The following is a 115343-nucleotide window of genomic DNA, read 5'->3' as shown; positions in this document are numbered from 1 at the left end:
GAGGTGAGGCCGGTTGCGCAGCGAGTAGTGCACGGTCACGTGCCAGGACCGCTTCGCCCACAGCGCAGCGACGACGGCGACCATCACCGACGCGATCGCCCCCACCCCCACGGACCACCGGGGGCCCCACGCCTCGGCCACCCAGCCCACGATCGGCGAGCCGATCGGCGTCGTCCCCAGGAAGACCATCATGTACAGGCTCATCACCCGGCCGCGCATGGCGGGCTCGGTGGACATCTGCACCGTGGTGTTCGCCGCCGTCATCATCGTCAGGGAGAAGAACCCGACCGGGATGCACAGCAGGGCGTACAGCTCGTAGGTCGGCACGAGCGCCTGGACGCCCGTCGTGACGCCGAACGCCAGCGCTGCCGCGATCACCAGCCCCACCCGCGGGTTCTTCCGCCGGGCCGCCATCAGCGCGCCGGTGAGCGAGCCGATCGCCAGGATAGAGCCGAGGACCCCGTACTGCCCCGCGCCGAGGCCGAACTCCTCACGTGCCATGACCGCAGAGGTCAGCTGGAAGTTCAGGCCGAACGCCCCCACCACGCCGACCACCACGAGGATGGTCAGGATGTCGGAGCGACGGCGGACGTACTCGATGCCCTCGCGCACCTGTCCCTTCCCCCGCCGGGTGTGCGGCATCGGGTGCAGCTCCCGGGTGCGCATGAGGGTGAGGGAGAAGATCGTCGCCCCGAACGAGACGGCGTTGATGACGAAGACCCAGCCCGGCCCGACCGCGGCGATGAGCAGGCCGGCCACACCCGGCCCGATGAGCCGGGCGGCGTTGAAGGAGGTGGAGTTCAGCCCGACGGCGTTCGGCAGGTCGGCGGCGGGGACCATCTCGGCCACGAAGGTCTGGCGCACGGGCGAGTCCAGCGCCGCCGCCACGCCCAGCAGGAACGCGAAGATGTAGACGTGCCACAGCTGTGCGGCGTCGGCGAGGACCAGCGCGCCCAGGGCGGCGGCGAGCACGCCCATCGACCCCTGGGTGGCGATGAGCATCTTGCGCCGGTTCAGGCGGTCGGCGAGCAGCCCGGCGTACGGGCTGAGCAGGAGCATCGGCAGGAACTGCAGGCCGGTGACGATGCCGACGTCCACCCCTGACCCGTTGGGGAGGATGGCCAGCACGAGCCAGTCCTGGGCGACGCGCTGCATCCACGTGCCGATGTTGGCGACCAGGGCGCCGACGAACCACAGCCGGTAGTTGAAGTACCGGAGGGAGTAGAAGGTGCGACTCATTCCTCCACCATCCTTCGCAGAATCGTGGCGGCCTCTCCCACCACCTGCCGCTCGGCGGGGGTGAGCTTGGCCAGGCGCTTGTCGAGCCAGGCGTTGCGGCGCCGCTTGATCTCCTTGACCAGCTCGTTGCCGGCGTCGGTCGTGGTCACGACGACGCAGCGCCTGTCGGCCGGGTCGCTGCCGCGGGTGACCAGGCCGCGTTCCTCCAGGGAGGCGATCGTGCGCGTCATGGAGGGCCGCTGGACGTGGTCGTGCTCGGCAAGCTTGCCGGCCGTCATCGGGCCGAGGTGGTAGAGCGCCGACAGCACGGAGTGCTGCGCCTCGGTGACCTCGAGTGTCGACTCCGTGCGCAGCCGGCGCGAGAGTCGCAGCACGGCGATGCGCAGGTTCGTCGCCAGATCGGGGCGACGGTCGGGGCGGAGGTTCGGCGCGGTGTTGTTCATACGATCAGTTACTCTAAGTCATTAGCAATGCTAATTACCAGTCCTAACCGGGTGAGATCGCGCACCCGCCCCTCGCTTCCGGGTGGATACTCGGGTGAGCAGGACCCGTCGGGCCTCTGCACCCGACGGTCCGGCGGAGAGGAGAGCGCGATGGCACCGCCCCGCCGCTCCCCCGAGCGACCGAGCCGGAACGACGTGCTCTGGGTCGTCGTCGCCGTCGTCTTCCTGCTGGTCGCGGCGGCGCTGACAGTCGTGATCCTGCGGGACGCCCGGCCCTCCGGCGGCCTCGGTGGGGACAGCGGCTCCGTGACGACGGCGCAGCTCGTCGGCGCCCGGGACGCCTGACCCCTTCCGCAGCCCGCCACCCGGCGGAAGGGGCGGAGGCGGCCTCGAACGCGGCCGCCTTCCACCGCGACGGAGAGCGTGGCGCCCGAGGACGCCCTCGCACGAACCGCGGAGAGCACCTCGCCCGACGCAGCTACCCAGGCGCCCGCCCGGCCCGGCGTGGTGCCGGTGGCCAGCAGATCGCGTCATGCGCAAAACAATGCCCCGTGGCGCACCACCCAGCTGGCGACCGAGCGAGGGCGGCAGATTATGGCCGGGACAACTCTGAGACGGGAAGGGCCTTGCCGTTTTACGCAAAACCCAGTTCAGTGACCCGCACTACTACGTGAGAGGGACCGACGATGACCCCCAGGACGCGGCGAGCGACGCAGGCCGATGTCGCACGTCTTGCCGGCGTCAGCCAGACGACGGTGTCGATGGTGCTCACCGGCACCGGCACTGCGCAGCGCCGCGTGAGCCAGGAGGTGCGTGACCGCGTCCTCCGGGCGATCGAGGTCACCGGCTACGCAGCGAATCCCTTCGCGCAACGGCTAGCGGGAGGGCGGGCGTCGATCGTGGGGGTCTACACCTACGAGTCGGTGTTCCCCCACGACGCCAGCGACTTCTACCACCCGTTCCTCGAAGGCGTGGAGAACGAGGCGGAACGCACCGGCGTGGACCTGCTGATGTTCACGTCCATGTCCGGGTCCTCCGCCGCGCCGGGCGCGGGGCGACCGCTGCTCACCTCCGGCGGTGTCGGCCGCCTGCGCGTGGCTGACGGCTGCGTGCTTCTCGGCCGGCACAGCCACCAGGAGGACCTCGCCGAGCTGCTGCGCCAGGACTTCCCGTTCGCGATGGTCGGGCGCCGGGAGACCCCGGGCGGCCGGGTGCCGTACGCAGGTGCCGCCTACGACGTCGCCACCGCCGAGCTGGTGGAACTCCTGCTCTCGAGCGGGCACCGCCGCATCGCACTGATCAACGAGTTCGTCGGCCACGAGTCCATCGAGGACCGCGCCCGCGGCTACCGCCGCGCGATGGTGCGTGCCGGCCTGCAGCCGGTCACCTTCGACGAACCTGACCTCAGCTCCGGCGAGCTGCTCGACGCCCTGCGCGCAGGCGGCGTCACCGCCGCCGTCGTCTCCTCCGACCTCGCGGCGCCTCTGCGTCGCGCCGCCCTCGCGAGGGGCCTGACCATCCCGGGTGACCTGTCGATCGCCAGACTCGGCGACCCCGAGCACGCCGAGCCCGAGGAGATCGACTGGACGGGATTCCTCATCCCCCGGCGACAGATGGGCGCCGAGGCGCTGCGCATCGTCCTGCGACAGCTGACGCCCCTCGAGGGGGACGACGACCTGCAGGTCCAGATCCCCTGCACGGTGGTCACCGGCTCCACCGTGGCGCCCTATCACCAGGCGGCCGGTCAACCGCCGGCACCACACTCTTCGGCCGACCGGCCGGCACCCAGCGGAAAGGCATGAGCGTGCAGGAAGCACACACCCAGGTCCTCGTCGTCGGCGGCGGGCTCGGCGGCGTCGCCGCTGCGCTGGCCGCGGCCCGGCACGGCGCCTCGGTCATCCTCACCGAGGAGTTCGACTGGCTCGGCGGGCAGCTGACGTCCCAGGCGGTCCCCCCGGACGAGCACCCCTGGATCGAGGACTTCGGCTGCACGGCCAGCTACCGACAGCTCCGGGACGGCATCAGGGACTACTACCGGCGCAACTACCCGCTCACGGAGGCCGCGGCGGCGAAGCGGGATCTCAACCCGGGCGCCGGCTGGGTGAGCAAGCTCTGCACCGAGCCCCGCGTCGGCGTCGCCGTCATCGACGAGATGCTCGCCCCCTTCCGCTCGGGCGGGCGGATCCGCGTCCTCCAGCCCGTCCGACCGATAGACGCCACGACCGAGGACGGCACCGTCCGCGCCGTCGTCCTCGAGGACGTCCGCAGCGGCGAACGGACCACTGTCACCGCCGACTACGTCATCGACGCGACCGAGACCGGCGACCTGCTCCCGCTGACCGGCACGGACTACGTCACCGGCTTCGAGTCGGCCGCCGAGACCGGCGAGCCCAGCGCCCCGCCCGAGGCGCAGCCGGACAACATCCAGGCGGTCAGCGTGTGCTTCGCCGTCGAGCACGTCGAGGGCGACCACACCATCGACCGGCCCGAGCAGTACGACTACTGGCGGGGCGTCGCACCCGACTTCTGGGGCGGCAACCTCGTCAGCTGGAAGGCGCCTCACCCGCGCACGCTGGAGATCGTCGAGCGGGTCTTCGAGCCGAACCCCGGCGACGACGCCCTCGCGGTCGTCGCCGACCAGAGCCTCAACCCCGGCGACGGCAACCTGTGGACCTTCCGCCGCATCGCGGCCAGGGACCTGTTCGAGCCCGGCACCTACGCCAGCGACATCACCCTCGTGAACTGGCCGAGCATCGACTACTTCGACGAGAAGGTCATCGACGTCCCCCACGACGTCGCGGCCGCGCGCCTCCATGACGCCAAGCAGCTCAGCCTCTCGATGCTCTACTGGATGCAGACCGAGGCGCCCCGCCCCGACGGCGGCACCGGCTGGCCTGGGCTGCGTCTGCGACCGGACGTGATGGGCACCGCCGACGGCCTCGCCATGGCGCCCTACCACCGCGAGGGCCGACGCATCCGTGCGCTGGAGACCATCCGGGAGCAGGACGTCTCCCTCGCCGCCAACGGCGAGAACGGCGCGCGCCGCTACACCGACAGCGTCGGCGTCGGCATGTACCGCATCGACCTGCACCCCTCGACCGGCGGCGACAACTACATCGACGTCGGCGCGGAGCCCTTCGAGATCCCGCTCGGCGCCCTCATCCCCCGGTCCACGTCCAACCTGCTGGCCGGGTGCAAGAACATCGGCACCACGCACATCACGAACGGCTGCTACCGCCTGCACCCCGTGGAGTGGAACGTCGGCGAGGTCGCCGGCGTGCTCGCCGCCGAGTGCCTCAGGACCGGCACCACACCGCACCAGGTGCACGCCGACCCCACGCTCGTCGCCGACCTGCAGTCCGCCCTCGTCGCCGACGGCGTCGAGCTGCACTGGCCGGACGGCGTCTATGGCTACTGACGCCACCGACCCCCGCAAGTCCCCGCGCTCAGCCGGCCGCGCCGCGGCCGGACGCACCCCCCGAAGAGGAGTCTCCATGGTTCACCGCAGATCCGTCCCAGCCCTCGCCCTGCTCCTGCTCGGGGCCGGCACGCTCGCCGCCTGCTCCGGCGGAGGCTCCGACGACGCCTCCGCCGAGCCGGCCGCCGACGGTCCCGTCGACCTGCGCATGACGGTCTGGACGGCCGACGAGTCCCAGCTCGCCCTGTTCGACGAGATCGCGGCCGAGTACGTCGAGGAGAACCCCGACCTCGTCTCCTCGGTGACCTTCGAGCCCGTCCCGTTCGAGGACTACACCACCACCCTGACGACGCAGCTGGCCGGCGGCAACACCCCGGACCTGGCCTGGATCTTCGAGTCCAACGCCCCCGAGTTCGTCTCCTCCGGCGCGCTGGCCGACATCAAGCCGGCCCTCGAGGGCACCGACGGCTACGAGTTCGACGACATCCTTCCCACGGCGCTGGACCTGTGGTCCGCCGAGGACGGGCTGTACGCCTACCCGTTCTCCAACTCCCCCTTCGTCATGTTCGTCAACACCGACCGCATCGCCGAGTCCGGCCAGCCGAACCCGGCCGACCTCGTCGCCGACGGCGGGTGGAACTACGACGCCGCCCGCGACATCGCCGCCGCCTCCACCGAGAAGCTGGGCGGGTCCGGCCTGATCGTCCGCGACTTCAACTACAGCATCTGGGAGAACCTCGCCACGATCTGGGGCGGCTGGGGCGCCGCCCCCTGGTCGGAGGACGGCACGCAGTGCACGTTCACCGAGCCGGAGATGGTCGAGGCGATGACCTGGATCCACGACGCCACGTTCGGCGACGGCGCCATCCCCGGCCCGGGCACCAGCGCCGACTTCTTCGCCGGCGACGTCACCATGACCATCACCCAGATCTCCCGCGCCTCCTCCCTCGACGGCAGCTTCCAGTGGGACGTCGTCCCGCTCCCCGAGGGACCCGCGGGCAAGCAGAACATCATCGGGCAGGCGGGCATCGGCGTCTTCGAGAACGGCGACAACCCGGAGATCGCCGCCGACTTCCTCGCACACTTCACGTCCCCGGAGAGCGCGGAGAAGCTGGCCACCTACTTCCCGCCGCCGCGCGAGTCGCTGCTCAACGCCGAGACCCTCGGCACCGCCAACCCGCTGCTGAGCGAGGAGCAGCTGGAGTCCGTCGTCGTCGAGGGCATCACGGACGCCACCACGAAGCCCGCGCACGCGAACTTCGCCCAGCTGCAGACCACGGTCCGCGGTGAGCTGGACGCGCTGTGGACCGAGGGCGCCGACGTCGAGGCCGTCCTCAACGACGTGTGCGCCGCGGCCGAGCCGCTGCTGCAGGACTGATCGATGGCGGTCCTGGCCACCAGCCCCCGGGCGGACCGGCGTGAGCGCCGGTCCGCCTGGCGGCGCCGCGACGCCGCGACGGGCTACCTCTTCGCGGCCCCCGCGGTGCTCGGTTCCCTCGCCTTCGTCATCGCGCCGCTGATCGCGGTGATCTGGTACAGCCTCCACGAGTGGAACGTCCTGGCCGCGACGTTCACCTTCGAGGGCGCGGCGAACTACGAGCGCATGCTGGCCGACGAGGCGTTGCACGACTCGCTCGTCGCGAGCGCGTGGTTCTCGCTCGGCCTGGTGATCCTGAACATCTCGCTGGCGCTCGCGCTGGCCGTGCTGCTGAACCAGAAGCTGCCGGGCACCACGGTCTTCCGTGTGGCGTTCTTCTCCCCCGTGGTCGTCTCCCTCGTGGCGTGGACGATCGTCTGGGGCTTCCTCCTCCAGGTCGACGGCGGCATCAACTCGTTCCTCGCCGGCCTGGGCCTCGACGGCCCGAACTGGCTGCGCAACAACGTCACGGCGATGGTCGCCGTCGTCGTGGTCCAGGTCTTCAAGAACGTGGGCCTGAACATGATCCTGTTCCTCTCCGCCCTGCAGGGGGTGCCGGAGGAGATCCAGGAGGCGGCCAAGCTCGACGGCGCGGGCGCGTGGCGCCGGTTCTGGTCCATCACCATGCCGATGATCAGCCCGACGATCCTGCTGGTCTCGATCCTCACGGTGGTGGGCTCGCTCGAGACCTTCGCCCTCATCGACGTCCTCACCCAGGGCGGCCCCGGGAACTCGACCACCGTGCTCGTGTACTACCTCTACCGCCAGGCGTTCGAGTTCAACGAGTTCGGCTACGCCAGCGCCATCGCGGTGCTGCTGTTCGCCATCGTCCTCGCCCTGACGCTCGTGCAGTGGCAGACCAGAAAGCGGTGGGTGTTCCATGAGGTCTGACCAGCTGCCGGCCCCGGCCGCCACGACGGCGGAGCGCCAGGCCTCCCCCACGACGGCGCCCGCCCCCGCGCCGCGCCGTCGCCGGACGCGCCGCCCCGCGCTGGCCCGGTGGGGGCTCGTCCTGCTCATGGCGGTCCTGGCGGTGCCGTTCGTCTTCCCCACCTGGTGGATGGCGACGTCGTCGATGAAGACCACCAGCGAGATCCTGCGGGTCCCGCCGACCATCTGGCCGGACGCGCCGTCGCTCGAGCCGTACGCGCAGGTCTTCACGCTGCAGCCCTTTGCCCAGCAGTACTGGAACTCGCTGTACATCGCGGCCCTGGTCACGGTCGGCACGATCTTCGTGGCGTCCCTGGCCGGCTACGCCTTCGCGCGGATCCAGTTCCCGGGCGCGAACCTGCTGTTCATCGTGGTCCTCGTGGGGCTGCTGATCCCGTCGGAGGTGACCATCGTGCCGCTCTTCCGCATGGTCAACTCGCTGGGGCTGATCGACACGCACTGGCCGCTGATCGTCATCCCGATCCTGGGCGCGCCGAGCGTGCTGGCCACGTTCATCATGAGGCAGTTCTTCCTCGGGCTCCCCCACGAGCTCGAGGAGGCGGGCCGCATGGACGGGCTCACCCGGTGGGGCATCTTCTGGAAGATCGCCTTCCCGCTGGCCCGGCCGGCCGTCGCCGCCGTCGCCATCTTCACGTTCCTGAAGTCGTGGAACATGTACCTCGAGCCGATCGTCTACCTCTCCAGCCGCGAGAACTTCACCCTCCCCCAGGCACTGACGCAGTACGTCGACGCCTACGGCGGCCCGATCTGGAACGTCCAGCTCGCGGCGACCACCCTGACGGTGATCCCCGTGCTCGTGGTGTTCGTGTTCGCTCAGCGCCAGTTCATCCAGGGTCTCGCGCAGACCGGGCTGAAGGGGTGATGCGAAGAACCGCACCCGCGCCGGCCTCGTGAGCGACGATCCCGCTCACCGCCCTTCTCTCCGCCCCCTCCGCGGACCACCCGCCACCCGACACCGAGCACAGCCGGCGCCGAGCGGGCGCCCGCGTGCCCGGGGACAGGAGACCCGCATGCGCACCATCGCTGCACTGCTCGGGGCCGCCGGCCTCGTGACCACCTCCCTCGCGGGCGTCGCGCCCGACGCCGGCGCCCTGCCGCCCCAGGCCGGACCCCCACCCTCGCTGGGGCAGATCGCTGTCGTCCCGCTGGACGACAGGCCCTTCCCCGCCGTCACCCCGGTGGAGATCGCCGCCGCGGGCGGCCACACCGCCCTGACCCCGCAGACCGACCTGCTCGGGGAGTTCTTTACGTACGGCGACGCCGACGCGGTCGGCGAGTGGTGGTCGACGACGGCGGCCGAGGCGGACGCCTCCGTCGTCGCCCTCCCGATGCTGGCCTACGGGGGCCTGGTGGCCTCCCGCACCTGCGCGACCGACCTCGGCACGGCCCGCGAGCGCCTCGAGGTCCTGGAGGACGTCAAGGCCGCCGACCCGGAGCACCCGGTGTACGCGTTCGACGTCATCCAGCGCCTGACCATCGAACCCACCAGCGGGTACCCGGGCATGTACTCCGGCCCCGTTCGCCGGTGGGCCGAGCTCATGGACCAGGTGGAGAACCTCGGCCGCGAGGACCTGCGGCCGGCGTACGAGGAGGTCGCCGCCGAGATCCCGCAGGAGATCAAGGACGACTACCTCTGCGCCCGTGCGCGCAACCACCAGATCAACCAGGACATGGTCCGCGCCGCCGCCGCGGGAACGATCGACTTCCTCGTCCTCGGCCAGGACGACGCCAGCGCGTTCGGCCCCCACCGTGCGGAGAAGGAGGCGCTCGTCGCGCTCGTCGCCGAGCTCGGCGTCGGCGACCGGGTCAAGATCTACCCCGGTGCGGACGTGCTCGGGGCGTTACTGACCGCCAAGCACGTCGTCGAGCGCCTGGACGTCACGCCGACGGTCGACGTGGAGTGGTCACGCACCCCTGGAGACGACTGGGTGGCGCCGTACCAGGACATCCCGTACGGCCAGCTGGTCGACGAGTACATCACCACGCTGGGCGCGGAGCGGTCGGACGCGCCTGACGCTGACGTCCTGCTGCTGGCCAACACCTCCGGTGCCGGCTCCCTCGAGCCGTTCGTCGACCGCGCGCACGAGGCCGTCGCCCACGGACGCCTGGTCGCGATCGGCGACGACGCCGTGGCCGGCGTGGTCGACCCCGAGCTGCGCGACCTGCTCGCGCCGCGGATCGACCTGGCCGAGCTCGGCGCCTGGTCGGGCTGGAACGTGGGCATCTCGCTCTCGCAGTCGGTGGTCCGCGCGGCACTGCTCGAGGCCAGCCGGCAGGCACCGCTGCTCGCCGGTAGCGCCGACACCAACGGCGCACCGGTGCTCGGCGCGCGACGGGCTCTGCTCACCTCGGCGGCCGAGGCCCACCAACGGCTGCTCTTCGAGGAGCTGGTCCACACCGACCTCTACCGCAACCACGTGCGCACCGCGGTGCGGGACTACGCCGTCGCCGAGGGGGACGACCCGCAGCACATGACGACCGCGCTCGACGGCGCCAACACCCTGGCCGTCACCCGCACCGAGCCGCTCGCACGCGAGCTGTTCGCCGAGGAGTTTGCCGGGGTGCCCATGCGGCTGGGCGACGACGGCCGCGGCGAGCGCACCGCCGTCGTCTCCTCGCTCGACTCTCTCGAGCTGTCCCTCGGCTGGCCTCGCTACCAGGAGCTGGACGTCTTCCCCGGGATCACCGTCGTCGACGAGCCGCCCGCCGCCCCTGTCTCCGTGGCGCTTCTGCCCTGGGCCACCGACGTCCGGCCGGAGGCCGCCGTCACCCTCGACCTCACGGCCGTGCTGCGAAACGACACGGCGGGGCCGGCCGGGGTCACCCTCGCCGTGCGCGCCCCCGAGGGTTGGGTGACGCCGGAGCCGCTCGCGGTCTCGCTCGCTCCCTTCGAGGTACGCGACGTCAAGCTCACGGTGACGACGGCGGCTCTGGCCCCGGAGGCGTCCGGCACCGTCGCGGCGGTGGTCACCTCGGCCGACGGCACGAGCGTCGAGGCTGCCAGCACCGTCACCGCCGCGTGGCGCAATGTGGCCCTGGCGTCCTCCGGAGCCACCGTCCGGGCGTCGGGCTGGTGGAGCCAGTACGCACCGGAGCGGGCGATCGACGGGAACACCACCAGCGCCGCCAGCCGGTGGATCACCGACCCCGCGGCGGCGCACTGGCTCGAGGTCGCCTTCGCCAGGCCCGAGCCGGTGGACACCGTCCAGCTGCACCAGTACGGCGGCTATCTCCTCGAGGACTACACCGTCTCGGCCCTCGTGGACGGGGAGTGGCGCGTGGTCGGTGAGGTGGTCGCGAACACGGAGGTCGCACCCCTGCACCGTTTCGACGCCGTGGAGGCGACCGCCCTGCGCCTCGACGTCACCGGGAGCCGGGACGACCGCGTCCGCCTCTACGAGGTCGAGGTGACCTGCCGCGCCAGCACGCTCTGCGACTGACCTCTCCCCCGGTGCGCCGCCGGAGCGGCGCACCGGGGCCCTCGTCAACCACGAGCCAGCCCCTCCCCAGAAGAGAAGGAACTCCTCGATGAGCGAGCCAAGAACGTCGATCTCCCGGAGCCTCACGCTCCTCGCATCCGCCTGCCTCGCGCTGCCCGCGACGGCTGCCGCCGCGGCCCCACCGCCGGACGACGGCGCCGAGCTGGCGCTCGTCCCGCTGGACGACCGCCCCGCGAACCTGTACTTCCCGACGATGACGGCGGCCTCGGCCGGCGTCGAGACGGTCTTCCCGCCGTCAGACCTCATCGGGACGTTCACCACGCCCGGTGATGGTGACGCCGTCGGCGACTGGCTGCTGGAGCAGGAGGACGCCGACGGGTACGTCGTCTCCGTCAGCATGCTCGCGTACGGCGGGCTGATCGCCTCACGGACGGGGACCGCCGCCACGGAGGCGGAGGCGCGCGAGCGCGTCGCGGTGCTGCGCGAGCTGCGTGCGGAGAACCCTGGCACGCCGATCTTCGTCTACGACACGATCCAGCGGCTCGCGCTCTCCGCGCTCGGGGAGAACGCCGAGCTCTACTACACGCTCATCCAGCGCTGGGCGATCCTCACGGACCGCGTGGAGAACCTCGGCCACGAGGAGCTACGCGCGGAGCTGGACTCGGTGCGCGCACAGATCCCGGACGAGATCCTCGAGGACTACCTCGCCGCCCGGGAACGCAACCACCAGATCAACCGGCTGCTGATCGAGTGGGCGGCGGACGGCGTCGTCGACCACCTCATCCTCGCCCAGGACGACGCCGCCCCCTACGGTCTGCACCGCGCCGAGCGGGAGGAGCTCAAGACCCTCGTCGCCGAACTCGGTGTCGAGGGCCGCGTCCAGATCTTCCCCGGAGCCGACGAGGTGGACGCGACGCTGGTCAGCCGGTTCGTGCAGGAGCGCAACGGCACCCGGCCGACCGTGGCGGTGGAGTACTCGGGCATCGACGGGTCCCGGTGGACGGCCCCGTTCGAGGACACCACGTCCGACGAGAACATCGAGCGGCACGTCCTCGCGGCGGGCGGCGCGATGGCGACGGCGGCGCCGGACATCCACCTGCTCGTCAACACGCCGTCGGCCTCCGCCGGCGAGCGCGCGGCCGACCTGGACTCCTTCGTCGCGCGGATCGACGAGCTGGAGGAGCGCGGCGAGGACGTGATCGTCCTCGACGCCGTGGAGGTCAACCGCGCCGACCACGCCCTCATCGAGCGGTTGGAGGCGCAGGTCGACCTGCCCGGGCTGCTCTCCTACTCCGGCTGGAACACCGCGGGCAACGCGCTCGGGATCTCCACCGGTCACGGGTTCGCGCGATGGTCCTACCTTGCGAGCGGTACCCGCGGCTCCGGTGTGCCCGCGGCGCTCGACCCCGCCCAGGCGCACGCGAGCTACCTGCTGCACCGGTTCGTGCTGGACGACCGCTGGAAGAACGACGTCCAGCCGGCCGCGTACGCGGAGGCGCGGTCGCAGGGCTGGAACGTCTTCGGGCTCGCGGAGGACCAGGCGGTGACGATGGAGGGCTTCGTCGCCGAGCGGCTCGCCCCGCTGACGGCGGACTTCCACGCGGACCACTTCGCCGGTCACGAGGTCGTCGTCGCACGCCGTGGCGCCCAGACCCATACCGCCACGATCGGCGAGCTCACGTCGACGCACATCGCGCTGCCGTGGCCGCGCCTGTTCGAGACGGAGCTCGAGCCCGAGGTCGCGCTGACCTGGCCCACCACGTCGGACCGGTAGTCCGCCCGCACGAAGGCCCCGACCACGCGGTCGGGGCCTTCCTCGTCGTCGGCGGTCATCCCGGCCACAACCTGCCATGTCCCTTTCCGGCCGCCCGGATCCGTAGCGCCTTGCCCTTTCATGGGAAGAAGATGACCAGCACCCGGGGGCCGGGGCGCGGCACGAACGGCCCCGCCAACCCCCGGGGCCAAACCGCCGAACCGCTCGGCGTCGTTCGACATCCTGGGGGAACCACGTGAAGAAGGCTGCATCCGCCGTCGCCCTGCTCGGCTCGCTCGCGCTCGGCGCGAGTCTCTCCGCGCCGGCGCTGGCCGGCGAGGGGCCGAGCTACGGCGGGAACGAGACGGTCAACACCTCGATCCTCGCCACGTACGACGAGCTGGTGACCTTCCTGAAGGACCAGGACGCCCGGCAGGACGCCATGACGCTCGAGGTGATCGGGCAGACCGTCAAGGGGCGCGACATCCACCTCGTGAAGTACCTGACCGACCCGGACAACCCGACGGTCCTGTACATCACCCAGCAGCACGGCAACGAGCAGCTCACCACCGAGGCGACGATGGAGTTCATCAGGTCGCTCGGCACCGGCAAGAACGCCGGCCTGCTCGAGGGCGTCAACATCCTCATCGTCCCGATGCTCAACGCCGACGGCGCGATGGGTGACGTCGACTTCTCCCTCGAGGACTACCTCGCCGCGGGCGACCGCCACCTCACCCGGTACAACGCCAACGAGATCGACCTGAACCGGGACCACGTGGCGCAGTCCCAGCCCGAGACCCAGGCGCTGCACTCGCGCGTGCTGGCCGCCCACGACATCGACTACGCCGTCGACCTGCACCACCAGGGCACCGACCGCGAGGCCGACGGCAGGCTCGTCTCGGGCGCGATCCTCTACCCCACCAGCCCCAACGTCGACCCCGCGGTGGTCGAGGACTCCAAGCGGCTCGGCGCCGTCGTCCACGACGCCGTCAACTCCTACGGCTGGGGCCACGTCGCCCAGTACGACGTCGGCGGCAGCGCAGACACGATCGCCCGGAACGGCCTGGCCTCGCAGTACGACATCGCCACGCTGCTCTTCGAGATGCGCGGCATGTCCGACCACGAGGACCCCTCGCGGGTGCTCGGCCAGAAGAGCAACGGCTACCTGATCCGCCAGACCGTCGTGACGCTCGAGGCCACCGCCCGCGCGATCGCCGACGGCTCCATCGAGAACGCCGACGTCGCGGTCTGGGACACCATGCCCGTCCAGCAGTCGCGCGACTGAGGACGACGGCGGAGCTGCCGTTCCCGTAAAGGCCCCGGTGCGCAACGGCGCGCACCGGGGCCTCGCCATTCGGGCAAAACACCCGTCCACCAGCCGGCCGCAGGAATCAGGACGGTGTTTTCCCACTTTTTGGTGCCGATTTCCAGGTCACCGGGCCCGGAGAGCCAGTTGAATAGGGCTCGAGCCGCCACGCCGTCGCTGTCGACGGCGCCGTCTCGACCCCCTACGTTGACCCCCAGCACCAGGAGCACGTTGATGCGCACCAAGATCGCCGCTGCCATCTGCGGCGTCGCCGCCACCCTCGCGATGGCCGCACCCGCCGCCGCCGAGGGCGAGACCACCACCTACCGGCTGGGCGGCGCGAACCGTTACGAGACCGCCGTCGCCATCTCACAGTGGGCGTTCGAGCCGGGCCCCGGCGAGGAGATCCCCGTCACCGTCGCCTCGGGCGTCGACTTCCCCGACGCCCTGGCCGCCGGCCCGCTGGCCGCGGCCGAGGTGGGCCCCCTGCTCCTCGTGCCCAAGGACGGCGTCCTCCCGGCGTCGGTGAAGAGCGAGCTGTCGCGGCTGGACCCGCTGTGGATCAACGTCGCCGGCGGCGCCGGCGCGGTGAGCAGCCTGGTGGAGAGCCAGCTCAAGGACTACGACGACGTCTACCGTCTTGCCGGACGGGACAGGTACGAGACGGCCACCGAGCTCGCCTTCGAGGCGGGCGGCATCGACACCACCGTGTTCATCGCCACCGGCGCCTCGTTCCCGGACGCGCTCGGCGGCTCCGCCGCAGCCGGCCGCCTGGGCGGCACCCTCATGCTCACCCGGAGCACCTCCCTGCCGGAGTCCACCGCCTCGCTCCTCAAGTACGGGCAGCCCACCAAGGTCGTCGTCCTTGGCGGCACCGGCGTGATCAGCAACTCGGTGATCAGCCAGATCAAGTCGATCGTCCCGGGCGCCACGGTCCAGCGGTGGGCGGGCAACGACCGCTACGCGACGACGGCGGCAATCTCCAAGAACACCTACCCGCAGGGCTCGGACGTCGTGTACCTCGCCTCGGGCGCGGACTACCCGGACGCCCTCGCCGGCGCCCCGATCGCCGCACTCGACGGCGGACCCCTGCTGCTCACGCGCAAGGAGTGCGTCCCCGCCGCCACCAAGCAGGAGATCGCCCGCCTCGGCGCCACCGACGTCGTCGTGCTCGGCGGCACGGGCGTGGTGAGCAACAACGCCGCCAACCTGAGGTCGTGCTGACCTGAAGTCGTACTGAGCAGGTAGAGCTTCGGGGGACCGGTTCGCCGGTCGGCTTCGCTCTCAGTGCAGCCGCGGACCCGAGCACTGTGCACGGCAGGATCGGCAGGACGCGGCGGCCACCGGCGGGCTACCGCCCGTCGGGAGGCAGAAGGGCCGGAGGCAGGTGCCTCCGGCCCTTTGCCGCGACCGCACCCCGGCACCGTCGTGCCGGAGGGCGTTCAGGGGCTCAGCCCACCGGCTCCAGCCGGCGGGCCCGCGCTCGAGCACGCGCGCCGTCGATCACGAGCACGAGCAACGACCCCCACACCAGCGCGAACCCCACCCACCGTGCGAGCGGCATGTCCTCGCGCAGCACCAGCACCGCGGAGACCAGCTGCAGCGCCGGGTTGAGGTACTGGAGGTTCCCCAGCAGGGACAGCGGCAGCCGGTTGGCGGCCGCCGCGAAGAGCAGCAGCGGGAACATCGTCACCGGGCCCGACAGCACCAGGAACAGGTCCGTGGCGTCGAGCCCGCCGACGGCGAAGGTGGCGGTCCCGGTCAACGACATCGTGACGATGACGACGGCGGCGAACGGCACGAGCAGCATCGACTCCACCGTCAGCCCGACGCTGGGGCTGACCCCGCGTCCGACCCGGTTCTTCACCAGGCTGTACAGACCGAACGCGATCGCGACCACGACCGAGATCCACGGGAACCTCCCGTACCCGACCGTGACCACCACGACCGCGACGGCCCCGACGCCGGCCGACACCCACTGCGCCGGTCGCAGGCGCTCCCGGTTGACCGTCACCGCGAGCAGGACCGTCACGAGCGGGCAGATGAAGTAGCCCAGCGCGACGTCCACGGCGCGGCTGGTCAGCGCACCGTAGGCGTAGAAGAACCACACGACGCCGATGAGCAGCGACGCCAGGGCGAGCAGGTTGCGGGAGCTCCGGTCGGCGAGCACCCGCAGCAGCTCTGTCCGCTGACGGGTGACGGCGACGATCACCAGCATCACCGTCGCGGCCCACACCACCCGGTGCGCGACGACCTCGAGGGCGTGGACGTCCCAGACCAGCAGGAGGTAGAGCGGGAAGAAGCCCCACGTGACGTAGCTGACGAGCGCCGCCGCCAGCCCGTCTCGCCGGTCCTTCGCCTCGATCGCGTCCATGCCGTCAGCGGGTCAGGACCGGTTCGGCCACCTTGAGGTCGAGCCGGTTCTGCGCCTGGGCCACGTGCCGCCCGGCGAGGCGCCCGGAGATCATCGCCCAGCCGATGTGCAGGCCGTGGTTGAGCAGCTGGAGCCCGCCCTGCCCGGTGGACCCGGCGGCCCACAGTCCGGGGACGACCTCCCCGTCCTCGGTGGTGACCCGCAGCTGGGTGTCCACCGCGAGACCGCCGTCGGCGAGGGTGACGTAGGCGTTCATCGGGCCGAGCGCGTAGAACGGCCCCTCGGTGATGCCGTCGCCGAGCCGCTCGCGGCCGAGCTCGGCGTCCGCGCCGGCACGCACCTGCTCGTTCCACCGCGCCACCGATGCCTTGAGCGCGGCGGGGTCGATCCCGAGGCTCTCCGCGAGCTCCTCGAGCGTGTCGGCCTGGTGGTAGACGTCCGGGCGGAACCGCTTGTAGTCCTGGACGTAGGCGTACGCCACGCCGGGGAAGGTCGAGACGGGGTTGGGCCAGGCGGAGAACTTCTTGGCGACCCGGGCGTCGAAGATCATGTAGCCCGTGTTGGCCTCCGTGGCCGCGACCGCGCGGGCCATGAGCTTGTCGGAGTCCTCGTTCGCCAGCCGCCGCCCGTCGGGGCCGACCAGGATCGCGCCCGCCGCGTACATGGTGTTGTTCGGGCCGATCCACGACGTCAGCGCCCCGCGGATCACGTAGGCGAGCAGGTTCTTCGGCAGCCGCTCGACCACCACCCGCATGAGCTTCGTCAGCCCGGGCACCGACGGCAGCATCTTGATCGGGTCGGGTCGGGTGGACGGAGCGAAGCGGAGCCCCTCGTACAGGCGGTCCATCTGCATCATGACCCCGCCGGCCTCGGTGCCCAGGTAGAACCCGTCACCGGTGTTGTTCGGGTTCACCGGCGGCACCTTGGCCGCGGCCTCGCCGACGTACTTCGCCTTCAGCTCGGTGGAGGCCGAGTAGTCCCCGGTGGCCAGGATGACACCGCGGCGGCCGAAGTAGTTCTGCCCGTTCGCGGAGGCGCCGATGATCTCGCCCGCCGCGTTGCGCAGCAGGTTGTCCACCCGCATCGAGGTGTAGATGGCCACCCCGCGCTTGCGGCACTCGCGCAGCAGCGCCTCGCGGTAGGCCTTGGAGTTCGGCAGCACGTTGTGCATGCGCGGCTTCTCGTACGGCGGCTCCGGCGTCGGGCCGAGGAACTGCACCCCGATGCTGGAGAGCCACTCCACGGTCGGCCCGGCGTTCTCCGCCAGGATGCGGCGCAGCTCCTTGTTCTCCCGGGCCTCGAACTCCCCGTTGGCGACCTTCATGTCCTCCACGAACAGGTCGATGCTGTCGTTCACCCCCGCCCGGTACTGGTAGGAGGTGTTCGCCGCGGTGAAGGAACCCACCGACATGGCGGTCGACCCGCCCACCTCCGCGCACTTCTCCAGGATGATGACCGAGGCCCCCGACGTCGCCGCCGAGATCGCGGCGCTCATGCCGGACCCGCCGCCGCCGATGACCAGAACATCTGCCGTGTAGATCATGTGACTTCCTCGTCCTCGTGATGGGTGGTGGTGGGTCAGCGGAGCGCGCCGGCAAGGGCGGCGTCGGAACGGCCCTCCGCGGCGACGGAGCGGCCGTCTGCGACGCCGGAGCGGCCGCCGGCGGCGGAGTCCGCGGCCCGGGCCGCGGCGGAGGCGCCCGCCCAGCGGCCGGTGACGTAGCCGGGGGCGAGCCCGCCCGCGTAGCCGTAGTTCGACAGCCCGCCGATGTCGGCGCCCGCGGCGTAGAGGCCCGGGACCGGGCGGCCGTCGTGGTCGAGCGCCTCGCCGTCGGCGTTGGTGCGGATCCCGCCGAAGGTGAACGTGATGGACGGCTGGACCATGAGCGCGTAGAACGGGCCGGTCTGCGGCGCCCGCGCCCCGGGGGCGACCGGGACGCCGCGGGCCGCTCCCCCGCCCGCGGCCGCCACCTCGGTGTACCGCTCGAGGGTGGCGGCGAGGTTCTCGCGGTCGATGCCCCAGGAGGCGACGGCGTCCACGAGATCCTCGAGGGTGTCCGCGACGGCGTGGGTGGCGCCGGCCTCGACGGCCCCGGCGAACCGGTCGATGGTGCCCAGGCCGGGGAACGGCTCCTCGGTGCCCTCGGTGCGGCGGACGTGGTCGTCGAAGATCAGCACGCCGCGCGCCTCGGGCTGGAACGTGACCGCCTGGTTGAGCAGCTCGTCGCCCTGCGTCTCGTCGACGAACCGCTCGCCGCGCAGGTTCACGAAGACCGTCGAGCCGGAGTAGTACTGCGAGGACGGCAGGAAGTCCTGCGGCTCGAACCGGTTGACCGGGTAGCCGATGAGGTGGCCGTAGAACGTGCTCATCGCCGTCGTCCCCCCGGCCCCGGCGGCGCGGGCGAGGCGCAGCCCGTCGCCGACGCTGCCCGGGTTGGACCGCAGCAGCAGCCGGTCGGCGTTCGGCCCGACGTGCCGGGTCAGCTCGTCCCGCGCGCCCTGGAACCCGCCGGTCGTGAGGACGACGGCGGGGGCGTCGTAGCGGACCAGGCGCCCGTCGGCCTCGCACGCCACCACCCCGGTGACCTTCCGTCCGTCGTCGAGGAGCGCGACGACGGCGGTCCCGGTGCGGGCCTCCCCGCCCGCGGCGACGACCACGTCCCGGCACCAGGCCAGGATCGCCCGGATGTCGGTGGAGTAGCCGATGCCGAAGGTCATGATGTCCCGCTTGGGCTCGTCGGCCACCCTGACTCCCGAGGCACGCAGCTCGGCGAGGGCGGCCTCGTAGTCCTCGACCAGCCGGGTGCCGAGCGCGACGTCGCCCAGCGGGATGCGCCTCCGGTAGGCCTCGACGGTCGGCGCGGTCCAGAACATCCCGGCCGACAGGGCCGCCGACCCGCCGAAGGTCTCCTGCTTCTCCAGCAGGGCCACGCGGGCGCCCGCCCGGGCCGCGGTCATGGCCGCGGCCGAGCCGGACACGCCCGACCCGACGACGACGACGTCCGCGGTCCTGACCTCGTCGACCTTGTGATGGTGAGTCATTGCTTGTCTCCTTCGACAACGCGGGCCGGGGACGGCCCACGGTGATCGGGTGGGGTCAGATGCGCGTGAGCGCTGCGGTCAGGCGACGGGGACGCGGACGGCGGGGTTCGCGGCGGCGGGCTCGACGTCGGCGTCGAGCTCGTCGGACCCGAGCTCGTCGGCGACGTGCCGGGCGACGATGCCGCCGAATACGGCGCCCTTGCCCAGCGAGGTGCCCGTCATGTAGGCGGCGCCGTGGAAGCCGCCGGTGACCTCACCGACGGCGTACAGGCCCTCGATGACGTCCCCGTCGACGTCGACCACCCGGCCGGACGGGTCGATCGTCACCCCGCAGTACGTCGTCGTCATCAGCGACTTGGCCGGGTAGGCGTAGTACGGGGCCGTGTCGATGGGCAGCAGGTCGCCCTGCCCGTTGCACAGGTTGGTGCGCCCGACCTCGTCCGTGCCCTCCCCGGCGATCGCGGCGTTGTAGCGCGCCACGGTCTGCACCAGCGCGTCCGGGTCGATCCCGGCGGCCTCGGCGAGCTCCTCGATCGTCTCGGCCCGGAACACGTGGCCGATCTCCTCGAGGGTGTCGATGTCCTTGAGCGGGATGCCGCGGTGGGACTTCGCCCGGACCTTGGCGTCGAAGACCTCAAAGCCCAGGCCGCCCGGCTGGTCGAGCACCACGCGGCCCAGGGTCTTGTAGTCCAGGGACTCGTCGACGAACCGCTCGCCGTTCTTGTTCACGATGATCGCGCCCATGTAGTACGCGGTCAGCAACTCGTGGAACTCCTCCCCCGTCTCCGGGTGGGAGCCGTACGTCCCCGAGACGAACGACATGTCCGCCAGACCCGCGCCGAGCTTCCAGGCCATCTTCAGCCCGTCGCCGGTGTTGCCCTTCCCCCCGTAGGGGATGGCGGCCAGCTGCTCGGGGGCGAAGATCTTCAGCAGGTCGCTCCCGCGGGAGAACCCGCCGGTGGCCAGCACCACCCCGCCACGGCCCGTGTACAGCTCCTCGGTGCCGTCCGGGGCGGCCGCCACGACGCCGGTCACCCGACCGGACGGCTCGCGGACCAGCCGGACCGCGCGGCGCTCGAGCCGGGTCTGCCCCCCGGCCGCGGTGAAGTCCGCGTGCAGCCGGGCCAGGACCTCCTTGATGACGGAGTTGTGGCCGCGCCGGGCGGACATCCCCGAGCTGATCTCGACCTCACGGAACTCGACCCCGTGGTCCTTCAGCCACCGGTACGTCGTCTCCTGGTTGGCCAGGTAGGCCTCCAGCAGCGCCCGGTCGTTGAGGTGCTCCCCGGCCTCGAGCATGTCGCTCAGGAACAGCTCGGCCGAGTCCTCGATGCCCAGCTCGGCCTGCTCCGGCGTCCCGGAGAACGCGAACCAACCGCCGCTCATCGCGGACGAGCCGCCCAGCTTCTCCGTCTTCTCCAGCAGCACGACCCGCAGGCCGGCCTCCGCCGCCGTCGTCGCCGCCGACTGCCCGGCGATGCCGGACCCGACGACGACCAGGTCAAAGGTGTTCTCGGTGATGGACACGTGAATCTCGCTCTCATGGTCTGTGGTGGTCCGGCCGGGCGGGACCGTGGGGGTGCCCCGCCCGGCCGGGCGTCGGGGGCCGGCCGTGGAGCCGGCGAGGAGGTCAGCAGGTGAGCCAGCCGCCGTTGACGTCCAGGGACGTGCCGGTGATGTAGGAGGCCTGGTCGGAGACGAGGAAGGCGACGGCGTCGGCGATCTCCTCGGGCCGGGCGAACCGGCGCATCGGCACCTGGTCGAGCAGCGGGCCTTCGGGCGGCACCTCGCCCATCATCGGGGTCTGGACGAAGCCCGGGGCGACGCCGTTGACCCGGATCCGGTGGCCGGCCAGCTCGCGCGAGAGGCTGGCCGTGAGGTTCTGCAGGGCCGCCTTCGACGCCGCGTAGGCGACCGTCGAGGGCAGGTGCGGCGGGAAGACGGCGTCCGGCGCGCCGCCGGCGCCGAGCTTGGCGGTGATGGAGAGCAGGTTGACGATGCTCGCGGTGCCGTCGGTCGGCATGTGGCGGAACGCCTCCCGGATGAGGAAGAACGGGGCGCTGACGTTGACCGCCATCACCCGGTTCCACTCCTCGTCGCTCATCTCGAAGAAGGAGATCTTGCGACCGTCCCGCTTCGGGGAGATCCCCACGGCGTTGACGATGACGCCGATCGGCGCCTCGGCCGCCGCCACCTCGGCCAGCGAGCGGTTCACGGCGCTGTCGGTGAGGTCGCCGGCGAAGCCGCGGTGCTCGGCGCCGTCGACCCCGGGCAGGGTCGCGGCGGTGAGCTCGGCCGCGTCGGCGTCGGCGTCGGCCACGACGACGGCGTAGCCGGCCGAGGCGAGGCGGCGGCTGATGGCGCTGCCGATACCCCCGGCGCCGCCGGTGACGATCGCGGTCCGCGTGAGCGTCGCGGCGGCGGACGGGTCGGCGGTGATGGTGTGGGTGACGGTCATGTGTCTTCCTCAGTTCGCGGAGAACGCCGTGTCGGCGTCGGTGACGGTGACGGGCAGCGACCTGATCGGCGAGAACGTCGTCGGGTACATGATCTTGTTCGCCATCGTCATGATCATCGGTCGGATGACGGACAGGCACTGCTGCCACTGCTCGCTCTTCGCGAGCTCGGCGCGGCGGGCGCGCCGGTCCTCGAGGTCGTCGTAGGCCCAGAAGTGGTTGAGCTCGTTCTGGGTGCCGAACTCGGTGACGAAGTAGCCGAGGAACCCGCCCAGGATCGGCTTCTGGGCCGGCAGGCCGATGTTCTCGTAGGCGTCGAGGTACTCGGCCAGGCTGGCGCCGGTGTGCAGGACATAGGTGCGCTGCTCGACGATCATCGGGTCACCCCCGCCGGCACGGTGGGCGAGGCCCCCGGAACGGTGGCGCCGGCCTGCGGAACGGTGCCTCGGGCCGTCGCCCCGCCGGCCCTGGCGTCCTCGGCCCTCGTCTCCTCGGCCGTGAGGTACCGGCCGAAGCGGTGCGTGCCGCCCTCGAGCGTGCGCCCGTCGCCCATGAGGAGCATGTTGACGATGGCGGCGGCGATGGTGACGACCCAGAAGATCGTGATGGTGATGGTGCTGCCGCCGCTGAGCCCGGTCAGCCAGGAGGCGATGAACGGCGCGGGGGCGGCGAAGATGAGGTTGGCGCCGGTCAGGGCCAGGGCGGAGCCGGTGTAGCGCATGTGGGTGGGGAAGGCCTCGGCGAAGAGCGCACCCTGGCCGGCGTTGCCGAACTGGGCGGTGACGAGGGCGAAGGCGACCATCCCGAGCGTGAGCGGGAAGCTCCCCAGGTCCACGACGGCGAAGAACATGACGGCGGCGACCAGCGTGCCGATCGAGCCGACCATGAGGATCTTGCGGCGGCCGTAGACGTCGGCCAGGCGCCCGCCCCACCAGATCGCGATCACCGAGAGGAAGTTGGAGATCATGATGATCGTGAACGTCTGGCTCCGGGTGAAGCCGTGGGTGGTCAGGTAGCTGATGCCGAAGACCGAGACGATGTAGAAGGTCAGCACGATCGGCGAGAACGCCAGGATCAGCCGGAGCATCGTGGCCCAGTGGGTCCGGATGACCACGGCCGGGCTGGTCGTCTCCTGCGCGAGCTCCTTCATGCCCTCCTGGTAGACCGGCGTCTCCTCGACCTTCAGGCGGATGTAGATGCCGACGGCCACGAGCGCGATGCTCAGGAGGAACGGGACGCGCCAGCCCCAGGAGAGGAACGCCGCGTCGCTCAGCACGCCGGAGAGCACTGCGAGCAGGAGGTTGGCCGCCACCTGGCTGACCGGTGAGCCCATGGCCATCAGGGCGCCGTAGAACGCGCGGCGGTCCTCGGGGGCGTGCTCCATCGTCATCAGCTGGGCGCCCGTGGCCTCGCCGCCGAGGGCGAAGCCCTGGATGAACCGCATGACGACCAGCAGCAGCGGGGCGGCGAGCCCGATCGCCGAGTACGGCGGGAGCAAGCCGATGATCAGGGAGGCCACGCCCATGGAGATGAACGTGCTGAGCAGGACCTTCCGGCGGCCGATCCTGTCGCCGAGGTGGCCGAACACGATCCCGCCCAGCGGGCGGGCGAAGAAGCCGACGCCGAACGTGGCGAAGGAGGCGAGGATCCCCATCGCGGGGTCCATCTCGTTGAAGAACAGCGCCGGGAACACGGTGGCCGACATGGCGCCGTAGACGGCGAAGTCGAACCACTCGAGGGCGGACCCGAAGGTTCCGGAGACGACGGCGCGCTTGGCCTGGGGCGGGGCGGACGTCGTCGGGCGCAGCGAGCGCTTGATACGCGGCGAGGCGGTCTGACTCATCGGTGACTCCTTCGTCGGACGATCAGCGGGGGACGGGACTGGGGGTGGAGGGACGGGCGACGTTGCGGCCGGCGCACGAGCCAGGGGTGGCGGCTCTGCGAGGCCCTACGGCACTACGTGGTGCTGAGTGCAGACGCCGTCGGGAGCGGGAACGGACTTTGGTCCCGCGTTCTGCTGTGACACCAAGGTAGACATGCTCTTGCGCCGCACGCAAGACCCGGTAGTCTTATTGCGTGTTACGCAATGAAACTCCTGATCGGGTCGAGTCGGTCCACCGCGCCCTCGTGCTCCTGAAACTGCTGGGAGAGAAGGGGTCGCTCAGCGTGACCGAGGCCGCGAAGGCCCTCGACGTCAACCCCTCGACCGCCCAGCGGCTGCTCGTCACCCTCGTCGGCGACGGCTTCGCCACCCAGGGCGAGCGCAAGCGCTACGAGCCCGGCCCCGAGCTGCTCCGCCCCGGTGCCGCCCGTGAGATCCCGCCCCTGCGCGCGCGCCTGCGGCCGCATCTCGAGCGGCTCTTCGAGCGGGTCGGGGAGACGGTCCACGTCGCCACGCTCGTCGGCACGGAGATCCACCACCTCGACGGCGTGGAGGCCAACCTGCAGCCGCTGCGCTTCGGCCTGCGCATCGGCGTCCGCCTGCCGGCGCACCAGACGTCCGCGGGCAAGGCCATGCTCGCCACGCTTCCCCGCGAGGACGTCGACGCGCGGTACCAGGTGGCGATGCGCGGCGCCCGCGGCGCGGACATGAACGTCGACCTCGAGGACCTGCACCGGCAGCTGGAGAAGGTCCGCCGCCAGCGGGTGGCCACGAACTTCGAGGAGAGCGAGGCCGGCGTCGCGGCTTTCGCCGTCTCCATCGGCGCCATCGACGGCGAGCGCGCCGCGTTCAGCATCGCCATGCCCATCGCACGCTTCACGAAGGCGGATCTGCCGAAGTTCGCCGGCGCGCTCCTGCGCACCGCCGACGAGACCGCCGAGGCGCTGCTGCTCTGACCGCCCGTCGCTTCTCTGACCGCGCGTCGTCCCGGCGATCAGTCTCTGCCGGTCCGTCGCGCCGCCCCCGCACGCATGGGCGCGGGGACGCCGGCCGGCCGAGAAGGTCGGCCGACCGGCGTCCGCGAGGACCGGGGCGCCCCACGCCCGCACCCGGTGCGGCGTGGTCCCTCCGATCTCAGATGTGGCGTGCGCCGAGCTGGTCGAGCGGCACCTTGTAGGTCTCCCGCGCGGTGGCGACGGCGATCGCCGAGATGATGCAGGCCACGCTGGTCAGCGCCGCCGCGGGCCACCAGGCGTCGTCGTTCGCGGAGGAGACCGCCTGGATGATCGACGGCGAGAAGCCGGTGAGCACGATGCCGAGCTGGAGGCCGATGGCCATGCCGCTGACCCGGAACCGGACGTTGAACATCTCGCTGAAGAACACCGGGTAGACGGCGTTCGTGGCGCCGAAGGCGATCGTGATGCACAGGAACATGCCCAGGTAGATCATCGGGACGTCCGCTTCGCCGACGGCCCAGAAGAACTCCCACACGGCGGCCACGCCGATGAGGTTGCCGGCGATGAGCACCGGCTTGCGGCCGATGCTGTCGCTGAGCCTGGCGAACAGCGGCTGCGTCACCAGCGCGGTCGCGTACCCGAAGATGGCGGTCCACAGCATGGTGCTCGCCTCGATGCCCACGATGTTGGTGGCGTAGGTGAGCCCGTAGACCGGCACGACGGAGCTGATGACGATGAGGAAGGCGGCGAAGATGACGCGGACGACGTCGAGCGGCTGGTGCCGCAGCAGCTCGCCCACGGGCACGCGGGCGGCCTTCTGCTTCTCCTTGGTGTCGACGAAGTGCTTCTCCTTGGTGTCGACGAAGACCTCCGGGTCCTCGATCGTCCGGCGCAGGATCAGGCCGAAGACGACGATGACGGCGCTGAGCCAGAACGGGACGCGCCAGCCCCACGAGAGCATCTGCTCGTCGGGCAGGGCGGCGACGCCGAGGAAGGCGAACGTGGCGAGGATGTACCCGACCCAGATGCCGTTGATCATCCAGGAGGTGTAGAGACCGCGCCTGCCCTCGGGGGCGTGCTCGAGGGTCAGCGAGGTGGAGCCGGCCGCCTCCCCGCCGACGGAGAGGCCCTGGAGCAGGCGAAGCACCACCAGCAGGATCGGCGCGAGGATCCCGACGCTGTCGTACGCGGGCAGGCAGCCGATCAGGAACGTGGCGATGCCCATGACGAGCAGCGTCGCGATCATGACGTTGCGCCGGCCGAGCCGGTCGCCGAAGTGCCCGGCGAGGAAGCCGCCCAGCGGGCGGGCCAGGTAGGCCACGCCGTAGGAGCCCAGGGAGAGCAGCAGGCCGGTGGCTCCGGCGTCGGGGAAGAACACCTGGCTGAACACCAGGGCCGAGGCTGACGCGTAGATGTACATGTCGTAGTACTCGAGCGCGCCGCCGAAGAATCCGGCGAGGGACGAACGCTTGCCCTGGTTCGTCGTGCGGCCCGTGCCGGCGGCCGCCGAGGCCGGGGGCCTGACGCTGGTCGTCGTCATTGACTGGTCCTTTTTCTGGGAGTGGTAGAAGGGAAGCGGGCCGGGGCCACGGGTCAGTAGTCGGCCCGTCCGCCCGAGAGGTCGTAGACGAACCCCGTGGTGAAAGAGGCGTCCGGGGAGGTGATGTAGGCGACGAGCGCGGCCACCTCGGCCACGGTGCCGAACCGCCCCACCGGGATGAGCGAGCGCTGCACTGCCTGGCGCTCCTCGGTCATCCCGGCGATGAGCGGCGTCTCGATCGAGGCGGGCGCGATCGCGTTGACGGTGACGCCGCTCGCTGCGTACTCCTTGCCGATCGCCTTCACCATGCCGATCACGCCCGCCTTCGACGCGGAGTACGCGGCCATCTGCGGGTTGCCCTCCTTGCCGGCGATGGAGGCGATGTGCACGATGCGGCCGTAGCCGGCGGGCACCAGCCGGGCGAGCGCGGCGCGGGTGACGGCGAAGGCACCGCCGAGGTTGAGGCCGACGATCCGCTGGAACGTGGCCTGCGTCGTCTCGAGGGTCGGTTCGACCGGACCGAGGATGCCGGCGCAGTTCACGACGATCTCCAGGCCTCCGAGCTCGCGTGCCGCCTCGGCCATCGCCTCCTCCACGGAGTCGGCGTCGGTCACGTCGACGGCGCCGCGGTGGACGGCGCGGGAGTCCCGCGGCCAGGTGGCGCTCGCGAGGTCGAGGCCGGCGACGGCGTGGCCGGCGTCCGCCAGGCGGGCGACGATCGCCGCGCCCATCCCGCTGGACGCACCGACGACGACGGCGCGCTGAGCGGTGCGGGGCAGCTTGCGGGTCGTGCCGCCGGGTGCCGCCGCGGGCTGCGCGGCGTCGTGCTGGTTCGTGAGCGTCTGACTCACCAGGACTCCTTCGTCGAAAGATCAGCTCTGAGGAACGGGCGGTGTGGCGGGAGAGCCGGCCGGTGCATGCTGGCCAGGGCTGCATCGCCTGGGCCGTTGCTACGCGTCGTTGCGGCCGCGCCGCCTGTGGTGGTCGTTGCCGACGGATGGGTTGGTCGGAGAGGGAACGGACTTTGGCCCCGTGTTGCCGGGCGAGCACGAAGGTAGGTGAGCGATTGCGCGGCGCGCAAGCCCCAGGCATTGTTTTTCCGTCCTGCGCAAAACCGGCGGATGATGCCGCAGTCGGCTCGCGTGCACGAGGTTCCTGGAACCATGGCCGCATGGACGTGACGGACTTCCTGCTCCTGCGCCTGGCGGAGGAGCAGGCCGCGCTCGACGAGGCCGTGGTCACCGCGACCGGCACCACCGACGGCGCGGCCGGCACCAACGACGCCGCGGTTGGCAGCACCGCCCGTGCGGACCGGCCGGACCGCCGTCGCGCAGAACTGCGTGCCCTACGGGCCATCGTCCAGCTGCACCAGGGGGCCGCGGACATCTGGGGTTTTCACGGCTGCCTCACCTGCGGCAACGTCGCCGACACCACCGCCGGCTTCCCGTGCCCGACCGTCCGCGCGCTCGCCGCCGTCTACGCCGACCACCCCGACTACCGCGAGGAGTGGCGGTAGGGGGGCGGTGCGGTCCTCGGCACGAGGGGGGTTCGTCAGTCAGGGCCTGGCGGGCAGCCGGAAGACGGCCGAGGTCCAGAGCCAGACCGTGCCCACGCGCCCACGCTCGTCCGTGTACCGAACCTCCACCGCACGCGGGGTCCAGGCGGTCGCGACGCCGTCGACCAGGCGGTGTCCGTCCCGATTCTGGATCCACGCCAGCACGGGCACGGGAGGATCGGCATGCTTGACCGGCTCGCCGTACTCCTCGGGTGTGAGGGAGTGCGCCAGCTCGCCAGCGGGGACCGGCTCGGATGCCACCGTGCGAAGGTAGTTCGGCCGGGGGCGTCCGCGCAGGGGATCGAAGGTCCCAGAATGCACGGAGGCTGAGCCGTGCGACGGAACCGTGCTCGGCGGGACCGGGCTGTCGCTCGGGGGGCGGGCTGTCCCCGGACGGGCTCGAGCACGCCCGCGTCAGGGCCCGTCGGAGCCGGCCGGATACTCCTCCAGCGGCACCCGTCCGTCCCGCCACGCATCGAGGACCGGGGTGACGATGCGCCAGCACTCCTCGGCGACGTCGCCGCGCACGGAGAGCAGCGGGTCGGACTCCAGCACCCCGGCCAGGACCTCGCCGTAGGCGGGGAGCTCCCCCTGACCGAAGGTCGTCGACAGGGAGACCCGGTCGAGCTCCCACGGGTCGCCCGAGCCGTTGATGTCGATCTCGAGGTCCAGGGCCTCGGGCCCCATGCCGAGGCGCAACCGCGCGGGGTGGGAGGGACCGGTGAGTCCGGCGGGCAGGTGCGGGACGTGCTGGAAGGTGATGACGGCCTCCTTCCGGGCGGCGCCGATCCCCTTGCCCGACCGGAGCCGGAACGGCACACCGTTCCAGCGCCAGTTGTCGACGAAGAACGTCACCTCCGCCAGCGTCTCGGTGCCCCGCCCCGGATCGACGCCGGCTTCCTCCGTGTAGGCCGGCAGCTCCCGCGACCCGATGCGGCCGGCACCGTAGCGTGCCCGCCGGCTGTGCTCCTCCGGGTCGCCCGCTCTCGTCGCCCGGAGCACCTCGGCGATGCGGTCCCGCACGTCCCGCTCCCCCAGCGTGGCGGGCGCCTCCATCGCCACGAGCGCGAGCACGTGCAGCAGATGGCTCTCGATCATGTCGCGGAGCGCGCCCGAGGTGTCGTAGTAGCGGGCGCGTCCCTCCAGGCCGAGATTCTCGTCGTAGACGATGTCCACGCGCGCGATGTGCGAGGCGTTCCAGACGGGCTCGAAGATCCGGTTCGCGAACCGGAGCCCCAGGATGTTCAGCACCGTGCTCTTCCCGAGGAAGTGATCCACCCGGTGGACCCGCTCCTCCGGCACCAGCCGGGCCACGACCTCGTTGAGGCGGCGGGCGGACTCAGCGTCCGTCCCGAACGGTTTCTCCATCACCAGCCGCGTGCCGCCCGGCACGCCGATCTGCTCCAGGGCGAGGCAGGCCCGCTCCGTCACCGCGGGCGGGAGGGCGAAGTAGACCGCCACCGGCGGGGTGCACGCCTCCAGCACCCGCCGCAGGTCCTCGGCCCGGGCGACGTCCGCATGGAGGTAGACGGACTCCTGCTCAAGCCGGCGCAGCGTGTCGGCTCCCGGCTCGTCGTCGGCCCGCGGTGCGAAGTGCTCCCACGGCGCCACCTCGATGCTCGGCGCGACCGACAGCGTCTCCCTCAATCGCGCGGCCCACTGCTCCGGGCCCCAGTCGTCGATACCGGCACCGACCAGGCGCAGACCGGGCGCACGTCCGCCGGCCAGCAGCCGCCCGAGACCCGGCAGCAGCAACCGCCCCGCCAGGTCACCGCTGGCACCGAGCACCAGCAGCGTCCGGATCTCCTCGTCCGCGGACTTCCCGGGCATCGGCGGCCTCTCGTCGTCGGGCGCTGTTCCTCGGCCGAATCATCCACCACGGCGCGTGACCACGCCGCCCGAGCCTCACGCTCCCATCTCCGGCGAGGTGTCCTGCAGCGTCTCGGGCGACGTCTCGGGGCCACTTCTCCGGGCGACATCTCAGGCGACGTCTCCGGGCCACGCCCCCGGGGCTGGGCCACGTCCCCGGGGCTGGTCCACGCCCCCGGGGCTGGGCCACGCCCCCCGGGCCACGTCCCCGGACGACAAGTGTTTTTCGCGGATGTGAGGTCTACGGGAGCCAGGCGAGCGTGGCTCGCCGCCGTGCAGCGGGACGCGCACGGGCCAGCCCAGCGCGACTCGCGCCAGCCTGGCTCGCCGCAGTGCGGCGGGACGCGCACGGGCCAGCCCAGCGCGACTCGCGCGAGCCCGACTCGCGTCTGGCCAGCGGTGCTCACATCGACAAAAAGAGAGACCTTGGTCAGCCGGGCGCGACGAACCGGCATCCGAGAAGTGCCCGGTGGCCTGATCGACGGCGCACCTACCGGCGCGCGGTCACCAGCGACTCCGCCAGCACCCGGCCCTGCGAGCCGGCCGGAGCCGGGACCCCGAGCAGGTGCGCGACGGTCGGCGCGACGTCCACGTGCCGTGCGCCCGCCGGCGCCACGCCCGGCTGCACACCCGCCCCGCTGAGCAGGAACGCCACCTCCAGCTCCTGACTGGTGCCGTGCCGTCCCCGGGTGTGGTCGGCGTCGGCGGCGAACATCGCCCAGCCCGGAGCCGGCTCCACCACCAGGTCGCCGTACACCGGCGCCATGCGCATCGCGGCCTGGTCGTCCTTGCCGTAGATCCGGCCGATTCCCTCGACGTCCGCGAGCGCCGCCTCGATCCGCGCCAGCGCCCCGCCGTCGCCCGCCAGGTTTCCGACCAGGTGCACCGAGGTCAGCCCGCCACCGGCGAGCACCACCTGCGTGCCGGGCGCGGGCGCGCGTCCCGTGCCCACCCACTCCGCCTCGTACCCAAGGGCCTCGACGGCCGCCTCGGTCTGGGGCCCGTTGACGTGGTCGTAGGAGGTGAAGCCATGGTCGCCCAGCAGCACGAACGTGGTCCGCCCGTACGTGCCGGCGTCCTTCGTCGCCTGGACCACGCGCCCGATCTGCTCGTCCACCCGCTCCAGCGCCGCGACCGTCGCCGCGCTGTCCTCGCCGGTGGTGTGCCCGGCGCCGTCGACGTCGTCGCAGTACACCGCGAGGAAGTCCGGCACCTCGGGCACGGTCACCGCCGTGCCGCCCGAGTCCACCGGGCGGCCCTCGAGGATCGCGACGGCGTCGTCGCCCCGCCTCTCGCACGTCCCGCCGGGCTGGGTGTACAGCGCCTCTGGGTCGCCGTAGGCCACCCCACGGTTCTGCAGGATGAACCACTGCACCGAGGCCACGGTCTTCCCGGCGCCCGCGAGCGCCTCCCCCAGCGTCTCGACGGCGATCGCGCGCGACTGCCCGCGCACCGTCCCGGTGACCGGGTCGAGGTAGTAGGAGGCGTTGAGCGTGCGCTCCGGGTAGGCGCCGGTGGCCACCGAGGACCAGGACTGGTTGGTCATCGAGGACATCACGCCGGTGCCGGTGCTCAGCGCCCCACGCCGCGCGAGCGCCTCGAGGTTGGGCAGGTCGGCGCGCCCGTCGAGGTAGTCGGCGTCGAAGCCGTCGACGGCGAACAGGACCACCTTGTCCTCGTCCGGCACGTCCGTCACGGTATCCGTGAGCCTCGACGACGGCGCGGCCTCTGCGGGAGCGGCCGTCGCGGGAGCCGCCACCGCCGTCGCCGTCAGGCCGAGCGCCGCGACGGCGCCGAGCAGCACAGCAGAACGTTCGCGCACGAGAGCTCCCCCGGGTCCGAGCGCCGCGAGGACCGCGGCACGCTCGGGACGACGCTAGGGAAGCCAGGCGTCCATAACGCAGCAGGGGGATGAACGAGCCGTGAAGGCTCCGGGCGGGCCGCGGCCGTGGGGTCGGGAAGCCTGGATGTGGGCAAGTCGGAAGACGGGCGAAGGTCGGAAGACGGGCGAAGTCGGAGGACGGGCGAACTCAGGCGGCGGGGGCGAGGGCCCGGACCAGGACGTCGGCGTCACCGAGCGGCCCGGACTTCAGCAGCACCCACAGCGTGCCGTCCTCCGGGGTTGCCTCGGCCGGTGCGCCCTCGGCCGGCACGACGTCGCCGACCCGCAGCCAGGCGACGCCCGGCGCCTCGGCAGCGCCCACCGTGCCGTGGGTGATCCGGCACCGTTCGACCACGGCGCCCGACGTCTCGCCGCCGGCCGTCACCAGCCGGCGCACCCCGAGCGCCACGAGCGCCTCGGCCACCTCGCCGAGCGTCCGTTCCACCAGCTCGGCGGCCCGGTCACGGCCGAGCGCCTGCTGCTCCGTGCGGACGACGTCCGGCGGTGCGCTCGCCACCACCCCGACCGGCCCGCCGCCCAGGTGGTCCGCGGCCAGCCGGCGCGCCTCCGCGAGAACGTCCCGCCCGGCCGCGACCTCGCTGGGCCGGAAGCGCAGCACCGGCCACCGGGCCTCGAATCGGCGCACCTGCTCGAGCGTCTCCGCCGTGCAGCTGCCGGCGAGGAGCGCACCGGGCAGGTCGGGCGGCGGGTACTCCGCCGACAGGTGCTCGGCCGGCAGGTGCTCGGCAGGCAGATGCTCACCCGGGGGCGCCCCCGACCGGTGCCCCCGATGGACGGCCGACGTGGCGGGGGCAGCCGGGCCCGGGAGGACGCCGGCGAGGAGGGCGGTCGCCAGGCCCGCCGCTCCCGTCACCAGCGGGTGCGCCCGGGCGACCTCACCGAGGACGGCGAGGTCGGCGTCGTCCACCGCGTCGGCGACGACGTACCGCACCCCGGACGCCGCGAGCCGCTCGAGCGTGGCGCGGGCGCCCTCGGCCCCGCCCGTCAGCGCCTGGTGCGGCAGCAGCCCCACGCTCACCCGCGTCTGGCGGGCCAGACGCCGGACGAGGTCCGCGTCCGTGCGGGGCGTGAGCGGGTGGTCGCCGGCGGCCTCGGACACCAGCCGGTCGCCGACGAACAGGTGCCCCTGGTACACCGTCCGTCCGTAGCGCGGCACCGCCGGGCAGAACAGGACCACGGCGGGTTCGCTGCCGCCGCGACGGCGAACCTCCGCGCACAGCGCGTCCGCCACGGGGCCGATGTTGCCCGCGTCGGTGGAGTCGAACGTCGAGCTGTACTTCTGGAACAGCTGCGACGCACCGACCCCGAGCAGCCAGCCGGCCGCCGCCGCGGACCGACCGGCGGCCGCGCCGGCCTCCACCGAGCGGGTCTTGAGGCCGACGACGGCGACGTCGCCACCCCTCCACGCCCGGTCCGGCGGCGGGACCCCGAGATGCAGCTCGACCCGGGCGCCGGCCTCCCGCAGCGTGGCGGCGACGTCGACGGCGCCGGTGTAGTCGTCGGCGACGACGCCGAGCCGCGGACGGGAAGGCCGCAGCCCCGGGGCGGCGTCACCGCCCGGCGCCGGAGAACCCGGCGCCGCTCCGGTCACGAACGCTCCTCGACCTCACCCAGCTTCTCCACCGCGGCCTCCATCGGCCCGCGGTCCACCATCTCGGCAACGTCGGGCGCCTCCCCGGCGCGGAGGGTGCCGAGCTCCTGCATGCGCTCGACGGTGTACTGGAGCCGGTCCTCCTCCAGCCCGACGTTCTTCGGGTAGGCCTGGACCTCCTCCATGTAGGTCTCCCAGGCACCGTCGATGACCTTCTCGTCGAAGCCGGTGGCCTCCGCGATGATCGGCACCACGGCCTCCCGGTCGTCGTACATGGTCCGGTGCGCCTTGGTGATGGCCTCGGCGAACCCCTCCGCCGCGTCCTGGTTCTCCTCAAGCCACCCGGCGTCGACGAAGTACACGCCGTAGAAGTAGTCCGGCTCGACCTCGTACAGGTTCACCAGCGGGTGCAGGGTGTCGTCCTTGTTCGTCGCCTCGATGGCCTGCTCGGGGTGAAGGATCGCGGAGGAGATCTGGCCCTGCAGGAGGGCGCCGATGTAGGCGTTGGCGTTGACCGAGACGTACTGGACGTCCTTGGCCGTCAGGCCGGCGTCCTCCAGCACCATGCGGGTCATGACCTCGCGGAAGGCGCCGACCTCCTGGATGCCGACCGGCTTGCCCTTGAGGTCCTCCGGCGACTCGATGTCCTCGGGCACGACCATCTCGACCTCGAGGCGGTCGGTGTAGCTGGCGATGACCTTGACCTCCCCGCCGCCCGCGAAGGCGTTGATCACCGGCTCGATGCTCGAGCCGCCGACCTCGAACTGCCCGCCGACGACGCCGGTGGTCACCGAGGACCCGGACTTGAGGTTGGAGATCTCGACGGCCAGGCCGACCTCGTCGAAGTAGCCCATCTCGTCGGCGACGGCGACGTCGGAGTTGGCGAAGCTCGTCGTGCTGGTGGGCATGGCGACGCGCAGGGTGGTCGTGCCGCCACCGGCACCGCCTCCCGTGCCGCCGCCGCCACCCGGCTCGGCCCCGCCGTCGTCCCCGCCGCAGGCCGCGAGGGCGATCAGCAGCGGCACCATGCCTGTCGCGATGAGCGGGCGACGCCGTCGCCCGAGCTGGATCTTCATGACGGACCCACTTCCTCGTTGGTTGGTCCGGGACGTCAGCGCGCTGGGGCGCCCCGGTGTTCACTGCTCGCGGCGCCAGGGCGCGAGGACCTTCTCGACGGCGGCGAGGGCGCCGGTGAGCACCACGCCGATGAGCGAGAGGATGACGATCGGGACGAAGACGCGCGCCGTCTCGAAGGTGTTGGCGTTGGTGACGATGAGGTTTCCCAGGCCGGAGATCGCGGTGAAGAACTCCGCGACGATCACGCCCACCAGCCCACGCCCGATGGCCAGGCGGATGCCGGTGAAGATGAACGGCAGGGCCCCGGGCAGCAGGAGGTCGCGCCAGACGCGGCTCTCGCTGGAGCAGAAGGACCGGGTCACCTCCAGCAGCTCCGGGTCGACCTCGGCCACGCCGCGCTGGGTGTTGATCACGACGGGGAAGAAGACGAAGAAGGCGACGACGAAGACCTTCGCCGAGTCCCCGAAGCCGAACCACAGCACGATCACGGGGATGAGCGCGACGGCGGGCAGGGCGTAGAGCGCGTTGATGGGGATGTCCAGGATCTGCCGCGCCACGTCGCTGCGCCCGGCGACCAGGCCGAGCGCCACCCCGAAGACGACGCCGATGACCGAGCCGATCAGCAGCACGACCAGCGTGTCCACGAGCGCGTCGACCAGCGTGCCGTCCGCGATCATGTCGAAGAACGCCTGGACGATCGCCGTCGGGTAGGTGAAGACGATGGGGTTGACGCTGCGCCCGTAGATCTCCCAGGCGAGCAGGATGACGAGCAGCGAGCCGTACCGCACCGCGCGCCGCTGGTTCTTGGACAGGGTGCGCAGCCGCAGGGTGCGGCGGGCCTGGATCTCCCGCTGGGGCGGGACCTGGGCCAGCGGGTCACGCCGAGGGGCCGGCGGGCTCGTGGCACCGCGGTCCGCGGGGGTCGTCGCGCCGCTCATGCTGCCTCCCGCCCCGACTGCAGGCTGTCCCACAGCTGGCTGCGCAGCGGGATGTAGTCCGGGTGGCTGCGCACCGAGTCGATGTTCCGGGGGCGCGGCATGGGCGAGCGGACGTCCAGCATGACGCGGGCCGGCGGCCCGCCCAGGACGATGATGCGGTCGGACATGATGATCGCCTCGTCGAGGTCGTGGGTGACCAGCAGGGCGGTACGGGTCTCGCGCTCGATGATGCCGAGCACCTCGCGCTGCATGATCTCCCGGGTGATGGCGTCGACGGCGCTGAGCGGCTCGTCGAGGAGCAGCAGCTCGGGCTCGAGGCACAGCGCACGCGCGATGCCGACGCGCTGCTTCATGCCGCCCGAGAGCTGGTACGGGTACTTCTTGCGGGCCGCGGTCAGGCTCATGATCTCGAGCAGCTCGGCCACCCGGGCGTCCATGCCCTGCGCCCGGCCCTGGACGTCGAGGCCGTAGCGGATGTTCTGCTCGACCGTCTTCCACGGGAAGAGGCCGAAGTGCTGGAAGACCATCGCCGCCCGCGGCTCCGGGGTCTTCAGCTCACGGCCGTGGAGGGTCATCCGGCCCACCTGCGCCTGGGGCAGGAGACCGCCGATGGACCGCAGGAGCGTGGTCTTCCCGCATCCCGAGGTCCCCACGATGCTGACGAACTCGTCGTTCTCGACCCGCAGGGACAGGCCGTCGATGATGACGTTCTGCCTGAACCGGACGTTCACGTCTTCAACTTCGAGGCTGTAGGTCAAGGCTCCTCCTGCGTCTCCGTCGTCGCCTGGGGCCCGGCAGTGCTGCCGGCCCCCGGAGCACACGGTTACAGTTAACCGGTTACACGAAGGTGGCGCATCTGACCTGCACGTGTCAAGCGTGACGAGTCCCGACGGCGGGAGACCGACATGATCACGATCCTTCCCCGCACCACCGCGAACGACGTCGCCGCCGCCCTCGTCCGGCTCCGCGAGGAGGGCGGCGCGGTCGCGCTCGGCCACGTCCTCTCGCTCGTGGTCCCGACGGTGGAGGGCAGCCTCGCGAGCGCCCTGGCCGCCGCCCGGAGCGCCTCCCTGGAGCACCCCAGCCGCGTGGTCGCCCTGGTCACCGACCCGCAGGCGCCCGACGGGCTCGACGCCGAGATCCGCCTCGGCGCCGACGCCGGGGCGGGCGAGATCGTGGTGCTCCGCGCGGGCGGGCGGGCCGCGGGCGCGACGGACACGCTGGTGGCGCCGCTGCTCCTGCCGGACGTGCCGACCGTCGCGTGGTGGCCGGCCGCGCCGCCGCCCGAGCCGGCCGAGGACCCCGTCGGAAAGCTGGCCGTCCGCCGGATCACGGACGCGCTCGGCACTGCCGACCCGCCGGCTACGATCCGCGCCCTGGCGCGGGGCTACTCCCCCGGCGACACCGACCTGTCCTGGGCTCGGAGCACGCCGTGGCGGGCCCTGCTGGCCGCCGCGCTGGACCTGCTCCCCACGCACGGGGTGCGGCGGGCGTGGGTGGCCGGCCAGGGGCTGCGCCCCACGGTGGACCTCGTCGCCGGGTGGCTCGCGAGCGGGCTCGGCTGCTCCGTCCAGACCCGGGAGCTGCACTCGGGGAGCATCACGGAGGTCGGGGTGGAGACGGTCGCCGGCGCCGTGACGGTGCGCCGCGAGCCGGACGGCTCGACGGCGACGATGCGCCTGCCCGGCGCGCCGGACCAGACGGTCTCGCTCCCCCTGCGCAGCCTGGCGGACTGCCTCATGGAGGATCTGCGCCACCTGGCGCCGGACCCGGTGTACGGCCGGGCCCTCACCCAGCTGGTCCGCACCGGCACCCTTGACACCGGCGACGGGGCGTCGCTACGGTCGGCGTCATAGAAACCGGTTACAGAAAGCGCGAGGAAATCATGCCTGCGACCATCCGTGACGTCGCCGCCGAGGCGGGCGTTTCCGTCGCCACGGTCTCGCGGGTCGCCTCGGGCGGTGACTACCCCATCGGGGCGGAGACGAAGGCGAAGGTCCTCGCGGCCATCGAGCGGCTCAACTACCGCCCCAACGGCATGGCGAAGGGACTGACGCAGCGCAACAGCCGGCTCGTCGGCGTCGTCGCGCCCGACATGTCCAACCCCTACTACCCGGAGATCACCCGGGGCATCGAGGACGTCGCCACCGCACGCGGGTACCAGGTGCTCTCGTGCAGCACCGACCGCGACCCGGGGCGCGCCCGGTCCAGCATCGACGCCCTGCTCGCCAAGCGGGTGGCCGCGCTGGCCGTCATCGGTGGCGGCGACGAGGTGGTCCTGCCCGACGGCGACCTCGAGGCCTACGGCACCGAGGTGGTCATGATCGGGCGTGCCACCCGGCGGTTCTCCACGGTCCGCGTGGAGAACGCCGAGGCCGGCCAGGAGGTCGGCCGCCACCTCCTCGCCCTGGGCCACAGGAGCATCGGGTTCGTCGCCGGCCACCGCGGCTCGAGCGCCTCGGACGAGCGACTGCGCGGGCTGCGGCGCGCTCTGAAGGACGCCGGGGTCGAGCACCGCTCCGACCAGGTCGCGAACGGTGACTACACCGAGGCCGGCGGGTACGACGCGACCCGGCGCCTCATGCACGCCTCCGCCCCGCCGTCGGCCATCTTCGCAGCCAGCGACCGGATGGCGATCGGGGCGCTGGCGGCCCTGCGGGACATGCAGCTGCGCGTCCCCGACGACGTGGCCCTGGTGGGCTTCGACGACATCCCCATGGCGGAGTACCTCAGGCCGGCGCTGACCACCGTCTCGGTCTCCGCACACAGGCTCGGCACGGAGGCCATGGGCCTCCTGCTCGACGGAACCGGCCGCCCCCGGCGGCCCCAGCACCTCCGCGTCCGTACGCGGATGGTCATCAGGGAGAGCTGCGGCGCACGGCGCACCTGACCGCGCGCGGCGACCTCCCGTGAGTCAACGACGACACACCCCACGAGGAGATTCACATGTCCACGAAGGACTACGCCAAGACCGACGCGAATAACGAGCGCAAGCACAACATCCTGGGAATGTCGTTCTCCGAGGTCGCCGAGCGGCTCCAGGAGCCGGGACAGGACACCGTCCTGGTCCCGATGGGCAGCACCGAGAAGCACGGCGCGCACATCCCGCTCGGCACGGACAGCTACGTGACCATGGAGGTGGTCTACCGGGCCGCCGAGAAGTTCGACGTCCTGTTCACGCCGCTGGAGCCGTTCGGCTACTCCCCCCACCACATGGGCCGCAACGAGGAGGGCGCCGGCACCATCACCCTGAAGGCCGAGACCTACCGGCGCGTGCTCAACGACGTCGCCCGCAGCCTTATCTACCACGGGGTGAAGAGGGTCGTCTTCGTCAGCCACCACGGCTCCAACACCAAGCCCATCGACGAGGTCATGCGCCAGTTGCGCTACGAGACCGGCGCCTTCATCTCCTTCTACAAGACGCCGACCGAGCGTGAGGCCAACGTCGTCCAGGACCTCTTCGAGAACCCGCCGGAGGAGACCCCGGGCTGGCACTCCTCCGAGCTGGAGACGTCCTGCCTCATGGCGACGGCGGACGGGCTGGTCCACATGGAGCGTGCCGTGGAGGACCGGGCGCACGCGCCGGCCTACATGGGCAGCTCCTTCTCGAAGATCGACGGCACGGGCACGGTGAAGTTCCAGAACTCGGAGAACATCTGGGTCCCGATGGACCACCACGAGTACTCCGACACCGCCACCATCGGTAACCCGTTCCGCGCCACCAAGGAGAAGGGGCTGGCGATGTTCGACCGGATGGCCGACCACCTCGGCGCCTACGTCGAGGAGGTCCGCAAGTTCGAGGTGGACGTCACGTACAGCGACTACCCCGAGCGGGCCTGAGACCGAGGCGCCCGAGCCACCCGAGGAGGTGCGGCATGGCAGGACAGAGCCCGCTCGACGCCGTGGAGCCGAGACTGCTCAGGCTGCTGCGGGAGGAGCTCGTGGCGATCTCGCGCCGCGCCTACGACCGCGGGCTGGTGCCGGGCGTCAGCGGGAACAACAGCCTGCGGATCCCGGGCACCGACCTGCTGCTGATCAAGACGACCGGCTGCTGCCAGGGCGACATGGACACCGCCGACACCGTCGTGATGACGCTGGACGGCGAGGTCCTCGAGCCCGGGCGGCAACCCTCGAAGGAGTGGCGGTGGCACTCGGCGATCTACCGGGCCCGGCCCGACGTCGGGGCGGTCGTGCACCAGCACCCGCCGTACGCGGTGGCGTTCGCCGTCGCCAACCGGGTGCCGCCGGTGGTCCACACGGCGGCCCGCGGCCACCTGCGGCGGATCGCCCTGGTGGACCTGCTCCCGGCCGGCTCGGAGGAGCTGGCCGACCAGATCACCGAGCTGTTCACCGACCCCGAGCTGCGCGTGGCCCTCATGCGCGAGCACGGGACGGTCGCGGTGGGGCCGGACCTGCGGACCGCGTACTACCGGACGGAGTACCTGGAGGACAACGCGCGGGTCGCGCTGCTGGCCGCGCAGGCGGTGGCGCTCTCGCCGCACGATCACGTCCGCCTGGCCGAGGACCTCGCCCCGCTGGCCGAGGACTCCTGACGTGGCCGTGGCTCCCGTCGTCGCCGTCCTGGCGACGCTCGACACGAAGAGGGAGGAGGCCGTCTTTCTCCGGGACCGCATCACGGACGACGGCGGCGAGGCGGTCGTCGTCGACATCGGGCTCAGCCCGGTGGACGACCCCGCCGCGACGGTCCCCGCCTCCGCCGTGGCCGCGGCCGCGGGCCGGGACGTGCCGGGGCTGCGGGCCGGCCCGCGGGACGAGGCGATGGCGGCGATGGGCGCGGGGGCGGCCACCCACCTGACCCGGTGGTACGACGCCGGACGGCTCGACGGGATGATCGGCGTCGGCGGCAACCAGGGCACCGCGGTGGCCTCCATCGCGATGCGGGCGGTCCCGATCGGGGTGCCGAAGCTGCTGATCTCGACGGTGGCGTCGGGGAACGTGCGCAAGTACGTCATGGACTCCGACATCGCGATGCAGTTCTCCGTGGCGGACCTGCTCGGCGGGCCCAACATCGTCACGACGTCGATCCTGGACACGTGCGCCGCGGGCATCGTGGCCATGGCGCGGGCCGCGGCGCGGTACCGGGCCCAGGCTCGCCCCCGGGCGACCGCGGTGGCGGTGACGGCGTTCGGGAACACCGAGGCCGCCGTCGTCCGTGCGGTGGCCGCCCTGCGCGAGCAGGGCTACGAGATCGTGCCGTTCCACGCCTCCGGCGCGTGCGGGTCGGCGATGGAACGCCTGATCCGGCAGGGGACGATCCAGGCGGTGCTGGACATGACCACCCACGAGCTGCTCGGCGAGCTGCACCCGCGGGACATCTACGCGCCGGTGCGGCCGGGCCGGCTCACCGCGGCCGGGGAAACCGGGATCCCGCAGGTCGTCGTCCCCGGGGGGCTGGAGTACCTGTGCTTCGGCGGCGTCGACGAGATCCCCGAGGCCTACCGCGGCCGCCCGACCCACGTCCACAACCCCTACAACACCAACGTCCGGACGACGGCGGAGGAGCTGGCCGCCGTCGGCGAGCTCATGGCGGAGCGGCTCAACGCCGCCACCGGGCCGGTCGCCGTCCTCGTCCCGCTGCGCGGCTGGTCCCACGTGGGCAGCCCGGGCGGCATCCTGCACGACCCCGCCACCAACCAGGCGCTGATCGACGTCCTGGGGGCCCGCCTGAGGAGCGACATCCCCCTCACGCTGCTCGACCTGACCATCAACGACGAAGCCTTCGCCGTGACCGCGGCGCAGACCCTGACCGACATGGTGGGAGCCCCCACCGCCGTGAGGTGAAAACATGACCACGACGTCAGCCGCCCCCGGGCGGCGCACCGAGGACCAGATCCCCGAGACGATGCGGGCCGCCGTGCTGTTCGGGCCCGGCGACATGCGGGTGGTGGACAAGCCCGTCCCGCGCCCCGGGCCGGACGAGGTGCTCGTGAAGGTCGCCATGTGCGGCATGTGCGGCACCGACCTGAAGATCTACGACGGCCACTTCCCGGGCACTCCCCCGTACGGCGAGTACACCCCCGGCCACGAGTGGACCGGCACGGTGGTCGCGGTGGGCGAGACCGTGGACGAGGTGGCCCCCGGGGACCGCGTCTGCATCGAGGCGCACCACGGCTGCGGGCGCTGCGACAACTGCCTGGTGGGCCTGTACACGGCCTGCCTGAACTACGGGAACACGAAGAAGAACCACCGCGCCTCCGGCATGACGACGGACGGCGGGTTCGCCGAGTACGCGCTGCACAACGTGGCCTCGGTGTACAAGATGCCGGAGAACGTCTCCTTCAAGGACGCTGTGCTCATCACCACCGCCGGCACGGGCCTGTACGGGCTCGACGCGACCGGCGGGTACATCGCGGGCGACGACGTGGTGGTCTTCGGGCCCGGGCCCGTGGGGCTCATGACGGTCCAGGCGTGCAAGCAGCTCGGGGCGCGCAACGTCATCCTCGTCGGCACCCGGCCGAGCCGGCTCGAGATGGGCAAGCGGCTCGGCGCCGACCACGTGATCAACAGCCGCGAGACCGACGCCGTCGCGGAGGTGAAGAGGCTGACCGGAGGTGGCGCGGACCTCGTCATCGAGACCTCGGGCTCGCCCGCCACGCCCCAGCAGTGCATCGAGACGGTGCGGCGCGGCGGCAAGATCCTCTTCGTCGCCTTCTACCCGGAGCCGGTCACGTTCGACCTCACCGTCGCGGTGCGCAGCGACGTCACGATGTACACCACCCGCGGCGAGGGCGGGAACAACGTCAAGCGGGCCGTGGCGCTGGCCGAGATGGGCCGGCTCAAGGGCGAGGAGCTCGTGACGCACGAGTTCCCGCTCGAGGACATCTCCGAGGCGCTGCGAGTGGTCCGCGAGCGCGACGGGGACCCGCTCAAGGTGGTCGTCGCGTTCTGACCCCCGTGCATCGATGAGGGCCGCCCGGGCCGAGACCCCGCCCGGGCGGCGTTTGTCGCGTGGGCAACGGCCGCCCGGGGCCGAGAGCCCGCCATGCGACCTCTGCCCGGCCGCGTCTCCGCGGGTGGCGGGCAAGGCGGCGTCTCCACGGGCGGCGGGCAGAGGCGGAATCTCCGCCGGCGTCTCCGCGCGACATGTGTTTTTCGGCGGATGTGAGGCCCGCGGGAGCGGTGCGCGCCCAGGTCGCACGAATGCAGCCTGGCGGGATCGGGTGAGCGGAGCGCGACTCGTGCGACCGTGGCTCGCCCAGGTCCAGCCGTGTGCGCTCGCGCGAGGTGAGCGGGAACCGTGCCAGACGGGCTCGCACCGCTCCGGCGGTGTTCACATCGGCGCAAAAGGACACGTCGGTCGGGCCGAGACACGCCGCGCGCACCCGGAGGCTCAACTGACCACTCCCCTGCGCGCGCCGGTCAGCCGGCCCGCCGGTGGGTCTCGTACATCCGCGCCTGGACGACCAGCCCGGACAGCAGGGTGAGCACCGCCACCGTCCACACCGCGGCCCGGACGCCGAGCAGGTCGGCCACCACCCCGGCGAGCAGGGCGCCGGCGGCGAACCCGCCGTCGCGCCACAGGCGGTAGATCCCCACCGAGCGCGCCCGCCAGGCCGGGTGCGCGACGTCGCCGATCGAGGCGAGCAGCGTCGGGTAGACCATGGCTGTTCCCGCTCCCAGCAGGACGGCTGCCACCGCCCACAGCGCGAACGTGTCGCCCAGCGCCACCAGCGCCAGGCCGAGCGCCTGGACCCACATGCCCAGCGTGATGAACCGCTTGCGGCCCCACCGGTCGGAGAGCGCCCCGGTGAGGAGCTGGCCGACGCCCCACACGGCCGGGTAGAGGGCGGCGAGGATCCCGATCCGGCCGATCGAGAGGCCACCGGCGGCGAACAGCACGGGGAACAGGCCCCAGGCGAGCCCGTCGTTGAGGTTGTTGACCAGGCCCGCCTGGCTGGCGGCGGAGAGCGCCGGCTCCTTGAAACTGGTCTGGGCGAACACCTGGCGGTCGGTGAGGTCCTCGTGCAGGTGGTCGTGGCGTCCGTCGGGCCGCGCGGTGTGGCCGGACGCCTCGAGGCGGGCGTGCTGCCGGGTCTCCCGGACGGCGAGCGTGGACAGGCCGAGGCCGAGGGCGGCGTAGGCGAGGCCGAGGAGGAACGGGGCGGGCCGGAGACCGTAGGACTCCGCGAGGTACCCGGTGGCCAGTGCGGTCACAGCGACGGCGGCGTAGCCGGCCGCCTCGTTCAGCCCCATCGCGGTGCCGCGCCGGGCGGGGCCGACCAGGTCGATCTTCATGTTCACGGTCGTCGACCACGTGAGCCCCTGGCTGATGCCGAGCAGCACGTTCGCCAGGACGATCCACGTCCACGACGGCGCCCAGATCAGCAGCAGCGGCACGGGCACGGCGACGAGCCAGCCGGCGACGAGAACGGGCTTGCGCCCGTACCGGTCCGACCACGTGCCCGCGAGGTAGTTCGTCGCGGCCTTGGCCAGCCCGAAGGCGAGGACGAAGGTCAGCGTGGCGGTGTAGGCGCGCAGGCCGAACTCGCGCTCCGCCAGCAGCGGCAGCACGGTCCGTTCCTGTCCGAGCATCCCGCCGACGAGGGCGTTGACGGCGACGAGGAGGGTGAACTGGGCGGCGTTGGCCCGCAGCCCGAGCCGCACGGGCCTGTCGGCGGGGCGGGTGCCGGACGATCGCGACATCGATCCTCAGGCCGCCGAACCGGGCGCGCCCCAGCGCTCCTCGACCCGGCCGAGACGCCACACGGCCAGGCTCAGCAGCCAGGCACCGACGAACACGGCCACCAGCGCGTAGCCGACGCTGCCCAGGTCCAGGCCGGCCGCCCACCCGAGGACTCCGCCGTCGGGCCTGAGGTGCTCCGCGAGCAGCTGGAGCAGCACCACCGAGCCGATGCCCAGCGCGGCGACGACCGAGAGCACGGTGACGGTGAGGTTGTAGTAGACCTTGCGCACCGGGGCCAGGAAGGCCCAGCCGTAGGCGCGGGCCATGAGCACGCCGTCGGCGGCGTCGAACAGGCTCATCCCGGCGGCGAAGAGCACCGGCAGCACGAGGATGGCGTACCAGGGCAGCGTCAGCGCCGCGGTGCCGCCGGCGAGCACGAGCAGCGCCACCTGCGTGGCGGTGTCGAACCCGAGGCCCATGAGCAGGCCCACCGGGTACATGTGCCAGGGCCTGGTCACCCGCCGGGTGAACCGGCCGAGCAGGCGCGCCATGATCCCGCGGCTGTTGAGCAGCCGCTCGAGCTCGCGCTCGTCGAGGGCCGCCCCGCGCATCTCGCGGAAGACCCGCACGATCCCCCGGACGGACCCGAGGTTGAGCAGGCCGATGAGGATGAGGAACGTCCCGGCGACGACGGAGCCGACCAGGCCGAGCGTCTGCTGGAGGGCGGACCCGCCGTCGGCGACCGGGCCGGCGACCGCGCGCAGGCCGAGCGCGAGGAGCAGCGAGAGCCCGAAGACGACGCTGGAGTGGCCGAGCGAGAACCAGAAGCCCACGCTCAGCGCCGGGCGGCTCTCGCCGACGAGCTTACGGGTGGTGTTGTCGATCGCGGCGATGTGGTCGGCGTCGAAGGCGTGCCGGACCCCGAGGAGGAACGCGGTGACGCCCAGGCCCACGCCGAAGGCCCCGGCGCTGCCGACCGTGAGGCGCTGCGGCGCGACGGCGAGGAGCAGCACGCCCCAGCCGAGGACGTTGAGCAGCAGCACGGTGCCGGCCATGCCGGCGAGGGAGCGCTTCTCGGCCCGGCCGAGCCGCGCCCGCGGGGCGGCGACGGCGGAGGAGGTCGGCGTGGTCACGGGGCGTGTCCTTTCCGGGGCGTCGGAGCTCCGAGGAGCTTCCGAGGTTCACAACAGCTGCGGGGTTCAGAGCAGCTGCGGGATGCTGCTGGCGGCCGTGTAGGTGGCGACGGCCACGAGCAGGATCGTGAAGGCGAGGTTGAGGCGCGCGGGGCTCACCCGCGAGGTGATGCGGGCACCGACGAGGCTACCGACGACCGCGGCCACGGTGAACGTCCCGATCACCGGCCAGTCGAGGGTGACGTCCTGGCCGAGGCGGGAGACGAGCGAGCTGGCGCTGTTGATCGTGATCACCACCAGCGAGGTGCCCACGGCCACGGGCATCGGCAGGCGCAGCACGAGCACGAGCGCCGGGACGACGGCGAACCCGCCGCCCACGCCGAAGAACCCGGTCAGGAGGCCGACCGCGGTGGCGGTGAGCAGCAGGGTGCCGACGGCCCGGCAGTCGCACCGGAACGGGCGCAGCGTGAGCATGGGGCTCGTCCGCACCTCGGGCTGCTCGCGCCCCGCCGCCCGGGCGCGGGCGGCCGCGCGCCGTCGTCGGGTCATCACCCCGGCGACGACGAACATCAGGCCGGCGAAGGCGACGAGCAGGACGTCCGGGTCGACGCTCGCCGACAGCAGCGAGCCCAGGTAGGCGCCGCCGACCCCGAGGAGCCCGAACACGGCGCCCTGGCCGAGCCGCACCCGGCCGGCCCGCGCGTGGGGGACCATCCCGATCAGCGTGGTGACCCCGACGATGATGAGGGACGCCGTCGTCGCGGTCCGCGGGTCCTGGCCGAGGGCGTAGACCAGGGCCGGGACGGTGAGGATGGACCCGCCCCCGCCGAGGGCGCCGACGGTGATGCCGACGACGACCCCCAGCGGGACCGCGAGCGCGAGCAGGGCCGGGCTCACGCCGTGGCGGGGGCCTGGTCCGAGACGACGGGCAGGCCGGCCGGCGCCGCGGAGCTGGCGAAGTTGTCGTCGACGGCGACCACGCGCCGCCCGGTGGCGGCCACGAGGGACGCGGCGATGGAGGCGCGGTACCCGCTGGCGCAGTGGATCCACACCTCGCCCTGGGGCACCTCGTCCATGCGCGTGACGATGTCGTGGATCGGGATGTGCACGGCACCGTCGATGTGGCCGTCGCGCCACTCGCTGACCCGGCGCACGTCCAGCACGGTGACCGGACGGTGGTGGCGGACCTGCTCGAGGTCGGCGAAGGTGGCGGTGGTCAGCGCGGCGAGGGGGGCGTCGGTCCACTCCTCCGGGCGGCCCGTCGCGGCGGCGGCCGGCCGGTCGATGCCGATGCGGGTGAGCTCGCGCTGGGCCTCGGCCACCTGCTCCGGGCTCTCGCCCAGCAGCGTGACCGGGGTTCCCCACGGGATGAGCCAGCCGAGGTAGGTGGCGAACTGGCCGTCGAGTCCGAAGTTGAACGTGCCGGGCACGTGGCCGGCGGCGAAGGCGGTCCGGTTGCGCAGGTCCACCAGCCACTCCCCCGCCTCGAGGCGACGGCGGAGCTGCTCCTTGTCGGCCCGCTCTGGCTCGGAGAGGTCCGAGGCGGTGGGGCCGGCGGAGTTCGCCGGGCCCATGTGCACGTAGTAGGCGGGGTAGGCGTCGAGGCCGGCGAGGGTGTCGGCGACGTAGTCCTCCTCGTCCTGGGACATCACCGGGTTGATCAGGCGCTCCTGGCCGATCGTCGAGGCGGTGGTGTCGCCCCCGGCCGAGGTGGCGGCGCAGAAGCTGCCGAACCCGTGGGTCGGCATCACCTTGGTCTCGTCGCTGAGCTCGGAGGCGAGCTTGCGTGCGGAGCTGTACTGGTGGCGGGCGAGCTCGTGGGTGTGGGCCTCGCCGAGCAGGTCGGGGCGGCCGGTGGAGCCGAAGAGCAGGGAGCCGCCGGAGAAGACCGCGGGGTCGTCGCACTCGAGCACGTAGGAGAGGTGGGTGAAAGTGTGCCCGGGCGTGTGCATGGCGCGCACGCGCAGCTCGGGGCTGACCTCGACCACGTCGCCGTCGCGGATGCCGCTGCGCTCGAACGAGACGTCGTCCTCCGCGTTGACGTGGTACTCGGCGCCGGTCTGCTGCGCCAGGGCGTAGCCGCCGGTGACGTAGTCGTTGTGGATGTGGGTCTCGAAGACGTGGGTGATGCGCACGCCGGCCTTCTCGGCGGCGCCCAGGACACGGTCGATGTCGCGCTGGGGGTCGACGACGAAGGCGACCTCGCCGTCGTGGACCAGGTAGCTGCGGTCGCCGAGGGACGGGGTCTCGATGGAGATGATCGTGGTGGCCATCAGTGGTCCTTCCGGGTGGTCGCGGGCCGGGCCCGCGACGGGTCGGGGTGTCGGTGGTCTGGTCGGGACTGGTCGGTGGTCAGGACGCGTCGGCGCGGGAGCCGGTGACGACGGGGTTCCCGGCGCGGACCCAGCCGCTGGTCCCGCCCTGCACGGAGCGGGCGTCGACGCCGGCGCGGCCGAGGTAGTCGGCGGCGCGCAGGCTGCGGTTTCCGCTGGCGCAGATCACGTAGACCGGCCGGTCCGTCGGGAGCTCGCCGGCCCGGGCAGGCACGTCGCCCAGCGGGACGAGGAGCGCCCCGGGGACGTGCCCCTGCACGTACTCGGCCGGCTCGCGGACGTCGACGACGAGGGCGCCGTCCGCCCGGGCTGCGGTGAACTGGTCGATAGAGACCTCGGCCATGGGCTGATTCCTTCCCGTTAGTTGATACCCCGGGGGGTATGTCTCGGAGCCTACAACGAGCGCTCGGCCCCACGCATTCCCACGCCGCCGGGAAGGCATGGAGCCCGCCCGTGCGGTGCGCCCCCGATGGGAGCACTGGACACACGGTATACCCCCTGGGGTATTGTTGCGACCCGTCACCACCACCTCACCGAAGGAGTCCCCCATGTGCAGTCCCGCCCGATGCAGCAGCTGCGGCAAGGTCACCTGGACCGGCTGCGGCATGCACGTCGACGCCGTCATGGCCGGCGTGGAGCCCGCGCAGCGATGCACCTGCCGCTGACGACGCCGGCGGCCGGGCCGTCGACACCAGGCCCGCAGGTGGCAGGCCCGGCGCCGACGGCGGACCCGCCCGCCGGAGAGGCCGACCTCGCTGAGCTCGTGCTCGCCCGCCGGCAGGACGCCGTCGGGCGCCTGACCGCGGCCGCGGGGAACTCCTCGCTGTGCACGCTGTCGCGCTCGGGCGAGCCCCGGCCGACGGTGAAGTACCTCGAGGGGGCCGTCTCCGCGCTGTCCGACGTGCACCGCGAGCTACGCGCGGCGTCCAGCGCCACGGGATCGGGCGCCGCAGGATCGGACCCGACGGCGACGACCGCGCTGGCACTGCTCGGCGAGCTGCGCGGGCGCTGGCTGGCCCGCCGCGGGCAGTCGGCCGCGTCGTCGCCGGCCTGGCTGGCCTACCTCGACGGCGCCGTCGACGCCCTCGACGACCTCGCCGCGGCCGTGGGGACGGATGCGGAGACCTCGGTCGCCGAGGACGACCCCGAACCGCCACCCGTCGTCCGCGCACCCATCACGCAGGGCCCGCCGGCGACGACGCCACTCCTCCGCGCGAGCCGGTGGCCGCGACGGCGCACGATCGCGACGGCCGTGCTCGCGCCCGTGCTCTTCACCGTCCTGGTGTCCGCGGGCGGCGGCTGGGTGCCGCTGCTCGCGCCCGCATGGACGGTGCTCGTGGCGCTGACGTCGGTGGTCGGGGCAGCCACGCTGTCCACCTACCTGCCCCTGCCGGGCCAGGGCCTGCGGCCGAACGTGGGGTGCACACCGTGCGCGGCCATGTCGGCGATGACCGTCTTGGGCGCTGCCTGGTTCCTCGGCTCGGCCCCGCACCAGCCGACCATGGCAGCCGTGGCGCTGGCCGCGGTGAGCTTCGGGCTGGTCCAGCGCCTCACCGGCGCCGGTGCCAGCTGCGCCGCCTGACGAGGGCACCGGTCAGCGGCCACACCTCCACCCCTTCGGGACGCCCGGTCCCTGAGGCGCGCACCCGGCGCCTGCTGCGGCCTCGTGACGACTCGCGCGACACCAGCGGGCAACAAGTGGCAACCGATTGCCTCCCCCCGCCCGGCCGAGGACTGTGACCCTCAGCACCCGACGATTCGCGACCGGAACCCGGGGGGACCGGACCCGGTCACGCACCGAGGTGCTTCACCGAGCATGAGGGCAGCTGCCCTCATGAGTGATCGAGGTCGAAGGGGACCAGTTGATGAACGCCAGAACCAGATCGCGGCGCCGGGGGCTGCTCGCGATCGCCGCTGCCGTGCCGCTCACTCTGAGCGCCGCCGGCGTCGCCGTCGCCGACAGCGTCACGGCACCCACCGCCCAGGCGGCCGACGTCGCCGACCTGCCATGGATGGACACGTCCCTCACGCCCGAGCAGCGCTCCGATCTGCTGGTGGACGCCCTGACGCTGGAGCAGAAGGTCCAGCAGCTGCACGGCAGCTCCGCGCCCACCCCGGAGCTGCTCCCTGAGTGCAACGGCACGAACTCCTCGGGCGGCTACGGCACGTTCCGCAACGTCACCGGCATCCCGGAGCTGGGTATCCCGACGTTCCGGATCACCAACGGCCCGGTCGGCGTGGGCTACGGCGACTGCACGCCGCAGGAGCCGGCGACGGCTCTCCCGGTCGCCCTCGCCCTTGCCGCGGGCTTCGACCCGGACCTCGCCTACCAGTTCGGCGATCTCGCCGGCCAGGAGAGCCGGACGCTCGGCCTCCACGAGTTCGAGGCGCCCGGCATCAACCTGGCGCGCATCGCCAACGGCGGCCGCAACTTCGAGTACTTCGGTGAGGACCCCTACCTCTCAGGCGTGATCGCGGCCGCGGAGGTGAAGGGTGTCCAGGACAACGACGTCATCGCGATGGCGAAGCACTACGTGCTCAACGACCAGGAGAAGGACCGCGGCAACGTCAGCGTCGAGGTCGACGAGTCCGTGCTGCACGAGCTGTACCTGCTGCCGTTCGAGATGGCCGTCAAGGACGGCGACCTCGGCTCGATCATGTGCTCGTACAACAAGATCGACGGCGTGTACTCGTGCGAGAACGACTACACCCTCACCACCGTGCTGCGGGACATGTGGGACTTCGAGGGCTACGTGCAGTCGGACTTCGGCGCCACGCACTCCACCGCCCCGTCGCTGAACGCCGGCATGGACCTCGAGATGCAGAGTGGCCGCTACATGACGATGGCCAACATCGAGGCCGCGCTGGCCGACGGGTCGCTGACCATGGGCACCATCGACCAGGCCCTCGACCGCCGCTACACCCAGATGTTCAAGTACGGCATCTTCGACCGGCCGATCACCCGCGCGCCGATCAGCCCCGAGAACGGCCAGGTGGCCCGGGAGATCGGCGAGCAGACCTCCGTGCTGCTGAAGAACGAGGGCGACCTCCTGCCGCTAGACCCCGAGGTCGACACCATCGCCCTGATCGGCCAGAGCACCTACGTCGACGAGGCCGTCGCCGGCGGTGGCGGAAGCTCCCGGGTCGTCCCGACCTACACGGTCGACGCGCTCGGAGGCCTGGAGAACGCCCTCGCCGAGCTCGACTCCGACGCGACCGTCACCAAGGTCACCGTCGCGAAGGACCTCAGCAACCTCGACGCTGCCGTCGCCGCTGCGTCGGAGGCCGACGTCGTCGTCGTCATGGCTGGCCTGGTCACGGCCGAGGGCCGGGACCAGCTCACTGCCGACAACGAGCCGATCCTCAACCTGCCCGACAACCAGGACGCACTGATCTCCGCCGTCGCCGAGGCCAACGCCAGCACCGCCGTCGTGCTCAAGGACGGCGACCCCGTTCTCTTGCCGTGGCTCGACCAGGTGCCCTCCGTCCTCGAGGCCTGGAACCCCGGGCAGGAGGACGGCAACGTCGTCGCCAACCTGCTGTTCGGGCTGGCGAACCCCTCCGGCAAGCTGCCGGTGACCTACCCTGCGTCGGTGGACGAGACGCCCACCGCGGGCAACGAGGCGGCCTACCCCGGCCTCGACCTCGACGGCGTGCGGAACTCGCGAGGCAACCTCACCGTGGACGTGGTCCGTTACGAGGAGGGCCGCGAGATGGGCTACCGCTGGTACGACGCCAACGACGTGGAGCCGCAGTTCGCCTTCGGGCACGGCCTGTCCTACACCGACTTCGAGATCTCGAAACTGACTGTGACGCCGAAGGTCCAGGACGGCACCAAGGCGATCAACGTGCAGTTCTTCGTGGAGAACACCGGCGACGTCGCCGGCGCCGAGGTCCCGCAGGTCTACCTCGGCCTTCCCGAGTCGGCGAACCAGCCGCCCAAGCGGCTCGTCGGGTTCGACAAGGTCGAGCTCGAGCCCGGCGAGAAGCAGCACGTCACCATCACGATCGACCCCGCCGCCAGCAACCACCCGCTGTCCGTGTGGGACGCCGAGGCCGACACGTGGACGACGCCGGAGGGGGAGTTCGACGTCTACGTCGGCAACTCCTCCGACAACATCACGCTCCAGGAGACCGTCACCGTCCGCACACCCAGCGGCCGCTGACCCGCGCGGCCCGGACGGCAGCCGACAGGCAGCCGTCCGGGCCGCCCTACCTCAGGCCCCCGAACTGCTCCCGCGGTTCGGGGGCGTTGTCATCCCGGCAGTAGCTCTAAGCCGGGTTTTGGGGCGACGGCGTTCCGGTGACGCCTGCAGGCCCGCCGACCGCCGGAAGAGCAAGATCCGTCAAGCATGGGCACCTTCACGGCAATTTCCGTCAAGTGGTGGTCACCCCGTCGTTCCTACGCTCTTTGAGCCGATCACGAACGACGCGGGACGTCGTCAGCGCTGACTCGGCCCCAGAGTGAATGCCGACGGAGGAGTGCACCCGTGCGTGTGACCACGCGAGTCGATGATGTTGAGCTGGTCGAGGACTGGGTCCGTGTCCGCACGGACGGCGTGGAGATCCGTCTCATCCTCGTGACCGAGGACATCCTGCGGATCCGCGCGGGCTTCGACGGTGACTTCGCCGAGGAGTCGTACTCGCTGGTCACGACCGCGTGGCCGGACAGGCTGGACGCGTTCATGGGCGGCGAGCGCACGCGGGTCACCCCGCCCCCGGTGCGCCTCGAGGACCGCGGCGACAGCTTCTGCCTGACCGGCGGCAACCTGCGCGTGGAGATCGAGAAGGACCCGTTCCGGATCTGCGTCTACGACGGCGAGGGCACGCTCCTCCACGCGGACATCGAGGGCCTGGGCTACCTCGCGGACTCCAACGGGCGCCGCTCCCACACGAGCGAGATCTCCCCCGACGACGCCTTCTACGGCTTCGGGGAGACCACCGGCTCGCTGAACAAGGCGCAGAAGCTCATCACGATGAGCCCGAAGGACGCCCTCGGCTACGACCCCCGCGAGACCGACCCGCTGTACAAGCACATCCCGTTCTACGTGAAGCTGAACCGGGCCACCCGCAAGGCGGTCGGGTACTTCTACCACAACACGTACGACTGCGACTTCGACCTGGGGCGGGAGCGGAGCAACTACTGGGCCTCGCACAGCCGCTACCGCACCGACGGCGGCGACGTCGACCTCTTCCTCATCGCCGGGCCCGCCATCCGCGACGTCGTGCGGCGGTACACGACGCTGACCGGGCGGCCGCCGCTGCTGCCCAGGTACGCCCTGGGGTACCTCGCCTCGTCGATGTACTACTCGGAGCTCGACGCCGGCAGCGACCGGGCGATCACCGAGTTCATCGACATCGCCCGCGCGGAGGACATCCCCGTCGACGGGTTCCAGCTCTCCTCGGGCTACACCACCCAGGAGACCGGGGCGGGCCCGAAGCGCTGCGTCCTCACCTGGAACGACCACCGCTTCCCCGACCCGGAGGGCTTCTTCGCCGCGATGGCGGACCGCGGCGTCACCGTCTCCCCCAACGTCAAGCCCGCCGTGCTCGACGTCCACCCCCGGCTCGAGGAGTTCGCCGCCGCGGACGTCTTCGTGACCCGCAGCGCCGACGCCGCCGCGAGCGCCGGTGACGGCCCCGCGGTGGGCGCCTGGTGGGGTGGCCCGGGCCGGTTCGTCGACTTCACCAGGCCGGCCGCCCGCGAGTCGTGGAAGCGCTGGCTCACCGAGGCCGTTCTGGACAAGGGCACGACGTCGGTCTGGAACGACAACTGCGAGTACGACGGGATCATCGACAAGGACTCCCGCTGTGACTTCGACGGCGCCGGCGCCACGATCGGCCGGGTCCGCACCGTGATGGCGAACCTCATGTGCCGGGTGACCCGCGACGCCGTCGCCGAGAAGGACCCCTCCGCCCGCCCCTACATCGTCTGCCGCGCCGGTCACGCGGGCATCCAGCGCTACGCGCAGACCTGGGCGGGCGACAACTCGACGTCCTGGGAGTCCCTGCGGCACAACGTCGCCACCGTCCTCGGCATGGGCCTCTCCGGCGTGGCCAACCAGGGCTGCGACGTCGGCGGCTTCCACGGGCCCGCCCCAGAGCCCGAGCTGCTCGTGCGCTGGGTGCAGCACGGCATCTTCCAGCCCCGCTTCTCGATTCACTCGGTGAACTCCGACAACACGGTCACCGAGCCGTGGATGTACGGCGACCACACCGCCTACGTCCGGGACGCGATCAAGCTGCGGTACCGGCTCTTCCCCTACCTGTACTCGCTCATGGCCCGCGCCAGCCGGACGGGCCTGCCGATCATGGAGCCGCTCGTCAGCGCGTTCCAGGACGACCCCGCCGGCGACGAGACCTCCGACGACTTCATGCTCGGCGACTCCCTCCTCGTCGCGAACGTCCTCACACCGGGCGCGACCACCCGCACCGTCCGTCTCCCGGCGGGCGAGGTGTTCTACGACGCGTGGACACGGCGGCGCCACGAGGGCGGGCAGACCGTCGACCTACCCGTCGACCTCGGGTCCGTCCCGCTGTTCGTCCGCGGCGGCGGGATAGTCCCGCTCGCGGCCAACCAGCTGGACAGCCTCACCCGCGACGAGGTCACAGGCCTGCACCTCCTCTGCGCGGCCGACCGCGACGGCCACTTCCTCCTCTATGAGGACGACGGCCTCACCCGCGCCCACGAGACCGGGGCGTACCGGGAGACGGAGATCACCATGACCGCCGGCGAACGGGTGGTCATCGACCTCACCCGCCGCGGCGACTACCGCAGCGCCGTCAGGACTCTCCTCCTCGACGTCATCCACCCGGGGCGGGCCCCGCACTGGGTCGCCCTCGACGGCGACCGCATCCCGCACCTGCTCCACCGCGAGCGCTTCGACGCCGCGGACACCGGCTGGCACTACGACCCTCGCCTCGGGTCCGTGCTCGTCAAGACCCCCGACCCCGGCGGCGACCTCGCCGTCACGATCTCGTTCGAGCCCGTCGACATGCTCGGCATGTGAGGGAGACACAAACCATGAGGAAACGACTGCTCTGCACCGTCGCCGCCCTGGTGGCGACGACGACGCTCGCCGCCTGCGCGCCGGGCTCCGGCCCCGTCATGAGCGCCCAGGCCACCGAGGAGGACCCGCTGGTCCTGCGCCTCGCGCACAACCTGGGCGACACCCACGTCACCACGCAGGCGCTGACCATCTTCGCCGAGGAGGTCGAGGAGCGCAGCGAGGGTCGCATCGTCGTCCGGACGTACGGCAACGGCCAGCTCGGCGCCGAGCCCCACGTCCTCGGTCAGCTGAGCCAGGGGGTCGTCGACATGACCCGCGTGAGCGCGCCGGGCCTGGCGAACTACGACCCCGGTTACCACACGTTCGGCCTGCCGTACGTCTTCGAGTCCGAGGAGGAGTACTACGACGTCCTGGACTCGCCCGAGATGGCCGAGTACTTCCGCTCGACCGTCGACGACGGTTTCGTCGGCCTGACCTACTACAGCTCGGGCGCGCGGTCCTTCTACACGGCGGACAAGCCGATCCGCACGCCCGAGGACCTGCGCGGCCTGAAGATCCGCGTCCAAGACATGCGGTCCCAGACCGACTTCGTGCGTGAGCTCGGCGCCGCGCCGATCGTCATGGCGTTCGGCGACACCTACACCTCGCTGCAGACCGGGCTCATCGACGGGGCCGAGAGCAACGAGACCGTCCTGACCCAGAGCGCCCACGGCGAGGTCGCGAAGTCGTTCTCCATGACGGAGCACACGCGGATCCCGGACATGCTCGTGATGAGCAGCGACGCCTGGGAGCGGCTGGACCCGGCGGACCAGGAGCTCGTGTCCGAGGCCGCCCGGGCCTCCACCGAGGAGCACAAGGCCATGTGGGCGGAGAGCATCCGGCAGTCGGTGGCCGAGGCGGAGGAGATGGGCGTCGAGTTCGTCACCGACGTCGACACTGACGCCTTCCGTGAGGCAACCCGACCGGTCGTCGACCGGTACGCGGAGGAGCACCCCGAGGTCGCGGAGCTCCTCTCAGTCATCGAGTCGGCCAGGGAGTGAGGAACGCAATGACGACGCAAGACCGTCTCGACAGGATGAGAGGAGTGCTCGGCGCGGTCCTCGTGTGGTTCGCCGGCACCCTCCTCGTCCTCATGACCTTCCTGGTGCTGTACCAGGTCTTCACCCGCTACGCGCTCGGCAGCCCGGTCGCCTTCACCGAGGAGCTCGTGCGGTACGCGCTCATCTGGACCTCCTTCGTCAGCGCCGCCTACGCGTTCCTCCACCGCAAGCACATGGCACTCATCGTGGTGCGGGACAAGTTCGGCCCGGCCACGCGGCGGGGCCTGATCATCGGCTCCGACGTGCTCGTGCTCCTCTTTGCCGTCGTCGTCCTCGTCGTGGGCGGCACGATGCTGGCGATCTCCGCCCGCAACGACTACTCGGCGCTGCTGGGGATCTCGCGCGGCCTCGTCTACGCCATCGCGCCCATCACCGGGCTCGCCATCACCGCCGCACAGGTGCTCAACATCTGGGAGGACCTCACCGGGGTCCCCATGGTCGCCCCGGAGGGAACTGACTGATGGAAGCTCTCACAGCCGTCGCCGTCCTGTTCGGCGCGTTCTTCGTCCTGCTGGCCGTCGGCGTCCCCATCTCCGTCGGGCTCGGCGTCGCCTCGTTCCTCACCGCGCTGGTGTTCCTCAGGTGGGACGACGCCACGTACGTGATCGGCCAGCAGATGAACGTCGGGATCGAGAGCTTCTCGCTGCTCGCCGTCCCGCTGTTCATCTTCGCCGGCAACATCATGAACAACGGCGGCATCGCCCGCCGGCTCGTCGATCTCGCTCTGGTGCTCGCCGGCCGGATCCCCGGCGCCCTGGCGCACACGAACGTCGTCGGGAACATGCTCTTCGGGGCGCTGTCCGGCTCGGCGGTCGCGGCGGCCGCTGCGATCGGCGGCACGCTGCACCAGCGGCAGAAGGAGGAGGGCTACGACCCTGCCTTCGGCACCGCCGTCAACATCGCCTCCGCGTCCACGGGTCTCCTCATCCCACCGACGACGGCCTCGATCGTCTACTCGACCGTCGCCGGCGGCGTGTCCGTCTCGGCACTCTTCATGGCCGGCTACGTGCCCGGCATCCTCATGGGGATCGTCGTCATGGTGATCGCGTACCTCTTCACCCGCCGCAACCGCTACCCCACCACCCGCTCCATCACCCCTGGTGGCGCGCTGAAGGTCTTCGTCCAGGCCATCCCCAGCCTGCTGCTCATCGTCGTCGTCGTCGGCGGCATCGTCGCCGGTGTCTTCACGGCGACCGAGGGCGCGGGCGCCGCGGTGCTGTACTGCCTGGTCCTGTCGCTGATCTACCGCAGCATGACGTGGCGGGACTTCAAGGAGGTCGTGACCCGGACGGTCGTCGCGACGGGCGTGGTCATGTTCCTCATCGCCGCTTCCTCGGGCATGTCCTGGGTCATGGCCTACACCGGCATCCCGGCGGCGATCACGGACGCTCTGCTCTCGGTGGCCGACTCGAAGGCGCTGATCCTCCTGCTGATGGTGCTCGTCCTGCTCGTCGTCGGGACGTTCATGGACATCACGCCGGCGATCCTGATCTTCACCCCGATCTTTCTGCCGATCGCCACCGAGCTGGGCATGCACCCGGTCCACTTCGGCATGGTGCTCATCCTCGCGATGTGCATCGGCACGATGACACCGCCGGTCGGTTCGGTGCTGTTCGTCGCGACCGGCGTGAGCGGGGTGACGATCGAGCAGGTGGTCCCCAGGCTGGTCCCCTACTTCGTCGGGCTCGTCCTGCTGCTCCTCGCCATCACCTACATCCCCGCTCTCTCGCTCGGGATCCCGGGTGCGATGGGGCTGCTCGGAGACTGACGCCGGGGCCGTCCACGCCGTGACGGGGTCCGCCCCGGCGCGTAGCGTGGGCGGCCCGAGGCCGACCAGAAGGAGGTGTCGAGGTGCTGGACTTCGCCGGCGATCTCATGGCGAGCGGACGCGACGTCGCCGTCGCCCGCATCGGCGGTGTCGACGAGAACATGGTGCGCCCGCACCGGCACGACTATTTCGAGATCTACGTCCTCGAGGCAGGCAGCCGCTACCACTGGGCCGACCGCAGCCTGTACCGGATCGAGCCGGCCGAGCTCATCGTCTTCCCGCCCGGGGTCGAGCACTTCTCGTACGCCGACGTGGGGGTCCGGTTCCGCCGGGTCGTCGTCTACTTCACCCCCGAGGCGGTGCTGTACCCGCACGTGCTCGACGCGATCCGGGACGAGGTCACGGTGGTGCGGCCGGGGCGGGGCGTGCAGCAGGTGGTCGAGGAGCTGCTCGCGGCCCAGGACGTCCTGGGTGACGTGTCGCAGGACGAGATGCGCCTGCTCGTCACCCAGCTCCTGGTGAGGATGCTCCGGGGCGAGCGCCGCGACGCCCGCACGGCGCCGCGCGAGGGACGGATCGCCGACGTCATCCACCACCTCCACGACCACTACGCCGAGCCGACCGACCTCGCGACGCTGGCGGAGAAGTTCTTCATCAGCCCGTTCTACCTCTCCCGCGAGTTCAAGAAGCACACCGGTGCGACGATCATCGGCTACGTCAACGACCTGCGCGTCGGCCGCGCGGAACGGCTCCTCCAGGAGACGGAGGACTCGGTAAGTCAGATCAGCGCGGCGGTCGGTTTCGCGAACGTCACCCACTTCAACCGCGTGTTCCGGGCGCGGAAGGACATGTCTCCGTCGCAGTGCCGGGCGCTGGAGAGGACGGGCCGCTCGGCCTAGGCGCGTCGCGCTCTGCGGGCCGTGCACGCCCGGGCCCCCAGCCGCTCATGGCTCGGGGCCCGGGCGATCTCGGTCTCAGCCCTGCACCACGACCGGAACGTCGTTCGCGGTGAGCTTCCAGTCCGTGGTGGAGAACGTCGCCGGGTCGATCTGGCCCTGGGCGATGACCCAGTCGATGATGAGCTGCCGGATCTCCTGCTGGGCGTTGTAGACCACCGGCGCCGTCGTCACGCCCGGGAAGTTCCCGCCGCCGGACTGCCGGTAGTTGTTGATGGCGACGACGAAGCGCTGCACAGGGTTGATCGGGGCGCCGTCGTACTGCAGGTTCTTGATCCGCGCGCCGGGTGCCTGGGCGATGTCGATGTCGTAGGTCAGCCGCGCGGTGTAGCCGGCCATGGTGTCGTAGTTGTAGTCCGGGGTGCCGTTCGGCGCGGTCGCGGTCACGGCGTTGGTGATCTCGTCCGGCGCGAACGGCCCCGCGCTGGTCACCTGCCTGAAGTACCGGGCGGAGAACTCGAGGTAGGCGCGCACCTGCTCGCCGGTGAGCACGATCCCGAGCAGGGTGTTGTCGAAGATGTACATCCCCGCCACGTCGCGCACGGTCACCTCGCCCTCCGGGATCGCCGCGGCCCGGTTGAACGGTGCGGAGATGGACAGGATCGGCAGCGCCGCCTCGGCCGTGCCCGCGAGCGCCCGGGCCACCTCGGCGGACTGGACGTGGTTGACGAAGTCCATCGCCGCGGTGTCCTCGTACCGCGAGGTCGCGGCGGACATCGCCGTCGCCGAGGTGCCGATCACCGAGTTAACGTACTCGCGCACGGTGGCGTGGTCGCCGCTGAGGATCGCGACGATCGCCGGGTCCTCCGGCACGGTGTTGGCGTTGAGCAGGTGCGCGCCGGCGGCGCTGACCTGCCACCGCCCGCGGACCTTGACCAGATCCAGGTCCATGACGGTGAGCCGCATGCCCCAGCGCAGGGGCTCGGAGAGCAGCACCTGCTTCCCGGTCTCCTTGTTGGTGACGAACCGCTGCGGGATCTCCAGGTGCGCGTGGCCCACGAGGATCGCGTCGATGTCGGGCACCTGCTCGGCCAGGAGGGTGGCCGCGTTCTCCGGGTAGGGCAGCGCGTCGCCGTAGGAGCTGGAGGTGTTGGGCCCGGAGTGGCAGGAGACGACGACGATGTCCGCCCCCGCCGCCTTCATCTGCGGGACGAAGACCTTCGCCTGCCCCACGATCCCGGGGAAGCGCACCTTGCCCTCGACGATCGCCCTGTCCCAGATGGCGACGCCGGGCGTGACCAGGCCGAGCACGCCGACGACGAGCTTGCGCCCGCCGTCGGGGTTGATCGTGTGCAGGCTGTACGGCTGGTAGACGGTCTCGCCGGTGTCCCAGTCCACGGCGTTGGCGCACAGCAGCGGGAAGTTGAGCTGCCGGTCGAAGGTGTCGAGCACGTCGAGGCCGTAGTTGAACTCGTGGTTGCCCATCGCGGCGGCGTCGAAGCCGATGGCGTTCATCGCCGCGGCCATCGGGTGGACGTGCCCGCCGGTGATCGGGTCGATCTTGGCGTAGTAGTACGACAGCGGGGTGCCCTGGATGGTGTCGCCGGCGTCGAGCAGCAGGCAGTTCTCCTCGCCCCGCTCGGCCCGCATCGCGGCGACGAGCGTGGAGATCTTCGCCAGGCCGATGTCGTTGTGCGCGCCGTCGTCGTACTCGGCGTCCTTGAAGTAGTCCCAGTTGAAGACGTTGCCGTGGGTGTCGGTCGTCCCCAGCACGGTCAGCCGGTACGCGTGCTTGTCCGCGGGCGGCGCGGCGTACGCGGGCGCGCCGGTCAGCGCGGTGCCCGCGGCCCCGAGGGCGGCGAGCTGCAGCAGCCGCCGCCGGCTCACCTCCGTGCCGAGCATCGCCTGGTGGGCGGACAGAGCCTTGTGGTCCATTGCCTCTCCTCATCGAGATACAGCTCCAGCGTCGTGCTGGGTCGACTGCTCGTGGCAGTGGGGAGAAGGTAGTCCCGGCCGTGCCCCCAATCCGCGTTTTGGGGCGACGCCGTTCCGGTGGACTTTCGCCGTCGTCCCGAGGCGCTCAGCCCAGTCGCGCGGCGGCACCCACGCCGTCGACGGCGCCGAGTCGTGCTCCGAGCCAGCGGATCTGGCGCCCGAGCTGCTCGGCGGCGCCGCCCTCGTGGCCGTTGAACGGGTAGACCACGATCTCCTTGTCGGTGCCGTCCGCCGGCTGCCCGTAGTGGTTGTAGGCGGCGAACACGGTGGACGGCGGGCACGTGACGTCCATCAGCGCCACGGAGACCAGCGCCGGCGCGCTGGCGCGGCGGGCGAAATTGACCCCGTCGAGGTAGGACAGCGTGCGGAACGCCTGCTCGACGTCACCCCGGTGGACGGCGAGGTAGGCGCTCACCTCGGAGTACGGCCGCGCGTCGGTGAGCTCGACCGCCCGGCGCATGTGGCACAGGAACGGCACGTCGGCCATGACCGCCGCGACGTCGGGCACCAGCCCGGCCACCGCGAGCGCCAGGCCCCCGCCCTGGCTGACACCCGTCACCGCCACCCGCGCCGGGTCGACCCCCGCGACCGTCCGCACCGCGTCGACCGCCCGGACCGCGTCGGTGAAGACCCGGCGGTAGTAGTGCTCGGCCGGGTCCAGCAGACCGCGGGTCAGGAAGCCGGGGAACGCCGGGCCCGCCCCGACCGGGTCCGGCGTGTCCCCGCCGGTGCCCCAGGCGCTGCCCTGGCCGCGGGTGTCCATGAGGAGGTGGACGTAGCCCGCGGCAGCCCAGGCCAGCCGCTCGTGCGGCAGCCCGCGGCCGCCGCCGTAACCCAGGTACTCGACGACAGCCGGCAGCGGCCCGGCCTCCCCCGCCGGGCGGGTCAGCCAGCCTCGCACCGGGTGGCCACCGAACCCGGGGAACGTGACGTCGTAGGTCTCGACGAGCGTCAGCCCGGTGTCGACGGGCTCGAGTCGCACGTCGAGGTCGAACGCTCGCGCCTCGGCGAGCGTCCCGGCCCAGAACTCGTCGAAGCCCTCAGGGTCGGGCACGTCCGGGAGGTACGTCTCGAGCTGGGCCAGGGGCAGGTCGTACAGGGGCACGTGGATCTCCGGGGTGCAGGTAGGCGGCAGGATCTGCGGACGGACTCGCTCCCCATCCTGGCAGGGCGCGGACGGGAGAACTGAGGTGGTTGCGGTCAGCGGTCGTGAGCGCGACGGTGAGCTCGGCCGGAGGCGAGCCGGCCAGCCGGCCGGTGCGACTGTCAGGCCCGTGACATTTTTGTGACACGCCGTCGGTAACCTTGACGCAGCGGCGCGCGCCGCCCTCCCCCTGGATCAACGACGAAGGACCCCACCCTCATGTCTGCACCCATCCCCCCGCCGCCCGCCGGCAGCCAGCCCTCTTACATCCCGCCGAGCGAGAACCAGCAGAACCCCTACACGCCGGCAGGGCCGCCGCACGGCCAGCAGTCCGGGCAGCCGGGCGTGCAGCCGTACGGACAGCCCGCCGACCAGCAGTACGCCCAGCAGTACGGACAGCCCTACGGCCAGACCGCGCCCTTCCCCGGTGGCCAGCGCCCCTCGAGCGGCCTGGCGATCGCGGCGCTCGTCGTCGGCGTCATCTCGTTCGTCCTCGCCTGGATCCCGGTGATCAACGTCGTCTCGATCCTCGGCGGCATCGCCGCGCTGATCCTCGGGATCGTCGCGCTGCGCAAGGCCAACCGCGGCGTCGCCGGCGGCAAGGGCCTGGCCATCGCCGGCACCGTGCTCGGCGGCGTCTCGCTCGTCATCTCCATCGTCATGAACGTCTTCCTCGGCGTGGCGATCGACGAGGCGATCAACAGCGCGGAGAGCGCCGCCCCGACCGTCGCGGCCCCGGTCCAGCCGGCCGAGGCCGAGGAGACCGCGGGCGACGAGCAGACGGTCGACACCGAGGAGCCGGCCGCCGCACCCGGCGGCCTCCTCCCCCTCGGTGAGGCCGCCGAGGTCGGCGACTACACGATCGCCGTCACCGGGCTGAACCTGAACGCCGACGAGGTGATCGCCGCGGCGGACGCGACGAACCCGGCGCCGGACGGTCAGTACGTCCTTGCCGAGGTCTCCGTGGTCTACAACGGCACGGAGGAGGGCAACCCCTGGATGGACCTGTCCTACATCCTTCAGGGCTCCGACGCCGCCGAGTACGACGACGGCACCTGCATGGCCATCGAGCCGAACTCCGTGGTCAACGTGCCGGCGCTCGCCACCGGCGACGCCGCGGACTACCAGGTGTGCCTGGACGTCCCGGCCGAGGCGATCGAGGGCGGCAGCTTCGCCATCGAGCCGCTGTTCTCCCTCGACGCGGCCGAGCGGGCCGTCTGGGAGATCCGCTGATCTGATGCGGCGGCCGCTCGGCCGCCAGAGGACGAGGCGCCGGAGGACTTCCTCCGGCGCCTCGTTCTGTCCGGACACCGGGCGGCGACCCTCCGTGCCTTGCGCCCGTCCGGCGGCGGGGCAGTGCCCCGGGCCCCGACGACGACCTGCAACCGGTCGCACTTACCGTGCGAGGAGCGGTCACGAACCGGACACGACCACCTGAAACGCTTGACGAACCGCCCAGAATCCGATTTCCTGGCCACACCGGCTCGACGAGCAACGACGACGTCACACACCACCCACAGGGACGAGCCCCCCACGATCACGCGACCGTGGGCAAGCACTGACATCGCCTGCAAGCGATTGCAGGCATTCGAGACGGATCATCAGATCCACCACGAGGGGACAGCAATGAAGCGCAGAACAGCAACGACGCTCTCTACCGCCGCCGTCCTGGCACTGGCGCTGGGCGCGTGCTCAGGCGCCGACGGCGCGAACGAGGCGCCCACGAGCGCCGACCCGGCCGAGGTGGAGGGGAGCGTCACCTTCTGGACCTACCCCATCGGCACCACCGGGGAGGGCGACTGGTGGGGGCCCCACGTCGAGGCCTTCAACGAGATCTACCCGAACGTCGACGTCGAGGTCATCGTCCAGCCGTGGACGAACCGCGAGGAGACGCTCGTGACCTCGATCGCCGGCGGCCAGGGGCCCGACGTCGTCTACTTCAACCCGGACTTCATCCCGAAGTTCGTCGAGGAGGGCGTCCTCATGCCGATGGACGACGTCGTCGACCCCGAGTCCTTCGTCCCCGCCTCGCTCGAGGCGATGACCTGGGAGGACTCGGTCTACAGCGTCCCGCTCCTCATGCAGATCCAGACCAGCTACTGCAACACCGAGGTCCTCGCTGCGGCGGGCGTCGAGAAGTGCCCGACGACGTGGGACGAGCTCGCCGAGGCCGGGCCTGCCGTCAAGGACGCCGGCTTCTACCTCACCGAGTACACGGGCGCGCTCGACATGACCCTCAACCACACCTTCTACCTCTACCTGTGGCAGGCGGGCGGTGAGGTCCTCTCCGAGGACATGACCGAGGCGACCTTCAACGGCCCCGAGGGCCTCGAGGCCCTGGAGTTCATCAAGCAGATGGTGGACGAGGGCTGGGTGCCCCAGCAGGCGCTCACCTCGGCCGACCCGTTCGAGCAGACGGAGGTCGGGAAGGCCCAGGTCGCCTACGTCATGGGCTCGAACCTCACCACCACCCGTGAGGTCGTCAACCCGGACGTGATCGAGACCGTCCCGCCGATGACCGGCGCGGAGCAGGTCGCCTCCGGCTCGGTCGGCGGTCTGTCGGTGCTCAACACCGCTGAGTCGCCCGAGGCGGCGCTGGCCTGGGTCGAGTACGTCACCGGGAAGGAGTTCGCCGAGACCTTCCTCGCCGAGACCGGCTACCTGCCCCCGCGCACGGACGTCACGGGGCTGTTCGAGGACGACCCGCAGACCGCGGGTGGCCTCGAGTACCTCGACACGATCCGCGTGGGCGTCATGCACCCGAACGCGCGGCAGCTCATCGACACGATCAGCCCGCACATCCAGTCGGCCCTGCTCGGCAAGGCCGAGCCGCAGGCCGCGCTCGATGCAGCGGCCGCCGAGGTGAACGAGATCCTCGCCCGCAGCGGCAGCTGACCCACGGCCTGGGCGGGGCACGCCCGCGGCGCGCCCCGCCCAGGCACCTCGAGAAAGGTTTCACTGTGGCGACACTCGCCCTGCCCACGCGGGCGGAACGGGACGGCGACAAGCAGCGACGCTCCGTCCTGAAGTCGAACGGCGCCCTCGTCGCGTACGTCTTCATCCTTCCGTACGTCGTCTTCTTCCTGGCGTTCCGCATCCTGCCCGCGATCTACGCCGCGGTGCTCAGCTTCGCCAAGTACGGCCTGTCCGGGAACGTGGGCTTCGTCGGCCTCGACAACTACGCGCGCCTTCTCGCCGACGACCTCTTCTGGAACTCGCTGCGGGTGACCGGGGTCTACACGGTCCTCGCCATCCCGCTCACGGTCGCCATCTCGCTGGCCGTGGCCACCCTGTGCAACCGCACCCTGCGGGGAATGAGCATCTACCGGACCATCTTCTTCCTGCCTGTCGTCACCTCTCCCGTCATGTCCGGCATCATCTGGGTCTGGATCTTCAGCCAGAACGGTCCGCTCACCTGGTTCCTCAACACGCTGCACCTGCCGGCCCCCGCCTGGCTGCAGAGCGAGATCTTCGTCCTCCCGGCGCTCGCCATCGTCAGCGCCTGGTCGAACTTCGGCTACGACATGCTCATCCTGCTCGCCGGCATGCTCGCGATCCCGAGGGAGTACTACGAGGCCGCCGAGCTGGACGGGACCTCCGGCTGGCAGCGCTTCCGCCACATCACCCTGCCGCTCCTCAAGCCGGCGCTGTTCTTCGTCGTCGTGCTGGAGATCATCCGCTCGTTCCAGGTCTTCGACACGATCTTCGTCATGACCGGCGGTGGTCCGGTCCGCGCGAGCTACTCCCTGACGTTCCTCATCTACGACCAGGGCTTCGGGTACTTCGACTTCGGCTACGCCAGCGCCGCGGGAATGGTGCTCCTCGTCATCACCCTCGTCGTCTCCCTCGCCCAGCGCCGCCTCCTGGGAAGGAGCTCGTCATGACCGCCGTCGCGACCCCCGAGACAAGGACCGCGTCCCGCCCGAGCCCGGCTGCGCCGCGCGCGCCGCGGCTCACCCGGCACCAGCGTGGGCGCCTGTACCACCTGCCGCTGGCGATCGGTGCGCTGCTCACGGCGTTCCCGTTCTACGCGATGCTCGCCCTCTCGGTGCAGCCGGGTCAGGCCGTGCGCCTGCCGGACTCGCTGCTGCCGAGCAGCATCTCCTTCGACGCCTACAGCAGGGCCCTGGGCAGCAGCTCGGTGCCGACCTGGGCGATCAACTCGACGATCTACTCGGTCGTCTCGGTGGTTCTCGTCCTGCTCTTCGCCTCGATGGCCGGCTACGCCTTCGCGAAGAAGCGCTTCTTCGGCCGGGAGCTGATCTTCTGGGTCTTCGTGGCGATGATGATGGTGCCCCACCACCTGACGCTCATCCCCCAGTTCATCCTGGTCTCCGAGCTCGGGGGCCTGGACACCATGTGGGGCCTCATCGTGCCGACGATCGCCAACGCCCAGGCGATGTTCCTCATGCGCCAGTTCATCCAGGACATCCCTGACGAGCTCATCGAGGCGGCCCGCATCGACGGCGCCGGCGAGTTCCGGATCTACTGGTCGATCATCCTGCCCCAGACCAAGCCGATCATGGCCACGCTCGGCACGTTCGTCTTCCTGTGGCACTGGAACGACTTCCTGTGGCCGTTGGTCTCGCAGCGATCACCGGACAACTACGTCCTCACGGTGGGTCTGAACACCCTGCAGGAGCAGCAGGTCCCCCTCGCGACCATCATGGCGGCCGCCGTCGTCACGTTCATCCCGGCGCTGATCGTCTTCATCCTGCTGCAGAAGTACTTCGTCCGCGGCGTGATGATGAGCGGGCTGAAGTAATGCCGAGGATGGACCTCCCGCCCGAGGAGCTGGAGGCCTATCTGCCCGCACGCACGGAGCCCGCAGACTTCGACCACTTCTGGCGCCGCAGCGTCGAGGAGTCGCGGGCGGCCGGGACCGGCGCCACGTTCACGCGAGTCGACGCCGGGCTCGAGGTCTTCGACGTCTACGACGTCTCCTTCCCCGGCTTCGGCGGCGATCCGGTGGCCGCGTGGCTCGTCACGCCGCGCGGACCGGCCGGCCCGCTGCCGTGCGTGGTGCAGTACCTCGGCTACGGCGGCGGACGTGGCTTCCCGTTCGAGCGGACGCTGTGGGCCTCGGCCGGCTACGCCCACCTCGTCATGGACAACCGCGGGCAGGGTGCGAGCCTCGGCTCGGCGGGCGCCACGGCCGACAGCGGCTCCAGCGCCGGCGCCCAGGCCGTGGGCTACTCGACCCGCGGGATCCTCGATCCCGAGCACTTCTACTTCCGTCGTCTCTACACCGACGGCGTCCGCGCCGTCGACGCCGTGCGGGAGCACCCGGACGTCGACCCCGACCGGATCGTGGTGGCCGGGGGCAGCCTCGGCGGCGGCACCGCCCTGGCGGTCGCGGGTCTCGCACAGGGGCTCGCGGGGGCGCTCGTCGACGTCCCCGCGCTGTGCCACCCGAGGCGGGCGATGGAGGTGGTCGAGGGCAACACCTACCGGGAGATCTGGACCTTCCTGCGCACGCACCGCGACCGCGCCGACGACGTGTTCCGGACGCTCTCCTACGTCGACGGCATGAACTTCGCCGTCCGCGCCACCGTCCCGGCACGGTTCTCGGTGGCGCTGATGGACGACGTCGTCCCCTCCTCGTCCGTCTACGCCGCCTACAACCACTACGCCGGGCGCAAGAGCATCGACGTGTGGCCCTACAACCGGCACGAGGCGGGCGGGCCGTACCAGTCCTCCAACCAGCTGCGGTTCGTCCGCGAGCTCCTCGCCACGGTCCCCGCGGCCGCCTGAAGGGCACGGATCATGGCCGTCAAGCTGCGCGACGTCGCGCGCCACGCCGGCGTGTCGGCCCCCACGGCCTCGCGCGTGCTCTCGGGCAGCGACTACCCCGTGGCCCCGGAGCTGCGCGAGCGCGTGGAGCGGGCCGCGCGCGAGCTGGACTACGTCCCCAACGCGCAGGCGCGGGCGCTGCTGCGCGGCAACGAGGGCACCGTCGGCGTCCTCGTCGGCGAGGTCGACGACCCGTACTTCTCCGAGATCGTCAACGGCATCCAGGAGGTCGCCGCCGCGCGCCACCTGCTGGTCACCATCTGCCACACCCACCGCGACGTCGACCGCGAGCTCGAGTACTTCCGGCTGCTCCAGGCCCACCGCACGGGCATCGTGATCATCGCCGGGTCCGGGCTCACCGACGAGCACTACACCTCGGCGATGGCCACCCGGAGCCGCTCCTTCGAGGCGGCCGGCGGCCGCGTCGTCGCGATCGGCCAGGCGCAGTTCGACGTCGACCGGGTGCTCGCCGACAACCGCTCCGGCGCCCGCCGGCTCGGCGCCCACCTCGTGAGCCTCGGCCACCGCGAGGTCGGGGTCGTCGCCGGCGACCCCGCCGTCGCCTCCACCCTCGAGCGCGTCGAGGGCCTGCGTGAGAGGGTCGAGGCCGCCGGCGGCACGGTGGTGGTACGACACGGCCCGGCCACCCGGGACGGCGGGTACGACGGCGCCGCCGAGCTGCTCGCCCGGCACCCCGGGCTCACCGCGATCGTCGGCTCCGCCGACCAGATGGCGATCGGGGCCCTCGCACGCCTGCGCGAGGCGGGACGCGCCGTCCCGGACGAGGTGTCCGTGGCCGGCTTCAACGACATCGCGATCGCCCGGGACCTCATCCCGTCGCTGACGACAGTGCGCCTCCCGCTGCGCGCCATGGGCGCCGCCGCCCTGGAGATGGCGCTCGCGCCCGCGCCGACGGCGGACCCGCTGGTGGCCTCGCTCGGCACGGAGCTCGTCGTGCGCGGCTCGACGGCCCCGGCGCCGCGGCGCTGAGGGCACCGGGCCTCCGGCCGCATCACCTCACGCGCGGTAGACGGTGGCCCCGGCGACCGTCGTCGAGAGGACCCGGGTGGTCCCGTCCTCGCGCTCGACCTCGACGACGTCGCCGGCCGCGACGTCCTCGATCCCCAGCACGCGGGCGGGGTTGCCCGTGGCCATCGCGAGGAGGGCCGTCTCGTCGAACGGCAGGTGTTCGCCGGCCCAGTCGAGGCAGGCGCGCAGCGAGCGGCCCGACCCGGCGAGCAGCGAGGTGCCGGCGAGCGTGAGCCGACCGTCCTCGCCGACGGTGACCGCCCCGCCGACGGGCGTCTCGTAGTCCCCCGGCGGCCGGCCCGCGAGCGCCGCCGAGTCCGACGTCAGCACGCACCGCTCGGGAGACTTGGCGCGGATCATGGTGGTCAGCGTGTCCGGCGGCAGGTGATGGCCGTCCGCGATGAGCATCGCGGTCAGCCGGTCCTCGGCGAGGATCGCCCACAGGTGGTTCGGGTGACGCGGGAGGGTCGCCCGGCAGCCGTTGCCCACGTGCGTGGCCAGCGTCGCGCCGGCGTGGGCCGCCCCCCTGATCTCGTCGGCCGTGGCCGCGGTGTGGCCGACGGACACCACGACCCCGCTCGCGCGGGCGGCCGCGACGTACTCCGCGGAGCCGGGCCGTTCGGGAGCGAGCGTGACGATCCGGACGAGCCCGCCGCACGCCTGCTGCCACCGGTCGAGCTCGGCGGGGTCGGGGTCACGGAGGTGCTCCAGGTCGTGCGCCCCGCGGGCGCCGTCGGCCGGGCTGAGCGCGGGGCCCTCGACGTGCACGCCGACGATCGACGCCGCGACGTGCTCGTCGGCCGTGCGTGCCTCGGCGACGGCCCGGAGGGCCCTGAGGATCTTCTCCTCCCCGGCGGTCACGATCGTCGGCAGGTACCTCGTCACCCCCTCGCGCCACAGCGCACGGGTGAGCTCGACGACGACCTCGGGCGTCACGTCGTCCGCGTTGACGTCGTGCCCGGCGAACCCGTTGACCTGCAGGTCGACCAGGCCCGGCTGCTGGCTGCGCACGGTGGGCACCGTACCGTCAGGAGGCCGTGACGTGCCCGGACGCCCCGGCGCCCGTACGCACGGGCACGCCCGCAGGCTCGGGCACCCCGGCAGGCTCGGGCACCCCGGCAGGCTCGGGCAGCAACGAGGCGGCGGCCGCGTCGAGGTGCATGGACGCGCGCGGGTGCTCCCGCAGGACGCTCCCCGGGCAGCTCGGCGAGACCGGGCCCACGAGCGCGTCCGCGACGGCGCGCGCCTTGTGCGCGCCGAGGACCGTCGCGACGACGACGGCGGCCGAGGTCAACGCGGGGACGGTGAGCGTGAGCGCCCGGGTCGGGACGTCGTCGAGCGTGTCGAACAGCCCCTCCGCCACCTGCTGGTCGCGGGACCGCGCGTCCAGCTCGATGACCCGCAGCTGCTCGGGGTCGTCGAACCGGGCGACGTCCGGCTCGTTGAAGGCCACGTGCCCGTTGATCCCGAGACCGAGGCACGTCAGGTCGATCGGCGCCTCGGACAGCAGGCCGGCGTAGCGTGCCGCCTCCGCCGTCGGGTCGGCGGTCGTGTCGATGCGGACGAAGCCCGCCTGGGCCGCCGCCGGGAGCCGGTCCTGGAGCCACCGGCCGAACGCCTGAGGTCGGTCCGGAGCCAGACCGAGGTACTCATCCATGTGGAAGCTCGTCACGAGCGACCAGTCGATGCGCGCGTCCGCGGCGAGGGCGGCGAGCATCTGCTCCTGGGACGGCGCGCTGGCGAAGATCACCCTCGCCCGCCCCCGGGCCCGGAGCGCGTCGAGGATCGCGGCCGCGGCGGTGCGGGCGGCGTCTGCCCCCGCCGCCTCCGGCGTCGGGTGCACGTGGACACCGGACGTCAGCGGCGACGCGGTCGGCACATCGTTCATGTCTCCCCAATCGTTGCAATCGGTTGCACCATAACCGGCCCACGTTCACCGTGCAAGCGATTGCAGGCCGCGCGCCCGGAGCGCTAGCGTCGCCCTGGTGAACCCCGGACACGCCTTCAGCCACGCCCCCTCGCGGGCCCGCCGCGAGCTCGAGGACGTCGTCATGCCGTTCTGGCTCGAGCGGGGGGTCGACGAGCGGCACGGCGGCTTCCACACGTGCTTCGACAACCGTGGGCACGAGCGCACCTCGACGGACAAGTTCACCTGGTCCCAGGGCCGCTTCGTGTGGCTGCTGGCCCACCTGGCGGACCTCGCGAGACGCGGGCTGGTCTCCTTCGACGCCGATCATCTCCTCGCCGTCGCCGGCCGAGGCGCGAGGTTCCTGCGCGAGCACGCGATCCTCGACGACGGCACCTGCCGCTTCCGGGTGCACCGCGACGGCAGCGCGGCCGCCGAGCCGCCGGCGCGCAGCGTCTACGCGGACCTCTTCGCCGTCATGGGCCTCGCGGAGCTCGCCCGGGTCTCCGGCGACCCGGGCTGGCTGGAGCCGGCGGAGCCGGTGCTCGACCGGGCCCGCCGCGACATCCTCGCCGGGACCGCGCCCACTCCGCCGTACGAGGTCCCGCCGGGGCACCGCGCGTTCGGCCCGCACCTCATCCTGCTCAACACGCTCGTCGTCCACGAGGGGGCCGCCCGCACGCTCGGAGTGCCCGGGCACGCGGACTGGACGGCCGGCGAGCTCGACCACGTCCTGGGGCACCAGCTGCCCGGCGGGACCTTCGCCGAGATGGTGCCGAGCGACGCGGACCGCGGCGGCACCCTCGTCGCTCGGCACCGGGTGCCCGGCCACGGGCTCGAGGCGGTGTGGGTGGCGCTCGAGGCCGCCGAGCTCCTGGGTCGCGACGACGCCCGCCCCGCCCTGCTCCGCGCCGTCGCCGCCCTGTGCGAGCTGGGCTGGGACGGCGAGCACGGCGGCCTGCTGCGCTACACCGACGCGGACGGCCCGGGTCGCCCGTCCGGAGCCTCGGGCGGGACGCCGTACGAGGACCTCGTCGTGCGCACCTGGGACACCAAGCTGTGGTGGGTGCACTCCGAGGCGAGCGCCACCACCGCGATCGCGGCCCACCGGTACGGGGACCCCGCGGCGGCCGAGTGGTTCGAGAGGATCTGGCGGTACACGCTCGAGACGTTCCCCGGCGGGGACGAGGGCGCGGAGTGGGTGCAGATCCGGGACCGTCGCGCCGCACCGCTCGACGAGGTGGTCGCCCTGCCGGTCAAGGACCCGTTCCACGTCGCGCGCAACCTCGCCCAGATCGTCGCGCTCGGGGACGACGACGGCGGCCCCCCGGCCGGGGTCAGCCCCGCCGTCGCCGCGGCGCCGGCCCCGTCGTCCCCCGGACGGTGAGCACGCCCTCGACCCTCGCGCTGCGGACGGCCTCCCCGGCCACCACCTGCTCGAGCAGCTCGACGGCCCGCCGCCCGAGCTCGTCGATGGGGGCGGTCACGGTCGTCAGGGCCGGGGTCATCGTCCGCGCCAGGAGCACGTCGTCGCACCCGACGACGCTCACGTCCACCGGGGCGTGCACGCCCAGCTCCGCCAGGCCCGAGAGGACCCCGCACGCCATGAGGTCGTCGAACGCGAGGATCCCGGTGGCCCCGGAGTCGACGAGCACGCGGGCTGCCGCACGGCCGTCCTCGAACTGAGCCTCGAACGGCCCGAGCTCGACGAGCTCGACCTCGTGCTCGTCCGCCCACCGGCGCACGGCCTGCGCGCGGCGGCCGGCGGCCCACGAGTCCGCGGGGCCCCGCAGCAGCGCGAGCTTGGTGTGCCCGTGCTCGCGGAGATGATCGGCGGCCGCCCGGAGGGCTCCGGTGTTGTCGCACACGACGCCGGGCAGACCCTGGATGGTGCGGTTGACGACGACGGCGGGCAGGCCGCCGACCACGTCCTTGAGGGCCGCGCTCGAGGCGCGCGGGGACGCGACGACGAGCCCGTCCACCTGCGCGGCGAGCTGCCGGACGAGCCGGGGCTCGGCCCTGCCGTTGGCCTCGGCGTCCACGAGCAGGACCCCGACGTCGCGCGCGCCGGCCGCCTGCTCCACCGCCCGCACCAGCGGCGGGAAGAAGGGGTTGGTGATGTCGGGGACGAGCAGGCCGATGAGCCCGGTGCGCCCGGTGGCCAGGCCGCGGGCGGCCCGGTTGGGCGCGTACCCGAGCCGGTCGGCCTCGGCCATGATCCGCTCGCGGACGTCGGAGCGCACGAGGTCGGGGCGGGAGAAGGCGCGCGAGACCGTCGACGCCGAGACTCCCAACTCCCGTGCGATCGAGTAGATGGTCACGCGTGCCATGCCCGGCCTCCCGCCGTCGTGCCCGCTCCGGGCAGGGTCGATACAAGCTGCTCCGGCCGGGGCGTGCCACCGGTGTCGGCGCCCGGGCCGGCGAGGTGACCCGCCAGCCAGGCGACGCACGCGGCGAGCACGTGCGGCGGGACCGGGTGGCCGCCGTCGTGCGTGAGCACGTCGAGCCCGCCGCCCTCCCCCCACCGCGCTGCCGCCTGGGCGAGAAGGTCGCGGTTGTGCGCGCCGTCGCTCGAGCCGCCGCCGACGAGAAGGAAGGGGCGGGGCGCGACGAGGCCGAGCAACTCGTCCAGGTCGCGGTCCTTGGGCACATGCTCTCCCAGGTACCAGGGCGCCGCCCAGTTCGAGTGGGCGAACCCCACGCCGGGCTCGTGCGCGGCGGCGGCCGCGACGCGCGGGTCGAGGGCGGCGGTGACGAGGGTGAGCTTGCCGCCGAGCGAGTGGCCGAGCAGGCCGATCCGCCCGGGGTCGACGTCGTCGAGCGTGCGCAGGTGGTCGACGGCGGCGATGACGTCGGAGACGCTGCGCCCGAGCGGGGTGTCCGCCCGGGTGGCCGCGTGCCGTGCGGCGGCCGGCCCGTACCGGCCGTCCAGGTCCGCGGGTGCGTCGGTCCCCGCGACGGTCTCGAACCACCACGGCACCACCATGACGACGAGGCCCGCCTCGACGAGCGGCGCGGCGAAGGCGTGGAGCGCACCGGGGGTGGTCGGGCGCGGCGACGGGCGGCCGAGGACGGACTCGACGTCGTAGAACGGCACGACGACGGCAGGCCGGCGTGCGGGTGCCGGACCGAGGGCAGGCCGGGCCACGGCGCCGTCGGCCTCGGACGGCCGCACGATCACGCAGGTCAGCTCGTCACCCGGGGCTCCCAGGGTGACCTCCTGCTCGGTCCAGCGCGGGTCCAGCGGCTTTCCGGCGGCCCGCTCGGGCCCCGGGCGCCACGGCACGTCCCGGCGCCCGTCGACGCCGAGCCGGTCGACCCACCACTCACGGACCTCATCCACGAGCGAAGCGTCGCACACCACTGCAACCGCTCGCAGCCCGGCGCGCGGCTGCACAGGTGCCGGCCCCCGGCCGCCTTCGGACGGCCGGGCTGGGCCGGTGTGCGTCAGACGACGCCGGGTGCGGTGAGCGGGAAGCGGGCGAGGTCGGTGCCGTGCATGCCCCAGGTGGCCCGCCCGTCCGGGCTGATGCTGAACGTCGGGTTGTTGTACCAGCCGTTGGGCACGGCGTCGTGGAGCAGGCGTCCGTCGTCGGTGGCCGGTCCCGGCAGCTCGCGGATGTCGTTCGCCCAGTGCACCCAGGTGAGCACCCGGTCGCCCGCGGCGCCGAAGCTGCCGTAGCCGCCGAGGTCGCCCCGCATGACGATCCGCCGGGTGACCAGGTCGTAGGCGAACCAGTGGCCGCGCGGCCGGCGCCCCATGGCGTACAGGAGGTTCCCGACGACGTGGACGCCCTCGTAGGACAGCCAGGCGGGGCGGAGCTCCTCCCGCCACAGCAGCTCGCGGGTGTCGATGTCGACGGCGGCCACCTGTGCGGCGGACCGCACCGGGCCGCCGGTGGACTCCCCGTAGGTGTCGCCGACGATGTAGGCGGTGCGCCCGGAGACGGCGACATCCATGACGCTCTGCTCCGGCAGGTACTCGCGGTGGCTGTCGAACTCGCCGGTGCGCAGGTCGATGAACGTCAGGGCGCCGGTGTGCAGACCGCCGGTCGGGCCGGAGGCCACGAGGAGCTGGTCGCCGTCGAGGTCGGCGTGCATGGCCTTGGTGCGCATCTGCTGGTTGCCGAGGATGCCGAGCGGCGTGACCGCGAGGCTGGCCGGGTCGATGGCGAGGATCTGCCCGCTCGGGTACATCGCGGCGTAGACGACGCCGTGACGCCCCTCCGCGAGCGCCTTGGGCTCGCCGTTGACGTCGAACCGGGCGCTCGTGCCGTCCAGCGGGCGGTGCACGGTCATGGCGTAGTGGCCGCCGACCCACACGCGCTGGTCGCTGTGGAGCAGCATCGCCTGGGCAACCTCGGGGTAGCCGAAGCCGCGGGTGGTGGTGTCCCAGACGGTGGCCGTCCCGCCGGGGGCGACGAGCCAGACGTGACCCAGCCCGCTCACGCCGAGCAGCCGGCCGTCCGGGGCCGCGGCGAGCAGGACGTTCTCCACGTGGTCGATCGGCCGGGCCACCCTGGTCAGCCCGCCGGCGGTGACCTCGTAGAGGTTGGTCGTCAGGCGGGCGAGGGCGTAGACCTTGCCGTCGGCGCCGACGGCGAGCTGGTCGATGTAGCGGTCCTCCTCCGGGATCTCCCGGACCACGCGCCCGGAGCCGTCGGGCTGCATGGAGATCACCTGCCGCCCGCTGGCGACGTAGAGGCTGCCGCCGTGGGCGACGAGGTCGAGGATGCCGACCGGGGAGTCGCTCAGGTGCGCGGTGAGGTCCACCGGTTCGCCACCGTCCTTCGACCAGCGCAGCAGCCCGCCGGGCGCCGCCGAGCCGCCGTAGACGTAGCTCTCGTCGACAGCGATCGACGTGGCGTACAGCGAGGACGAGACCCGGCCGTAGGTCTGCACCGACCTGTCCGCCAGGCTCACCCGGCGCACCGTGCAGTCCGGGTAGGTACCGAGGTAGAGGTACCCGCCGTCGACGACCATGTCGTAGTACCACGTGGTCTCGGGCCCCACGGCCGCCCAGCGCTCGAGTGCCTTCGTCGCCGGGTCGAAGCGCCACACGTGGGAGCTGCCGGCCGGGCCGATGTACACGTACCGACCGTCGCTGACGAGGCGCTGCCCGCCCTTGCTCGCCACGGGCAGGTCGTCGACGGAGACCGCCTCGCCCGTGCGCAGGTCGAACCGGGCCAGCCGCAGGCGCCCCTCGGGGGTGTTGTAGCGGGACGTGAGGACGACCGTCTCTCCGTGCACCGCGGCCCCGCGCACGGCGGCGGTGAGCGACGCCGGGCCGAACAGCGCGGGGTCGAGCGGGGCCGGCACGGTGAGCGCGGCGTCGTCGAAGTGGAAGACCCCCGCGTTCGTGCTCGAGGAGTACAGCAGTACCGTCGCGCTCACGGCGCCCTGAGGTGCCTCGCCGCGCACGTCCACCTTCTGCCAGCCGCCCAGCGCGGCGACCGTCGTGGCACCCGACCACACGCGCACCCCACGGGCGTCCCAGAACTCGAGGTACACCGCGGCCTGGCCGCGCTCGCCGTGGGCGAAGGCGGAGCCCTCGTACGTCACGCCGGGCTCGACCGGCACCGCGTCGCTGCGCAGGCCGACGCTCACGGTCGTCCCGGTGTCGTCGAGCCGCACGCTGCGCGCACCGGAGCGCACGTGCTCCGTGGACGTTGCCACGCGCCCCTGCGAGTCGGCACCGAAGAGCTCCCACCGGGCCGGCACGCTCCCCGCAACCTCCTCGAACCCGGGGTTGGCGAGCAGGTTCGGCACGGGGCGGCCCGGCGTGGCCGCCCGGGCCGCGTCACCGAGGAACGCCGTCGCGATGCCGGCGCCCAGCGCTCCGGAGAGGAACGTACGCCGTCGCAGCCCTCCGGAGGACGAGGCACGGAGATCGTTCGCGGGGTGGTTGTGAGGGTCGTCCGTGATCGCGGCCATGCGTCATCTCCTCAGTACGAGGGCACAGATTGGAAGGAGCGGAAGGAACTGGCGACGGAGCCGCCGCAGCATTGCCGTCGTTGGCGTGGCTGTGAGAAAGGCTTTTCTTGGCGCGCTTAGAAGGTATTGACCCCAGGGCCTGGCGTCAAGAGCCCGACCGGAATATCGGCCTGGAGGTTCCGCCGCGCTTGCGCTACGTTTCCTGCAATCGCTTGCAGTGACGACACGAGCTGGGCGGGAACGCCCGCCACCCGTCCCGCCGAGCGACAGGCCAGCGCCCCGGCAGGGGGTGGGCGCGGCCACCACGCGATCACGAAGGAGTGCTCATGTCATCTCGTCCTCGTCCCCGCGCATGGTCAGCCACCGCGCTCGGTGCGGCGCTCGGGCTCGCCACCCTGGCGCTCACCCCGGCCGCGGGCGGCGTCACGCCCGCCGAGGCTCCCGCGCCACCCCCACCGGCGGAGGGGACGTTCGAGGACCTCGGCGTCGCGATGCGCGCACCGAACGTGCGCCTCTCCGACGTGGACGTCCTGACGGACGGCACGCCGGTGGCCTACCTGTTCTCCGACGGTGAGCCGGTGAGCTTCAACGTCGTCGACCTGCGCTCGGGCGCGGTGCTCGACAGCCACGAGATGCCGCCGTACTCGGTGGCCTCGGCGATCGACGTCGCGGCGGACGACACGGTCTACCTCAGCGTCCGCAGCCCGAACGACGGCACGCTGTGGAGCTACGACCCGGCCGCGGAGAAGCTCACGCGGATCGCCTCGGGCGTCGCGGGCGAGCAGATGCTGCGCACGATCGACGTCGACGGCACGACCCTCTACGGCACCACCTTCCCGAACGCCGAGCTCTACGCCCTCGACCTCACCACCGGCGAGCTCACCGAGTACGGGCGCGTCGCCGCGACCGGCGACTACGCGTGGGGCCTTGAGGCCGACGGCGGAGACGTGTGGGTGGGCGCCGGCACCCCGGCCCAGCTCTACGACGTCGACCCCGCCGACGGCGCCACCACCCCGCTCCCCCTGCCGCCCGCCGTGGCCGCCCGCGGAGGGTTCATCCAGCGCATCGAGACGCACGGCGACCTGCGGTTCCTCTCCCACCGCGCCGTCGACGGCGCCACCGTCACGGTCGTGGACCGCTCGGCGGCCGTCGTCGACGAGCTCGTCGTCAACGGGCTGTGGAACTCCACGGAGGCCTCCGTGCACGGCACCTTCTACTACCTCGACGCCGGCAACGGGGTCCAGGGCTACGATGTCGCCGCCCGCACGTCCCGTGCGCTCGAGCTGGCACCGACCGTGGAGGGCGTCACGGCGGGCACCTCCCGGCTCTTCCTGGCCGAGCTTGGAACCCCGGAGTTCCCGGGACACACGGTGGTGGGCGTCCGCACCGACGGCCGGATCTGGCGCCAGAACGTCGCCACCGGCCACGGCGACGTCCTCGCGGCCCCGGCCATCGGCTCGCCGGTGACGACGATGTCGATCGGCGAGGGCGGCGACGGGCAGGTCTACGTGGGCGCGTACCTCAGCCCGGGAGTCATGGCGCGCGTCGACCCGGCGACGGGCGCGGTCGAGCAGCTCGAGGGCCCGGAGCAGGCCGACTCGATCGCCGCCCACGGCGACCTCACGGTCATCGGCAGCTACCCGGAGGCCGTGTTCCACGCGGCCCGGGCCGGCGAGCCGTGGGAGTGGGGCGTCAACCCCGCCCACGTCCTCACCCTCGGCCGCGCCGCCACGGGCCAGGACCGGCCGCGCAGCCTCGTCTCGGCGGGCGACGTCGTCGCCGCCGGCACGATCGCCAACTACGGCGAGCTCGGCGGCGCGCTGACCCTCTTCGACCCGGAGACCGGCGCCCACTCGCTGCACCGGGACGTCGTCGAGGACCAGAGCATCGCCTCCCTCGCCTACGCGGACGGGGTGGTCTACGCCGGCACGTCGATCCACGGCGGCCTGTCCTCCGTCCCCACGCAGACCACCGCCGAGGTCTTCGCCTGGGACGTCGCATCCGACTCCCTCGTTGCGAGCGGCCCGGTCGTCGAGGGGGCCACGGTGATCCACGCGCTCGTCGCCGACGGCGTGGGGCGGATCTTCGGCATGACGGACAACGGCGTGCTGTTCGAGTACGACACCGCCAGCCACGACGTCGTGCGGTCGGTCCAGACGGGGATCCGGAACGCCAACATCTGGGGCGACCAGAGCGACCTGGGCTACAACCCGCTCGACGGGCAGCTCTACGGCTCGGTCGCGGACAAGCTGCTGCGGATCGACCCGGCCGACCTCTCGGTCGAGATGTTGCGCGAGAGCGGGGCGCGGAACTCCGCCGTCGCCCACGGGGACGTGTGGCAGACCGACGAGACGAACGTGGCGCGATACGACCTGCCCGGCGCGTGCGACCGGACGGTGAGCGGGTACCACGAGGGGCCGCTGACCGTCTCGGCCGGCACCACCTGCCTCGAGGAGGCGCACGTGGCCGGGCCGCTGCGGGTCGGCCCCGGCGCGGCGGTGGTCGTGGAGCGCTCGGTCGTGGACGGGCCGGTGCGCGCCGCCGGCGCGGAGTCGGTCGCGCTGCGCTCGACCCGGGTGGGTGGACCGGTCGAGGTGACCGGGACGACCGGGCGGGTGGCGCTCGCCGGGCTGACGGTCGACGGTCCGCTCGACTGCACGGGCAACGCCTTCGCCCCGACCGACGAGGGCGCACCCTCCGAGATCTCCGGGCCCACGCGGGGGCAGTGCGCCGGCTGGTGAGGCCGCTCACCACCCGCGCCGAGAATGCCCTAAGTGCCCGTCCGGCACGCTCGACGAGCAGTTAGGGCATTCTCGAGCCGCCTCGCGGGGCGGCTTGACGTGGTGCAACCGATTGCAGATAGGCTGGTGGCGCCCCGCCGCCATGACGACCAGGGCCACCCGACCGCGAGGACGACGACGTGAGACGCATCGGATTCATCGGCACCGAGAACTCCCATACCGACCATTTCCTGCGCCTGCTCAACACCGAGGCGCGCCACCCCGGCTTCCGGGGCACCGCACTGGCCGGCGGGTCCGGCCCGCGAAACAACCAGCTGGCCGAGACATACGGCGTGGACGTCGTCGTCGAGGACCCGGCCGACCTTCTCGGCCGGGTCGACGCCGCCATCGTCTCCACCCGCGACGGCGCCCGGCACCGCGAGCAGGCGCTCCCGCTCCTGGAGGCCGGCGTGCCCGTGCTCGTGGACAAGCCGCTGGCCACGACGACGGCGGACGCCGAGGCGCTCCTCGAGGTCGCGGGCCGCAGCGGGGCCCCGCTGGTCTCGTGCTCGGCGCTGCGCTTCGTCCCCGAGATGCCCGACCTCCGCGACGGCGAGGCGGGGCCGGTGCGGGCCGTGCACGTCGTCGGCCCGGCCGACCCGGACAGCGAGCACTCTGGCCTGTTCTTCTACGGCATCCACCACGTCGAGGCCGCCCTGGAGATCCTCGGCAACCCCGCCGTCGCCGCGGGCAGCCTTGACGTCACCGCGGTCCGTCACGGGGACACGACCGTCGCCAGCACCTGGATCGGCGGCGCCGCCGTGACGCTGACGTTCGTCACCCCGACCGACACCCACCGGGCGCCGTTCCACGCCACGGTCGTGCGCCCGGGCTCCGTCGTCGCCCGCGAGCTCACGCTCGGGCCCGACTACAACGCCCCCGCGCTGGCCCGCTTCATCGCCGCGGCCGAGGGGGGCACCGCCCCGGACGACGGCGCCCTCCTGGCTCCCGTCGCCGTCCTCGAGTCAGTCGTCCACGCCCTGGGAAAGGACCACCGATGAGCACTCCCGCACCGCTGCGCACCGGCGTCATCGGCGTCGGCACCATCGGCCGCGCCCACGTCGCCCGTTTGCTCTCCGGGCGGGCGCCCGCCGAGCTGGTGGGCGTCGCCGACGCCGACCCGCAGGCGGCCGCCGTGCTCGCGGCCGAGCACGGGACCGAGGCCGCCGGCTCGGTCGACGAGCTGCTGGCGCGCCCGGACGTCGAGGCGGTCGTCGTCGCCGTCCCCTCGGGGCTGCACGCCGAGGTCGCCGTCGCCGCGCTCGACGCGGGCAAGCACGTCCTGCTCGAGAAGCCGATCGAGGTCACCGTCGAGGCGGCGGACGCGATCCTTGCGGCCGAGGCCCGCTCGGGCCGCACACTGTCGGTCGTGAGCCAGCGCCGGTTCGCGCCCGAGAACCAGCTGATCCACCGCATGATCCGCGAGGGCACGCTCGGGAGAATCACGGCGGCCACGGTGGAGATCGCGCTGTGGCGCAGCCAGGAGTACTACGAGTCCGGGGCGTGGCGCGGCACGTGGGCGCTCGACGGCGGCGGCGCGCTGATGAACCAGGGCATCCACCTGGTCGACCTGGCCCTGTGGCTGCTCGGCGAGGTCGAGGAGGTCTACGCCCACGCCGGCCTGCTCGCCCACGAGCGCATCGAGGTCGAGGACACGGTGACGATCACGGCGCGGATGAGTTCCGGCGCCCTGCTCACCTTCCTCGCGACGACGACGGCGCACGGGGACCTGCCCATCCGGATGGCCGTCATGGGCGACGGCGGGCACGTGGTCACCGAGTCCGAGCGGATCGTCCGGCTGGATTCTCGCGACGGCGTCGGCGTGCCGGAGCTCGAGCCGGTGGACCAGCAGCTCGCGCAGCTGCACGACTTCGTCGACGCGGTCCGGACAGGGCGGGAGCCCCTGGTCACCGGTGCGCAGGCCCGCGCGGCGGTGGCGTTCGTGGAGGCCGTGTACACCTCCGCCCGGACCGGACGCCCGGTGGCTCCCGCCGCGGCGGCGCAGGTGGCCCGGTGACCGCGGCCGGCATCGTGGCCCAGCCCGGCGCCGCCGCCGGGGCGCCGCCCGTCGCCGTGCACCCGGGCGGTGCCCCCACGGTCGCCGCCGTGCCGGCCGCGGCCGCGGTGCTGGACGCGGCCGAGCCGCTCGTCTGGTCCTTCATCGGCGACTCCGTCACGGCGGCGAGCTGGCACACCTGGGGCGGCCGCGGGCACGCCGAGCTGTTCCACGAGCGGCTGCGCGAGATCGGGCGCACCCGCGACGGCGTGATCGACACGGCGGTCAGCGGCTGGCGCGTGGGCGACCTCGCCGAGCAGCTGGACGTCGTGTGCCTGCGCTACTCCCCCGACGTCGTCGTCATCGGCACCGGCCTGAACGACACCAAGGGCGGCGCCGACGGCGTCGCGGAGTTCGGGCGCACGTACCGCGACGTCGTCGCCCGGCTCCGGGACGCCGGCGCCCTCGTGGTCGTGCAGACGCCCAACGGCTCCCTGCCCACCTCACCGGTGCACGTGCTGGACCACGTCGACGCGTACGCCGCGGAGATCCGGGCGATCGCGGAGGAGCTCGACCTCGTGCTCGTGGACCACCTCGCGGTCTGGGAGGCGACGCCGACGGACACGACGTTCCACTGGCTCGGCCACGGCTGCCACCCCAACGCCTACGGCCACCGCGCCATGGCCCGCACCCTCATCGAGACGTTCGGCATCTGGGACCCGGAGAGCCGCACGGGCCGCCTGACCCTCCCGTAGCCCCAGCCCCCTCCCGGTGAGACGTCAACTTCTCGCCGAGACGTCTGGGCCCCGCCGACACGTCAAGTCCTCGCCCAGATGTCATGAATTGCTGACAGCGCGGACTTGCCGTGCCCAGGGGTCCGACCGGATCCGTGACCCCAGGTGTCAACGCCGCAGGTCGCCGCAGGCCTCGCCCACTGGGCCGATGACGTCGCTCGGGCGGCCGTCCTCGGTCGGCTCCGGTCCAGAGCAGGTGACCGGCCCGGTGATAGTCGATCCCGCGACGAGCGTCGCGCGCGAGCCCAGCAGGTCCACCGCCCCGTTCACCCGCGAGTCGACCACGCTGACGAGCCCGGTGGTGCCGGTGGCGTGCAGCCCGCCGGATACGGTCGCGCCCGCGACGACGATCTCGGCGGCACCGTCGGCACTGATCCCACCGTGGAGGGTGCCGCCGTCGACCACCAGAGTGGCACCCGCCGCCACGGTGACCGGGCCGCTCACGATGGCGCCGACAAGGCAGGTTGTCCCGGTCTCGGTGGCGACCGGACCGGGGTGGTGCCCGCTGACGGTCGTGTCGCAGGCCGGCTCACCGAGGTTCGCGGGCAGGTCGTAGCGGTACGCCGTGGAGTCGACCGTGAAGTAGACGCTGCCTTCGGCGACGTCAAACCCATGCGCCTCGGCAACGAGAGTTCGCGCCCGGAGCGTGGTCGTGTCGAGGTGGAAGAGCCGGCCCTCGGAGAGGCCGAAGAGGCGCCCCTCGTCGTCGAACCTCAGGTCGAACTCCTCCTGGAACTGCGAGCCGGTCCAGTTCTCCTCGTACAGCCTCGTCACCGACAGGACCTCGCGGGACTCGGGGTCGACGTGAAAGACGGAACCGCGCACCAGCCCCCAGATCGTTCCGTCCTCGGGGTCCACCGCCAGCCCGTTCACGCTGAGCGCGCCCTCGACGACGGTCATCGTGTGCCCCACCTCGCCGGTCTCAGGGTCCCACGCGAAGAGCTGCGCCGAGCCGTCGACCGGGCCGATGCCGTAGCCGCCGTGGCGCGAGGTGCCCGCCCAGACCAGCCCACCCGCCTCGGCGAGGGTGATCGGGGTGTGGCCGGGGACGAGGTCGCGGTACACCTCCGCCGTCCCCGACCGGCCGTCCCACCGCACGAGCGCCCCGCCGTGGTTCTGGGCGGTCGGCGTCGTGGCGGCGAGCACGGAGTCGCCGAGGTCGAGGAAGTCCATCGGCCGGTCCTGCTGGTCCGCCCGGGCCGGGTAGACGAAGGACCCGCCGGGCCACGGCTCGTCCGGGTCCCAGGTCATCAGGCCGGCACCGGGATAGCGCCCCAGGACGAGGTCGTCGCCGAACGTGCCGATGCCCTCGAGCTGCCCGGTGCCGCCCAGCAGCGCGAACCGCTCGGTCTCCGGGTCCCACTGCCCCATGCCGGGCGGTGACAGGTAGCCGGAGAAATACACCTTGTCGTCCGGGCCGACCTGCGTGCGGATGATCCGGGCGCCGGTCGGCTCGATCTGGTTGGTGATGTCGACGTAGGTGCCCTCGGTGGACGACAGCGACCGGGTGTAGCACCGTCCCTGGTAGGCGCACATCACAAGGTGCTCGCCGGGCGCCGCGCCCGGCCCCATGTTGACGAAGTCGAGGACGTTGGCGACGGCGTTCGGCGCCCACGGCACCGCCCGGGCGACGCGCTTGGCGGTGAGGTCGTAGCGGACGATCTGCGCCGCGCCCGAGGTACGCCCGTTCATCGACCGGTAGTAGACCGACACCCCGTCGGGCGCGAGCTGGGAGACCTCCCGGCCGCGATAATCCGGGTCGGCGTGCTCGACCATGCCTGTGGCGGGGTTGTAGAAGAGGAGGACCTCCGACGCCGAGGCCTCCAGCGCCACGAGGAGGTAGTCGCCTCGCGAGTGGAGGTCGCGCACGCCGGTGTAGGCCGGCCCCCATTCCGCCCCGAGGTCGACCGTCCGGGTCTCGCCGCTGACGGGGTCCAGCCGGACGAGTGCGTTCGGCGACTTCAGGCCGGCATAGACCGCGCCGTCGTGCCACTCCAGGGCGCTGATGTACTCCCTGCTGCCAGACATCCGCCCGTAGTCGCGCGTGGCGCCGGTGGCTGGGTCATAGCTGACGACCCGGGCCTCCGGGTAGGTCCCCATCCAGACGACGCCGGACGGGTCGACCAGGAGCGACCAGGCCACGAGGCCCGGGGCCGGGCGGCCGAGGTGCTCGATCTCGGTGGTTCCGGGGACGTACCGGTACAGGTCTCCTGTGTCGGCGGTGGCGAAGTACGCCGAGCCGTCGGCCTGGGAGAAGTCGACGCCCCACGTGGAGCTGCCGCGCGGCACCCGCTGGTGGAAGACGACCTTCTGGCTGCGCACGTCGAGCACGGCGAACTGCGAGCGGACCGTGGCGGACCCGTTGAAGAAGAAGTAGATCTGGGGCTCGCCGTCGGGGCCGTGCCCGTACGCGAGGTCGGGCGAGGTCTGGCCGCCGACGATCGGCATGCCGAGCTCCGTGACCGTGCCGCCGGGCTCGAGGGACGGGTCCGTCGCCGCCAGACCGGACGGGTCCGACGCTGCGGGCGTCGGCGGGTCGGCGACGGCGAGCGGGTCGGTCGCGCCGGAAGGCTCGGTGACGGCGAGCGCCGGCGCGTCGGTCGCGCCGGCCGGGCCGGTCGCCCGCGAGGCCGGGACGGCCACGAGTGCGGCGGTCAGCCCTACCAGCGCGGCGGCGAGGACGCTCACCGCACGGACGGTGCGTCGAGCAAGTTCCATGTCTCCTCCAGGTCGACGGGCCGGCCCGTGCGGGCCGACTCCTGAGCGGCAGCGACCACGCGGACCGTGCGCAGGCCCGCCTCGCCGTCGGGCTGGGGCCGGGCGCCCGCGCGGACGCCGGCGAGGAAGTGGTCGATCATCAGCGCGTCGAGGTTGGCGCCGTAGGGCAGCCACGTGGTGTTGCGGGCGCGCTCGTCGAAGCCGCCGACGCGGTCGTCGAACGGGGCGATCGACGCGAGGCCCCGGGTGCCCACCACCTCCAGCGTCAGGCCGCCCCAGGTGGGCGCGTGCGCGGGCTGGCTCCACGAGCAGTCGAGCGCGACCTCGATCCCGCCGTCGTAGCTGAGGCAGACGAGCCCACCCGTCTCCACCCCGGCGCCGGGATGGAGGATCTCGTTCACGACCGCGCGCACCCGCCGAACGGGCAGCCCGAGGAGGTCGTCGAGCAGGTCGGTGACGTGCACGACGTGGTCCACCAGCGCCCCGCCGCCCGCGAGCGCGGGGTCGGAGAACCACGCCCGCCCGGCGGGCAGCTGCCCGTTGTTGGTCCCCGTGGCGGTCAGCACCTGCCCCAGCGCGCCGTCACGGACCAGCCCGCGCAGCGCCCGGTAGGACGGCGCGAACCGGGTGGGGTAGGCGGTCATGAGGTAGACGCCGGCGGCGCGGCAGGCGGCCACCATCGCCTCGGCGTCCTCCACCGTGGTCGCCAGGGGCTTCTCGCACAGGACGTGGACACCGGCGGCGGCCAGACGCTCGACCGCGTCGCGGTGGCGCGCGTTCTCCGTGCACACGACGACGGCGTCCGGCCCCCAGGCCAGCAGCTCGTCCAGGCTGTCGACGTACGGGGCTCCTAGGGACGCGGCCAGCGCCGCGCCGCGGAGCTCCCCCGGCGGCGCGGAGGCGGCGTCGGGGTCCGCCGTGAGCAGCTCGACGTCCGGACGGGCGGAAAGGACCTCGACGTACCCGACGGCGTGGACGTGGGCGAAGGACAGCACCCCCACGCGGGTCCGGCTCACGAGCCCACCTGCCAGGTCGTGAAGGGCACCGGCTCGCCCGTGGCGATCGACTCGATGGCGGCCAGGGCCATGTCGACGGCGACCACCCCGTCGGCCGCGCTGACCCGGGGCTCCGGCCCGCCCGTGAAGGCGGCGGCGAACTCGCGCAGCTCGGTGAGGTACGGGCTCTCGAACATGTCAGTGGCGGGGCGCCGCTCCCCTCCCGCGGGCGCGTCGCCCAGGTCGAGGCGCAGCGCGCCGGGGTCGGTGGAGCGCCACTCGAGCACCCCGTCCTCGCCGGCCACGTGGAAGGACGTCGCGAACGTCGTCGTCGGCGGCCCCCAGACCCCGCGCACGTGGCTGACGGCCCCGCTCGCGTGGGTCAGCACGGCGTGGGCGGTGGCCACCTCCCCGCCGTCGTCGCCCTCCCCCGTCGCGAGGGTGGCGTAGACCTCGGTGACATCGCCGGCGACCCAGCGGGCGATGTCGAGGTCGTGGACCATCAGGTCCATGACGACGCCCCCGGACTGGGCGGGGTCGGCGAACCAGTCGGCCCAGCGCGGGTAGGCCCCGGTGCGGGTGAACCGCAGCACCGCGGGCCGGCCGACGTGCCCGGTGGCCACGGCGGAGGCGAGGCGCTCGTACTGGGGGAAGAACCGCACCACGTGCGCCGGGTAGAGCTGGCTCGGCCCGGCCGCCGCGAGGGTGGCGAGATGGGCGGCGTCCTCGTGCGTGCGGGCCAGCGGCTTCTCCGCGACGACGTGCAGGCCGGCCTGCAGCGCCGCCTCGGCGTAGGTCCGGTGCGCGGGCGTGGGGGTGCAGACGTCGAGCACGTCGCAGGTGGCGAGCAGCTCGTCGAACGTCTCCGCGACCGTGCCTCCGTACGCGGCCGCGAGCGCCTCGGCGCCGTGGTGGGAGTGGATGCGCACGTCGGCGCCGAGCTCCAGCCATGCCGGCAGGTGCGCCGTGGTGATGCTCCCGGCCCCGACGAGGCCGACCTTAGATGTCACGCGTGCTCCAGCTGGTAGAGCCCCGGCACTCGGGCGTGGGGCGGTCGGACGCGGCCGTCGCCGACGGCCACGAGATCGGGGGCCCGGGCCGCGAGGTCGGCGTTGGCCGCGGGCGCGTACTGGCGGGAGTTGTACTCGAGGTGGTCCCAGGTGCGGCGCAGCGACGCCGCCAGCCGGGCCGAGTGGGCCAGCGCGAGCCCGACGGCGGTGAGGTCCTGCACGGTGACCGCGAGGCCGTTGACCTGGGCGTACGTGTGGGCCAGCAGCGCCGGCGTCTGGCCCTTGGCAGCCTTGACGACGACGCCGGACCAGCCCTGCTCCCGCACCGCGGGCAGGGCGGCGACGTCGGTGAACGCCTCGTCCAGAAGTGCCGGGACCCGGGCGGTCAGGCGCCGCACGGCCGCCGGGTCGGGCTCGGCGTCCCGGGGCACCGGCTGCTCGAGGTAGGTCAGGGACGCGGCGGCCTCCGGAGCGTCCGCGGCCAGGGCGTCGAGCATCTCGAGCGCGGCCCCGAGGTCCGCGTAGCCCTCGTTGGGGTCCAGCGAGATCTCCACCGGCCCGACGGCGGACGCCGCGGCGGCGTGGACGGCCGCGACCCGGCGGGCGTCGTCGGCCGGGTCGGCCCCGGCGACCTTGACCTTGAGAGACCGGATGCCCTCGGCGGCCAGCCACGCGGTCAGGGAACGGGCGCCGTTCTCCCGGGCGTCGTCGTCGGTGAGCGGGTCCCCCAGGCCGACGACGTGCTGGACGGGCAGGTGCGCGGCCGGGGCGACGAGGTGTGCGCCGGGCAGGTGCCCGGCCAGCGAGGCGTCGAGCCAGCCCAGGTCACGGGCGAGGTGGTCCGGCCCGTACATCGCCGTCGCCGGCAGGCCGGCGGCCCGGGCCCAGGCGTCGTGCACCGCGTTGTCGACGGCGCCGAGCGCCAGGTGCCCGGCGAGCCGCGGGACCGGCGGCCGGCCGGTTCGCGCGCGGAGCCGGGCGGCGAGCCCCGCCTCGAGGTGGCGCCACAGCTCGACGGGGTCGGCCGGGCCGAGGCCGACCACGGCGGCGGCGAGCTCCTCGGTCAGGGCCCGCAGCACGGCGTCGCGGCCCGCCGGGTCGAGGGTGGACTCCGGCCACGCCCACGGCACCGAGAGCACGGTCGCGCCGGTGCCGGTGGCGGTCCGCCCGCCCGCACCGGTGACCGTGGCGTCCACCTCCGCGACGGTGAAGGCGTCGATCGGCCGCCCGCTGATGACGAAGGGATGGTCCAGGCGGACCGTCCGGAAGCGGACGGCCGTGGCGGAGACCGTGACGTCGGTGACCGGCACGTCAGGCCAGCCGGTCGTAGATCTCGGCGGTGACCTCGCCGGTCAGCTCCTCGCCGGCGAGGAACCGGGCGATCTCCCCGACGGCGATCTCCCCCTGCCGGCGCCGCGCCTCCACGGTGCCGCCGGCGACGTGCGGGACGATCACGGCGTTGTCCAGGCCGTAGAACGGGCTGTCGGCCGGCAGCGGCTCGGCGTCGAAGACGTCGAGCCCGGCGCTGATCCGGCCCGTGCGCAGCTCGGCGACGAGGGCGTCCTCGTCGACCAGCCACGACCGGGCGGTGTTGACGACGACGGCGCCGTCGGGCAGGGCCGCGAGCTGGGCCGCGCCGATCATCCGGTGGGTCTCCGGCGTGGACGGGCCGTGGACGGAGAGCACGTCGCTGGTGGCGACGAGCTCGTCGAGGTCGACGAGGCGCACGCCGAGGTCGGCGGCCGCCGCGGGGTCCGCGTAGGGGTCGTACGCGGCGATCCGGGTGGCACCGAGGCCGCGCATCATCTGCGCGTACTGCCGGCCGACCCGGCTGAGGCCCACGATCCCGATGCGCTGGGCGTGCACCGACCGGCCGAGGCGTCCGCTGCCCCCGGCCGCCCAGTCGCGGGTGGCCTGCAGGGCGCGGTCGTGCTGGTGGACGTTGCGCAGCACCACGAGCGCGAGGGTGACGGCCATCTCGGCCACGGCGACCGCCATGCCGTCCGCGCCGGCCTGGGCCAGCCGGAGCCCGTTGCCGAGGCTCTCCCGGGCGAAGAGCCCGCGCACCGACCCGGCGGCGTGGACGGCCAGGCGCATTCGCGGCCCGTGCAGCCGTTCCTGGGGGAACGGCTCGGTGCTCCACGAGGTGATCAGGACGTCGTGCCGCTCGGCGACGTCGTCGGGCACCGGAACCTTGCCGGTCGTCGCCGTGGCCAGCTCGACGTCGGCGAGCTCGGCGAGCCGGCGCGCCGGCTCCCCGCCGAAGAGGGTCTCGAACTCGTCGGGCCGCACGGCCACGTACACGGACGGGTGGGTCATCGGTCTCCTTCTGGGTGCAGGCGGTAGACGTTGGTCTCGTCGGCGAAGTAGATGCTGCCGTCCGGGGCCACGGCGGAGTTGCGCGCCGAGCCGGTGATCAGTGTCGTGAAGCGCTCGGTGTCGGGGTCGAACCGGAACAGGCGCCCGTCGGCGTTGCCGTAGAGTCGCCCGTCCGGGTGGAGGTAGAGCTCGCTGAGCCGGCCCCACGTGTTGCCCGCCCGTGCCGGGGTCTGGACCCGGCGCACCACCTCGTTCGTGGTCAGGTCGTACTCGAAGAGCACCCCGTTACCGGCCAGGCCCCAGAGGCGGCCGTCGGCGTCGAAGGCGAGCGCGTGGATCACCTCGGCGCCCTCGACCACCACCTGCGAGGTGACGAGCCGGTCCTCCTCCGCGTCCCAGACGAACAGCTCCGCCTGGGTCTGCGTCGGCGTCGAGGACAGGCCGCCGTGGATGCTGGTGCCACCGATGACCAGCCCGTCCCGGTAGGCCAGGGCGACGACGCTCTGGTCCTGGACCACGTTGCGGAAGACGTCGGACCTGCCGCTGTCGGTGTTGAAGAACGTCAGCGCACCGCCGAGCTCGCCGTAGTTGGGCACGGTCCCTGCGGCGACGCGGCCGCCGGCGGAGACCATGGTCAGCGGCCGGTCCTGGCCGTAGGTGCCGGAGCGGCCGAGGCCGAGGAGGAAGGAGGGGTTGGTCCCCCACTCCCACGGCTCGTTCGGCTTGGCGACGTGGAAGTCGGCCCCCGGGTAGCTGCCGACGACCGTGCGGTTGTGGTGCGCGACGATGCTGTCCGCCTGCTTCGGGCCGGTGAGCTGCTCGACCGTGCCGGCGTCGGTGTCCACCCGCGCCATGACGCCGGCGCTGAGGTAGGCGCCGAAGTAGATGTCGCCGTCGGCGCCGTGACCGACGGAGTGGACGGTGGCCGGTGCGCCCTTGATGCCGGGCGTGAGCACGTCGCCGGTGCCGGTGGCCGGGTCGTACCGCCACACCCGGCCGTCGACGCGGACGCCCACGAGGGCCTGCCCGGGGAGCTCGGCCGTCCCGATCGGGAGCAGGGAGAGGTCGTTCGTGCCCTCGAGCTCGGCCGCGAGCGGCCCGGCCGCCCACCCGATGTCCTGCGTCGTCCGGGTCGCGAGGTCGAACGCGTGGACGCCGCTGGCGCTGGTGTAGAACATGCGGCCGTCGAGCTCCGTCTCGCTCCACTGCCCCGTCACCTCGGCGAACGGGTCGAGCCACTGCCCGGTGGTCAGGTCGTAGACGGCGGTGTTGTCCTCGCCGGCGGGCGAGTAGCTGATGAGAACCAGGTCGCCGTGCTGCTCCACGCGGGTGATGAAGTCGGCCTCCTCGGCGACGGCGGGCGGCAGCGGCACCTCGACGCGCTCCCCGGTGACGGGGTCGAGGCGGAACAGGTGCGGCGTGGTGCCGGTGCCCACCCACAGCTCGCCGTCGACGAGGTCGAAGCCCCAGGCGTAGTCGCCGTCGTCCGTGACGCTGCCGTAGTCGCGGACCTCCCCGGTGGTCAGGTCGTAGGAGTAGACCTTGGCGTTCGGGTAGGTGCTGCCGTAGAGCGTGTTGCCGTCGATGACGAAGTTGCGCAGCAGCGCCTCGCCGGCGATGCGGCTGGCGAGCTTCTCGACCTGCCGGTCCTGGGGGTCGTAGCTCCACAGGGACCCGTCGTTGGGGGCACGCACGCTGAAGTACACGGTGTCGTCCTCGGCGACCTCGATGGCGGAGGCGACGGAGTAGCCGGTCATGTCGTGGCTGTCGAGGAGCTCGCCGGTGCGCAGGTCGACGACGTTGAGGCTCACCGGCTGCCCGTCGGAGAAGACGTAGGCGACCGGGGTGCCGTCGGCGAGGACGTCGGTCTCCGCGATGCGGGCGTTGGGGCTGTAGAACGCCGGGCCGAGGTCGGTGACGTCGAGGGGCCCGTGCTCGTGGGTGACGACGACGTCGTCCACGACGACGCTCGTCATCCGCGGGATCGTGGAGTAGACGTACGCGGCCGCGCTGACGGCTCCCTCGGGGGCCGTGGCGTCGACGGCGAGCGGCGCCCACTCCCCCACGGGCTGGGCGGTGAAGTGCGTCCACTCCACGCCCACCTGGGTGCCGGCCGCGTCGTAGAAGTACAGGTAGACGGTCGGGGCGCCCGATTCCACGAGCGCCTGGAGGGAGACCTGATAGGCGTGCCCGGCCGCGACCGCGAACCTGTCGCTCATCAGGCCGTAGGAGCGGGTGTCCTCCGGGTCGACGAGGCGCGCGGCCTGCGCCCCGGAGAAGACCGGGTCGGTCACCACCTCGGCGCCGCCCACGGTGCCGCCGCGGACGGTCCACCCCGGGATGGCCGTCCCCGGGGTGCCGTCCTCGAAGCCGCCGTTCAGCGGCCCCACGACCGCCCCGTCGGCGAGCTCGGCCGCCTCCCCGGCGGCCGGGGTGGTCGCGCCCACGGCGGCCGGGACGGTGGCCGCCGAGACGACGACGGCGAGCGCCGCCGTGACGGCACCGAGAAGTTTGCGCGTGTTCATCGCTGTTCCTCTCATCGGGCCAGGGACGTGTCGACGACGTTGTCGGAGCCGAGGACCGCGAGCGCGCACCGCTCGAGCCCCTCCTCGGCGCCCGAGCCGAACATCCGCTGGCCGACCTCGCCGGAGTACGTCCGGCCGTCGGTGGTGTTGTGGTCGACCCGGTTTCCCGTCCCGCAGATCTCGTCCGCCCGGAAACGCCAGAACGAGGCCATGGCCCGGTGGGCCCAGCGGCCGTCGGCGTCGAGATAGTCGCCCGAGCGGGTGAAGACGTTGTGCGTGAAGACGTTGTCGTGCGTGTCGTGGCGCAGCCGCACGGGGTCGCCCATGATGCGGTCGAAGACGTTGCCGGCCACGAGGTTGTCGCTGCTGCCGTTCGCGGCGTAGACGCCGTGGATGCAGCCCGGGCAGCTGTCGTTCTCGAGGTTCTCGAAGACGTTGCCGGAGATGACGTTGCCCGAGGAGCCGAGCAGGTGGAGGGCGGCGTACCCGGGTCCGTCGGGGACGTGGCGGTTGCCGAGGTGGGTGAAGACGACGTCGTCCACGATGTTGTCGTCCGTGTCCATGCGGATGCCGCCGGTGCGGTAGTCGCGCACCTCGAGTCCGGCGACGTCGAGGCTCGGGCCGCCGGCCGTGTTCAGCCAGTAGTGACTGGCACCGGTGGCGAGGCTGCCGTCGAAGATGGGTCGGGTGCCGGCCTCAGCCGGGCGGAGCGTCACCACGTCCTGGGGCACCGAACGGAAGGAGACCGAGCGTGCCTCGTGGTACGTGCCCTCGCCGACGACGATCGTCGCGGTGGTCCCGCCGGCGGCGGTCAGGAGCTCCACGGCCCGGGCCAGCGAGCCGGCCGGGTCGTCAGCCGTCCCGGTCCCCGTGCTCGTTCCCGTTGGGCTCACGTGGACAACCGGTCCCGGCTCGGCGAGCGTGTCTGCCGGGCCGGTGAGGGCCGCCGCGGGTGTGCCGGTCGTGGCGGCCAGCGCCACCGCGCCCGCAGCCAGGAGTCTAGAGATGCGCATCGAGTTCCCCCTCGAACTTCTCGGTCCCGGCCCTGTCGGGCCCGACATCTGCGTCGTCCCGGGGGCGTCGAGCCCCTGGCCGGGTGCGGGACGAGCGTTCCGTGCAATCGGTTGCATGTCAACCCCCGGACACGTAGGAGCAGGTCCGGCCACGCCCCGGGCGACGCGGCCGGACACGTCCTTCTCAGGCGAGCCAGTCGTGCCGGTTGGCGGCCACGAACTCCTCGTCGAGCAGGTCCGGGAACCGCTCGCGCACGGAGGCGATGAGCTCGGACTGCCCGGGCGAGAGGACGTCCGGGCCGAGGCAGTCGGCGGTGCCGACCAGGCCCTGCTGGCGCAGCACCTCGTTGACGCCGGGAACGCACCCCAGGAAGTGGTGGTCGACGTCGAAGACGGCGCCGTTGACCTCGACGAGGTCGGTCGCCAGTGCCAGGAGGTCCGTGGGGACGGTGCCGGCGGCGACCGCGGCGCGGGCCCGGTCGCGCAGCTCGACCGCGGCCCGGGTGCCGACGGCCCACTGGCCGAGCAGCCCCCCGGTGGTGCGCACCTCCCGCTCCTGGCCGCCCACGGTGGCGCGGTAGGGGGTGAGGAGGTCGTGGACGATCGCGTCGTCGTTGCCGGTGAGGACGGCGACGTCGTCCCACCGGTCGTGGGCGATGAGCTCCTGGACGACGTCGTTGGTGCGGTACCGGTCGAACGGGGCGGTCTTGACCCCCACCACCGACTCGATGTCGAACAGCGCCCGCCAGTACGAGCGCCCGAGCCGGCGCCCGCCGACGCTCTCCTGCAGGTAGAAGCCCAGCGTCGGGAGCACCTCGCCGACGGCGCGGGCCCGCTCGAGCAGGGCGTCCTCGGTGACCTCCGTCATCCCCCAGGAGCACATGAGGGCGGCGTGGTAGCCGGCCTCGCGGGCGAGCTCGGCCTCCGCGACGGCGTCGACCGTGTCCCCGGCGATGCCCGCGACGAGCAGGGGTGCGCCGCCCCGCTCGCCGGCGGCCTCGGCGGCGAGCCGCCAGACGTCGCCGAGGAGGGCGCGGTCGTGGTGGAGCTCGAACTGGGTGGTGTGCACGCCGACGGCCACGCCGTCGGCGCCCGAGGCCATGTAGTACCGGGTCAGGGCGCGCTGGGAGCGCCAGTTGACCGCCCCGCCGTCGTCGAGGGCGAGGGGGTGCGCGGGGATGACGACCCCCGCGCGGAGCCTGGTGCGCACGTCCATCAGTACTTGCCCTCCCGCTGCTGGAACTTGGTGGCCTTGCCGAGCTGGCGTCCACCGTCGGCCACCCACTGCCCCACCCAGCGCACGAGCCGGCGCAGCGGCACGGTCGGGTACCCGTAGCGCTCGTGGCACTCGGCGGCGTCGTTGAGGAGCGCGTCGGCGGACTCCTCGCCCACGAGGGTCACCTCGGCGCCCATGTCCTCGGCGAGCCAGGTCGCCAGGCGCCGGACCGAGACGGTCTCCGGACCGGTGGCGTTGAGGACGTGCGGCGGTACGGCGGCGAGCTCGAGGCTGCGCAGCGCCCAGGCGTTGACGTCGCCCTGCCAGGCGACGTTGACCGCCGGCATGGTCACGTCGACCGGCTCGCCGGCCGCGATCTTGACCGCGATGTCGGCGACGACGCCGTAGCGCAGCTCGCAGGCGTAGTTGAGCCGGAAGATCGTCGTCGGCGTGCCCCAGGTGTGGGCGGCGTTGGTGAAGATGCGCTCCCGGGCGAGGCAGGACTGCGCGTACTCCCCCACCGGCGCGGGCGCGTCCGCCTCGAGCGACCCGCCGCGGGTGAGCGGCGAGAGCGGGTAGACGTTCCCGGTGGAGTAGACCACGGAGGGCACGCCGCGGTACCGGTCAGCGACCATCGCGGGCATGGCCGCGTTGGACCACCAGGTGCGGTGCTCCTGGCCGGTGGTGCCGAACTTCATGGCGGCGAGGTAGAACATGGCCGCGGCGTCCGGCAGGTCCCGGTAGGAGCCCGGCTCCGAGAGGTCCGCGGCGCGCACCTCGATGCCCTCGGCGCGCAGCTGGTCGGCGACGGCGGCGTCGGAGAAGCGGGAGACGGCGATCACGCGGGCGTCGGACCCGACGCCGTCGAGGGCCCGGCGGGCCATCCGTGCCATGGTCGGGCCGATCTTGCCGCCGGCGCCGAGGAGGACGACGTCGCCGCCGGCGGCCGAGAGCGCCTCGCCGACGCCGGGCGCGGGGAGGGAGAGCAGGTCGTCCAGCGCGGCCTCGTCCGCGGGGGGCAGGGCGGTGGTGGTCGTCGTCGTCGTCACAGCAGGTTCCTCACGTAGTTGATGGCGAGCAGGAGCAGGAAGAGGACGCCGACGGCGGCCAGCACGAGCTGGGGCGTGCCGATGGCGAGGGCGCCGCGGTCGCGGTGCCGGGCGAGGATGACGAGGGCGACGCCGATGAGGGGGACGACGAGGATCGTCACGGCCTGGGCGGTCATGATCAGCTGGACCGGGATGCCCCCGAAGACGACGGCGACGACCCCGCCGAGGACCATGACCACGGTGATGCACACCTTCACCCGGGTCGAGGCCAGCCCGCCGCGCTCGATGCCGAGCGCACCGGCGAGCATGCTGCCGCCGATGGTGCTGTTGCCGACCAGGGAGGAGAAGGCGGCCGCCCACAGGCCGAGGGCGAAGAGGGCGGAGGCCCACCGCCCGACGGTGGGCTCCAGGACGCCGGCCATGTCCGCCGGCGAGGTCACGGTCGCGCCGGCCGGGTTCAGCACGGCGGCGGCAGCGACCATCATGACCACCGAGAGCAGGCCGAGGATGACGGTGCCGACGACGGCGTCGCGCCGGGCGGTGGCGTAGTCGTCCGGCCCCCACCCCTTCTCCCGCACGAGCTGGATCTGGTAGAACGCGCCGACCACGGAGAACGTCGTCGCGACGACGCCGACGACCAGGGCCGCCGAGCCGTCGGGGAAGGAGGGCACCAGCCCGGCGAGCATCTCGCCCAGGTCCGGGCGGGCGACGACCGCCGTGAGCACGAAGATCGCCAGCATCAGCAGGATGATCGCGATCATCGTGCGCTCGAGGTGCCGGTAGAAGGACGGCAGCCACAGGAAGCCGACGGCGAGCAACGTGAACACGGCGGCGTACACGGCGGTGCTGCCGCCGAGCAGGACGGTGCCGGCCGCTCCCGTGCCGGCGGAGTTTCCGGCCTGGAACGAGGCGGCGACGAGGAACGCGCCGATGCCGACGAGCACGCCGACGACGCGGCCGAGCCTCCGGCTCACGGTGGCGACGGGTCCGGCGTCGGTGGTCAGCCCGATGCGGACCGAGAGGTCGACGAAGCAGAGCATGAGGACGGTGGCGACGACCGGGGCCCAGACGAGGTCGTAGGCGAAGGTGGCACCCATCGAGCTCGCGAGCGTGATCGACCCGGGGCCGAAGACGAGCGCCGCGGTGACGAAGGCGGGGCCGAGCCGGCCAGGGATGCGGGTGCGACGGTCGGTGGATGTCTGGGCGTTCGTCATTGAAGAAACCCTTTTCTCTCGTGTTGGCACGACGGTAAGGCACGACGGCGAACCTGGTCAAGAACGGGGTTTCTCCGCGCTAGTGTTCCCGCATGGCCGTGAACCTGCGAGACGTCGCCCGGCGCGCCGGCGTCTCCACGCCGACCGCCTCCCGGGTGCTGTCGGGCAGCGACTACCCGGTGGCCCCCGAGCTGCGCGAGCGCGTGGAGCAGGCCGCACGGGAGCTGGACTACGTGCCCAACGCCCAGGCGCAGGCGCTGCTGCACGGCAACCCCGCCACGGTGGGCGTCCTCGTCGGCGAGGTCGACGACCCGTACTTCGCGGAGATCGTCAACGGCATCCAGGAGGTCGCCGCCGCGCGCCACCTGCTGGTCACCATCTGCCACACCCACCGCGACGTCGACCGCGAGCTCGAGTACTTCCGGCTGCTCCAGGCCCACCGCACGGGCATCGTGATCATCGCCGGGTCCGGGCTGACCGACGAGCGCTACATCTCGGCGATGGCCGCGCGCACCCGGTCCTTCGAGGCCGCCGGCGGCCGCGTGGTGGCGATCGGCAGCCCCCTGTTCGACGTCGACCGGGTGCTCGTGGACAACCGGTCGGGCGGGCGCCAGCTCGGCGCGCACCTGGCGGAGCTGGGTCACCGGGAGGTGGGCGTCGTCGCGGGCGAGGCGGCCGTCGCCTCCACGCTCGAGCGCGTCGAGGGCCTGCGCGAGGCGGTCGAGCGGGCGGGCGGGGTGGTCCACGTGCGCCACGGCCGGCCCACCCGGGACGGCGGGTACGAGGGGACGGCCGATCTCCTGGCCGCCCACCCGGGCATCACCGCCGTCGTCGGCTCCGCGGACCAGATGGCGATCGGCGCGCTCGCGCACCTGCGCGAGGCGGGGCGGGCCGTGCCGGACGAGGTGTCCGTAGCCGGGTTCAACGACATCGCCGTCGCCCGCGACCTCACGCCGCCGCTGACCACCGTGCACCTGCCGCTGCGGCAGATGGGGGCCGCGGCCCTGGAGATGGCGACGACGTCAGCCCCGGAGCAGGCGCTCGTCCGCGAGCTCGGCACCGAGCTCGTCGTGCGCGGGTCGACGGGGCCAGCCCCGCGGCGCTGACTACCGGCGAGGTAGGACACGCCCAGGGACGGCACCGCGCGGAGCCTCCCGCAGCCCGCTCAGCCGCGGGAAGGCTCCTCGCGGCCCGGCTCAGCCGCGCCGCGCGTCCAGCCGGATGTGGTCGGGGTTCAGGTCTGCCACGGAGGTCACACCGAGGAGCTGCATGACCACCTTGAGCTCGGCGTGGAGGATGTCGATCGCCCGCTCGACACCCTGCTGCCCCCCGGCCATGAGCCCGTAGAGGTAGGCCCGGCCGATCATCGTGAAGTCCGCCCCGGCGGCCAGGCCGGCGACGACGTCGCCGCCGGACATGATGCCGGAGTCGAGGATGATCTCGACCCCGGGCCCGACGGCGGAGCGGATCTCCGGCACCGCGCGCAGCGGCACCGGCGCCCGGTCGAGCTGGCGCCCGCCGTGGTTGGACACCACGACGCCGTCGACGCCGTGGTCCGCCGCGCGCGCCGCGTCCCCGGCCGACTGGACGCCCTTGACGAAGAGCTTGCCCTTCCACGCCTCGCGCAGCCACGCGAGGTCCTCGAAGGTGATGGTCGGGTCGAACATCGTCGTCACCAGCTCGGCGATCGAGCCCGTGTGGCCGGACAGCGTCGCGAAGGTCAGCGGTTCGGTGGTGAGGAAGTTGAACCACCACTCCGGCCGGTAGGACGCGTCGAGCACCGTCCTCAGCGTCAGCGCCGGCGGGATGGTCATCCCGTTGCGCACGTCGCGCAGCCGGGCCCCTGCCACCGCGGTGTCGACCGTCACCATGAGCGTGTCGTACCCGGCGGCCGCGGCCCGCTCCACCAGGGCGAGGGACTTCTCGCGCTCCTTCCACAGGTACAGCTGGAACCACCGCCGGCCGTGCGGGCCCGCGGCGGCGACCTCCTCGATCGAGGCGGTCCCCATGGTGGACAGGGTGAACGGGATGCCCCGCCCGTGCGCCGCGGCGACACCGGCGCGCTCCCCGCCCGCGTGCATGAACCGGGTGAACCCGGTCGGCGCGATGCCGAACGGCAGCTCGGAGGTCCCGCCCGCGATCTTCGTGGTCAGGTCCACGGAGGAGACGTCGCGCAGGACGCCGGGGACGAACTCGAGGTCCGCGTAGGCCTGCCGGCTCCGCCGCAGCGAGAGCTCCTGGTTGGCACCGCCGTCGACGTAGTCGAACGCAGCCTTCGGGGTCCGCCGCTTGGCGATCGCCCGCAGGTCCCAGATGTCGGCCGCCCGCGCCAGCCGGGCTCGCCGACGGTCGAGGTCCACCGGCTTGAACTGCATGAGGGGGCGCAGCTCGCTCCACCTCGGCAGCTGCCGCTCGAGCTTGGTCACCGTCATCCCAGACCTTCCCTCAGCGCGCTTCCAGGACGGGCCGGTCGCCCCGGGCGCCGGTGATGACGACCCCGACGACGGTGACCAGCGAGCACACCACGATGTACAGCGCCGCGAGCCAGATCTCCCCGTCCACGGCCGCGATGAGCGCGGTCGCCACGAGCGGAGTCGTGCCGGCCACGATCGCCCCGTTGAGCTCGCGGGCGGTGGCGACGCCGGTGAACCGGTAGCGAGCCGGGAACAGGTTCGTCAGGAACGCGCCCTGCGAGCCCTGGGTCGCGGCGAGGGTGACGCCGTAGGTGACAGAGAGGGCGAGCGTGACCGTGACCAGGTCACCGGTCTGCAGCAGCAGGAACAGCGGGAAGGCGTACAGCGCCCCGAAGAGACCGCCGAAGCCGAGGACCTTGCGCGCCCCGTACCGGTCCACCATCTTCCCGCCCAGCGGCGTGGCGACGATGCTCACCACCGAGCCGATCACCACCGCGGTCAGCGCCTCGGTCCGGCTCATGCCGACCGTGGTGGTGAGGTAGGACAGCGAGAAGGCGGTGACCACGTAGAGGTTGGCGTTGTGCCCGGTGGTGGCGAGGAAGCCCGCGACCAGGGGCAGGCGGCTGTTGCGCACCAGCTCGCCGAACGGGACCTTGCGCTCCGCCTCCGCGGCGCGCTTGTCCGCGGCCCGGCTGTACTCCGGCGTCTCCTCGAGCCGACGGCGGATGTAGAGGGCGACGAGGAAGAGCAGCGCCGAGACGAGGAAGGGCACGCGCCAGGCCCAGCCGAGCAGCACGTCCTCCGGCAGGGAGGCCGCCACGAGGAAGGCGAGCGTCGCCAGGGTGGTGCCGGCCGCCGGCGTGGCGTTGACGAGACCCGTGTGGAACCCCCGCTTCTCCGGCGGGCTCGTCTCGGCCACGAGCGTGAAGGCCCCGGCGAGCTCCGCGCCGGCGCCGAAGCCCTGCAGGAGCCGGAAGAGCACCAGCAGCGCCGGCGCCCACAGGCCGATCTGCTCCGCCGTCGGGAGCAGGCCGATGGCGACGGTGGCCGCCCCCATCAGCACGATCGTCAGGACCATCGCCGGCTTGCGGCCGTACCGGTCGCCGATGTGGGAGATGATCACGCCCCCGAGCGGCCGGGCGACGAAGCCGACGGCGAACGTGGCGAACGCCGCCATCGTGGCGGCCGTGCTGAGCGCCTCCGGGAAGAACAGCGGGCCGATGATCAGGCCCGCCGCCGCGCCGTAGAGCGCGTAGTCGTACCACTCGATGAGCGTGCCGCTCATCGCGGCGACGAGGGCGCGCCGGACGCCGGGGTTCTGCCCGGCCGGTGCCTGGGGAATCGTGTGACTGGGTGCGGACATCGTTGGCCTTCGTGTGAGGACGCGGGGGCGCCGTCGGGGTCAGGGTCAGCGGGACGTTGGTCCCGGTGCCGCGCAACCCTAGAAGCAAGTGTCGACAGTCGTCAACACGGACTGTGGCGTGGCACACTCTCCGGCATGCGCACCCCCACCCAGCCGCAGGAGACCGCCGACGTCTTCAGCCCGATCCGCCCCGGCAGCCTGGTGGCGACGGTTCGGGAGCAGATCCGCGACGCCATCCTCGGCGGCCAGATCAAGGCCGGAGAACAGGTGCGCGACTCCGTGCTCGCCACCAAGATGAACGTCAGCCGCGCCCCCGTGCGCGAGGCGCTGCGCCTGCTGGAGCAGTCCGGCCTCGTCGAGAAGACCGCCAACAAGCCCTACCGGGTGAAGTCCTTCGCCGAGGAGGACCTGCTCGAGCTGGCCGTGCTGCGGATCGCGATCGAGACGACGGCGGCCCGCGTCGTCGTCGCCCAGGGCCGGGACGTCACAGAGATGCACGAGGCCCTGGCGCAGATGCGCCTCGCCTGGGAGGAACGCTCCGACGCCGGCCTCGACGCCGCCGACTGGCTCTTCCACCGCGCCCTGGTCCGCGCCTCCGGCGTCGGGCGGCTGCTGGCCAAGTACGACGAGCTGGTCGACCAGATCATCCTCGCGTGGCAGCGCCTCTCCGAGGACGCCCCGCGCAAGGCCGGCAGCCTCCTCCCCCACGAGGAGCTGCTCCAGACGCTGGAGCGCTGCGCGGCCCAGCAGGACCCCGACGACATCGCGCAGCTCCTCGTCGACCACATCCGGTCCGGCATGGGCTGCGACGACCTCAAGATCTGACCACCGCAACCCCGACCCGAGGAACACCCGCATGAGAATCTCCACGCTCCGCCTGCCCGACCGCACGGTCGCCGCCCGACAGGACGGCGAGACGTACACCGAGATCGACGGTTTCGCCGACGTCGGCACCCTCCTGCAGGACCCGAGCTGGCAGCGCGTCGCGGCCGAGGCGGCGGGCACCACGCACGCCGTGGACGGCGCCGACCTGGCGCCGCTGGTCCCACGGCCGGGGAAGATCGTGTGCGTCGGCCAGAACTACCGCCGGCACATCCTCGAGATGGGCTCCCAGCTGCCGGAGCACCCCACCCTCTTCGCCAAGTACGCCGACTCGCTCATCGGCGCCCACGACGACATCGAGCTCCCGCCCGAGGACGCCTGGATCGACTGGGAGGCCGAGCTCGCCATCGTGATCGGCAGGCCCGGCCGTCGCATCGCCGAGTCGGACGCGCTCGAGCACGTGGCCGGGTACACGGTGCTGAACGACATCTCGATGCGCGGGTACCAGTTCCGCACCCCGCAGTGGCTCCAGGGCAAGACCTGGGAGAACAGCACCCCGGTCGGTCCCGCGCTGGTCACCCCTGAGGAGCTGGACGGCGACGCCGCCATCCGCACCGTCGTCGACGGCGAGACCATGCAGGAGTCGACCGTCGCCGACCTCGTCTTCGGGCCGGCGGCGATCATCTCCTACGTCTCCACCATCGTCACGCTCCGGCCCGGCGACGTCATCGCCACCGGGACGCCCGACGGCGTGGGCTTCGCCCGCGACCCCAAGCGGTTCCTGCAGGACGGCAACGTCATCGAGACCTCGATCGACGGTCTGGGCACCCTGCGCAACCGGGTGGTGGCGACCTCCTGACGACGCGCTGACGCGTGGGGGCTGCGCACCCTTCGCGTGACGACCGACGGCGGCTCGCAATCCTTCCGGATGCGGGCCGCCGTCGCTGTTTCCTCGGTGCCCTCGGTGAACAGTTGGTGAATTCGGACGGCTATCCCCATATCTGGCTACCCCCGCGGCCCCGGCCGGGCATACCGTCGAGAGGACCGGGCACCCGTCGGCGCCCGGCTTTCCTGCCCGAATCACGAATATCTGGGGGACAGATGATTCGCCGAACAATTGCCACCGCAGCGATCGCCGCTGCGATCGTCGCGGCGCCGAGCGCCGCCTTCGCCGAGCCCGGCAACGACCCGAAGGGGCCGTGGCACGACCGCCACTCCGCGCCGCGCTTCGGGGGCTACCCCGGGCCCGGCCAGGACATCAACGTGCCGCCGCAGGTGAGCCCGGGCGTGCCGTTCCAGATCACCATCTCCGGCCCGGAGGCCGGCTCGGTGGTCAACCTGCAGGTCATCCTGGTCACCGCCGACGGTGGCAGCGTCGTCGTCGACGGCATCGAGGTGGCGGGGGCCCAGGCGTTCGCGCCGCAGGTGCAGGGCGACGTCGCCACCTTCGACGTCACCCTCAACGAGGCGGGCACCTACAAGCTCGCCGCGCTCGACGCCGACGGCCGGACGGTGCAGGAGGCTGTGGTCACCACCGCCGGCGCCGCCACCGCCGAGGCCGCGGGCACCGACGCCGCCTCGACCGCTGCCGCGGGCGACGTGGCCACGCCCGGTGGCACCCACCCGGTGGCTCTCGGAGCCGGCGGACTGCTGGTGGCCGGCGCGGGTGCGTTCTTCGTCGCGCGCCGGCGCCTCTCGCTCGACTCCTGACCCACCCACGGCGCAGGCCCCCGCGAGCACTCGCGGGGGCCTGCGTCCCGTGCCCGAGAGGACGCCATGCCGCCGCAGAAGCGCATCCGCCGTCGCCGACGCCCCATCGTCTGGACCGCCGTCGCCCTCCTGGCGCTGACGGTGGTCACCGGCGTCGCCCTCGCGCTCGACGCCCGGACCGCGTACGCCCGGCTGACCGCCGTGGCCGAGGGGGCGACGGCGCTGCAGGAGCGGGTCGTCGCCGGCGACGTCGAGGGCGCCGGGGAGCGGGCGGCCCGGATGCGGGCCGACGCCGCGACGGCGCGCGAGGCGCTGCACGGCCCGCACTGGTGGCTGGCGGCCCGGGTGCCCGCCCTCGGCCCCAACGTCGAGGCGGTGCGGACGGTGTCCGTCGTCGCCGACGACCTCGCCTCCGGCCCGCTCGAGGACTTGCTCGGGGCGGTCGCCGCCGTCGACCCCGCGAGCCTCGCGCCGATGGAGGGCCGGGTGGACGTCGCCCCGCTGGCGGACGCCGCCCCGCACCTGACGTCCGCGGCCCAGGCCCTCGCCGAGGCCGACGCGCGCGTGGAGGGCATCGACGCCGCCGCGCTGGCCGAGCCGCTGCGCGACCGGCTCGCCCGCCTCGCCGGGCAAGTGGACACCATGCGGGCGCTGAGCGACACCGCCGCCCGCGCCGCCAGGCTAGTGCCGGCGATGATGGGCGCGGACGGCCCCCGCGACTACCTGCTGCTCGTGCAGAACAACGCCGAGCCCCGCGCCACGGGCGGGGTCACCGGCGCGGTGATCCATCTGCGCACCGAGGACGGTGCGGTCGAGCTGGTCGAGCATCGCGCGGCGGGCGGCTTCGGGAAGTTCGAGGAGCCGGTGCTGCCGCTGACGGACTCGGAGCTGGGCCTCTACAGCCCCCTGCTCGGCCAGTACATGGGGGACGTCAATTTCACGCCGGACTTTCCCCGCACGGCCGAGCTGACCCGGGAGATGTGGCGCCAGAAGACCCGGACCGAGGTCGACGGCGTCCTCTCCGTCGACCCCGGGGCCCTCCAGCACCTCCTCGCCGCCACCGGACCCGTCACCCTTCCCTCCGGTGACGTGCTGACCGCCCAGAACACCGCGCGGACGCTGCTCAACGACGTGTACCTCCGGTTCCCGGAGCCGGCGGACCAGGACGCCTACTTCGAGACGGCAGCCGCGACGATCTTCGACCACGTGCTCGGCGGCGGCGCCGACCCCGCAGGCGTCATGCGAGCGCTGGACACCGCCGCGGACCAGGGCCGGCTGCTGGCCTGGTCGGCGCACGAGGACGAGCAGCGCCTGCTCGCCGGCACCACGCTGAGCGGCGAGCTGCGCGGGCACACCGGGGCCTCCCCCGTGGTCGGTGTCTACCTCAACGACCGCAACGGCGCGAAGATCGGCTACTACCAGCGCGTCGCGGCCGAGGTGGTGGCCGCCGGCTGCCGGCCCGACGGCGCCCGCGAGCTCTCCCTCGAGGTCACCGTCAGCTCGGACGCGCCCGAGAACTACGCGAGCCTTCCGGACTACGTCACGGGCGCGGGCAACTACGTGCCGAAGGGGGCGATGGAGACCACCGTGACCGTGTATGCGCCGACCGGCGGGACCATCACGGACGCCCGGTCGTCGGCGGACGACGCCAGCTACCTCCCCCAGCTCCACGAGGGCCTTGCGGTCGGCGCCTACACGGTGCGGCTGGGCCCGGGCGAGTCGGTGACCCTCGGCTACGACATCGCGCTGGCTCCGGGCCTGCCCGGCGAACTTCTCACCCGGATGACGCCCGGTCCGGCCGAGGACGCGTTCACCTTCTCGACCGCTGGCTGCGGCGGCTGAGACAGCCGCCGGAGCGCCTCGCTCGGGTCACACCTGGAGGGTGACGCCACTCACCCCGCGGGCGGGCGCAGGATCATCCGCGATGCCCCCGGGACAATGGTCCCGAGCACCCGTCCTGCGCGGTTCCCTGTCCGTGCGGGCCCGTCCCCCCGGGCCCGCACCATCCCGGACCGGGAGGTGCGATGGAGCACCACGCCGCTCGGCGGCCGCAGCGCAGACTCCTCGGCGTCGTCGTCGCGACGATCGCCCTGCTTCTCTCCGTGGCCGGGCCGGCCGCGGCGTTCCGCGGCGGGTCGGTGGACGATCCGGCGGCCCGCAACCCGGCCACGCGCGGCCCCACGGGGAAGACCTACCTGCTCAACAACGGGTGGGACGCCGCCCACGACACCACCGTCGTCACCGGCAACCACTACGACCGCGTCTACACCGGCGACTTCGACGGCGACGGCCGGGACACCGTGGTGTACCGCCGCCGCGCCACCTACGCCCTCGGGCGCTGCTACCAGGTCTTCGGCCGGGCCAACGACGAGGCCTTCGTCGGCGACTGGGACGGCAACGGCACCGACACCCTCGCCGTGCGGCGCGGCAACACCATCATGCTCAGCAACACGCCGTGCTCCGGCCGGGCAGACCGCACGATCACCTACGGGCGCGTCGGCGACGTCGTCCTGGTCGGCGACTGGGACGGGGACGGCAAGGACTCCTTCGCCGTGCGCCGGGGCAACGTCTTCTACGTCAAGAACCGCCTCACCGGCCCACCGGAGCTCACGTTCGCGTACGGCCGACCGAGCGACACGGTCCTCGTGGGCGACTGGGACGGCTACGGCCGCGACACTCTCGCCGTTCGCCGCGGCAACGCCTACTACGTGAGGAACGCGCTGAGCGCCGGCCCGGCGAACTTCAGGGCCAACTACGGCCGGGCGGCCGACGCCGCGCTCGTCGGCGACTGGAACGGCGATAATAAGGACTCGCTCGGGCTCCGCCGTCGGGACGCCATCCCGGCACCCCGGAACGGGATCGAGCGCATCGCCGCCGCCTACGGCATGTCGGTCCGCTACTCGCCCCGCCCCGAGAGGTGCTCCCCCACCGCCGCCGGCTGCTTCGGGCTAGACCGCTCGTACATCTGGATCTCGAACACGCGCATGGCGGGCTGGTCGACCGCACGCAAGGAGCACACCGCCTGGCACGAGGTGGGTCACTCGATGCAGTACAAGGCCTGCGGGCGTATGGACCTGCCGCGGCTCGAGCAGCTCGCGAACGCCCTCGCGGACGCGCTCCAGGGAACCACGAAGCCGTGGGTGAGCGTCACCCCGGCGGACCAGAGGAACGCCCGGACGATCCTCGCGGGCCGCTGCCCGTTCTGAGCACCGCGGCTCCGCGAGCGCGGGCCTGTAGGACAGCGGGAGGGATCAGGCCTGGTCCGTGAAGGACGATCCCCACGTGACGGGCTGCGCGGCGAAGCGCTGGTCCTGCTGCCACCGGCCGACGGCGTAGGCGCCGGCCGCGAGCAGCACGGCGCCACTGACGATGGCGGCGGCACCCGAGCCGGCGGACGCGGCGCTGCTGACGATGACCCGCGCCTCGGGCGGACCGGTGGTCAGCCCGTTGGACACGACAGACGCCTCGGCGCCCGCGACGCTTTCGGCCTCGGTGCCCTGGATGGCGACGGCGGACGAGGGGGCGGAGAGGGCGACGACGGCGAGGGCGGACAGCAGCAGCGCGGCCAAGGTGGCGAACGCTCGGCGGCCGTTGGCCCGGACTGACGCGACCGCAATGATCATCTGAACGTCGAACTCCTCAGGGGCACGCACAGGCCGGTTCGCCTGCCAGTCAGGGGGTGTGCGCCGTCGCCGCTGGGCGGCCGTGCGGCACATACCGATTCTACGGACGAAAAGCGTCGGCCGGGAGGAGAAATGAGTCGCAACTTCTGGGAACCGGCCGCCGGAAGTGTGCGGCGTCTCATGGTCGCGCCGAAAAAGAACGATCGCGTCCGGTTAGCATGCCCGGGAGGGCAGATCGCAGGAGGGGGAACGTCGTGCAGCGCATTCGAGGCGTGGCGAGGGACTATGCGTGGGGCTCGGTCGACGCCATCCCGTCACTGCTGCAGACCGAGCCGCCCGGCGGCCCGGTGGCCGAGCTCTGGTTCGGCACCCACCCCGACGGTCCGGCCAGCCTGGCGGACGTCGACGGCGACGTCGACCTCCGCACGCACGTGGCGGCCGACCCGGTCGGAGCCCTCGGCGAGGACGTCGCCGCACGGTTCGGCGCTCAGCTGCCGTACCTGCTCAAGCTCATCGCCCCGGCCCAGCCGCTGTCCCTCCAGGTCCACCCGACCCGTGAGCGGGCCCAGGAGCGCTTCGTCGCCGAGAACGCGGCGGGGATCCCCTTCGACGCTCCGCACCGCAACTACCGCGACGCCAACCACAAGCCCGAGCTCGTCTATGCCCTGACCACGTTCCAAGCCATGTGCGGGTTCCGTGCGCCGCGGCGCGCTGCAGAGCTCCTCGCGGGCCTCGACCCTCCGCTCGCCCAGCACCTTCACGCCATGCTGCGGGCCGCCCCGACGGCGGACGGCGTCCGGGCCGCCTTCACCTATCTGCTCGACACCACCACCCGACCCTCTCCCGAACAGGTTCACGCTGTCGCCGACGCGTGCGCCCGGCGGCTCGCGGACTGGTCACCGTCCCCGCGCGCGGACGAGACGGTGGTCCACCTGGCCGAGTCCTACCCCGGCGACCCGGGCGTCGTCGTTTCCCTGTTGCTCAACCCCGTCACGCTGCAGCCCGGCGACGCGCTGTTCGTCCCGGCCGGAGGCGTGCACGCGTACCTGTCCGGACTCGGTGTGGAGATCATGGCGGCTTCGGACAACGTCCTGCGGGCGGGTCTTACGCCCAAGCACGTCGACGTGGCCGAGATGCTCGAGTGCGTCGACTACGTGGCAGCGCCGCCGATCCGCATCGCCCCCGAGACCTTCCACGGCGCGACGCACATGTTCTACGCCCCGGTCGAGGACTTCGAGCTCGCCGTCACCACGCTCGACGGCGCCGACTGTCACGGCCTTCCGCTGCCGGGGCGCGGACCACGAATCTTGCTGTGCCTCGACGGCCGCATTGAGCTCGAATCGGAGCACGACTCGACGGTGCTGACATGTGGCGACGCCGTCTTCGTCCGTGCCGACGAGGGCCACCTTCACGGGCACGGCTCGGGAACGCTGGTCCAGGCGGACGTGCCTTAACAGCGCCGCTGTGATGAAACAGCGAGGCAGGGCGCCTTCGTGCGCTCAGTAGGCCCCGTCGGGGCGCAGCACTGCTCGAATAGTCTTGAGGATCAAGACTATGTCACCGCTGATTGACCAATTCTCGACATAGCGCAAATCAAGGCGGACACTCTCTTCAATCGAGAGTTCGGAGCGTCCACTAACCTGCCAAAGGCCGGTGATTCCGGGCTTTGTGAGCAGTCGGCGGTGCACGTGCTGCTCGTACTGCTCGACCTCTCGCAATACCTGAGGCCGCGGCCCCACGACGCTCATTGTCCCCATTAGAACGTCCCAAAATTGGGGCAACTCGTCGATCGAGTACTTCCGCAGGAAATGGCCCACACGCGTAATTCGCGGGTCATTCTTCATTTTGAAGAGTAACGCTGTGCCACCCTGCTTGGCGATGAGATCCGCGATGCGCGCCTCAGCGTCAATCGCCATAGTTCTAAATTTATGGATCGTGAACGGTTTACCATACTGACCAATTCGTTCCTGCCGGAATATGACCGGCCCACGATCATCAAGCTTGATCGCTAAGGCGACGAGCGCAAACACGGGGGCGAGCGCCACCAACACAGCGGCCGCAAACAAAATATCCATTGATCGCTTGGCTACAAAATTGAAGCCCGTGTACTGCGGCAAGTCGACGTGGACCATCGGCAGCCCATCTACCGGACTAACGTGCATCCGGGGCCCGGCAACGTCTGTAAGGCGAGAGACTAGAATTAGTTCCACCGAGGAGTTCTCGAGGTCCCACGCAAGGTCCCGAACCTCTCGCCGTGATATGCCACCCGCGATCATTACGGCACCCAATCGCGGATCACGAGCAATTCCAGCTAACTCATCGCGCTCGACGCGCGGCAACCCTTGAAGCAGTGGGTCGTTTTCGGGACCGGAATCCGGTCCCACGATCGCAACTGCTACTGGCTTGTAACCAGACTGAGGCTGGCGGCGCATGTCCTTCAGCGCGGTCAGCACCTCGTCGCGCTCACCCACCAGCACCGTCCCCGTCGCTGCCCTACCGTTCCGTCGCACAGAGGACAGGTACATACGCCATAGCATCCTGCCGAGAAGCAGTAGAACGAGCCCGATGGGCATTGCCGTCACGAAGTAAAATCGGGAGAGTTCAATCTTGAACAGGTACGAAGCAATGGCCACGATGCCGAAGGCGAGAAGCGTTCCGTTGAGCACCCGACGGTACTCTTCCAGCCCTGATCCCACTACGCGCTTACTCCTGGACTCTGTCACCGTGAGTGAAAAAACCCAGATTAATTCGACTGCTACCCCGACGGCCTCATAGGAGAACACTTGCGGGCCGACTGTGACGACCCCCTCGGACGCACCGAACTTCGTGTACTGCGCTGTGAGCAGGGCAACCACGATCATGGCCAGGTCGGTCACGAATATCGCGAACCTGTACTTCTCGTACCACGGAGCGTTAGCTCGACGGGTCCTCAACGGCTCATCGGGCCAGATGCGTCGCGCGGGAAGCGTTTCGTCCGTGGTGCCCACTCGATGATCTCCTGTTTTGTACCTCTCGAACCGAAGCCCGATCGTAGCGGCGACAGAATGGTTCATACCTGACCCCGCTATCGGTCGGGCCCGTCCGGTGAAGTAGTGTCGCAAAAGTAATGGACGGCCGACGCGGACCTACCCAACCGTGGCCGGCGAGTAATCCGCCTGCCACAACGACAGGTAACTACTTCAGCCGAATTTTGCTGTGATTCTCCCTAAACCACTGGACTGTGGAGTGAATTCCATCCTGAAGCGAAATTTCTGGGCTCCATCCCGTCTCTCGCAGCTGAGAGATGTCCAGCAGCTTGCGCGGAGTACCGTCAGGCTTGGAGGTGTCCCATTCGATCTCGCCCACATAACCGACAGCATCGGCCACGATCTCCGCGAGCTCCTTTATGGTGACGTCCTCGCCGGTGCCGACGTTGACCTGCACCGGACCGTCGAAGTGCTCTAGGAGGTGCAGGCAGGCGGACGCCATGTCGTCGACGTGGAGGAACTCGCGCCGGGGCGTGCCGCTGCCCCAGTTGGTGACCTTGGGCGCACCGGAGGCGCGCGCCTCATCGTACCGGCGGATCATGGCCGGCATCACGTGCGACCCTGTCGGCGAGAAGTTGTCGCCAGGACCGTAAAGGTTCGTCGGCATGGCCGAGATCCATGGCCTGCCGTACTGCTTGCGCACCGACTGGATGTGCATGATGCCGGCGATCTTCGCGATGGCGTAGGCATCGTTGGTCGGCTCGAGGTGGCCCGTAAGAAGAGAGTCCTCTCGGATGGGCTGCGCCGCGTACTTCGGGTAAATGCAGGACGAGCCGAGGAACAGCACCCGCTCGACGTCGTACTTCAGGGCCGCGTCGAGAACGCTCGTCTGAATCTGCAGGTTCTCGGACAGGAAGTCGACCGGGTAGGTGTCGTTCGCGAGGATGCCACCCACCTTGGCCGCGGCGAGCACCACGTAGCGCGGACGCGTCTCGGCGAAGAACTCAAAGACCGCGTCGCGGTTCCGCAGGTCGAGCTCGTTCGACCGACGACCGACGAGGTTCGAGAATCCGTTCGCCTCAAGGTTCCGCCAGACGGCGGAGCCAACGAGGCCGCGGTGGCCCGCGACGTAGAAGGTGGCGTCCCGGTCCAGCGGCGATGGCGTGTAGGAGACCGCCATCAGCGCGCCGCCACCGGAGCTGACCAGTCGGGCAGAGCCGGCGTGTCGATCCACGGACGGCCCGCGTGCTCGAGGACCTGGATGTCGGCGTCGACCATGATGCGAGCCAGCTCATCCGTCTGAACGGTGGCCTTCCAGCCGAGTTGGCGCTGCGCCTTGGAGGCGTCGCCGATGAGCGCATCGACCTCGGTGGGACGCAGGTAACGCTCGTCGAAGCGGACGTGCTTCTCCCAGTCGAGACCGGCGTGCTCGAACGCGGTGACGACGAAGTCCCGCACGGTGAAGTTGCCACCGGTGGCGAGGACGTAGTCATCGGGCTTATCTGCCTGAAGCATGCGCCACATTCCCTCGACATACTCCGGCGCATAGCCCCAGTCGCGGATGGAGTCAAGGTTGCCGAGATAGACGTGCTGGTCGAGACCGGCCTTGATGCGGGCGACCGCACGGGTGATCTTGCGGGTCACGAAGGTCTCGCCGCGACGCGGCGACTCGTGGTTGAAGAGGATCCCGTTGACCGCGAACATGTCGTACGCCTCGCGGTAGTTCTTCGTCACCCAGTAGGCGTAGACCTTGGCCGCACCATACGGGGACCGCGGATAGAAGGGGGTCTCCTCGTTCTGCGGCGGGGGGGTCGCACCGAACATCTCAGAGCTTGACGCCTGGTAGTACCGGCAATGAATCCCGCTCATACGCACGGCTTCGAGCAGGCGCATGGCTCCAACACCGGTCGTGTCACCGGTGTGCTCCGGCTCCTCGAAGCTCACACGTACGTGTGACTGCGCGGCGAGGTTGTAAACCTCATCCGGCTTCACCTCGTTGAGCAAGGTGACGAGGCGTGCACCATCAGAGAGGTCCCCGTAGTGGAGGAACATCCGCGCCTCCGGCTCGTGTGGGTCCTGGTACAGGTGGTCAATCCGTGACGTATTGAACGTCGATGCACGACGGATCAGACCGTGAACCTCGTATCCCTTGCCGAGCAGCAGTTCGGCCAAGTACGAGCCGTCCTGCCCTGTGATCCCGGTGATCAACGCGCGCTTGCTCACTACGCCCCCTTCGTCCCCCGACGGTTTGCCCGTCGGGCTTCCATCAGCCAGTACAGCCAGTCCTCGAACTTTTCGATGGCGGCCTGCTCGGACAGCTCTCGCTTGGCAAAGGCACGTCCGCTCGCTCCGAGGGTATCCGAGACTCCTGGTCGGTTACGCAGCTGGATTGCTGCTTGGACAAGAGCCTCCGGGTCACCGGCAGGCACCACGACGCCGGCGGCAGACGATTCAATCTCCTGAGCGGTGATGCTTCCGACGCCAACGGCTGCAAGGACGGGTCGACCACTCGAGTAGTAGGACGTCAGCTTGCTAGGCACAGCGGATTCGTTCAAGCCAGGACGCTCGTTCACGAGTAAAATATCTGCGGCCCGCAATGCTGCGGCATACTCCGCATCGGGAAGTGGTCTGATGAACTCAACGCGCGACGAACCGTCCGCCTCGCGCTGGAGACTCTCCCGCTGGTTGCCGTCTCCTAGGAGAACAAATTTGATTGGAGCGCTCAGGCGATCAGCAGCCCGTGCCGCATCAATGACGTTGCTCAACCCTTGCTTGGCGCCCATATTGCCGGCATGAAGCACGATCGTCACGTCACTGCTCCAGCCAAGAGCGCTCCGAACTTTCTTGACATCGATCTCACGTGGGGGCGCGACATGCGACCAGTTACGGATGGTGCGTACTCTTTCGCCCGGGACTCCTAGAGCGTCAACGACGAACCGGCGGAATCGATCGTGGATTACAGCAATTCCGTCGGCCGGACGGAGAATTCCGCCCTCTATGGCCGCGGCGAGGTTGCCGATCCGTCCCGAACGACCTGCAGTTTCGATCACACCATTGGTATAGAGGTCCTGCACCCATATACCGAGCGCCGGACGCGAGCGCTGGATGCGCACTCGAGCGCCAACTATACCCGTGGTCAATAGTGCTGGACTGAGAGCCACAACAACATCAGGACTACTCCACCGACAAACGGATACTCTAAGACCGAGAAGAGACTCGTACACGACGCGCGTAAGGGCGTTGGGTTTAGACGGTACGTATGAACGTACCCGGACGACGCTCACGCCATCAATGGTCTCCGTACGTCTTCGCGGAACCCCTGGAGCGACACGCCACTCGGGGTAATGCGGGAACGAAGTCAATACACTTACATTATGACCACGCGCAGCCAGCCCTCTGGCTAACCCTGCAGCGTACGGTGCGTTCCCCGTTGGTTCCGGCGCGTAGTAGGCAGTTGCCAGCACGACGGACAGCGGCTTTCTTTTCACGCGCATCTCCACCTATACACCACCCAATCTTTGCAGGGCGGCATTCCCTTTAGTGATCAGCGATTCACAGTCGCGCACATGCCATTTATGCTAGGCAAGGAGAGGCGGCCTTGCATACCGCTCCGCCCCGTTTCAACCAGTAGTGTCGGCACACGAACAGTCTCCCACAAACGGCCGCTTAAGCCTTCGCGACAATGCGGACGTCCCACGGGTAATGCATCGGCGCGTCAGCGGTCGCAGCCGGGCGCCATGGTGGCATCGAATGCTCGGCGCCCTAGTGAACAGCGTCGATCGACGAACCCCGGGTCGCCTTGCCACACCGATCTTACGGCACGACGCCTGAGGCCTGAATCTCACCTCCCGGTCCCCCTCACCGGCTAACCAGGCCTGCCCGCCACACAATCGCGTACCCTTCGGACTGCACGAAGGGCGACCACTTAGTGACTTCTTCGCGGACGGGACTGGTCTTCCCCGGCCGGTCGGCGTACCGACATAGTCTTTCAGCTGCTGCCCGTCAACAGCCACCAAGGAGCAAACCGCATGAGTAGTGAGGGGCGATTACCCATGAGCACCCAGGATAAAGGACCCACAGTCCAAAGGGACCTCGCGGGTTTCACGGGTGCCGGTTACGATAAGGGGCGATCGAAGGCGATTCAAGTTCTTTGGTTGCTTACGTCGGGCGCAGTGTTCACCAGGTGGTGGTGCCCCCGTAGACTCCGTATCGCGATCTTGCGTGCCTTCGGCGCCACGATTGGCGCGAATGCTCTCATACGCCACCGCGTCCGCATTCACTGGCCTTGGAAACTGCACGTCGGCGACAACAGTTGGATCGGTGAGGGTGCATGGATCCTCAACCTGGAACCGGTGACAATCGGCTCCAACGTGTGCATCTCGCAAGACGTATTGATTTGCACCGGCAGCCATCAGATGGATTCGCCGACCTTCGAGTTTGACAATGCTTCGATTTCCATTGAAGATGAGGTCTGGGTGGCCGCTCGTGCCACGATTTTGCGCGGTGTGACAATCGGGCAGCAAGCAGTAATAGGTGCGACCGCACTGGTGACCAAATCCGTGCCAGCAGGACAACTCGTTCTTGCCCCTAAGGCCGTATAGCAAACAAGGTTGGCGTCATTATGCCCAAACGCATCACACTCCAGTACAGCGGAATGCCTGCTTACAGGCAACCCTTCCTAGACGAGCTAGTTCGCCGGCAAACGGCGCAGGACCTTCAATACACCTTCTTGATCGGGGACGCCCAACTTGACCCTACTGTCACTACAGAGGTGACGGGAAGTGAAATTAAGTATGTGCGGAATCGATACTTATTTGGCCGCCGCGCCCTCTGGCAAATCGGCGTCGTACGGGCATGTACCGCATCTGACTTAGCGATACTCGAGCTGAACCCAAGAATCGCAAGCACCTGGACAACGCTCGTCCTCCGCCGACTTGCACGTAAGCCATCTCTTATGTGGGGGCACGCATGGCCTCGAGCCGGCCGGCAGGCGCGCAGCGACGCGCTTCGCAGTCTCATGCGCCGACTGGGCCGCAATGTAGTCACATATACGCACACTCAAGCTGACGAGCTACGCTCAGCCGAGCCGGGTCTAAATGTGTACGTTGCTCCCAATGCAATCGCCCCATCTGCGAACATGCTTCCAATCACATCTACAGGTCCCGACGTGGTTTACAGCGGAAGGCTCGTACCACAGAAGAAGCCTAATCTGCTACTCGAGGGCTATGCGAGAGCGCTTCATATTGAACCGAGCCTGGGCAGGCTGAAGTTTATTGGCGACGGTCCCATGTTAGATGAACTCAAGGCCAAGGCCGAGGTACTTGGCCTCCGAGAACGCGTATCATTTGCGGGCCGCGTCACAGATCAAATGAACCTACGTCAACATTACGGGCTCTTCAGAATTGAGGGTGTAGTCGGGGGGTCAAGTCCGCGGGAGTGGTGTATCGGTCCGGTGATCTCCGGTTCGGTGATCCTTCGTTGTCGGGTCAGGCGCTGATGGCGGCGAGAGGCTCGGTGGTGACCTCCTTGGGGTCGGTATCGGTGAGGAGGGTCAGGCGGGACTTGGCCAGGACGTCGAGGCCGAGGTAGCGGCGGCCCTCGGCCCATTCGTCGTGCTGCTCGGCCAGGACCGCGCCGACGAGGCGGATGATGCTGTCGCGGTCGGGGAAGATGCCGACGACGTCGGTGCGGCGGGCGGATCTCGCGGTTGAGGCGCTCGTTGGGGTTGTTGGACCAGATCTGGCGCCAGATGGCCTGGGGGAACGCGGTGAAGGCGAGGATGTCGGCGCGGGCGGCCTCGAGGTGCTCGGCGACCTTCGGGAGCCGGTCGGTCACGGAGTCGAGCAGCTTGTCGAACTGGGCCTGGACGGCCTTGGCGTCGGCCTGCTCGTAGACCGAGTGCAGCATGGCCTTCACGGCCGGCCAGGACGCCTTCGGGGTGGTGGCCATGAGGTTGGCGGCGTAGTGGGTGCGGCACCGCTGCCAGGCCGCCCCGGGCAGGGTCGCGGCGATCGCCTCCACCAGGCCGGCGTGGGCGTCGGAGGTCACCAGCGCCACGCCGGTCAGGCCGCGGGCGAGAAGGTCGCGGAAGAAGGCCAGCCACCCGGCGCCGGTCTCGCCGGTGGCGACCTGGACGCCGAGGACCTCGCGGTGGCCGTCGTTGTTGACCCCGGTGGCCACCATCACCGAGACGTTGATGACCCGCCCGCCCTCGCGCACCTTCATCGTCAACGCGTCCGCGGCCAGGAAGGTGTACGGGCCGGCGTCCAGCGGGCGGGTGCGGAAGTCGTTCACCTGGGCGTCGAGGTCCTTGGCCATCTCGGAGACCTGGGACTTGCTCAGTCCCGTGATGCCGAGGGTCTGGACCAGCTTGTCCATCCGCCTCGTGGAGACCCCGAGGAGGTAGCAGGTGGCCACCACGGACGTCAGGGCCGCCTCGGCCCGCCGGCGGCGCTGCAGGAGCCACTCGGGGAAGTAGCTGCCCTGGCGCAGTTTCGGGATCGCCACGTCGACGGTGCCGACCCGGGTGTCCAGCTCGCGGTGGCGGTAGCCGTTGCGACGGTTCGCCCGGGCCTCGGACACCTCGCGGTAGCCCGCCCCGCACACGGCGTCGGCCTCGGCCGAGAGCAGGGCGTTGATGAACGTCGCGAGCATGTCCCGCATCAGGTCGGGGGATGCCTGGGCGAGGTGCTCGTGCAGGAAGCGGGCAGGGTCGATACTGGAAGGTGCGGTCATCGCTGTAGGTCCTCTTCGAGTCGGTTGTGAGAGATCACTCGAAGGATCACGCGGTGACCGCACTCGTCTATGACGACACGCTCACCGTGCTACCGATACACCACTCTGCCGGACACCACTAGTCGGGGTCTGAATCCGCCGGCCTCGAGGAGTGATCGGGCGATGTAGTTGGTGAGGTTGCGGAAGCCGAGGGCGGAGCCGCGCAGGTGCTCGAGTCGGCCGTTCATCGCCTCGGTAGGGCCATTC

93 protein-coding genes and 1 pseudogene (1 of these 94 running past the window's edge) are annotated in these 115343 nt (G+C 71.8%); 45 read left to right on the top strand and 49 right to left on the bottom strand.

The features are described 5' to 3' along the window. Both ABD774_RS12475 and ABD774_RS12470 read right to left on the bottom strand, forming a co-directional pair. Positions 1–1239: the 5' portion of an MFS transporter gene (locus ABD774_RS12475; protein ID WP_345041623.1), read on the bottom strand. 111 nt of this gene lie to the left of the window's left edge; 1239 of the gene's 1350 nt are visible here — the first part of the coding sequence; its start codon is at positions 1237–1239; the stop codon falls past the left edge of the window. Next, positions 1236–1682 (bottom strand): MarR family winged helix-turn-helix transcriptional regulator, encoded by a 447-nt coding sequence (locus ABD774_RS12470; RefSeq protein WP_345041620.1) that lies wholly within the window; start codon positions 1680–1682, stop codon positions 1236–1238. Before ABD774_RS12470 ends, ABD774_RS12475 begins: the two co-directional genes overlap by 4 nt. Positions 1683–1832: 150 nt before the next feature. Between ABD774_RS12470 and ABD774_RS12465 the strand changes: the two genes are divergently transcribed. From ABD774_RS12465 to ABD774_RS12420, 10 genes are all read left to right on the top strand, one after another. Continuing rightward, entirely contained in the window at positions 1833–2027 is a 195-nt protein-coding gene (locus ABD774_RS12465) for a hypothetical protein (RefSeq protein ID WP_345041617.1), read from the top strand. A 341-nt stretch (positions 2028–2368) separates the two neighbouring features. After that, a complete protein-coding gene (locus tag ABD774_RS12460) occupies positions 2369–3484 on the top strand; it encodes a LacI family DNA-binding transcriptional regulator (RefSeq protein ID WP_345041615.1) in 1116 nt (371 codons plus the stop codon). Next, complete coding sequence (locus ABD774_RS12455) at positions 3481–5100, top strand: FAD-dependent oxidoreductase (protein ID WP_345041613.1); 1620 nt, start codon at positions 3481–3483, stop codon at positions 5098–5100. Before ABD774_RS12460 ends, ABD774_RS12455 begins: the two co-directional genes overlap by 4 nt. 76 nt (positions 5101–5176) lie before the next feature. Further along, positions 5177–6478 (top strand): ABC transporter substrate-binding protein, encoded by a 1302-nt coding sequence (locus ABD774_RS12450; protein WP_345041611.1) that lies wholly within the window; start codon positions 5177–5179, stop codon positions 6476–6478. A 3-nt stretch (positions 6479–6481) separates the two neighbouring features. Further along, entirely contained in the window at positions 6482–7408 is a 927-nt protein-coding gene (locus tag ABD774_RS12445; RefSeq protein ID WP_345041608.1) for a carbohydrate ABC transporter permease, read from the top strand. 127 nt (positions 7409–7535) lie between these two features. Then, positions 7536–8330, top strand: a complete 795-nt coding sequence (locus tag ABD774_RS12440; protein ID WP_486327309.1) for a carbohydrate ABC transporter permease — start codon at positions 7536–7538, stop codon at positions 8328–8330. A gap of 148 nt (positions 8331–8478) precedes the next feature. Next, positions 8479–10908: a DUF4127 family protein gene (locus tag ABD774_RS12435; RefSeq protein WP_345041604.1), complete on the top strand. Its 2430-nt coding sequence runs from the start codon at positions 8479–8481 to the stop codon at positions 10906–10908. Between the two features lie 88 nt (positions 10909–10996). Next, on the top strand, positions 10997–12682 hold the full coding sequence (locus ABD774_RS12430) for a DUF4127 family protein (protein WP_345041601.1): 1686 nt from the start codon (positions 10997–10999) through the stop codon (positions 12680–12682). A gap of 235 nt (positions 12683–12917) precedes the next feature. Further along, positions 12918–13946 carry a M14 family zinc carboxypeptidase gene (locus tag ABD774_RS12425; RefSeq protein ID WP_345041599.1) on the top strand — a complete coding sequence of 343 codons (1029 nt, stop codon included), beginning with the start codon at positions 12918–12920 and terminating at the stop codon, positions 13944–13946. A 255-nt stretch (positions 13947–14201) separates the two neighbouring features. Next, entirely contained in the window at positions 14202–15191 is a 990-nt protein-coding gene (locus ABD774_RS12420) for a cell wall-binding repeat-containing protein (RefSeq protein ID WP_345041597.1), read from the top strand. 226 nt (positions 15192–15417) lie between these two features. Here the strand turns inward: ABD774_RS12420 and rarD are convergent, their stop codons facing one another. The 7 genes from rarD to ABD774_RS12385 all read right to left on the bottom strand — a co-directional run bounded on the left by rarD (position 15418) and on the right by ABD774_RS12385 (position 23682). Continuing rightward, positions 15418–16341 carry an EamA family transporter RarD gene (rarD, locus tag ABD774_RS12415; protein WP_345041595.1) on the bottom strand — a complete coding sequence of 308 codons (924 nt, stop codon included), beginning with the start codon at positions 16339–16341 and terminating at the stop codon, positions 15418–15420. A 4-nt stretch (positions 16342–16345) separates the two neighbouring features. After that, positions 16346–17884, bottom strand: a complete 1539-nt coding sequence (locus ABD774_RS12410) for an FAD-dependent oxidoreductase (protein WP_345041592.1) — start codon at positions 17882–17884, stop codon at positions 16346–16348. A 35-nt stretch (positions 17885–17919) separates the two neighbouring features. Next, the gene (locus tag ABD774_RS12405; RefSeq protein ID WP_345041590.1) at positions 17920–19383 is read right to left on the bottom strand and encodes an FAD-dependent oxidoreductase; all 1464 of its coding nucleotides are present in this window, start codon (positions 19381–19383) and stop codon (positions 17920–17922) included. Positions 19384–19461: 78 nt separating this feature from the next. Next, positions 19462–20910, bottom strand: coding sequence for an FAD-dependent oxidoreductase (locus tag ABD774_RS12400; protein WP_345041588.1), 1449 nt, complete (start codon positions 20908–20910; stop codon positions 19462–19464). A 103-nt stretch (positions 20911–21013) separates the two neighbouring features. After that, on the bottom strand, positions 21014–21841 hold the full coding sequence (locus ABD774_RS12395; RefSeq protein ID WP_345041586.1) for an SDR family NAD(P)-dependent oxidoreductase: 828 nt from the start codon (positions 21839–21841) through the stop codon (positions 21014–21016). 9 nt (positions 21842–21850) lie between these two features. Further along, positions 21851–22216 carry an NIPSNAP family protein gene (locus tag ABD774_RS12390; RefSeq protein WP_345041584.1) on the bottom strand — a complete coding sequence of 122 codons (366 nt, stop codon included), beginning with the start codon at positions 22214–22216 and terminating at the stop codon, positions 21851–21853. After that, complete coding sequence (locus tag ABD774_RS12385; RefSeq protein ID WP_345041582.1) at positions 22213–23682, bottom strand: MFS transporter; 1470 nt, start codon at positions 23680–23682, stop codon at positions 22213–22215. The genes ABD774_RS12390 and ABD774_RS12385 overlap by 4 nt, the downstream gene beginning before the upstream one ends. Before the next feature lie 233 nt (positions 23683–23915). On the opposite strand from ABD774_RS12385, the gene ABD774_RS12380 reads away from it, so the two are divergent. Next, the gene (locus ABD774_RS12380) at positions 23916–24677 is read left to right on the top strand and encodes an IclR family transcriptional regulator (protein ID WP_345041580.1); all 762 of its coding nucleotides are present in this window, start codon (positions 23916–23918) and stop codon (positions 24675–24677) included. A 178-nt stretch (positions 24678–24855) separates the two neighbouring features. Here the strand turns inward: ABD774_RS12380 and ABD774_RS12375 are convergent, their stop codons facing one another. Both ABD774_RS12375 and ABD774_RS12370 read right to left on the bottom strand, forming a co-directional pair. Then, positions 24856–26217, bottom strand: coding sequence for an MFS transporter (locus ABD774_RS12375; protein ID WP_345041578.1), 1362 nt, complete (start codon positions 26215–26217; stop codon positions 24856–24858). A gap of 53 nt (positions 26218–26270) precedes the next feature. Continuing rightward, on the bottom strand, positions 26271–27068 hold the full coding sequence (locus tag ABD774_RS12370; RefSeq protein WP_345041576.1) for an SDR family NAD(P)-dependent oxidoreductase: 798 nt from the start codon (positions 27066–27068) through the stop codon (positions 26271–26273). A gap of 320 nt (positions 27069–27388) precedes the next feature. Between ABD774_RS12370 and ABD774_RS12365 the strand changes: the two genes are divergently transcribed. Then, entirely contained in the window at positions 27389–27733 is a 345-nt protein-coding gene (locus ABD774_RS12365; protein WP_345041574.1) for a DUF6221 family protein, read from the top strand. Positions 27734–27772: 39 nt separating this feature from the next. Here the strand turns inward: ABD774_RS12365 and ABD774_RS12360 are convergent, their stop codons facing one another. The 7 genes from ABD774_RS12360 to ABD774_RS12330 all read right to left on the bottom strand — a co-directional run bounded on the left by ABD774_RS12360 (position 27773) and on the right by ABD774_RS12330 (position 35908). Then, a complete protein-coding gene (locus ABD774_RS12360; RefSeq protein WP_345041571.1) occupies positions 27773–28033 on the bottom strand; it encodes a hypothetical protein in 261 nt (86 codons plus the stop codon). A 153-nt stretch (positions 28034–28186) separates the two neighbouring features. After that, complete coding sequence (locus ABD774_RS12355; protein ID WP_345041569.1) at positions 28187–29602, bottom strand: glucose-6-phosphate dehydrogenase; 1416 nt, start codon at positions 29600–29602, stop codon at positions 28187–28189. A gap of 529 nt (positions 29603–30131) precedes the next feature. Continuing rightward, the gene (locus ABD774_RS12350) at positions 30132–31463 is read right to left on the bottom strand and encodes an alkaline phosphatase family protein (RefSeq protein ID WP_345041567.1); all 1332 of its coding nucleotides are present in this window, start codon (positions 31461–31463) and stop codon (positions 30132–30134) included. Positions 31464–31671: 208 nt separating this feature from the next. Next, positions 31672–33135, bottom strand: coding sequence for a four-carbon acid sugar kinase family protein (locus ABD774_RS12345; RefSeq protein ID WP_345041564.1), 1464 nt, complete (start codon positions 33133–33135; stop codon positions 31672–31674). Then, entirely contained in the window at positions 33132–34211 is a 1080-nt protein-coding gene (locus tag ABD774_RS12340; RefSeq protein WP_345041562.1) for an ABC transporter substrate-binding protein, read from the bottom strand. The genes ABD774_RS12345 and ABD774_RS12340 overlap by 4 nt, the downstream gene beginning before the upstream one ends. Positions 34212–34271: 60 nt before the next feature. Continuing rightward, complete coding sequence (locus ABD774_RS12335) at positions 34272–35150, bottom strand: ABC transporter permease (protein WP_345041560.1); 879 nt, start codon at positions 35148–35150, stop codon at positions 34272–34274. Next, positions 35147–35908: an ABC transporter ATP-binding protein gene (locus ABD774_RS12330; RefSeq protein WP_345041558.1), complete on the bottom strand. Its 762-nt coding sequence runs from the start codon at positions 35906–35908 to the stop codon at positions 35147–35149. Before ABD774_RS12330 ends, ABD774_RS12335 begins: the two co-directional genes overlap by 4 nt. A 147-nt stretch (positions 35909–36055) precedes the next feature. Between ABD774_RS12330 and ABD774_RS12325 the strand changes: the two genes are divergently transcribed. From ABD774_RS12325 to ABD774_RS12300, 6 genes are read left to right on the top strand one after another with little or no spacing between them, the layout of a single operon-like run. Continuing rightward, positions 36056–37006 (top strand): glucose-6-phosphate dehydrogenase assembly protein OpcA, encoded by a 951-nt coding sequence (locus ABD774_RS12325; protein WP_345041556.1) that lies wholly within the window; start codon positions 36056–36058, stop codon positions 37004–37006. Between the two features lie 29 nt (positions 37007–37035). Further along, positions 37036–38040: a LacI family DNA-binding transcriptional regulator gene (locus tag ABD774_RS12320; protein WP_345041554.1), complete on the top strand. Its 1005-nt coding sequence runs from the start codon at positions 37036–37038 to the stop codon at positions 38038–38040. A gap of 56 nt (positions 38041–38096) precedes the next feature. After that, on the top strand, positions 38097–38990 hold the full coding sequence (locus ABD774_RS12315; protein WP_345041552.1) for a creatininase family protein: 894 nt from the start codon (positions 38097–38099) through the stop codon (positions 38988–38990). A 35-nt stretch (positions 38991–39025) separates the two neighbouring features. After that, positions 39026–39703, top strand: a complete 678-nt coding sequence (locus tag ABD774_RS12310; RefSeq protein ID WP_345041550.1) for a class II aldolase/adducin family protein — start codon at positions 39026–39028, stop codon at positions 39701–39703. A 1-nt stretch (position 39704) separates the two neighbouring features. Beyond that, on the top strand, positions 39705–40952 hold the full coding sequence (locus ABD774_RS12305) for a Tm-1-like ATP-binding domain-containing protein (protein WP_345041548.1): 1248 nt from the start codon (positions 39705–39707) through the stop codon (positions 40950–40952). Positions 40953–40956: 4 nt separating this feature from the next. Next, positions 40957–42060 (top strand): zinc-dependent alcohol dehydrogenase, encoded by a 1104-nt coding sequence (locus ABD774_RS12300; RefSeq protein WP_345041545.1) that lies wholly within the window; start codon positions 40957–40959, stop codon positions 42058–42060. 470 nt (positions 42061–42530) lie between these two features. On the opposite strand, the gene ABD774_RS12295 is transcribed toward ABD774_RS12300, so the two are convergent. The 5 genes from ABD774_RS12295 to ABD774_RS12275 form a co-directional block, all read right to left on the bottom strand. Beyond that, complete coding sequence (locus ABD774_RS12295) at positions 42531–43814, bottom strand: MFS transporter (RefSeq protein WP_345041543.1); 1284 nt, start codon at positions 43812–43814, stop codon at positions 42531–42533. A 6-nt stretch (positions 43815–43820) separates the two neighbouring features. Beyond that, a complete protein-coding gene (nicT, locus tag ABD774_RS12290; RefSeq protein WP_345041541.1) occupies positions 43821–44927 on the bottom strand; it encodes a Nickel transporter NicT in 1107 nt (368 codons plus the stop codon). A 66-nt stretch (positions 44928–44993) separates the two neighbouring features. Further along, positions 44994–45824 carry a sulfite exporter TauE/SafE family protein gene (locus tag ABD774_RS12285; protein ID WP_345041539.1) on the bottom strand — a complete coding sequence of 277 codons (831 nt, stop codon included), beginning with the start codon at positions 45822–45824 and terminating at the stop codon, positions 44994–44996. Next, entirely contained in the window at positions 45821–47200 is a 1380-nt protein-coding gene (locus ABD774_RS12280) for an MBL fold metallo-hydrolase (protein ID WP_345041537.1), read from the bottom strand. Before ABD774_RS12280 ends, ABD774_RS12285 begins: the two co-directional genes overlap by 4 nt. Positions 47201–47279: 79 nt before the next feature. After that, on the bottom strand, positions 47280–47603 hold the full coding sequence (locus tag ABD774_RS12275) for a rhodanese-like domain-containing protein (protein WP_345041534.1): 324 nt from the start codon (positions 47601–47603) through the stop codon (positions 47280–47282). A 306-nt stretch (positions 47604–47909) separates the two neighbouring features. Between ABD774_RS12275 and ABD774_RS12270 the strand changes: the two genes are divergently transcribed. The 7 genes from ABD774_RS12270 to ABD774_RS12240 all read left to right on the top strand — a co-directional run bounded on the left by ABD774_RS12270 (position 47910) and on the right by ABD774_RS12240 (position 58037). After that, complete coding sequence (locus ABD774_RS12270) at positions 47910–48842, top strand: hypothetical protein (RefSeq protein WP_345041532.1); 933 nt, start codon at positions 47910–47912, stop codon at positions 48840–48842. A 283-nt stretch (positions 48843–49125) separates the two neighbouring features. Then, complete coding sequence (locus ABD774_RS12265; RefSeq protein ID WP_345041530.1) at positions 49126–51426, top strand: beta-glucosidase family protein; 2301 nt, start codon at positions 49126–49128, stop codon at positions 51424–51426. Between the two features lie 324 nt (positions 51427–51750). Next, on the top strand, positions 51751–54270 hold the full coding sequence (locus ABD774_RS12260) for a glycoside hydrolase family 31 protein (protein WP_486327307.1): 2520 nt from the start codon (positions 51751–51753) through the stop codon (positions 54268–54270). Between the two features lie 14 nt (positions 54271–54284). Continuing rightward, positions 54285–55310 carry a TRAP transporter substrate-binding protein gene (locus ABD774_RS12255; RefSeq protein WP_345041526.1) on the top strand — a complete coding sequence of 342 codons (1026 nt, stop codon included), beginning with the start codon at positions 54285–54287 and terminating at the stop codon, positions 55308–55310. A gap of 8 nt (positions 55311–55318) precedes the next feature. Beyond that, positions 55319–55831: a TRAP transporter small permease gene (locus ABD774_RS12250; RefSeq protein WP_345041524.1), complete on the top strand. Its 513-nt coding sequence runs from the start codon at positions 55319–55321 to the stop codon at positions 55829–55831. Further along, on the top strand, positions 55831–57138 hold the full coding sequence (locus ABD774_RS12245) for a TRAP transporter large permease (protein ID WP_345041522.1): 1308 nt from the start codon (positions 55831–55833) through the stop codon (positions 57136–57138). The genes ABD774_RS12250 and ABD774_RS12245 overlap by 1 nt, the downstream gene beginning before the upstream one ends. 83 nt (positions 57139–57221) lie before the next feature. Beyond that, complete coding sequence (locus ABD774_RS12240) at positions 57222–58037, top strand: AraC family transcriptional regulator (RefSeq protein WP_345041519.1); 816 nt, start codon at positions 57222–57224, stop codon at positions 58035–58037. Positions 58038–58112: 75 nt separating this feature from the next. On the opposite strand, the gene ABD774_RS12235 is transcribed toward ABD774_RS12240, so the two are convergent. Together ABD774_RS12235 and ABD774_RS12230 are read right to left on the bottom strand one after the other, a co-directional pair. After that, positions 58113–59936 carry a bifunctional metallophosphatase/5'-nucleotidase gene (locus tag ABD774_RS12235; RefSeq protein ID WP_486327308.1) on the bottom strand — a complete coding sequence of 608 codons (1824 nt, stop codon included), beginning with the start codon at positions 59934–59936 and terminating at the stop codon, positions 58113–58115. A gap of 178 nt (positions 59937–60114) precedes the next feature. Further along, positions 60115–61134 carry an acetylxylan esterase gene (locus ABD774_RS12230; RefSeq protein ID WP_345041515.1) on the bottom strand — a complete coding sequence of 340 codons (1020 nt, stop codon included), beginning with the start codon at positions 61132–61134 and terminating at the stop codon, positions 60115–60117. A gap of 258 nt (positions 61135–61392) precedes the next feature. Here ABD774_RS12230 and ABD774_RS12225 point away from each other — a divergent pair, with 258 nt between their 5' ends. The 6 genes from ABD774_RS12225 (at position 61393) to ABD774_RS12200 (ending at position 67956) form a co-directional block, all read left to right on the top strand. Beyond that, entirely contained in the window at positions 61393–62406 is a 1014-nt protein-coding gene (locus tag ABD774_RS12225; protein ID WP_345041513.1) for a DUF4190 domain-containing protein, read from the top strand. 393 nt (positions 62407–62799) lie between these two features. Further along, positions 62800–64068, top strand: a complete 1269-nt coding sequence (locus ABD774_RS12220) for an extracellular solute-binding protein (protein ID WP_345041511.1) — start codon at positions 62800–62802, stop codon at positions 64066–64068. Between the two features lie 65 nt (positions 64069–64133). Continuing rightward, positions 64134–65057 carry a carbohydrate ABC transporter permease gene (locus tag ABD774_RS12215; RefSeq protein WP_345041508.1) on the top strand — a complete coding sequence of 308 codons (924 nt, stop codon included), beginning with the start codon at positions 64134–64136 and terminating at the stop codon, positions 65055–65057. Next, positions 65054–65938 carry a carbohydrate ABC transporter permease gene (locus tag ABD774_RS12210; RefSeq protein WP_345041506.1) on the top strand — a complete coding sequence of 295 codons (885 nt, stop codon included), beginning with the start codon at positions 65054–65056 and terminating at the stop codon, positions 65936–65938. Before ABD774_RS12215 ends, ABD774_RS12210 begins: the two co-directional genes overlap by 4 nt. Beyond that, the gene (locus tag ABD774_RS12205; protein WP_486327306.1) at positions 65938–66927 is read left to right on the top strand and encodes an acetylxylan esterase; all 990 of its coding nucleotides are present in this window, start codon (positions 65938–65940) and stop codon (positions 66925–66927) included. The genes ABD774_RS12210 and ABD774_RS12205 overlap by 1 nt, the downstream gene beginning before the upstream one ends. A gap of 12 nt (positions 66928–66939) precedes the next feature. Continuing rightward, a complete protein-coding gene (locus ABD774_RS12200) occupies positions 66940–67956 on the top strand; it encodes a LacI family DNA-binding transcriptional regulator (RefSeq protein WP_345041502.1) in 1017 nt (338 codons plus the stop codon). A 27-nt stretch (positions 67957–67983) separates the two neighbouring features. On the opposite strand, the gene ABD774_RS12195 is transcribed toward ABD774_RS12200, so the two are convergent. Both ABD774_RS12195 and ABD774_RS12190 read right to left on the bottom strand, forming a co-directional pair. Next, positions 67984–69006, bottom strand: coding sequence for an N-acetylglucosamine-6-phosphate deacetylase (locus tag ABD774_RS12195; protein WP_345041499.1), 1023 nt, complete (start codon positions 69004–69006; stop codon positions 67984–67986). A 16-nt stretch (positions 69007–69022) separates the two neighbouring features. Continuing rightward, positions 69023–69883, bottom strand: a complete 861-nt coding sequence (locus ABD774_RS12190; RefSeq protein WP_345041497.1) for a 6-phosphogluconolactonase — start codon at positions 69881–69883, stop codon at positions 69023–69025. Positions 69884–69980: 97 nt separating this feature from the next. Here ABD774_RS12190 and ABD774_RS12185 point away from each other — a divergent pair, with 97 nt between their 5' ends. Next, positions 69981–71288 carry an AGE family epimerase/isomerase gene (locus tag ABD774_RS12185; protein ID WP_345041494.1) on the top strand — a complete coding sequence of 436 codons (1308 nt, stop codon included), beginning with the start codon at positions 69981–69983 and terminating at the stop codon, positions 71286–71288. On the opposite strand, the gene ABD774_RS12180 is transcribed toward ABD774_RS12185, so the two are convergent. The 3 genes from ABD774_RS12180 to ABD774_RS12170 form a co-directional block, all read right to left on the bottom strand. Then, entirely contained in the window at positions 71239–72231 is a 993-nt protein-coding gene (locus ABD774_RS12180) for a LacI family DNA-binding transcriptional regulator (RefSeq protein WP_345041491.1), read from the bottom strand. The genes ABD774_RS12185 and ABD774_RS12180 overlap by 50 nt on opposite strands. After that, positions 72219–73244, bottom strand: coding sequence for a dienelactone hydrolase family protein (locus ABD774_RS12175; RefSeq protein WP_345041488.1), 1026 nt, complete (start codon positions 73242–73244; stop codon positions 72219–72221). Before ABD774_RS12175 ends, ABD774_RS12180 begins: the two co-directional genes overlap by 13 nt. 104 nt (positions 73245–73348) lie before the next feature. Then, on the bottom strand, positions 73349–75835 hold the full coding sequence (locus tag ABD774_RS12170; RefSeq protein ID WP_345041486.1) for a hypothetical protein: 2487 nt from the start codon (positions 75833–75835) through the stop codon (positions 73349–73351). A gap of 326 nt (positions 75836–76161) precedes the next feature. Between ABD774_RS12170 and ABD774_RS12165 the strand changes: the two genes are divergently transcribed. The 4 genes from ABD774_RS12165 to ABD774_RS12150 all read left to right on the top strand — a co-directional run bounded on the left by ABD774_RS12165 (position 76162) and on the right by ABD774_RS12150 (position 81366). After that, on the top strand, positions 76162–78576 hold the full coding sequence (locus ABD774_RS12165; protein WP_345041484.1) for an NHL repeat-containing protein: 2415 nt from the start codon (positions 76162–76164) through the stop codon (positions 78574–78576). Positions 78577–78755: 179 nt separating this feature from the next. Then, entirely contained in the window at positions 78756–79616 is an 861-nt protein-coding gene (locus tag ABD774_RS12160) for a Gfo/Idh/MocA family protein (protein WP_345041482.1), read from the top strand. After that, on the top strand, positions 79613–80632 hold the full coding sequence (locus ABD774_RS12155; RefSeq protein ID WP_345041480.1) for a Gfo/Idh/MocA family protein: 1020 nt from the start codon (positions 79613–79615) through the stop codon (positions 80630–80632). Before ABD774_RS12160 ends, ABD774_RS12155 begins: the two co-directional genes overlap by 4 nt. Further along, complete coding sequence (locus ABD774_RS12150; protein ID WP_345041478.1) at positions 80629–81366, top strand: SGNH/GDSL hydrolase family protein; 738 nt, start codon at positions 80629–80631, stop codon at positions 81364–81366. Before ABD774_RS12155 ends, ABD774_RS12150 begins: the two co-directional genes overlap by 4 nt. A 147-nt stretch (positions 81367–81513) precedes the next feature. Here the strand turns inward: ABD774_RS12150 and ABD774_RS12145 are convergent, their stop codons facing one another. The 10 genes from ABD774_RS12145 to ABD774_RS12100 all read right to left on the bottom strand — a co-directional run bounded on the left by ABD774_RS12145 (position 81514) and on the right by ABD774_RS12100 (position 95464). Beyond that, positions 81514–84123, bottom strand: a complete 2610-nt coding sequence (locus ABD774_RS12145) for an NHL repeat-containing protein (RefSeq protein ID WP_345041476.1) — start codon at positions 84121–84123, stop codon at positions 81514–81516. Further along, entirely contained in the window at positions 84090–85139 is a 1050-nt protein-coding gene (locus tag ABD774_RS12140; protein WP_345041474.1) for a Gfo/Idh/MocA family protein, read from the bottom strand. The genes ABD774_RS12145 and ABD774_RS12140 overlap by 34 nt, the downstream gene beginning before the upstream one ends. Next, the gene (locus ABD774_RS12135; protein ID WP_345041472.1) at positions 85136–86128 is read right to left on the bottom strand and encodes a Gfo/Idh/MocA family protein; all 993 of its coding nucleotides are present in this window, start codon (positions 86126–86128) and stop codon (positions 85136–85138) included. The genes ABD774_RS12140 and ABD774_RS12135 overlap by 4 nt, the downstream gene beginning before the upstream one ends. Further along, entirely contained in the window at positions 86125–87438 is a 1314-nt protein-coding gene (locus ABD774_RS12130) for an enolase C-terminal domain-like protein (RefSeq protein WP_345041470.1), read from the bottom strand. Before ABD774_RS12130 ends, ABD774_RS12135 begins: the two co-directional genes overlap by 4 nt. Before the next feature lies 1 nt (position 87439). Next, complete coding sequence (locus ABD774_RS12125; RefSeq protein ID WP_345041467.1) at positions 87440–88447, bottom strand: hydroxyacid dehydrogenase; 1008 nt, start codon at positions 88445–88447, stop codon at positions 87440–87442. After that, positions 88444–90972 (bottom strand): tachylectin-related carbohydrate-binding protein, encoded by a 2529-nt coding sequence (locus tag ABD774_RS12120; protein WP_345041465.1) that lies wholly within the window; start codon positions 90970–90972, stop codon positions 88444–88446. The genes ABD774_RS12125 and ABD774_RS12120 overlap by 4 nt, the downstream gene beginning before the upstream one ends. Positions 90973–90983: 11 nt before the next feature. Further along, positions 90984–91985: a right-handed parallel beta-helix repeat-containing protein gene (locus ABD774_RS12115; RefSeq protein WP_345041461.1), complete on the bottom strand. Its 1002-nt coding sequence runs from the start codon at positions 91983–91985 to the stop codon at positions 90984–90986. A 184-nt stretch (positions 91986–92169) separates the two neighbouring features. Next, positions 92170–93201 carry a dihydrodipicolinate synthase family protein gene (locus ABD774_RS12110; RefSeq protein WP_345041459.1) on the bottom strand — a complete coding sequence of 344 codons (1032 nt, stop codon included), beginning with the start codon at positions 93199–93201 and terminating at the stop codon, positions 92170–92172. After that, a complete protein-coding gene (locus tag ABD774_RS12105) occupies positions 93201–94250 on the bottom strand; it encodes an NAD-dependent epimerase/dehydratase family protein (RefSeq protein ID WP_345041456.1) in 1050 nt (349 codons plus the stop codon). The genes ABD774_RS12110 and ABD774_RS12105 overlap by 1 nt, the downstream gene beginning before the upstream one ends. After that, complete coding sequence (locus ABD774_RS12100; RefSeq protein WP_345041454.1) at positions 94247–95464, bottom strand: Nramp family divalent metal transporter; 1218 nt, start codon at positions 95462–95464, stop codon at positions 94247–94249. Before ABD774_RS12100 ends, ABD774_RS12105 begins: the two co-directional genes overlap by 4 nt. A 92-nt stretch (positions 95465–95556) precedes the next feature. Here ABD774_RS12100 and ABD774_RS12095 point away from each other — a divergent pair, with 92 nt between their 5' ends. Continuing rightward, positions 95557–96570 carry a LacI family DNA-binding transcriptional regulator gene (locus ABD774_RS12095; RefSeq protein ID WP_345041452.1) on the top strand — a complete coding sequence of 338 codons (1014 nt, stop codon included), beginning with the start codon at positions 95557–95559 and terminating at the stop codon, positions 96568–96570. Positions 96571–96660: 90 nt separating this feature from the next. Here the strand turns inward: ABD774_RS12095 and ABD774_RS12090 are convergent, their stop codons facing one another. Beyond that, positions 96661–97896 carry an alpha-hydroxy acid oxidase gene (locus tag ABD774_RS12090; RefSeq protein ID WP_345041450.1) on the bottom strand — a complete coding sequence of 412 codons (1236 nt, stop codon included), beginning with the start codon at positions 97894–97896 and terminating at the stop codon, positions 96661–96663. A 13-nt stretch (positions 97897–97909) separates the two neighbouring features. Beyond that, the gene (locus ABD774_RS12085) at positions 97910–99241 is read right to left on the bottom strand and encodes an MFS transporter (RefSeq protein ID WP_345041447.1); all 1332 of its coding nucleotides are present in this window, start codon (positions 99239–99241) and stop codon (positions 97910–97912) included. 135 nt (positions 99242–99376) lie between these two features. Here ABD774_RS12085 and ABD774_RS12080 point away from each other — a divergent pair, with 135 nt between their 5' ends. From ABD774_RS12080 to ABD774_RS12060, 5 genes are all read left to right on the top strand, one after another. Then, on the top strand, positions 99377–100066 hold the full coding sequence (locus tag ABD774_RS12080) for a GntR family transcriptional regulator (protein ID WP_345041445.1): 690 nt from the start codon (positions 99377–99379) through the stop codon (positions 100064–100066). A gap of 31 nt (positions 100067–100097) precedes the next feature. Further along, positions 100098–100922, top strand: coding sequence for a fumarylacetoacetate hydrolase family protein (locus ABD774_RS12075; RefSeq protein WP_345041442.1), 825 nt, complete (start codon positions 100098–100100; stop codon positions 100920–100922). A 242-nt stretch (positions 100923–101164) separates the two neighbouring features. After that, positions 101165–101773, top strand: a complete 609-nt coding sequence (locus ABD774_RS12070) for a hypothetical protein (RefSeq protein ID WP_345041440.1) — start codon at positions 101165–101167, stop codon at positions 101771–101773. A 66-nt stretch (positions 101774–101839) separates the two neighbouring features. Continuing rightward, positions 101840–103615, top strand: coding sequence for a DUF4012 domain-containing protein (locus ABD774_RS12065; protein ID WP_345041437.1), 1776 nt, complete (start codon positions 101840–101842; stop codon positions 103613–103615). Between the two features lie 182 nt (positions 103616–103797). Then, complete coding sequence (locus ABD774_RS12060; RefSeq protein ID WP_345041435.1) at positions 103798–104979, top strand: hypothetical protein; 1182 nt, start codon at positions 103798–103800, stop codon at positions 104977–104979. 45 nt (positions 104980–105024) lie between these two features. On the opposite strand, the gene ABD774_RS12055 is transcribed toward ABD774_RS12060, so the two are convergent. After that, on the bottom strand, positions 105025–105396 hold the full coding sequence (locus ABD774_RS12055; RefSeq protein ID WP_345041433.1) for a hypothetical protein: 372 nt from the start codon (positions 105394–105396) through the stop codon (positions 105025–105027). A gap of 254 nt (positions 105397–105650) precedes the next feature. Between ABD774_RS12055 and manA the strand changes: the two genes are divergently transcribed. Then, positions 105651–106850 (top strand): mannose-6-phosphate isomerase, class I, encoded by a 1200-nt coding sequence (manA, locus tag ABD774_RS12050; RefSeq protein WP_345041431.1) that lies wholly within the window; start codon positions 105651–105653, stop codon positions 106848–106850. Between the two features lie 45 nt (positions 106851–106895). Here manA and ABD774_RS12045 read toward each other — a convergent pair whose 3' ends face one another. The 4 genes from ABD774_RS12045 to ABD774_RS12030 all read right to left on the bottom strand — a co-directional run bounded on the left by ABD774_RS12045 (position 106896) and on the right by ABD774_RS12030 (position 111856). Further along, entirely contained in the window at positions 106896–108383 is a 1488-nt protein-coding gene (locus ABD774_RS12045) for a sugar transferase (RefSeq protein ID WP_345041428.1), read from the bottom strand. A 187-nt stretch (positions 108384–108570) separates the two neighbouring features. Continuing rightward, positions 108571–109542, bottom strand: a complete 972-nt coding sequence (locus ABD774_RS12040) for a GDP-L-fucose synthase family protein (RefSeq protein WP_345041426.1) — start codon at positions 109540–109542, stop codon at positions 108571–108573. Beyond that, positions 109542–110585, bottom strand: coding sequence for a GDP-mannose 4,6-dehydratase (gene gmd / locus ABD774_RS12035; protein WP_345041424.1), 1044 nt, complete (start codon positions 110583–110585; stop codon positions 109542–109544). The genes ABD774_RS12040 and gmd overlap by 1 nt, the downstream gene beginning before the upstream one ends. Further along, positions 110585–111856 (bottom strand): glycosyltransferase family 4 protein, encoded by a 1272-nt coding sequence (locus tag ABD774_RS12030; protein WP_345041679.1) that lies wholly within the window; start codon positions 111854–111856, stop codon positions 110585–110587. Before ABD774_RS12030 ends, gmd begins: the two co-directional genes overlap by 1 nt. 558 nt (positions 111857–112414) lie before the next feature. Here ABD774_RS12030 and ABD774_RS12025 point away from each other — a divergent pair. Both ABD774_RS12025 and ABD774_RS21695 read left to right on the top strand, forming a co-directional pair. Further along, positions 112415–112963, top strand: coding sequence for a DapH/DapD/GlmU-related protein (locus ABD774_RS12025; protein ID WP_486327305.1), 549 nt, complete (start codon positions 112415–112417; stop codon positions 112961–112963). A gap of 20 nt (positions 112964–112983) precedes the next feature. Further along, positions 112984–113859, top strand: coding sequence for a glycosyltransferase (locus ABD774_RS21695; protein WP_425554538.1), 876 nt, complete (start codon positions 112984–112986; stop codon positions 113857–113859). Here the strand turns inward: ABD774_RS21695 and ABD774_RS12020 are convergent. Both ABD774_RS12020 and ABD774_RS12015 read right to left on the bottom strand, forming a co-directional pair. Next, a pseudogene (locus ABD774_RS12020) lies at positions 113849–115097 on the bottom strand (IS256 family transposase). The gene ABD774_RS21695 and the pseudogene ABD774_RS12020 sit on opposite strands and share 11 nt — an antisense overlap. 89 nt (positions 115098–115186) lie before the next feature. Next, positions 115187–115343, bottom strand: a 157-nt coding sequence (locus ABD774_RS12015; protein ID WP_345041677.1) for a transposase, incomplete at its 5' end; no start/stop codon positions are given.

Origin of the sequence: Georgenia daeguensis (assembly GCF_039537705.1) — a bacterium.
Classification (GTDB): Bacteria; Actinomycetota; Actinomycetes; order Actinomycetales; family Actinomycetaceae; genus Georgenia; species Georgenia daeguensis.
The sequence above is the reverse complement of the archived record's forward strand: the minus strand, read 5'-3'. Positions and strand labels throughout refer to the sequence as shown.

Bases quoted from the DNA above. Each gene is read 5' to 3' on its own strand.
- ABD774_RS12470 (WP_345041620.1), bottom strand. From the start codon at position 1,682: ATGAACAACACCGCGCCGAACCTCCGCCCCGACCGTCGCCCCGATCTG.
- ABD774_RS12465 (WP_345041617.1), top strand. From the start codon at position 1,833: ATGGCACCGCCCCGCCGCTCCCCCGAGCGACCGAGCCGGAACGACGTG.
- ABD774_RS12460 (WP_345041615.1), top strand. From the start codon at position 2,369: ATGACCCCCAGGACGCGGCGAGCGACGCAGGCCGATGTCGCACGTCTT.
- ABD774_RS12455 (WP_345041613.1), top strand. From the start codon at position 3,481: ATGAGCGTGCAGGAAGCACACACCCAGGTCCTCGTCGTCGGCGGCGGG.
- ABD774_RS12450 (WP_345041611.1), top strand. From the start codon at position 5,177: ATGGTTCACCGCAGATCCGTCCCAGCCCTCGCCCTGCTCCTGCTCGGG.
- ABD774_RS12445 (WP_345041608.1), top strand. From the start codon at position 6,482: ATGGCGGTCCTGGCCACCAGCCCCCGGGCGGACCGGCGTGAGCGCCGG.
- ABD774_RS12440 (WP_486327309.1), top strand. From the start codon at position 7,536: ATGGCGGTCCTGGCGGTGCCGTTCGTCTTCCCCACCTGGTGGATGGCG.
- ABD774_RS12435 (WP_345041604.1), top strand. From the start codon at position 8,479: ATGCGCACCATCGCTGCACTGCTCGGGGCCGCCGGCCTCGTGACCACC.
- ABD774_RS12430 (WP_345041601.1), top strand. From the start codon at position 10,997: ATGAGCGAGCCAAGAACGTCGATCTCCCGGAGCCTCACGCTCCTCGCA.
- ABD774_RS12420 (WP_345041597.1), top strand. From the start codon at position 14,202: ATGCGCACCAAGATCGCCGCTGCCATCTGCGGCGTCGCCGCCACCCTC.
- rarD (WP_345041595.1), bottom strand. From the start codon at position 16,341: ATGGACGCGATCGAGGCGAAGGACCGGCGAGACGGGCTGGCGGCGGCG.
- ABD774_RS12410 (WP_345041592.1), bottom strand. From the start codon at position 17,884: ATGATCTACACGGCAGATGTTCTGGTCATCGGCGGCGGCGGGTCCGGC.
- ABD774_RS12405 (WP_345041590.1), bottom strand. From the start codon at position 19,383: ATGACTCACCATCACAAGGTCGACGAGGTCAGGACCGCGGACGTCGTC.
- ABD774_RS12395 (WP_345041586.1), bottom strand. From the start codon at position 21,841: ATGACCGTCACCCACACCATCACCGCCGACCCGTCCGCCGCCGCGACG.
- ABD774_RS12390 (WP_345041584.1), bottom strand. From the start codon at position 22,216: ATGATCGTCGAGCAGCGCACCTATGTCCTGCACACCGGCGCCAGCCTG.
- ABD774_RS12385 (WP_345041582.1), bottom strand. From the start codon at position 23,682: ATGAGTCAGACCGCCTCGCCGCGTATCAAGCGCTCGCTGCGCCCGACG.
- ABD774_RS12375 (WP_345041578.1), bottom strand. From the start codon at position 26,217: ATGACGACGACCAGCGTCAGGCCCCCGGCCTCGGCGGCCGCCGGCACG.
- ABD774_RS12365 (WP_345041574.1), top strand. From the start codon at position 27,389: ATGGACGTGACGGACTTCCTGCTCCTGCGCCTGGCGGAGGAGCAGGCC.
- ABD774_RS12355 (WP_345041569.1), bottom strand. From the start codon at position 29,602: ATGCCCGGGAAGTCCGCGGACGAGGAGATCCGGACGCTGCTGGTGCTC.
- ABD774_RS12340 (WP_345041562.1), bottom strand. From the start codon at position 34,211: ATGAAGATCCAGCTCGGGCGACGGCGTCGCCCGCTCATCGCGACAGGC.
- ABD774_RS12335 (WP_345041560.1), bottom strand. From the start codon at position 35,150: ATGAGCGGCGCGACGACCCCCGCGGACCGCGGTGCCACGAGCCCGCCG.
- ABD774_RS12325 (WP_345041556.1), top strand. From the start codon at position 36,056: ATGATCACGATCCTTCCCCGCACCACCGCGAACGACGTCGCCGCCGCC.
- ABD774_RS12320 (WP_345041554.1), top strand. From the start codon at position 37,036: ATGCCTGCGACCATCCGTGACGTCGCCGCCGAGGCGGGCGTTTCCGTC.
- ABD774_RS12315 (WP_345041552.1), top strand. From the start codon at position 38,097: ATGTCCACGAAGGACTACGCCAAGACCGACGCGAATAACGAGCGCAAG.
- ABD774_RS12310 (WP_345041550.1), top strand. From the start codon at position 39,026: ATGGCAGGACAGAGCCCGCTCGACGCCGTGGAGCCGAGACTGCTCAGG.
- ABD774_RS12300 (WP_345041545.1), top strand. From the start codon at position 40,957: ATGACCACGACGTCAGCCGCCCCCGGGCGGCGCACCGAGGACCAGATC.
- ABD774_RS12295 (WP_345041543.1), bottom strand. From the start codon at position 43,814: ATGTCGCGATCGTCCGGCACCCGCCCCGCCGACAGGCCCGTGCGGCTC.
- ABD774_RS12280 (WP_345041537.1), bottom strand. From the start codon at position 47,200: ATGGCCACCACGATCATCTCCATCGAGACCCCGTCCCTCGGCGACCGC.
- ABD774_RS12275 (WP_345041534.1), bottom strand. From the start codon at position 47,603: ATGGCCGAGGTCTCTATCGACCAGTTCACCGCAGCCCGGGCGGACGGC.
- ABD774_RS12270 (WP_345041532.1), top strand. From the start codon at position 47,910: ATGCACCTGCCGCTGACGACGCCGGCGGCCGGGCCGTCGACACCAGGC.
- ABD774_RS12265 (WP_345041530.1), top strand. From the start codon at position 49,126: ATGAACGCCAGAACCAGATCGCGGCGCCGGGGGCTGCTCGCGATCGCC.
- ABD774_RS12255 (WP_345041526.1), top strand. From the start codon at position 54,285: ATGAGGAAACGACTGCTCTGCACCGTCGCCGCCCTGGTGGCGACGACG.
- ABD774_RS12250 (WP_345041524.1), top strand. From the start codon at position 55,319: ATGACGACGCAAGACCGTCTCGACAGGATGAGAGGAGTGCTCGGCGCG.
- ABD774_RS12245 (WP_345041522.1), top strand. From the start codon at position 55,831: ATGGAAGCTCTCACAGCCGTCGCCGTCCTGTTCGGCGCGTTCTTCGTC.
- ABD774_RS12235 (WP_486327308.1), bottom strand. From the start codon at position 59,936: ATGCTCGGCACGGAGGTGAGCCGGCGGCGGCTGCTGCAGCTCGCCGCC.
- ABD774_RS12225 (WP_345041513.1), top strand. From the start codon at position 61,393: ATGTCTGCACCCATCCCCCCGCCGCCCGCCGGCAGCCAGCCCTCTTAC.
- ABD774_RS12220 (WP_345041511.1), top strand. From the start codon at position 62,800: ATGAAGCGCAGAACAGCAACGACGCTCTCTACCGCCGCCGTCCTGGCA.
- ABD774_RS12210 (WP_345041506.1), top strand. From the start codon at position 65,054: ATGACCGCCGTCGCGACCCCCGAGACAAGGACCGCGTCCCGCCCGAGC.
- ABD774_RS12205 (WP_486327306.1), top strand. From the start codon at position 65,938: ATGCCGAGGATGGACCTCCCGCCCGAGGAGCTGGAGGCCTATCTGCCC.
- ABD774_RS12200 (WP_345041502.1), top strand. From the start codon at position 66,940: ATGGCCGTCAAGCTGCGCGACGTCGCGCGCCACGCCGGCGTGTCGGCC.
- ABD774_RS12190 (WP_345041497.1), bottom strand. From the start codon at position 69,883: ATGAACGATGTGCCGACCGCGTCGCCGCTGACGTCCGGTGTCCACGTG.
- ABD774_RS12180 (WP_345041491.1), bottom strand. From the start codon at position 72,231: ATGGCACGCGTGACCATCTACTCGATCGCACGGGAGTTGGGAGTCTCG.
- ABD774_RS12170 (WP_345041486.1), bottom strand. From the start codon at position 75,835: ATGGCCGCGATCACGGACGACCCTCACAACCACCCCGCGAACGATCTC.
- ABD774_RS12165 (WP_345041484.1), top strand. From the start codon at position 76,162: ATGTCATCTCGTCCTCGTCCCCGCGCATGGTCAGCCACCGCGCTCGGT.
- ABD774_RS12155 (WP_345041480.1), top strand. From the start codon at position 79,613: ATGAGCACTCCCGCACCGCTGCGCACCGGCGTCATCGGCGTCGGCACC.
- ABD774_RS12145 (WP_345041476.1), bottom strand. From the start codon at position 84,123: ATGGAACTTGCTCGACGCACCGTCCGTGCGGTGAGCGTCCTCGCCGCC.
- ABD774_RS12125 (WP_345041467.1), bottom strand. From the start codon at position 88,447: ATGACCCACCCGTCCGTGTACGTGGCCGTGCGGCCCGACGAGTTCGAG.
- ABD774_RS12120 (WP_345041465.1), bottom strand. From the start codon at position 90,972: ATGAACACGCGCAAACTTCTCGGTGCCGTCACGGCGGCGCTCGCCGTC.
- ABD774_RS12115 (WP_345041461.1), bottom strand. From the start codon at position 91,985: ATGCGCATCTCTAGACTCCTGGCTGCGGGCGCGGTGGCGCTGGCCGCC.
- ABD774_RS12110 (WP_345041459.1), bottom strand. From the start codon at position 93,201: ATGGACGTGCGCACCAGGCTCCGCGCGGGGGTCGTCATCCCCGCGCAC.
- ABD774_RS12100 (WP_345041454.1), bottom strand. From the start codon at position 95,464: ATGACGAACGCCCAGACATCCACCGACCGTCGCACCCGCATCCCTGGC.
- ABD774_RS12095 (WP_345041452.1), top strand. From the start codon at position 95,557: ATGGCCGTGAACCTGCGAGACGTCGCCCGGCGCGCCGGCGTCTCCACG.
- ABD774_RS12090 (WP_345041450.1), bottom strand. From the start codon at position 97,896: ATGACGGTGACCAAGCTCGAGCGGCAGCTGCCGAGGTGGAGCGAGCTG.
- ABD774_RS12085 (WP_345041447.1), bottom strand. From the start codon at position 99,241: ATGTCCGCACCCAGTCACACGATTCCCCAGGCACCGGCCGGGCAGAAC.
- ABD774_RS12080 (WP_345041445.1), top strand. From the start codon at position 99,377: ATGCGCACCCCCACCCAGCCGCAGGAGACCGCCGACGTCTTCAGCCCG.
- ABD774_RS12075 (WP_345041442.1), top strand. From the start codon at position 100,098: ATGAGAATCTCCACGCTCCGCCTGCCCGACCGCACGGTCGCCGCCCGA.
- ABD774_RS12070 (WP_345041440.1), top strand. From the start codon at position 101,165: ATGATTCGCCGAACAATTGCCACCGCAGCGATCGCCGCTGCGATCGTC.
- ABD774_RS12065 (WP_345041437.1), top strand. From the start codon at position 101,840: ATGCCGCCGCAGAAGCGCATCCGCCGTCGCCGACGCCCCATCGTCTGG.
- ABD774_RS12060 (WP_345041435.1), top strand. From the start codon at position 103,798: ATGGAGCACCACGCCGCTCGGCGGCCGCAGCGCAGACTCCTCGGCGTC.
- ABD774_RS12055 (WP_345041433.1), bottom strand. From the start codon at position 105,396: ATGATCATTGCGGTCGCGTCAGTCCGGGCCAACGGCCGCCGAGCGTTC.
- ABD774_RS12040 (WP_345041426.1), bottom strand. From the start codon at position 109,542: ATGGCGGTCTCCTACACGCCATCGCCGCTGGACCGGGACGCCACCTTC.
- ABD774_RS12030 (WP_345041679.1), bottom strand. From the start codon at position 111,856: ATGCGCGTGAAAAGAAAGCCGCTGTCCGTCGTGCTGGCAACTGCCTAC.
- ABD774_RS12025 (WP_486327305.1), top strand. From the start codon at position 112,415: ATGAGCACCCAGGATAAAGGACCCACAGTCCAAAGGGACCTCGCGGGT.
- ABD774_RS21695 (WP_425554538.1), top strand. From the start codon at position 112,984: ATGCCCAAACGCATCACACTCCAGTACAGCGGAATGCCTGCTTACAGG.